Annotated in this window: 114 protein-coding genes (2 of these 114 running past the window's edge); 57 read left to right on the top strand and 57 right to left on the bottom strand. The window is 49.7% G+C overall.

The window, feature by feature from the left end:
- The 3 genes from KJY73_RS01630 to KJY73_RS01620 form a co-directional block, all read right to left on the bottom strand.
- A protein-coding gene (locus KJY73_RS01630; RefSeq protein ID WP_214339634.1) for a putative bifunctional diguanylate cyclase/phosphodiesterase crosses the window boundary here: on the bottom strand, positions 1–507 show its beginning. The gene continues 1,320 nt to the left of window position 1, outside the view; the window shows 507 of its 1,827 coding nt (coding positions 1–507); its start codon is at positions 505–507; the stop codon falls past the left edge of the window.
- A 124-nt stretch (positions 508–631) separates the two neighbouring features.
- Positions 632–1,726: a helix-turn-helix transcriptional regulator gene (locus KJY73_RS01625; protein ID WP_214339626.1), complete on the bottom strand. Its 1,095-nt coding sequence runs from the start codon at positions 1,724–1,726 to the stop codon at positions 632–634.
- A gap of 46 nt (positions 1,727–1,772) precedes the next feature.
- Complete coding sequence (locus tag KJY73_RS01620; protein ID WP_214339624.1) at positions 1,773–3,287, bottom strand: CYTH domain-containing protein; 1,515 nt, start codon at positions 3,285–3,287, stop codon at positions 1,773–1,775.
- Positions 3,288–3,484: 197 nt separating this feature from the next.
- Between KJY73_RS01620 and KJY73_RS01615 the strand changes: the two genes are divergently transcribed.
- From KJY73_RS01615 to rpoS, 16 genes are all read left to right on the top strand, one after another.
- On the top strand, positions 3,485–4,045 hold the full coding sequence (locus tag KJY73_RS01615) for a TIGR04211 family SH3 domain-containing protein (protein ID WP_206592235.1): 561 nt from the start codon (positions 3,485–3,487) through the stop codon (positions 4,043–4,045).
- Positions 4,046–4,388: 343 nt separating this feature from the next.
- The gene (putA, locus tag KJY73_RS01610) at positions 4,389–7,553 is read left to right on the top strand and encodes a bifunctional proline dehydrogenase/L-glutamate gamma-semialdehyde dehydrogenase PutA (RefSeq protein ID WP_214339622.1); all 3,165 of its coding nucleotides are present in this window, start codon (positions 4,389–4,391) and stop codon (positions 7,551–7,553) included.
- Positions 7,554–7,666: 113 nt separating this feature from the next.
- Positions 7,667–8,446 carry a class II glutamine amidotransferase gene (locus KJY73_RS01605; protein WP_206592233.1) on the top strand — a complete coding sequence of 260 codons (780 nt, stop codon included), beginning with the start codon at positions 7,667–7,669 and terminating at the stop codon, positions 8,444–8,446.
- 4 nt (positions 8,447–8,450) lie between these two features.
- Positions 8,451–9,113 (top strand): LysE family translocator, encoded by a 663-nt coding sequence (locus tag KJY73_RS01600; RefSeq protein ID WP_214339620.1) that lies wholly within the window; start codon positions 8,451–8,453, stop codon positions 9,111–9,113.
- A 149-nt stretch (positions 9,114–9,262) separates the two neighbouring features.
- Positions 9,263–10,234, top strand: a complete 972-nt coding sequence (locus KJY73_RS01595; protein WP_214339618.1) for a calcium/sodium antiporter — start codon at positions 9,263–9,265, stop codon at positions 10,232–10,234.
- Between the two features lie 10 nt (positions 10,235–10,244).
- Positions 10,245–11,198, top strand: a complete 954-nt coding sequence (gene corA, locus KJY73_RS01590) for a magnesium/cobalt transporter CorA (RefSeq protein WP_214339616.1) — start codon at positions 10,245–10,247, stop codon at positions 11,196–11,198.
- A gap of 247 nt (positions 11,199–11,445) precedes the next feature.
- The gene (locus KJY73_RS01585; RefSeq protein WP_332874149.1) at positions 11,446–12,897 is read left to right on the top strand and encodes a TrkH family potassium uptake protein; all 1,452 of its coding nucleotides are present in this window, start codon (positions 11,446–11,448) and stop codon (positions 12,895–12,897) included.
- Positions 12,898–12,961: 64 nt separating this feature from the next.
- The gene (ftsB, locus tag KJY73_RS01580; protein ID WP_214339614.1) at positions 12,962–13,240 is read left to right on the top strand and encodes a cell division protein FtsB; all 279 of its coding nucleotides are present in this window, start codon (positions 12,962–12,964) and stop codon (positions 13,238–13,240) included.
- Positions 13,237–13,947: a 2-C-methyl-D-erythritol 4-phosphate cytidylyltransferase gene (gene ispD / locus KJY73_RS01575; protein WP_214339612.1), complete on the top strand. Its 711-nt coding sequence runs from the start codon at positions 13,237–13,239 to the stop codon at positions 13,945–13,947. The genes ftsB and ispD overlap by 4 nt, the downstream gene beginning before the upstream one ends.
- A 2-nt stretch (positions 13,948–13,949) precedes the next feature.
- Positions 13,950–14,423, top strand: a complete 474-nt coding sequence (gene ispF / locus KJY73_RS01570) for a 2-C-methyl-D-erythritol 2,4-cyclodiphosphate synthase (RefSeq protein ID WP_214343175.1) — start codon at positions 13,950–13,952, stop codon at positions 14,421–14,423.
- 3 nt (positions 14,424–14,426) lie between these two features.
- Entirely contained in the window at positions 14,427–15,455 is a 1,029-nt protein-coding gene (truD, locus tag KJY73_RS01565) for a tRNA pseudouridine(13) synthase TruD (RefSeq protein ID WP_214339610.1), read from the top strand.
- A 9-nt stretch (positions 15,456–15,464) separates the two neighbouring features.
- Positions 15,465–16,211, top strand: a complete 747-nt coding sequence (gene surE / locus KJY73_RS01560) for a 5'/3'-nucleotidase SurE (RefSeq protein WP_214339608.1) — start codon at positions 15,465–15,467, stop codon at positions 16,209–16,211.
- 9 nt (positions 16,212–16,220) lie between these two features.
- Positions 16,221–16,871 carry a protein-L-isoaspartate(D-aspartate) O-methyltransferase gene (locus KJY73_RS01555; RefSeq protein WP_214339607.1) on the top strand — a complete coding sequence of 217 codons (651 nt, stop codon included), beginning with the start codon at positions 16,221–16,223 and terminating at the stop codon, positions 16,869–16,871.
- Positions 16,868–17,446 carry a YqaA family protein gene (locus KJY73_RS01550; RefSeq protein WP_206592208.1) on the top strand — a complete coding sequence of 193 codons (579 nt, stop codon included), beginning with the start codon at positions 16,868–16,870 and terminating at the stop codon, positions 17,444–17,446. The genes KJY73_RS01555 and KJY73_RS01550 overlap by 4 nt, the downstream gene beginning before the upstream one ends.
- Before the next feature lie 49 nt (positions 17,447–17,495).
- The gene (locus tag KJY73_RS01545; RefSeq protein ID WP_214343173.1) at positions 17,496–18,296 is read left to right on the top strand and encodes a peptidoglycan DD-metalloendopeptidase family protein; all 801 of its coding nucleotides are present in this window, start codon (positions 17,496–17,498) and stop codon (positions 18,294–18,296) included.
- A 77-nt stretch (positions 18,297–18,373) separates the two neighbouring features.
- Complete coding sequence (rpoS, locus tag KJY73_RS01540) at positions 18,374–19,354, top strand: RNA polymerase sigma factor RpoS (protein ID WP_214339605.1); 981 nt, start codon at positions 18,374–18,376, stop codon at positions 19,352–19,354.
- Between the two features lie 65 nt (positions 19,355–19,419).
- Here rpoS and tpx read toward each other — a convergent pair whose 3' ends face one another.
- From tpx to KJY73_RS01525, 3 genes are read right to left on the bottom strand one after another with little or no spacing between them, the layout of a single operon-like run.
- On the bottom strand, positions 19,420–19,917 hold the full coding sequence (gene tpx, locus KJY73_RS01535; protein ID WP_206592207.1) for a thiol peroxidase: 498 nt from the start codon (positions 19,915–19,917) through the stop codon (positions 19,420–19,422).
- Positions 19,918–19,930: 13 nt separating this feature from the next.
- Complete coding sequence (locus KJY73_RS01530; RefSeq protein WP_214343171.1) at positions 19,931–20,626, bottom strand: aspartate/glutamate racemase family protein; 696 nt, start codon at positions 20,624–20,626, stop codon at positions 19,931–19,933.
- Positions 20,614–21,048 (bottom strand): hypothetical protein, encoded by a 435-nt coding sequence (locus KJY73_RS01525; protein ID WP_214339603.1) that lies wholly within the window; start codon positions 21,046–21,048, stop codon positions 20,614–20,616. The genes KJY73_RS01530 and KJY73_RS01525 overlap by 13 nt, the downstream gene beginning before the upstream one ends.
- 359 nt (positions 21,049–21,407) lie before the next feature.
- Between KJY73_RS01525 and KJY73_RS01520 the strand changes: the two genes are divergently transcribed.
- Positions 21,408–22,187 carry an NF038132 family protein gene (locus KJY73_RS01520; RefSeq protein WP_232848363.1) on the top strand — a complete coding sequence of 260 codons (780 nt, stop codon included), beginning with the start codon at positions 21,408–21,410 and terminating at the stop codon, positions 22,185–22,187.
- A 40-nt stretch (positions 22,188–22,227) separates the two neighbouring features.
- Here the strand turns inward: KJY73_RS01520 and KJY73_RS01515 are convergent, their stop codons facing one another.
- The 18 genes from KJY73_RS01515 to xerD form a co-directional block, all read right to left on the bottom strand.
- Entirely contained in the window at positions 22,228–23,475 is a 1,248-nt protein-coding gene (locus tag KJY73_RS01515) for an HD-GYP domain-containing protein (protein WP_214339601.1), read from the bottom strand.
- 104 nt (positions 23,476–23,579) lie between these two features.
- Positions 23,580–24,395 (bottom strand): nucleoside triphosphate pyrophosphohydrolase, encoded by an 816-nt coding sequence (mazG, locus tag KJY73_RS01510; RefSeq protein ID WP_269813697.1) that lies wholly within the window; start codon positions 24,393–24,395, stop codon positions 23,580–23,582.
- 65 nt (positions 24,396–24,460) lie between these two features.
- Positions 24,461–26,608 carry a GTP diphosphokinase gene (relA, locus tag KJY73_RS01505; RefSeq protein WP_214339597.1) on the bottom strand — a complete coding sequence of 716 codons (2,148 nt, stop codon included), beginning with the start codon at positions 26,606–26,608 and terminating at the stop codon, positions 24,461–24,463.
- Between the two features lie 75 nt (positions 26,609–26,683).
- Positions 26,684–28,015 (bottom strand): 23S rRNA (uracil(1939)-C(5))-methyltransferase RlmD, encoded by a 1,332-nt coding sequence (rlmD, locus tag KJY73_RS01500; protein WP_214339595.1) that lies wholly within the window; start codon positions 28,013–28,015, stop codon positions 26,684–26,686.
- Positions 28,016–28,022: 7 nt separating this feature from the next.
- Positions 28,023–28,400: a holo-ACP synthase gene (gene acpS, locus KJY73_RS01495; RefSeq protein WP_214339593.1), complete on the bottom strand. Its 378-nt coding sequence runs from the start codon at positions 28,398–28,400 to the stop codon at positions 28,023–28,025.
- A 6-nt stretch (positions 28,401–28,406) separates the two neighbouring features.
- Positions 28,407–29,138, bottom strand: a complete 732-nt coding sequence (gene pdxJ / locus KJY73_RS01490) for a pyridoxine 5'-phosphate synthase (protein ID WP_214339591.1) — start codon at positions 29,136–29,138, stop codon at positions 28,407–28,409.
- A 16-nt stretch (positions 29,139–29,154) separates the two neighbouring features.
- Positions 29,155–29,853 carry a DNA repair protein RecO gene (gene recO, locus KJY73_RS01485; RefSeq protein ID WP_214339589.1) on the bottom strand — a complete coding sequence of 233 codons (699 nt, stop codon included), beginning with the start codon at positions 29,851–29,853 and terminating at the stop codon, positions 29,155–29,157.
- A 58-nt stretch (positions 29,854–29,911) separates the two neighbouring features.
- Positions 29,912–30,196 (bottom strand): hypothetical protein, encoded by a 285-nt coding sequence (locus KJY73_RS01480; RefSeq protein WP_206592198.1) that lies wholly within the window; start codon positions 30,194–30,196, stop codon positions 29,912–29,914.
- A complete protein-coding gene (gene recJ, locus KJY73_RS01475; RefSeq protein ID WP_214339588.1) occupies positions 30,193–31,917 on the bottom strand; it encodes a single-stranded-DNA-specific exonuclease RecJ in 1,725 nt (574 codons plus the stop codon). Before recJ ends, KJY73_RS01480 begins: the two co-directional genes overlap by 4 nt.
- A gap of 30 nt (positions 31,918–31,947) precedes the next feature.
- Complete coding sequence (gene dsbC, locus KJY73_RS01470; RefSeq protein WP_214339586.1) at positions 31,948–32,670, bottom strand: bifunctional protein-disulfide isomerase/oxidoreductase DsbC; 723 nt, start codon at positions 32,668–32,670, stop codon at positions 31,948–31,950.
- A gap of 146 nt (positions 32,671–32,816) precedes the next feature.
- Positions 32,817–33,548 carry a GNAT family N-acetyltransferase gene (locus KJY73_RS01465; protein ID WP_214339584.1) on the bottom strand — a complete coding sequence of 244 codons (732 nt, stop codon included), beginning with the start codon at positions 33,546–33,548 and terminating at the stop codon, positions 32,817–32,819.
- Positions 33,545–33,994 (bottom strand): DMT family transporter, encoded by a 450-nt coding sequence (locus tag KJY73_RS01460; RefSeq protein WP_214339582.1) that lies wholly within the window; start codon positions 33,992–33,994, stop codon positions 33,545–33,547. The genes KJY73_RS01465 and KJY73_RS01460 overlap by 4 nt, the downstream gene beginning before the upstream one ends.
- Positions 33,991–34,617 (bottom strand): nitroreductase family protein, encoded by a 627-nt coding sequence (locus KJY73_RS01455; protein ID WP_214339580.1) that lies wholly within the window; start codon positions 34,615–34,617, stop codon positions 33,991–33,993. The genes KJY73_RS01460 and KJY73_RS01455 overlap by 4 nt, the downstream gene beginning before the upstream one ends.
- Before the next feature lie 59 nt (positions 34,618–34,676).
- Entirely contained in the window at positions 34,677–35,267 is a 591-nt protein-coding gene (locus KJY73_RS01450; protein WP_214339578.1) for a Crp/Fnr family transcriptional regulator, read from the bottom strand.
- 38 nt (positions 35,268–35,305) lie between these two features.
- On the bottom strand, positions 35,306–35,662 hold the full coding sequence (locus KJY73_RS01445; RefSeq protein ID WP_214339576.1) for a putative quinol monooxygenase: 357 nt from the start codon (positions 35,660–35,662) through the stop codon (positions 35,306–35,308).
- A gap of 48 nt (positions 35,663–35,710) precedes the next feature.
- A complete protein-coding gene (locus KJY73_RS01440) occupies positions 35,711–36,289 on the bottom strand; it encodes a pyridoxine/pyridoxamine 5'-phosphate oxidase (RefSeq protein WP_214339574.1) in 579 nt (192 codons plus the stop codon).
- A gap of 10 nt (positions 36,290–36,299) precedes the next feature.
- Positions 36,300–36,731 carry a GNAT family N-acetyltransferase gene (locus tag KJY73_RS01435; RefSeq protein ID WP_214339572.1) on the bottom strand — a complete coding sequence of 144 codons (432 nt, stop codon included), beginning with the start codon at positions 36,729–36,731 and terminating at the stop codon, positions 36,300–36,302.
- A gap of 105 nt (positions 36,732–36,836) precedes the next feature.
- Positions 36,837–37,736 (bottom strand): site-specific tyrosine recombinase XerD, encoded by a 900-nt coding sequence (gene xerD, locus KJY73_RS01430; protein ID WP_214343167.1) that lies wholly within the window; start codon positions 37,734–37,736, stop codon positions 36,837–36,839.
- Positions 37,737–37,881: 145 nt separating this feature from the next.
- On the opposite strand from xerD, the gene KJY73_RS01425 reads away from it, so the two are divergent.
- From KJY73_RS01425 to KJY73_RS01405, 5 genes are all read left to right on the top strand, one after another.
- A complete protein-coding gene (locus KJY73_RS01425) occupies positions 37,882–38,370 on the top strand; it encodes an acyl-CoA thioesterase (RefSeq protein WP_214339570.1) in 489 nt (162 codons plus the stop codon).
- Between the two features lie 78 nt (positions 38,371–38,448).
- Positions 38,449–38,979 carry a flavodoxin FldB gene (fldB, locus tag KJY73_RS01420; protein ID WP_214339567.1) on the top strand — a complete coding sequence of 177 codons (531 nt, stop codon included), beginning with the start codon at positions 38,449–38,451 and terminating at the stop codon, positions 38,977–38,979.
- An 11-nt stretch (positions 38,980–38,990) separates the two neighbouring features.
- Positions 38,991–39,698: a dihydromonapterin reductase gene (folM, locus tag KJY73_RS01415; RefSeq protein ID WP_214339565.1), complete on the top strand. Its 708-nt coding sequence runs from the start codon at positions 38,991–38,993 to the stop codon at positions 39,696–39,698.
- Between the two features lie 4 nt (positions 39,699–39,702).
- Positions 39,703–40,482 carry a CLCA_X family protein gene (locus KJY73_RS01410; protein ID WP_214339563.1) on the top strand — a complete coding sequence of 260 codons (780 nt, stop codon included), beginning with the start codon at positions 39,703–39,705 and terminating at the stop codon, positions 40,480–40,482.
- A gap of 100 nt (positions 40,483–40,582) precedes the next feature.
- Complete coding sequence (locus KJY73_RS01405; RefSeq protein WP_214339561.1) at positions 40,583–41,041, top strand: GyrI-like domain-containing protein; 459 nt, start codon at positions 40,583–40,585, stop codon at positions 41,039–41,041.
- A 25-nt stretch (positions 41,042–41,066) separates the two neighbouring features.
- Here KJY73_RS01405 and KJY73_RS01400 read toward each other — a convergent pair whose 3' ends face one another.
- Together KJY73_RS01400 and KJY73_RS01395 are read right to left on the bottom strand one after the other, a co-directional pair.
- Complete coding sequence (locus KJY73_RS01400; protein WP_214339560.1) at positions 41,067–41,954, bottom strand: diacylglycerol/lipid kinase family protein; 888 nt, start codon at positions 41,952–41,954, stop codon at positions 41,067–41,069.
- Between the two features lie 77 nt (positions 41,955–42,031).
- Entirely contained in the window at positions 42,032–42,796 is a 765-nt protein-coding gene (locus KJY73_RS01395) for an SDR family oxidoreductase (protein ID WP_214339558.1), read from the bottom strand.
- 180 nt (positions 42,797–42,976) lie between these two features.
- Between KJY73_RS01395 and KJY73_RS01390 the strand changes: the two genes are divergently transcribed.
- A complete protein-coding gene (locus tag KJY73_RS01390; RefSeq protein ID WP_214339556.1) occupies positions 42,977–43,741 on the top strand; it encodes a DeoR/GlpR family DNA-binding transcription regulator in 765 nt (254 codons plus the stop codon).
- Entirely contained in the window at positions 43,734–44,900 is a 1,167-nt protein-coding gene (locus tag KJY73_RS01385) for an MFS transporter (protein WP_214339553.1), read from the top strand. Before KJY73_RS01390 ends, KJY73_RS01385 begins: the two co-directional genes overlap by 8 nt.
- 65 nt (positions 44,901–44,965) lie before the next feature.
- Here KJY73_RS01385 and KJY73_RS01380 read toward each other — a convergent pair whose 3' ends face one another.
- The gene (locus KJY73_RS01380) at positions 44,966–45,226 is read right to left on the bottom strand and encodes a hypothetical protein (RefSeq protein WP_214339551.1); all 261 of its coding nucleotides are present in this window, start codon (positions 45,224–45,226) and stop codon (positions 44,966–44,968) included.
- A gap of 160 nt (positions 45,227–45,386) precedes the next feature.
- On the opposite strand from KJY73_RS01380, the gene KJY73_RS01375 reads away from it, so the two are divergent.
- On the top strand, positions 45,387–47,552 hold the full coding sequence (locus KJY73_RS01375; RefSeq protein ID WP_214339549.1) for a M3 family metallopeptidase: 2,166 nt from the start codon (positions 45,387–45,389) through the stop codon (positions 47,550–47,552).
- A gap of 138 nt (positions 47,553–47,690) precedes the next feature.
- Here KJY73_RS01375 and KJY73_RS01370 read toward each other — a convergent pair whose 3' ends face one another.
- The 5 genes from KJY73_RS01370 to tkt form a co-directional block, all read right to left on the bottom strand.
- The gene (locus KJY73_RS01370; protein WP_206592177.1) at positions 47,691–48,476 is read right to left on the bottom strand and encodes a DUF481 domain-containing protein; all 786 of its coding nucleotides are present in this window, start codon (positions 48,474–48,476) and stop codon (positions 47,691–47,693) included.
- Between the two features lie 186 nt (positions 48,477–48,662).
- Positions 48,663–49,562 (bottom strand): fructose bisphosphate aldolase, encoded by a 900-nt coding sequence (locus KJY73_RS01365; protein ID WP_214339547.1) that lies wholly within the window; start codon positions 49,560–49,562, stop codon positions 48,663–48,665.
- 136 nt (positions 49,563–49,698) lie between these two features.
- Positions 49,699–50,874: a phosphoglycerate kinase gene (locus tag KJY73_RS01360; RefSeq protein ID WP_214339545.1), complete on the bottom strand. Its 1,176-nt coding sequence runs from the start codon at positions 50,872–50,874 to the stop codon at positions 49,699–49,701.
- A gap of 62 nt (positions 50,875–50,936) precedes the next feature.
- Positions 50,937–51,956 (bottom strand): erythrose-4-phosphate dehydrogenase, encoded by a 1,020-nt coding sequence (gene epd / locus KJY73_RS01355; protein ID WP_214339543.1) that lies wholly within the window; start codon positions 51,954–51,956, stop codon positions 50,937–50,939.
- 357 nt (positions 51,957–52,313) lie between these two features.
- Positions 52,314–54,326: a transketolase gene (gene tkt, locus KJY73_RS01350; RefSeq protein WP_214339536.1), complete on the bottom strand. Its 2,013-nt coding sequence runs from the start codon at positions 54,324–54,326 to the stop codon at positions 52,314–52,316.
- A gap of 307 nt (positions 54,327–54,633) precedes the next feature.
- On the opposite strand from tkt, the gene metK reads away from it, so the two are divergent.
- Complete coding sequence (gene metK / locus KJY73_RS01345) at positions 54,634–55,776, top strand: methionine adenosyltransferase (RefSeq protein ID WP_214339535.1); 1,143 nt, start codon at positions 54,634–54,636, stop codon at positions 55,774–55,776.
- 234 nt (positions 55,777–56,010) lie between these two features.
- On the top strand, positions 56,011–56,745 hold the full coding sequence (locus KJY73_RS01340) for a PEP-CTERM sorting domain-containing protein (protein ID WP_214339534.1): 735 nt from the start codon (positions 56,011–56,013) through the stop codon (positions 56,743–56,745).
- A 101-nt stretch (positions 56,746–56,846) separates the two neighbouring features.
- Here the strand turns inward: KJY73_RS01340 and KJY73_RS01335 are convergent, their stop codons facing one another.
- Both KJY73_RS01335 and KJY73_RS01330 read right to left on the bottom strand, forming a co-directional pair.
- A complete protein-coding gene (locus tag KJY73_RS01335; RefSeq protein WP_214339533.1) occupies positions 56,847–58,295 on the bottom strand; it encodes an NAD(P)/FAD-dependent oxidoreductase in 1,449 nt (482 codons plus the stop codon).
- Complete coding sequence (locus KJY73_RS01330; RefSeq protein WP_214339531.1) at positions 58,292–58,909, bottom strand: LysE family translocator; 618 nt, start codon at positions 58,907–58,909, stop codon at positions 58,292–58,294. Before KJY73_RS01330 ends, KJY73_RS01335 begins: the two co-directional genes overlap by 4 nt.
- A gap of 90 nt (positions 58,910–58,999) precedes the next feature.
- Here KJY73_RS01330 and KJY73_RS01325 point away from each other — a divergent pair, with 90 nt between their 5' ends.
- Positions 59,000–59,794 (top strand): M48 family metallopeptidase, encoded by a 795-nt coding sequence (locus tag KJY73_RS01325; protein ID WP_206592169.1) that lies wholly within the window; start codon positions 59,000–59,002, stop codon positions 59,792–59,794.
- Between the two features lie 80 nt (positions 59,795–59,874).
- Here KJY73_RS01325 and KJY73_RS01320 read toward each other — a convergent pair whose 3' ends face one another.
- Both KJY73_RS01320 and KJY73_RS01315 read right to left on the bottom strand, forming a co-directional pair.
- A complete protein-coding gene (locus KJY73_RS01320) occupies positions 59,875–60,693 on the bottom strand; it encodes a mechanosensitive ion channel family protein (RefSeq protein WP_214339529.1) in 819 nt (272 codons plus the stop codon).
- 161 nt (positions 60,694–60,854) lie between these two features.
- Positions 60,855–62,408 (bottom strand): methyl-accepting chemotaxis protein, encoded by a 1,554-nt coding sequence (locus KJY73_RS01315; RefSeq protein ID WP_214339527.1) that lies wholly within the window; start codon positions 62,406–62,408, stop codon positions 60,855–60,857.
- A 301-nt stretch (positions 62,409–62,709) separates the two neighbouring features.
- Between KJY73_RS01315 and KJY73_RS01310 the strand changes: the two genes are divergently transcribed.
- A complete protein-coding gene (locus KJY73_RS01310; protein WP_214339519.1) occupies positions 62,710–64,380 on the top strand; it encodes an autotransporter assembly complex protein TamA in 1,671 nt (556 codons plus the stop codon).
- Entirely contained in the window at positions 64,380–68,165 is a 3,786-nt protein-coding gene (locus tag KJY73_RS01305; protein ID WP_214339517.1) for a translocation/assembly module TamB domain-containing protein, read from the top strand. Before KJY73_RS01310 ends, KJY73_RS01305 begins: the two co-directional genes overlap by 1 nt.
- A 32-nt stretch (positions 68,166–68,197) precedes the next feature.
- Here the strand turns inward: KJY73_RS01305 and KJY73_RS01300 are convergent, their stop codons facing one another.
- Positions 68,198–68,566 carry a VOC family protein gene (locus KJY73_RS01300; protein ID WP_214339515.1) on the bottom strand — a complete coding sequence of 123 codons (369 nt, stop codon included), beginning with the start codon at positions 68,564–68,566 and terminating at the stop codon, positions 68,198–68,200.
- Between the two features lie 145 nt (positions 68,567–68,711).
- Between KJY73_RS01300 and KJY73_RS01295 the strand changes: the two genes are divergently transcribed.
- Together KJY73_RS01295 and KJY73_RS01290 are read left to right on the top strand one after the other, a co-directional pair.
- A complete protein-coding gene (locus KJY73_RS01295) occupies positions 68,712–69,440 on the top strand; it encodes a 16S rRNA (uracil(1498)-N(3))-methyltransferase (protein ID WP_214339514.1) in 729 nt (242 codons plus the stop codon).
- 115 nt (positions 69,441–69,555) lie between these two features.
- Complete coding sequence (locus KJY73_RS01290; RefSeq protein ID WP_214339512.1) at positions 69,556–70,980, top strand: ATP-binding protein; 1,425 nt, start codon at positions 69,556–69,558, stop codon at positions 70,978–70,980.
- A gap of 37 nt (positions 70,981–71,017) precedes the next feature.
- Here KJY73_RS01290 and KJY73_RS01285 read toward each other — a convergent pair whose 3' ends face one another.
- Both KJY73_RS01285 and KJY73_RS01280 read right to left on the bottom strand, forming a co-directional pair.
- Positions 71,018–71,662 (bottom strand): response regulator transcription factor, encoded by a 645-nt coding sequence (locus KJY73_RS01285; protein WP_214339510.1) that lies wholly within the window; start codon positions 71,660–71,662, stop codon positions 71,018–71,020.
- Complete coding sequence (locus KJY73_RS01280; RefSeq protein ID WP_214339508.1) at positions 71,659–72,789, bottom strand: sensor histidine kinase; 1,131 nt, start codon at positions 72,787–72,789, stop codon at positions 71,659–71,661. Before KJY73_RS01280 ends, KJY73_RS01285 begins: the two co-directional genes overlap by 4 nt.
- A 145-nt stretch (positions 72,790–72,934) precedes the next feature.
- On the opposite strand from KJY73_RS01280, the gene KJY73_RS01275 reads away from it, so the two are divergent.
- The 6 genes from KJY73_RS01275 (at position 72,935) to KJY73_RS01250 (ending at position 77,551) form a co-directional block, all read left to right on the top strand.
- Positions 72,935–73,663, top strand: a complete 729-nt coding sequence (locus KJY73_RS01275) for a hypothetical protein (protein ID WP_214339506.1) — start codon at positions 72,935–72,937, stop codon at positions 73,661–73,663.
- 2 nt (positions 73,664–73,665) lie between these two features.
- Positions 73,666–74,628 carry a tetratricopeptide repeat protein gene (locus KJY73_RS01270; RefSeq protein ID WP_214339504.1) on the top strand — a complete coding sequence of 321 codons (963 nt, stop codon included), beginning with the start codon at positions 73,666–73,668 and terminating at the stop codon, positions 74,626–74,628.
- Between the two features lie 85 nt (positions 74,629–74,713).
- Positions 74,714–75,670: a glutathione synthase gene (gene gshB / locus KJY73_RS01265; RefSeq protein ID WP_214339495.1), complete on the top strand. Its 957-nt coding sequence runs from the start codon at positions 74,714–74,716 to the stop codon at positions 75,668–75,670.
- A gap of 28 nt (positions 75,671–75,698) precedes the next feature.
- Entirely contained in the window at positions 75,699–76,256 is a 558-nt protein-coding gene (locus KJY73_RS01260) for a YqgE/AlgH family protein (RefSeq protein WP_214339493.1), read from the top strand.
- Positions 76,257–76,292: 36 nt separating this feature from the next.
- A complete protein-coding gene (gene ruvX, locus KJY73_RS01255; protein ID WP_214339491.1) occupies positions 76,293–76,718 on the top strand; it encodes a Holliday junction resolvase RuvX in 426 nt (141 codons plus the stop codon).
- A gap of 98 nt (positions 76,719–76,816) precedes the next feature.
- Positions 76,817–77,551, top strand: a complete 735-nt coding sequence (locus KJY73_RS01250; RefSeq protein WP_214339482.1) for a substrate-binding periplasmic protein — start codon at positions 76,817–76,819, stop codon at positions 77,549–77,551.
- Between the two features lie 36 nt (positions 77,552–77,587).
- Here KJY73_RS01250 and KJY73_RS01245 read toward each other — a convergent pair whose 3' ends face one another.
- The 4 genes from KJY73_RS01245 to KJY73_RS01230 all read right to left on the bottom strand — a co-directional run bounded on the left by KJY73_RS01245 (position 77,588) and on the right by KJY73_RS01230 (position 80,624).
- Positions 77,588–78,067 (bottom strand): aminoacyl-tRNA deacylase, encoded by a 480-nt coding sequence (locus KJY73_RS01245; RefSeq protein WP_214339480.1) that lies wholly within the window; start codon positions 78,065–78,067, stop codon positions 77,588–77,590.
- Positions 78,068–78,135: 68 nt separating this feature from the next.
- Positions 78,136–78,456, bottom strand: coding sequence for a putative signal transducing protein (locus KJY73_RS01240; RefSeq protein ID WP_232848362.1), 321 nt, complete (start codon positions 78,454–78,456; stop codon positions 78,136–78,138).
- Positions 78,457–78,462: 6 nt separating this feature from the next.
- A complete protein-coding gene (locus KJY73_RS01235) occupies positions 78,463–79,575 on the bottom strand; it encodes a PilT/PilU family type 4a pilus ATPase (RefSeq protein ID WP_214339478.1) in 1,113 nt (370 codons plus the stop codon).
- Between the two features lie 11 nt (positions 79,576–79,586).
- Positions 79,587–80,624 (bottom strand): type IV pilus twitching motility protein PilT, encoded by a 1,038-nt coding sequence (locus tag KJY73_RS01230; protein ID WP_206592151.1) that lies wholly within the window; start codon positions 80,622–80,624, stop codon positions 79,587–79,589.
- 118 nt (positions 80,625–80,742) lie between these two features.
- Here KJY73_RS01230 and KJY73_RS01225 point away from each other — a divergent pair, with 118 nt between their 5' ends.
- The 5 genes from KJY73_RS01225 to KJY73_RS01205 all read left to right on the top strand — a co-directional run bounded on the left by KJY73_RS01225 (position 80,743) and on the right by KJY73_RS01205 (position 86,211).
- The gene (locus KJY73_RS01225; protein WP_214339476.1) at positions 80,743–81,447 is read left to right on the top strand and encodes a YggS family pyridoxal phosphate-dependent enzyme; all 705 of its coding nucleotides are present in this window, start codon (positions 80,743–80,745) and stop codon (positions 81,445–81,447) included.
- Between the two features lie 59 nt (positions 81,448–81,506).
- On the top strand, positions 81,507–82,325 hold the full coding sequence (proC, locus tag KJY73_RS01220) for a pyrroline-5-carboxylate reductase (RefSeq protein WP_214339474.1): 819 nt from the start codon (positions 81,507–81,509) through the stop codon (positions 82,323–82,325).
- 21 nt (positions 82,326–82,346) lie between these two features.
- Entirely contained in the window at positions 82,347–82,895 is a 549-nt protein-coding gene (locus tag KJY73_RS01215; protein WP_214339472.1) for a YggT family protein, read from the top strand.
- A gap of 182 nt (positions 82,896–83,077) precedes the next feature.
- Complete coding sequence (locus KJY73_RS01210; RefSeq protein ID WP_214339470.1) at positions 83,078–83,503, top strand: DUF4426 domain-containing protein; 426 nt, start codon at positions 83,078–83,080, stop codon at positions 83,501–83,503.
- A gap of 38 nt (positions 83,504–83,541) precedes the next feature.
- Positions 83,542–86,211 (top strand): ATP-binding protein, encoded by a 2,670-nt coding sequence (locus tag KJY73_RS01205; RefSeq protein WP_214339468.1) that lies wholly within the window; start codon positions 83,542–83,544, stop codon positions 86,209–86,211.
- On the opposite strand, the gene KJY73_RS01200 is transcribed toward KJY73_RS01205, so the two are convergent.
- On the bottom strand, positions 86,208–86,945 hold the full coding sequence (locus tag KJY73_RS01200) for a MipA/OmpV family protein (protein WP_214339466.1): 738 nt from the start codon (positions 86,943–86,945) through the stop codon (positions 86,208–86,210). The two genes, KJY73_RS01205 and KJY73_RS01200, sit on opposite strands and share 4 nt — an antisense overlap.
- Positions 86,946–87,059: 114 nt before the next feature.
- Positions 87,060–87,833 (bottom strand): peroxide stress protein YaaA, encoded by a 774-nt coding sequence (gene yaaA / locus KJY73_RS01195; RefSeq protein ID WP_214339464.1) that lies wholly within the window; start codon positions 87,831–87,833, stop codon positions 87,060–87,062.
- A gap of 237 nt (positions 87,834–88,070) precedes the next feature.
- Between yaaA and KJY73_RS01190 the strand changes: the two genes are divergently transcribed.
- Positions 88,071–88,559 carry a hypothetical protein gene (locus KJY73_RS01190; protein WP_214339462.1) on the top strand — a complete coding sequence of 163 codons (489 nt, stop codon included), beginning with the start codon at positions 88,071–88,073 and terminating at the stop codon, positions 88,557–88,559.
- Between the two features lie 15 nt (positions 88,560–88,574).
- Positions 88,575–88,919 carry a DUF2834 domain-containing protein gene (locus KJY73_RS01185; RefSeq protein ID WP_214339460.1) on the top strand — a complete coding sequence of 115 codons (345 nt, stop codon included), beginning with the start codon at positions 88,575–88,577 and terminating at the stop codon, positions 88,917–88,919.
- On the opposite strand, the gene KJY73_RS01180 is transcribed toward KJY73_RS01185, so the two are convergent.
- Positions 88,911–89,432, bottom strand: coding sequence for an O-acetyl-ADP-ribose deacetylase (locus tag KJY73_RS01180; RefSeq protein ID WP_214339458.1), 522 nt, complete (start codon positions 89,430–89,432; stop codon positions 88,911–88,913). The genes KJY73_RS01185 and KJY73_RS01180 overlap by 9 nt on opposite strands.
- A 212-nt stretch (positions 89,433–89,644) precedes the next feature.
- Here KJY73_RS01180 and tal point away from each other — a divergent pair, with 212 nt between their 5' ends.
- Positions 89,645–90,598, top strand: a complete 954-nt coding sequence (gene tal / locus KJY73_RS01175; RefSeq protein ID WP_206592143.1) for a transaldolase — start codon at positions 89,645–89,647, stop codon at positions 90,596–90,598.
- A gap of 97 nt (positions 90,599–90,695) precedes the next feature.
- Positions 90,696–92,339, top strand: a complete 1,644-nt coding sequence (pgi, locus tag KJY73_RS01170) for a glucose-6-phosphate isomerase (RefSeq protein ID WP_214339449.1) — start codon at positions 90,696–90,698, stop codon at positions 92,337–92,339.
- 45 nt (positions 92,340–92,384) lie between these two features.
- Here pgi and KJY73_RS01165 read toward each other — a convergent pair whose 3' ends face one another.
- Entirely contained in the window at positions 92,385–92,813 is a 429-nt protein-coding gene (locus tag KJY73_RS01165; RefSeq protein WP_214339447.1) for a GNAT family N-acetyltransferase, read from the bottom strand.
- Between the two features lie 177 nt (positions 92,814–92,990).
- Positions 92,991–94,361: a sensor histidine kinase gene (locus tag KJY73_RS01160; protein WP_214339445.1), complete on the bottom strand. Its 1,371-nt coding sequence runs from the start codon at positions 94,359–94,361 to the stop codon at positions 92,991–92,993.
- Between the two features lie 238 nt (positions 94,362–94,599).
- Here KJY73_RS01160 and KJY73_RS01155 point away from each other — a divergent pair, with 238 nt between their 5' ends.
- Positions 94,600–94,770: a DUF3545 family protein gene (locus KJY73_RS01155; protein ID WP_206592139.1), complete on the top strand. Its 171-nt coding sequence runs from the start codon at positions 94,600–94,602 to the stop codon at positions 94,768–94,770.
- A gap of 53 nt (positions 94,771–94,823) precedes the next feature.
- On the opposite strand, the gene ung is transcribed toward KJY73_RS01155, so the two are convergent.
- The 5 genes from ung to KJY73_RS01130 form a co-directional block, all read right to left on the bottom strand.
- Entirely contained in the window at positions 94,824–95,483 is a 660-nt protein-coding gene (ung, locus tag KJY73_RS01150) for a uracil-DNA glycosylase (protein ID WP_214339443.1), read from the bottom strand.
- Complete coding sequence (thrC, locus tag KJY73_RS01145; protein ID WP_214339441.1) at positions 95,480–96,760, bottom strand: threonine synthase; 1,281 nt, start codon at positions 96,758–96,760, stop codon at positions 95,480–95,482. The genes ung and thrC overlap by 4 nt, the downstream gene beginning before the upstream one ends.
- Before the next feature lie 2 nt (positions 96,761–96,762).
- Positions 96,763–97,719 carry a homoserine kinase gene (thrB, locus tag KJY73_RS01140; protein WP_214339439.1) on the bottom strand — a complete coding sequence of 319 codons (957 nt, stop codon included), beginning with the start codon at positions 97,717–97,719 and terminating at the stop codon, positions 96,763–96,765.
- A complete protein-coding gene (gene thrA / locus KJY73_RS01135) occupies positions 97,719–100,178 on the bottom strand; it encodes a bifunctional aspartate kinase/homoserine dehydrogenase I (RefSeq protein WP_214339437.1) in 2,460 nt (819 codons plus the stop codon). Before thrA ends, thrB begins: the two co-directional genes overlap by 1 nt.
- Positions 100,179–100,554: 376 nt before the next feature.
- Positions 100,555–100,947, bottom strand: a complete 393-nt coding sequence (locus KJY73_RS01130) for a response regulator (protein WP_206592134.1) — start codon at positions 100,945–100,947, stop codon at positions 100,555–100,557.
- A 60-nt stretch (positions 100,948–101,007) separates the two neighbouring features.
- On the opposite strand from KJY73_RS01130, the gene aceK reads away from it, so the two are divergent.
- The gene (gene aceK, locus KJY73_RS01125) at positions 101,008–102,747 is read left to right on the top strand and encodes a bifunctional isocitrate dehydrogenase kinase/phosphatase (RefSeq protein ID WP_214339435.1); all 1,740 of its coding nucleotides are present in this window, start codon (positions 101,008–101,010) and stop codon (positions 102,745–102,747) included.
- Here aceK and KJY73_RS01120 read toward each other — a convergent pair.
- Positions 102,744–103,136, bottom strand: coding sequence for an MAPEG family protein (locus KJY73_RS01120; protein ID WP_214339433.1), 393 nt, complete (start codon positions 103,134–103,136; stop codon positions 102,744–102,746). The genes aceK and KJY73_RS01120 overlap by 4 nt on opposite strands.
- Positions 103,137–103,166: 30 nt before the next feature.
- Here KJY73_RS01120 and KJY73_RS01115 point away from each other — a divergent pair, with 30 nt between their 5' ends.
- The 3 genes from KJY73_RS01115 (at position 103,167) to KJY73_RS01105 (ending at position 107,507) form a co-directional block, all read left to right on the top strand.
- Positions 103,167–104,096 carry a 1-aminocyclopropane-1-carboxylate deaminase/D-cysteine desulfhydrase gene (locus KJY73_RS01115; RefSeq protein ID WP_332874146.1) on the top strand — a complete coding sequence of 310 codons (930 nt, stop codon included), beginning with the start codon at positions 103,167–103,169 and terminating at the stop codon, positions 104,094–104,096.
- A 120-nt stretch (positions 104,097–104,216) separates the two neighbouring features.
- Positions 104,217–105,002, top strand: a complete 786-nt coding sequence (locus KJY73_RS01110) for a DUF748 domain-containing protein (protein WP_214339431.1) — start codon at positions 104,217–104,219, stop codon at positions 105,000–105,002.
- Between the two features lie 246 nt (positions 105,003–105,248).
- Complete coding sequence (locus KJY73_RS01105; RefSeq protein ID WP_214339429.1) at positions 105,249–107,507, top strand: S41 family peptidase; 2,259 nt, start codon at positions 105,249–105,251, stop codon at positions 107,505–107,507.
- Positions 107,508–107,542: 35 nt separating this feature from the next.
- On the opposite strand, the gene KJY73_RS01100 is transcribed toward KJY73_RS01105, so the two are convergent.
- The gene (locus KJY73_RS01100; RefSeq protein WP_214339427.1) at positions 107,543–109,363 is read right to left on the bottom strand and encodes a sensor domain-containing diguanylate cyclase; all 1,821 of its coding nucleotides are present in this window, start codon (positions 109,361–109,363) and stop codon (positions 107,543–107,545) included.
- Between the two features lie 150 nt (positions 109,364–109,513).
- On the opposite strand from KJY73_RS01100, the gene KJY73_RS01095 reads away from it, so the two are divergent.
- Positions 109,514–111,250 carry an FAD-binding protein gene (locus tag KJY73_RS01095; RefSeq protein WP_214339425.1) on the top strand — a complete coding sequence of 579 codons (1,737 nt, stop codon included), beginning with the start codon at positions 109,514–109,516 and terminating at the stop codon, positions 111,248–111,250.
- 50 nt (positions 111,251–111,300) lie between these two features.
- Here the strand turns inward: KJY73_RS01095 and KJY73_RS01090 are convergent, their stop codons facing one another.
- A complete protein-coding gene (locus tag KJY73_RS01090) occupies positions 111,301–111,570 on the bottom strand; it encodes a hypothetical protein (protein ID WP_214339423.1) in 270 nt (89 codons plus the stop codon).
- Positions 111,571–112,009: 439 nt separating this feature from the next.
- Between KJY73_RS01090 and KJY73_RS01085 the strand changes: the two genes are divergently transcribed.
- From KJY73_RS01085 to KJY73_RS01070, 4 genes are all read left to right on the top strand, one after another.
- Positions 112,010–112,693 carry a helix-turn-helix transcriptional regulator gene (locus tag KJY73_RS01085; protein WP_214339421.1) on the top strand — a complete coding sequence of 228 codons (684 nt, stop codon included), beginning with the start codon at positions 112,010–112,012 and terminating at the stop codon, positions 112,691–112,693.
- 92 nt (positions 112,694–112,785) lie between these two features.
- The gene (locus KJY73_RS01080; RefSeq protein WP_214339419.1) at positions 112,786–113,154 is read left to right on the top strand and encodes a VOC family protein; all 369 of its coding nucleotides are present in this window, start codon (positions 112,786–112,788) and stop codon (positions 113,152–113,154) included.
- 159 nt (positions 113,155–113,313) lie between these two features.
- Complete coding sequence (locus tag KJY73_RS01075) at positions 113,314–113,850, top strand: ECF-type sigma factor (RefSeq protein ID WP_214339417.1); 537 nt, start codon at positions 113,314–113,316, stop codon at positions 113,848–113,850.
- 128 nt (positions 113,851–113,978) lie between these two features.
- Positions 113,979–114,509: a hypothetical protein gene (locus KJY73_RS01070; RefSeq protein WP_214339415.1), complete on the top strand. Its 531-nt coding sequence runs from the start codon at positions 113,979–113,981 to the stop codon at positions 114,507–114,509.
- Positions 114,510–114,548: 39 nt separating this feature from the next.
- Here KJY73_RS01070 and KJY73_RS01065 read toward each other — a convergent pair whose 3' ends face one another.
- Positions 114,549–115,343, bottom strand: partial view of a penicillin-binding transpeptidase domain-containing protein gene (locus KJY73_RS01065; RefSeq protein ID WP_214339413.1) — the 3' portion only. The gene runs 12 nt beyond the window's last position; only the last 795 of its 807 coding nucleotides appear in the window; the start codon falls outside the window, past its right edge; its stop codon occupies positions 114,549–114,551.

The following is a 115,343-nucleotide window of genomic DNA, read 5'->3' as shown; positions in this document are numbered from 1 at the left end:
GGTTAAATCATCGGTGCGACTTTCCTGCCAAAAGCGCTGCATCTGTTTAACCGCTTTTTGTTGAAAGTAGGTCATTACAGTGGCAAAGCTACTGATTACAATGAGTTCCGATACATCCTCTAACAACTCGGCTAGCGCATAGTTTGGCACGCTGGGCAAATAAGCACTGAGCAGTAAAACAGCAATACCTATGGGATAGAAACTCCCAGGATAGATAAACAGATAAAGCAGGGGGATAAATAAATAAGTCTCTTCCAATACTTCCACATCCAGCGGAAAAACAATCCCCACAACGATAATGATTAGGACAGAAAGCAGACTGGCGGCGTGTTTAAGCCAGGAGGTCGTCGAGTAATAGCCAAGGCCAACCAATAACACAAACAACCAATAGCCACTTTGAGCCAGTGAATTCTGCGGCAGCGTCAGCAAAAGCAAACAGGTAGTGGTCAAAAGCCCTGTAAAAAGCGCCGGCATTAACCAACGCCGGAAAGAATCATTCAGCTTCATCAATACGCTTAATCCGACCTTTTGCATACCTTAAACGAATTTTGTCAGACAAAGAACCTCTTGTTACAAACATTTGAATTATTTATCTTTTTCCACTAATTTCAGGCCAAGATGGGCCTACCGGCTAATGCCCTCCATCTTTACCCATCTGCTCTATGTATTTGACAAATACCCCACTTAAGAACTTTTCGGAATCGAAACCCAGGCGTTTCGCCACAGCCGACACTCGAGCATCGCTGCGCATTAGCACGTTCTTGGCATATTCCAGGCGATAGTGGTAAACAAAGGCACGAAAGTTACGGTTTAACAGCTTACGAGTGGCGATTGCCAGGGCGCTGGGATTCACCTCAGCCAGCTCAGCAAACTCTTTGATCCTAAGGCCAATAATCTTGTACGCCTTGTGATGAATCATGGCTTTCTCTGCACGATGTAAAACCTCCTGCAAATAGGCTTCGCTGTGATGAGGTTCTGAGAGCTGTTTATAGTCCAGCGGAGAAGGTGAATACCGCCGGGACTCCATCAATGTCATGCTTAGGGCAATAAACAGAAAGTAATAGCCAAGATGAATAAATTCCCGCCAGTGGTCAAAAGGTAACAAGTCAAAAGCCACCAGCATGGTCAGCACTAAACTGACAAATGCCAGCATAATCAAACCACCGAATAACTTCACTGCCACCGACATACGGTAGAAATGCACATCAACCACCTGATCAGACAAATGTGCCTGGTAATCACTGATCTTCTGTTCGACGTTAAAAGCAAGGAACAACACCATGAAATGACACAAGGCCAGGTAGGCATAGAGCGGCCAGTAGGCGGCTAAATTCCCGAGCAAAGGCTGCTGTAACAATTGTAGCTTATGCTCCAATGGCATCAGCAGAAAGGGGATCTGCAGTAAAACCGCCAATGACATGCAGGCCCAAATCGGCCAAATCAGATAACGGCCTTTTTCCAACACGGTTTTAGCCACAGCCAAAACCAATAAGGCGGCGACAATTACCGGCATACCATTAAACAACCCTGCCAGAAAAGCCCAACGGGATTGACTATCAAAGGACAGTATCAGTTGATCAGTCAGCAAAGTGGGCAGGAAGAGTATGGCGATCAGTAATTCCTGCGCATGCGGTAAACGGCTATAGCGCAGCCAGATAAATAGCAACGGAACCAGCCACAATGCCAACGCTGCCAGCAACAGAATTTGAGTTTGACTTAATAGCATGCATGTTCCATTGGCCTGGTATGTATCAACCAGGCCGTTCAGCACATCAAGGTTTCCAGTAGGGTTCCATTTTCAGTGCCGCCTTGCGACTTTGTTCCATCACGTCCAGCAGATGGGCCATCTTGTCTTTGCACCAGATCAGTAATTCGTCCTTGTCTTGCACATCGGCCACATCTAACTCAGACTTTAGCAGATGCAAAGCGTTAAGCTCATCTATGCCATCGATGATATCTAACCAGGGTGCGCGGAATTGATCGCGGTGTTCAGGGCTGAATAAACCCGCTAAAAACAGGCCATTAAACAAAGTCTGGCGCAACAGAGGTTCACTGGAAATATAATTCTGCGCGCTAAACCTCTTTTTACGAGGCATGCTTTGGCTGATGGTAAACCAGCCCTGTGCCAGCCACCCTCTCGCGTGCTCCTGCACCGGCGAAGACCAGGCATTGCCGCTGGCTCGCCAGGGTTGCTCAAATGCCAACGCAGCTAAATCAACCTGTAACTGGCCACTTTGCTGGCGTTGAATCAAGTTGTCTGGTTGATACTGGAGTAACAAACCTTCGTAACGCCCGCGCAGGTAACTAAGTAACTCCTCACTTTTCGCCAAGCGTTTACGAAATGGACCCTTACGGGAACGTAGCGTCTTAATCGCCAGTAAGTTTTCAGCCCAGTACCAGTCGTTATTTAACTGTATCAGCCGGGTTTGCAATTCCAGTAATGCGTCGCACTGTAGCATTGGCAAATACAAACTGATGGCTTGCGATACCAGTTGAATACCGGCGCGTATACCGGCCAAAGCTCTGGGCTTTTGCGTTTCCAGATAGCATTGCTCATGGTACTGCCAATAATCCAAGCCATAATGCACGGCCTTTATAAAAGCCTGCTCCAATGAGTCAGACTCCTGCAATACCAGGAAATCCGGCAACGGCTTGGGTGTTAACTCCTGACCCGCCGCCAGCAAATAGCCACGAGCAGCCTTACTAAACGCGCCAAGGCGCAGCGGCATCAGCTCACTCAACTGTCTGGCCAACACAAATATCTCGCCGACATCACCTTTTTTCAGCTCGATTTCTATTTCATTGATTGGCTGCTGATGGGACGCCGTCGCCACCTGGCCTTTGTCATACACCAACTCCAGTTCTGTCCCACTTTCAAACACCAATTCGATGGCACAGCGTTTAAAATGGGTAGTAAAGAGTGGCACCAGGGCAGACTGTAAGGCCGCGACAGAAACACCGTCGGGAAAAATGCTGGATTCAAATAAACTCAGATCGGGATATTGGTCTGACAGCTCAACATTGTATTCGGGGCGTTGATGCAATCCTCCCTGGATCTGTCCGGCGGTTTTCAAGGTTTGTTGAAAGCGCCCATCCCGGCCACGCACCCTAAACCCCATATCCATGCCACGCAATTGTTTATCCGGGGTGTCATAGTAGCGATTGGATAGCGCCATCTGACGGCATGAGCTTTGTGCCTGCAGCCCAGGCAGTAGCTGACTTTGCAGCAGTTCGACCACATCAAGGTCACCGCTGACCAGCAATTTCAATTCTATTTCAGTTTCCATGTATACGAATTAGGAACTCGCCAAACCCCAACCTTAACCCTATTGCGGCCAACTTGGCAATTGACCAATCACACCAATCACTTGCCTTTGCGAAGTGCAGGCCATACCATCTAAAAAATTTACAACCCGGCTGACTTATTTCTCCCATGTCAAAAATTCGTTCATTTTCTTTAATCATCTGCCTGACAGGCCTGTTTATGCAATCCCCTGTCCTGGCTCAGGAACCCAACGACGCCGATGGTGAAACCGTGTATATCGCGGATGATCTTTATACCTTTATGCATGCAGGCCCTGGACGCAACTATCGCATTTTGGGTTCAGTGACAGCGGGCACTAAGGTCACCTTGTTACAGAGGGACAACACTGAAGGTTTTGTTGAAATCATCGATGATAAGCAACGCACTGGTTGGGTAGATTCCCGCTTCATCAATGAAAACCCCTCAGTTCGCGAGGCCATGCCGCAGCTACAGCAAAATTTGTCAGATACACAAGTTGCGCTGCAAGACGCTCAACAGAAAAACGATCTGCTAAACCAGCAGATTCTCGATCTCAATTCTCGTAATAAGCAAATGCAGTCCAAACTGGATGAACTCCAGACCCGTCACGACAGGATTGAGCGTGAGCTATCGAACAAAGACAACAAGGTGCAGCTTGAGTGGCTGACCCGCGGTGGCATTATTGGCCTGGTTGGCATAGTGCTGGGCGTAATCGTTATGCTGATCCCCAGAAAACGTCGTCGTAATGATGGCTGGATGTAGACACATCTCCTTTCTAGATCATCCAATCATTTTGTAAAGTTGACTTAACACTGAGTCAATTTTAGTCACTAAGCCCGGTCTTTACCGGGCTTATTTATTTGCCCATGCTTAGGCAAAATATAGCCAGAACGCTTGATTTTAAAGGCTTTTAGATACCATTTAGCCACAGAGTTGATTCACTGTTAGCGGTTGGAAAACGACAGCCCAAAAAGTACATTGCATTTTGTATACAATAAGCAATCTGGCCTATATACTCCGCGAAAATTAGGTGGGTGTCTGGTTACATAATTCTTACACCCGGTTTTGGTCGGGCCTAAGCCCAGTGTTACTGGAGTGGGTTTTTATGTTTAAAGCCAGCGAACTCTTCAATGACAGCTATCAGCTGCCTCCGCTTGCCGCGTTGCCGGCCATTATCAGCGACAACTATATTGTTGACGAAAACGATTATCTGCAGGAACTGCTAAGCCTGATCCCTTCCGAACAACAAAGTTTGGATGCCATACGTGTTGACGCTACCGCATTGGTAGAGCAAGTGCGTAAAGAGGCCAAAGGCGGCGACGGCATTTCAGCCTTCTTGCAGCAATATAGCCTGGATACTCAGGAAGGTGTCATCCTCATGTGTCTGGCTGAAGCATTACTGCGTATTCCAGATGCTGGAACGGCTGATGCGCTAATTAAAGACAAGCTTTCAGGCGCCAACTGGCGTGCACACCTAAGCCAGAGTGATTCCTTATTGGTAAACGCTTCCACCTGGGGCCTGATGCTGACCGGCAAACTTTTCCATTTGGATAAATCTTCCGGGAGTATCAGCGAGTCAGTATTCGATCGCATGGTCTCACGCTTGGGCGAGCCGGTGGTACGCAACGCCATGTACGCCGCGATGAAAATCATGGGTAAGCAGTTTGTATTGGGCCGCACTATTGAAGAAGCCCTGAAAGCCAGCCGCAAGCAGCGCAAGGTAGGCTACACCCATTCCTACGACATGCTGGGTGAAGCAGCCCTGACCCAGGAAGATGCCGACAAATACTGGACAGCGTACGCCGATGCCATCAAAGCCATAGGTAAAGAGAACATCCGTGACGAATACCCAGCGCCGCCAACCATATCGATCAAGCTATCAGCCTTGCATCCGCGCTATGAAGTGGCCTGCGAAGACCGCGTTTTGGGAGAAATGGCTGAGTCGGTAATCAAACTCATCGCCCTGGCCCGCAGCCACAATGTCGGGGTGAATATTGACGCTGAAGAAGCCGACCGTCTGGAACTGTCTCTGAAACTTATCGAGAAGATTTACAGAAGTCAGGAAATCCAAGGCTGGGGACAGCTGGGTATTGTAGTACAGGCTTATTCCAAACGTGCCTTGCCGGTATTGATGTGGATTGCCCAACTGGCTAAGGAACAGGGCGATGTAATCCCGGTTCGTTTGGTCAAAGGTGCCTACTGGGATACCGAAATCAAGTTGTGCCAGCAAATGGGCCTGGACAGCTATCCTGTCTACACCCGTAAAGCCAGCACTGACGCCAGCTACCTGGCCTGCGCTCGTTTTCTGTTGAGTGAGCATACGCAAGGCGCTATTTATCCTATGTTCGCCACGCACAATGCTCATACTGTTGTTGCTATTCGCCGCATGGCCGGTGAGCGGGAATTTGAATTCCAGCGCCTGCACGGTATGGGTGATGAACTATACGACTGTGTACTGGGCCAGTCTGGCCGCACTAATGTGCGCATTTACGCGCCAGTCGGGGCGCATAAAGATCTGTTGCCCTATCTGGTCCGCCGTCTGCTGGAAAATGGCGCCAACAGCTCCTTTGTACATAAGCTGGTTGACCCTAACACGCCGGTTTCTTCGCTGGTCAATCACCCGCTGGAGAGCCTGCAGCATCTGCCGAGTTTGGCCAATGACAAGATTCCATTGCCCACTCAGATTTTTACTAACCGTCAGAATTCCGAAGGTACCAACTTGCATATTGAGTCCATGTTTCAACCCTTTATGAGCGCTGTTACCGGCTTTGTTGGTAAACAATGGCAAGGTGGCCCAATTATCAACGGTAAAACCCTGAACCAGGGGGAATTAGTACAAGTGTGCTCGCCGCAGAACCGCGCGCAGCAAATTGGTACTATCCACTTTGCTGATGCAAGCATTGCCGAGCAGGCTATTGTCGCGGCCTATCAAGCTTTCCCTGAGTGGAATCGCACGCCGGTAGAAAACCGGGCAGAAGCCTTGGAAAAATTTGCTGACTTGATGGAACAGCACAAGCACGAGCTGATCGCGCTGTGCACCCTGGAAGCCGGTAAATTACTGCAAGACGGTATTGATGAAGTACGCGAAGCCGTGGACTTCTGCCGTTACTACGCCATCGAAGCACGCAAACTTTATGCCTACCATGGCCCATTGGCAGGCCCGACAGGTGAGTTGAACGAGCTATTTGTACAAGGGCGAGGCGTATTTGCCTGTATCAGCCCCTGGAACTTCCCGCTGGCCATCTTTACCGGCCAAATCGTGGCAGCGTTGGTTACCGGCAATACCGTTATCGCCAAACCCGCTGAGCAAACCAGTCTGGTGGCCTATCGTGCTGTACAGTTAATGCTGGAGGCTGGTATCCCAGCCGGTGCAATTCAATTGTTGCCAGGCCGTGGCAGTGAAGTCGGCGGCAAACTGTCAAGCGATGAGCGGGTAACAGGCGTGTGCTTCACCGGCAGTACAGATACTGCCAAAGCCATCAACCGCGCGCTGGCTTCACGGGATGGCGCCATTGCCACGCTGATCGCCGAAACGGGTGGCCAGAATGCCATGATCGTAGACAGCACCGCCCTGCCTGAGCAGGTCGTGAAAGATGCGGTTCAATCGGCCTTTATGAGTGCTGGACAGCGCTGTTCTGCGCTGCGTGTGATGTATGTTCAGGATGACGTTGCCGAGCGGGTTTTGGATCTGCTCAAAGGTGCTATGGCTGAGCTAAGCGTGGGTAACCCCATCAATTATAAAACTGATGTTGGCCCTGTCATCGACACCCGCGCCCAAAGTAGCCTCAACGAGCATATTGCCACCATCAGCAAAACCGGTAAGTTGCTGGCAACCGCGACCATGCCAGAAGACACAGCGGAAGGTAGCTTCGTGTGCCCAACCGCGGTGGAAATTGGCAGCATCAGTGAACTGCATAAAGAGCACTTCGGCCCTATCCTGCATGTAGTGCGCTATCAGGCAGAAAAGCTGGATCAGGTTATCAACGACATTAACGCCACAGGCTTTGGCCTGACACTGGGCATCCACACCCGGAACGAATCAAAAGCAGCCTATATCGCTGATCGCGTAAATGTAGGTAATGTGTACATTAACCGTAACCAGATTGGTGCCGTGGTTGGCGTACAGCCATTTGGCGGCCAGGGACTGTCCGGTACCGGCCCTAAAGCCGGTGGCCCACACTACCTGACCCGCTTTGTTACTGAGAAAACCCGCACCAACAATATTACCGCTATCGGTGGCAATACCACGCTGTTGAGCCTCGGCGACTAATGATGCCATGGGCCAGGCACTAGCCTGGCCCAACATCACATCCATAACCCGTTACGCTGTCCATTGGCAGAAATGGTACACTAAGCCGCAAGTCACCTTTATCTTGCTGTTTTATGTGCGAATTACTGGGCATGTCGGCCAATGTACCGACTGATATCTGCTTTAGCTTTAAAGGATTGCGCGAGCGCGGAGGGCGCACCGGACCGCACCGCGATGGTTGGGGCGTGGCCTTTTACCAGAACAAAGGGGTTTGCACCTTTAAAGATCCTATGCCCAGCCATGAATCCGAAGTGGCCAGACTGGTTTCGGACTATCCGATCAAAAGCACCGCTGTGGTCGCTCATATCCGTCAGGCCAATCGTGGCCGCGTAGGGCTGGAGAATACCCACCCCTTCACCCGCGAATTGTGGGGACGCTACTGGACCTATGCCCACAATGGCCAGCTAAAAGATCACCAAAGTCTGCCAACTGCCCGTTTTACCCCCGTGGGTACCACCGACAGTGAACGCGCCTTCTGCTTTTTGCTCAGTGAACTGGATAAGCACTATCCGAACAAACCAAAGAGCCGCCGTCAGGCGTTTAACTTTGTCCGCAAAAAAGCCGACATCCTGCGGGAAATGGGGGTGTTTAATATGTTGTTGTCCGACGGGGAATACCTTTTAGCTTATTGCACCACCAAGCTACACTGGATCACCCGGCGTGCGCCTTTTGGCATTGCCAGATTGTCAGATATTGATGTGGACATCGATTTCACCCGTGAAACCACCCCTAACGATGTGGTCACCGTTATCGCGACCGAACCCCTTACCTGCAACGAGCAATGGCATAAGATGCAACCGGGGCAGTGGCAACTGTTTCATCGGGGCGAGGCCATAGGCCACAAACAGGAGTAACACTATGCCCTCTTTGGATATCCTACTGACCTTTTCATTGGCTGCGCTGTTACTCAGCCTATCACCCGGCCCATCGAATCTGTACATTATGGCGCGTAGCCTGTCGCAGGGACATCAGGCGGGCGTTGCCGCAGCAGGCGGACTGGCAATAGGTTCATTTATCTATGTTATCGCCACGGCATTAGGACTGGCGGCCATATTCAAATACTCTCCGCTGGCTTATACCCTACTTAAGCTCGCTGGCGCCGCTTACCTGATTTATCTGGGCATAAGTTATTTAATGGCTAAACCCGACGGGCAGCCACAGCAAACCAGGTTAAAACCCTGGAGCAAGGCTCGCATTTTCCGCCAAAGCGTCGTGGTTGAACTAACCAACCCCAAAACCGCATTGTTCTTCCTAGCCTTTTTACCGCAATTTGTCAGGCCAGAAGCAGGCTCCATCAGCAGCCAACTGCTGGTACTCGGCATGGTGTATATGCTTATCGCATTATGCTGCGATTTACTGGTGGCGTTGTTATCACACAAATTGGGTAACTGGCTGTCGCAACATGCACAGTTTCCGTTATGGCAGGACAGAATATCCGGCGGCATTTTGCTGGGTCTTGGGGCGCTGATTGGCTACGAAGAATTACTGGGAGAAAACAATATTCACAAGTCAGTGGGGTAGCCTCTGAACATACTGAAAATTGAATGACCCGTCAGGTAACATACAAACGCTAAGGATAGTCTTTGTCTATCCGCGTTATTTTTCCTGAAAGCCGTTTACCTGACACGCGCCTTAAGGTACAAAGGCGCGCAAATCTGGAGGAGAAGAGAATGACCATGGCAACTTTGGCAATTTTGATAGGACTGGTTCTACTGGTATGGAGCGCAGACAAATTCGTCGAAGGGGCAGCGGCCACGGCTAAGCATATGGGCATGCCTTCGTTGCTGATTGGTATTGTCATTATCGGTTTCGGTACATCCGCACCTGAGATGGTGGTATCGGCACTGGCCGCATCCGACGGGAACCCTGGCCTGGCCCTTGGCAATGCCTACGGCTCGAATATCACCAACATTGCTCTGATCCTGGGTGTTACCGCTTTAATTGCTCCCATTGCCGTGCAATCCCAGATTATTCGTAAAGAGTTACCTATTCTCCTGGCCGTCACCTTGCTGGCAGGCTGGCTGATTTATGATGGGCATTTAGGCGGAGTAGATGCGGCAATCTTACTCGTGGTTCTGCTTGGCCTTATGGGGTGGTCTATCAAAGAAGGCCTGAGTCAGCGACAAGACATCCTGGCCAGTGAGGTCGACGATGAGCTGGACAGCCATCCCATGTCACTGAAACTGGCGGTCATCTGGTTAATCATCGGCCTGCTGTTCTTAGTGTTGAGCTCCCGCATGCTGGTATGGGGTGCAGTCACTGTGGCTCAATCCTTAGGGGTTAGCGATCTGATCATCGGCCTGACCATAGTGGCCATCGGCACCTCATTGCCTGAACTTGCCTCCTCCATTATGGCCGCCAAGAAAGGTGAACATGACCTGGCGATTGGCAACGTTATCGGCTCCAACCTGTTTAATACCCTGGCGGTCGTAGGTATTGCAGCAGGCATTCATCCGCTGGCGGTAGAATCCGAAGTGTTGACCCGTGACTGGGCGCTGATGCTGGCGCTCACCGTCGGGCTGCTGGTGATGGCAATAGGTATCAAGGGCCCCGGTCGCATTACGCGCTTGGAGGGCGCGGTACTACTGGGGATCTATTTCAGTTACACTGGCTACCTGGGCTACGGCATCATTTCTCACTAGGAGGTAGGCCATGCTGAAACTATTCAGAATCGAGCGGGGCCTGATCCGAGAGCTGGCCAGTGACGATACGCCGCTGGACCAAACCCTGCCCCAGGCCCATTGGCTGGACGCCCAGGAGCCGGAAGATGATGAGCGTGACGCGCTGCAACAGATGATGCGGCTGGATCTGCCTGAACTTGAGGAAATGGAGGAAATTGAAGCCTCCGCTCGTTACTTCGTTGATCAGGCTGGCATTCACGTACACTCTTTGTTCCTGACCCAAAGCGAAGGCCGTCATGTCACCTCCTCGGTGGCTTGTATTCTGCAGCCTAACCGGCTCATCACCATACGCGATACGGAACTGGCTGATTTTCGTTTACTACGTATGCGAGCCAGACGTGGACAAGTTGAAAGCCACTCCCCTGCTGAACTGCTGATCACCTTACTGGAGCAAAAGGTCGAGAACCTGGCAGATAATCTCGAAGACATCCACCGCAACCTGGAAAAAACCAGTTATCTGGTGCTGGAGGAAGAAGGTTCTGATCTGGAAGAAGCCATCGCACAGCTGGCTAAGTCAGAAGACAGTAACGGTAAAATTCGTTTATGCCTGATGGATACTCAGCGGGCTATTTCTTTCTTGTTACGCCATTTGCGGGATGCCCCTGAGCTGCATGAGTCATGCCGCGAAATCATGCGCGACATCGACACTTTGATGGCTCACACTACTTTTTTGTTCGACAAAATTAACTTCCTGATGGACTCCACCCAGGGCTTTATCAATATCGAACAAAATCAGATCATTAAAATATTCTCTATCGCGGCGGTGGTGTTTCTACCACCAACACTAGTCGCCAGTATTTACGGTATGAACTTTGAGCATATGCCTGAGCTGCAGTGGATGCTGGGCTATCCCTGGGCGCTGGGCTTGATGGTATTGTCCGGTATTACCCCTTACCTGTTCTTCAAATACAAAGGTTGGTTGTAAAGCGTAAAACGCCGGGTAACCCGGCGTTGTTGTTTTAGCACCGCCCAGACCAGCTGCTATCTGGCTAAACACTGATACTCCCTCCGCATATTTTTACGCAATTTTTACGCCGTACTTTGCCTGAATGTTGTAAATTAAGTTTATACAACAATAATTTGAGTCCCTGACGTTTTGCGGGTTTTACATTCCCAACCATCCTCTGTGCTCAGGCTAATTACCCAGCCAAGTCAGCTAAAGGATTAGCAACGTGGTACAACTGGATCGGGTTTTCAAACTGCTGGCCATGCCCATGTTATGGATGGGTATAGTGCAGTTGGTATTTTCTCTGCTGTCCTTAGTGCTGTTTCGCGACAAAATGGCGGCAAAATTCTTCGAGCCTGCCTGCTTTATGCTAGTGGGTGCACTCGTCATTAATTTCTTTTTACAACACAGCGACTTAAGCCGTATCGGCTTTCGTGATGCTTTGCTGTTTGCCACGCTGACCTGGGCCTTAACCGGTGTATTGGGCGCATTCCCGGTAATGCTGGTTACCGGCGTTAGTTTTACCGATGCGGTCTTTGAGTCTGTCAGTGCCCTAACTACCACAGGCGCCACTATCCTTACCGGCCTGGACGCTATGCCAAAATCCTTCCTGATGTACCGCCAGTTTCTGCAATGGATGGGGGGCCTGGGGGTGGTGATATTTGTGGTGGCGGTACTTCCCATGCTAAATGTTGGTGGCATGCGTTTACTGAAAGCCGAGACCCCCGGACCAGTCAAAGACGACAAGTTATCGCCACGTATTGCCAATACCGCCCACTACCTGTGGTTTATATATCTGCTGATTACCGCACTATGTGCACTGGCGTATTACGCAGGTGGGATGAATGCCTTCGACGCCATAGCACATAGCCTGAGCACAGTTTCTACAGGTGGTTTTTCCACCCATGATGCCAGCATGTGGTATTTTCAAAGCCATACCCTGCTGGCTATCTCCAACCTGTTTATGCTGCTGGGCGCCATCAGCTTTGCATTGCATTTTAGGGTGCTACATGGCCGCAGTCTCAAGATGTATTGGCGGGATGAAGAAACCCGAATATTTCTGCTTATTGTCCTCGCCTTGTCGCTACTGCTGGCTTTCTATCTCTTCAGCGAAAACCGTTATGCCACATTAGAGTCACTTAGCTTTGCCGCCTTTCATGTAGTGTCATTTATTACCAGTACTGGCTTTGGTGCAGCCGACCTTGCCAGTTGGCCGCCAGCCAGTGCCATGTTTCTGGTGATATGTGCCTATCTTGGCGGCTGTGCCGGCTCTACCGCTGGGGGCAATAAAATTATTCGCGACATTATTACCTTTAAAGTGATCCGGCGTGAAATGCAGCAACTTATCCATCCACGGGCCATATTGCCATTGCGTTATCAAGGGGATGAAGTGGCCAATGATGTGCGCAATGCCGTTATGGGGTTTATGACGTTTGCGGCGGGTTCATCCCTGGTGCTCACCTTGCTATTGATGCTGACCGGCCTAGACTTCTGGTCTTCGTTCACCGCCGTTGTGGCTTGTATCAATGTGCTAGGTCCGGGTTTTGGTGAAGTGGGAAGTAATTTCATCCCGGTCAGCGATGCCGGTATCTGGCTGTTATCCGGCGCGATGATTCTGGGCCGTCTGGAGTACTTTACGGTTTTGGCCTTGTTTATCCCGGTATTCTGGCGCCGATAAGGGTTAGACTTGGTTTTATTGTGCCTGCATAATACCTGCATTGTTTAACTGGAGGTGGCGCTGCATGAAATGGATAAGCTTGGTACTACTTGCCTTGCTTGGCATGCTGCAATATCGCCTTTGGTTTGGCAAACACAGCATTCCAGACTATTGGCAGATGGAAGAAGAAGCGCAGCAGATGGCCACCCAAAATGCCAATCTGGAACAACGCAACAATCTGCTCAAAGCCGATATTCAAGACCTGAAACTTGGCCTTGAAGCCATTGAAGAAAGAGCCCGTAATGAATTGGGCCTGATCAAGGAAGGCGAAACCTTTTACCGAATTTTACCTCCCGAACAATGACGCCACCATCGAAGCAACAATTTACTGTGGTTGTACCCGCCGCCGGTGTCGGTAAGCGCATGCAGACCGATGTTCCCAAACAATATCTGCCAATATTAGGCAAAACCCTGTTGGAACAATGCCTGGACAACCTGATTGCCCATCCGCGAATTAAACATATTGTGGTTGCGCTGCATCCACGCGACCCCTACTTTGCCGATTTGCCTATCGCCAATGCCCCTTGGCTAACGCGGGTGGATGGCGGCACAGAGCGCGCCGATTCGGTGTTGGCCGGCTTAAACGTCCTTGATGATGAATGGGTGCTGGTACACGATGCCGCCAGGCCCTGTCTTCCTCATCAGGATCTGGATGCTTTACTCGCACTGGCCGATGGAGAGCAAGGCGGCATCCTGGCTTATGCGGTACGGGATACCATGAAACAAGCAGATGAAGCCGGCTGCGTAGCAGCTACCCTTGACCGCAGCACTATGTGGCATGCACTAACACCACAGTTTTTCCCTCTTGCAGTGCTTCGCGATGCCTTGACCAAAGCGCTTAACGCACAAGCCGTGATCACCGATGAGGCTTCAGCCATGGAATGGGCAGGTCAACCGGTAAAACTGGTGGAAGCTAACCCTTGTAATATCAAGGTCACACAGCCCGTGGATCTTATGCTGGCAGAATTTTATCTAAGCAAACTACTGAATAATGGCAGGAGCAACCTATGAAGATGCGGATAGGGCATGGTTTTGACGTACATAAATTTGGCGGCGTCGGTCCGATTGTCATTGGCGGCGTTGAAATAGACTATGTGCAAGGTTTGCTAGCCCATTCAGACGGAGACGTAGCCCTGCATGCCATCTGCGATGCGCTGCTGGGGGCACTGGGCATGGGCGATATCGGCCGGCATTTTCCCGACACAGATGCACAGTATGCGGGTGCTGACAGCCGAGAATTACTCCGCCATGTGTTTTCACTGGTGAGAGATAAGGGTTACAAATTGGGTAACCTTGATGTCACCGTGGTGGCTGAGTCACCGAAAATGGCCCCCCATGTAGATGCCATGTGCAAAAATATCGCTGAGGATCTGGATGCCCAGCAAGATCAGATTAATGTGAAAGCCACCACCACCGAAAAACTCGGTTTTACCGGGCGCAAAGAAGGCATTGGCTGTCATGCAGTAGTGCTGCTGGAAAAGGTATAAAACTTGAATTTCGACACATCACACTGGCATTACTGCTACGGTAAACCATTAGGTACAGGGCTGCTAAAACAGCACCCCGAAGATTTTATTGTACGCGAACAACTGGGCTATAGCCCTTGCGGTGAAGGTGAGCACATTTACCTCTGGGTGCGTAAAACCGGCTTGAACACGGCGAATGTGGCCGAACAGCTAGCGCGTTTTGCCGGTGTGCATCCACGCAACGTGAGTTTTTCGGGGCGTAAAGATAAGCATGCCGTGACCGAACAATGGATTGGCGTGCATTTGCCAGGCAAACAAGACCCGGACTGGCAGAGCTTTGCGATGCCCGGTGTGGAGATTCTCAAGGCCATTCGCCACAATCGTAAATTGCGTACCGGCACCCATAAGTTCAACGATTTTATTTTAACCATCCGTGAACTCAGCCAGCCTGATGAGGTTACCGACCGGCTTAATGCATTAACTGCCGGTGTGCCAAATTACTTCGGCGAGCAGCGTTTTGGTAATCGCAACGGCAACCTGTTTCTAGGTGCCCGCCTGCTTGATGGTGAAACCATTCGCGACAGACAAAAACGCAGCATGGCGATTTCCGCCCTGCGCTCTTGGCTATTTAATGAGTTTGTCAGTTGCCGGTTGGCAGAAAGCGGCAGCAAACAAGCACTGGACGGCGATGTGATGTTGCTGCAAGGTAGCAACAGTTTCTTTTGTGCCGAACAGTGGAGCGATGAACTGCAGCAACGTTTGCAGGAAGGTGACATTCATTTTAGCGCGCCCATGTGGGGCCAGGGCGAATTAGCTAGCCGTGCTCAGGCGCTCTTGTTTGAATCAACCGTAGCAAGTCATCATCAGGCTTTATGTGAAGGTTTGGCGGCCTTGGGGTTAAGCCAGGAGCGCCGTGCATTAATGCAGTATCCCGAGCAGCTTCAGTGGCAGATAGAAGGTCAGCAGTTGCAGCTAAGTTTCCGGTTACAAGCCGGTGGTTTTGCTACCGCAGTAACCCGGGAGCTATTTAACCCAACGCCCCACCAGGACTAAGGGAACAATATGCGAATTTTGCTTAGTAATGATGATGGTGTTCATGCCGAAGGGCTGGCTAGTTTGTATAAAGAGCTGGCCAAAGAGCATGATGTAACCGTCATTGCACCTGATCGAAACTGCAGCGGCGTCAGTAATGCCTTATCACTACAACAACCACTCAGAATTCAGCAAATGAATACCGGCTTTTATGCGGTAAACGGCACGCCCTCTGACTGCGTGCATCTCGGCATCAACAGCTTTATGCAGGACGATCCACAGTTAGTGGTTTCAGGCATCAATCATGGTGCAAATCTGGGTGACGATGTGATTTATTCCGGCACGGTGGCCGCGGCAACCGAAGGTCGCTATATGGGACTTCCGGCCATTGCCGTATCCCTTTGCCAAAAGCAAAATGGCCACTTTGCAACCGCAGCGCGCGTGGCCTGCGATATTATTCGTCATCTTGGTCAGCACCCACTTGCTGCCGACCAAATACTGAATATTAATGTACCCGATGTGCCTTACGAACTGCTCAACGGCATTCAGGTCACCCGGCAGGGGCGACGTCATCGGGCGGAGTCCATGCTGAAAAGCCAGGACCCTTGGGGACGAGAAATATACTGGTATGGTAAAGTAGGCCAGGAGCAAGATGCCGGTCCCGGTACCGATTTTCATGCTATCGCCAATGGATACTGCTCGGTCACGCCACTGAGTGTCGATATGACGGCATATCAAAGCATGCATGAGATGCAGAGTTGGATTGAAAAACTATAAAGAAACTCCATGAGTCAAACACCTAGAGCCACAACACGTAAGGGCGATACCCTGGCCCAGTTGCTTAACAGGGAAGGCATCAATAACCCGCAGGTTTTGCATGCTATCGCCGCAACGCCGCGCGAGTTTTTTTTGCCCGACGCTTTAAAGCACCAGGCTTACCTGAATACCGCATTACCCATTGGCCAAGGGCAAACGATTTCCCAGCCTTATATAGTCGCGCGTATGACAGAGTTGCTATTGGATGCGCCTAATCGCGCCCAGACAGTGCTGGAAGTAGGCACAGGCTCCGGCTACCAAACAGCCATACTGGCACAGTTGTTTGACAAAGTGTTTAGCGTTGAGCGAATCAAGGCACTGCAATATCAGGCGAAGCGCCGTATGCAGTCTCTGGATTTGCATAACATTGCCATGAAACATGGTGACGGATGGCAAGGGTGGGCCAGCAAAGGCCCATTTGATGCCATCATTGTCACCGCAGCGGCCAGCCATATGCCACAAATGCTGCTGGAGCAGTTAAATGATGGCGGCCGCTTGATCATCCCGGTTGGCAACGCCAGCCAACAGTTGTATGCCGTAACTCGAAAAGGAAATGAATTTGAACAAAAGACAGTGGAAGCCGTGCGGTTTGTGCCTTTGGTGCCAGGAGCCATAATGTGAAGATTTTTAGCTACCTGTACGATAAGGCCATGTTGTGGTCGAGACATAAGCATGCCCCAGCCTATCTGGGCGGCATGACCTTCGCCGAATCGATATTTTTCCCCGTACCACCGGATGTGATGTTAGCGCCCATGTCATTGGCCAATCCAGACAAGGCTTGGCGCTATGCTTTGCTTACCTCCGTTGCATCCGTATTGGGGGGAATTGCTGGCTACTTCCTGGGTATGCTGGCCTTTGAATCTTTCTTGCATCCACTGATAGTGGAAATGGGTTATCAGGATAAAATGGACAAAGCCGTATCCTGGTTTGAACAATATGGGGTATGGGTGGTATTTATTGCCGGTTTCTCTCCTATACCTTACAAAGTCTTTACTGTCAGCGCGGGCTTCCTGCAAATGGCCTTCTTACCCTTTGTACTGGCATCGACCGTAGGTCGGGCCATGCGCTTTTATCTGGTGGCCGGATTGATGCGTTGGGGAGGCAAAAAGATGGAAGATAAATTGCGTGACTACGTTGAGACGCTTGGCTGGGCCACTGTGGTGTTAGCCGTGATTGCTTATCTGCTGCTAAGGTAGCGCTGTGACAGACTGGCGAGGACGCTGGGGAACACTTTTATTATCAGCTATGTTGCTGAGTGCCTGCAGTTCCCGTAATGCGCCTGCGCCGGTCGTGACCCTCAGTGAAGCCAAATCTTTCAAACAATTCAAAGAACTGGGTAATGCCGCCGAATATCAGGTGGAAAAAGGCGATACGCTGTTTTCCATTGCCTGGTATTCAGGCAATGATTACAAAGATCTAGCCAGAATTAACAAGCTGTCCGCGCCTTATGCCATCTACCCTGGACAGGTTTTGAAGCTTAAAGAAAGTAACAAAAGCGTCAGAAAAAATGTTACAAAACCAACTGGTAAGACCTCTAAAATAAAAGCAAATCAGCCAGTTGACCGTCCTAAAAAGCAGGCGTATGGTGAATCCAAGACTGTTCAAAAGTCCACCACTGACACCCAAAAAAGTCCAAAGCCGGTGTCATCAGGTTCGGACTTCCCCCCCCAGGTCACAGAGTGGATATGGCCTGCAAAAGGTAAGGTAATTGGGCAGTTTTCACTTTCGGAACAGGGAAATAAAGGGATTGATATTGCTAACTCGCCTGGTACGCCGATTTTGGCGTCGGCAGTTGGCAAAGTTGTCTACACGGGCAACGCACTGAGAGGATTCGGTAACCTGATAATCATCAAGCATACTGATGCCTACCTCACTGCTTATGCTCACAACCGCAAAATACTGGTCAAAGAACAAGACTGGGTGCGGCCGGGACAACAAATTGCCGAAATGGGCAGTAGTGGAACTTCGCAGACTATGTTGCACTTTGAGATTCGTTATAAAGGCAAATCTGTGGATCCGTTACGTTTTTTACCCAACCAACCATAACAATAAATAATTACAACACTAGAGAGGACAAAAGAGGGAAATGATCTAAACCTTACAACCTTGCTGGAGATGCTGTTATGGGTCAAAAGAAAACTGCCATCACCGATGCTGAGCTGAATGATGAATTTGATGACGTTGTCGAATCAGAGCTTGAAGATGTAGATGACGAAGTCGACCCCATGGAGGAAATTCTTGCTAATCAGGAAGATATGCATCGAAATCTGGATGCCACTCAACTTTATCTGGGAGAAATAGGTTTTTCTCCACTTCTATCTGCCGAAGAAGAAGTCTACTTTGCCCGCTTAGCCCTTAAGGGCTGTGAAGCTTCGCGCAAACGCATGATTGTCAGTAATTTACGATTAGTCGTAAAAATTGCCCGACGCTACAACAATCGTGGCTTAGCTCTACTGGACCTTATTGAAGAAGGTAATCTGGGATTGATTCGGGCTGTGGAGAAATTTGATCCCGAACGTGGGTTCCGTTTTTCAACCTATGCCACTTGGTGGATCCGTCAAACTATTGAGCGGGCCATCATGAACCAAACTCGTACCATTCGTTTGCCAATTCATGTGGTTAAAGAGCTGAATGTGTATTTACGTGCAGCCCGAGAGCTTGCACAGAAGCTGGATCATGAGCCCACTGCCGAAGAGATTGCCAAGGCATTAGATAAGCCGGTAGAAGACGTGACCAAGATGCTACGTTTAAATGAACGTATCAGTTCGGTTGATACCCCTATCGGCAGTGATAATGACAAGGCATTACTTGACATTATTGCTGACGAAAAAGGTCATGGGCCAGAAGATGAACTTCAAGACAAAGATATGCGCAGCAGCATTGTGCATTGGCTCAATGAACTAAACGCTAAACAGCGTGAAGTGCTAGCCAGACGCTTTGGCCTGATGGGCTATGAGCCTTCCACATTGGAAGACGTAGGCGCTGAAATCGGCCTGACTCGTGAACGTGTCAGACAAATCCAAGTTGAAGCCTTAAGACGCCTGCGCGATATGCTGGGCCATCAAGGACTGAATCTGGAATCGCTGTTCAGCCGAGAAGCTTGATGAACTGAAAAAAGCAAAGGGCAGCCAATTGGCTGCCCTTTTTTTTATATTATCTCACCACCAGTTCAGGATAGAACGGCTAGCGCTTGCTGGTAGTCAGGTTCGTCGGCAATTTCAGAAACCTGCTGGGTATGGATCACCCTGCCATTTTCATCAATCACCACCACGGCACGAGACAACAACCCCGCCAGAGGGCCAGTCTTTACCGTCACGCCATAGTCATGACCAAAAGTACTTCTGAAACAGGAGGCACTGCCCACCTTATCTATACCTTCTGCACCGCAAAAACGGGCCAAAGCGAAGGGCAAATCAGCGGACACACATAGCACCCTGGTATTGTTAAGTGCTGCCGCCTGCTGGTTGAACTGTCTTACCGACATGGCACAGGTTGGGGTGTCCACCGAAGGGAATATGTTGAGTATTAAACGACTACCAACATAATCAGCTAGTTCAGTTTCTGATAAATCCGTACTGACCAAGGTAAAAGTTGGTGCCTGGCAGCCAACCTCAGGCAGCTCACCAACAGTTTCAATCGGGTTTCCTTTGAGTGTAATTGTAGCCATTCGTTTTCCTTACTTAACGTGTTGTCAGTGCCCAATCAACGGCACTGGCAGCGTGAATTTCTGTGGTGTCAAATAGTCGCACCGGCGTATCAGTCTGCTTGACGAGCAAACCAATCTCCGTACATCCTAACACCACCGCTTGAGCACCTTGTAGCGCAAGTGCTTCAATAACTCGCAGATAATCGTCTCGGGAAGTATCGAGAATCAGCCCTTTGCACAGTTCCTCATAAATCACCCGATGCACCCGTTCACGTTCCGGCGCTGAAGGTGTAATCACTTCAATATCACGGCGGATGAGACGCTGACGATAGAATGCCTGCTCCATGGTAAAGGCGGTTCCTAATAAGCCGACCCGATCTATCCCCTCCGCTTTTAAACGCGTGGCCGTCGCATCAGCAATATGCAACAGCGGAATATCCAGAACGGCTTCCAGCGCATCGGCCACTTTATGCATAGTATTGGTACAAATCAGTAAAAAGTCAGCACCAGCATGCTGCACTTGCAGCCCAGCCTTGGTCAACAGCGCCGCTGCCGCTTCCCAGTCATCTTGAGCTTGTAGTTGTTCTACTTGTGCAAAATCCAGACTGTTTAAAATAAGGTTAGCTGAATGCAAACCGCCAAGCTTGTCGCGTACGCCTTGATTGATCAACTGATAATAAGTTTGCGTACTCTCCCAGCTCATTCCACCCAATAAGCCTATGGTTTTGATAAATCCTCCGCCAATAACAATAAGTTAGTCAGCCCCTTTTCTTTTCGTAATGTCAGCGACAAATGGTAGGGGTCTGGTTGGAACAATTGGTAATCCAAGGTTTGCCGATCCGGCAAAAAATCATGTTGCTTGGTTGGTACACCCAACGCAGCAACAACCTCTCTCTCATCCATCCCTGGCGAAACAGCGAGTTCCAGTCTTTGCAATAGCTCTTTCATTTTTAATGCAGGAAGTTCCTGCAAATCCAAATTAATAAGCAGCGTATATTCAGGACGGCTACGTAAACGCAAAAACTCTGTAGCGCCGAAAGCTTCCCCCATCCATTCCCGCCCCATAAAGCGCCAACTGTCAAATACCTCCACCGTTTCGGGAGCCAGGTAATCTGACAATCGCAGAGTGAAAAACTGTTTATGGGCTAACATAATGTTGCTCTCGGATTACGCTCCATTGCCATAGTGCTCCTGCGTGCAATCCTTAGTTGCTTACTCGGCTTTGTTGTTAGTTATTAGCAGAGCAACTAAGTGAATACCTCTCTATACAAAAACATAGCCAGTCAATTAGTCAAGAACAACCGCACCATTAGTTAACAATCAAGCTACATAAATCACTAATAGTCTCGAGCAGAGTTGTCTATTTTTTTTACAAGAATCGCGCGGAATCACCACAAAACGAAAGCAAGCACATGATTTAAAAGAACTTTTAACGATGGAACGGTATTTGCTAAGTGAGCACGCCAAGTTAACGAGAACAGGCAATCATTTAAAATATAAAGGAGTTGTAAATGAAGTTTAGGAAAGTAGTAAATACTGCTTGCTTGCTGTTAGCCGCCTTGGGAATGGCTGGACACGCATCTGCATCACTGATGACCGGCTGGACCGGACAAGGTAACTATGGAAGCACTGCAGGTGATGGGGATATCACCACATCCCCATTCGGTAGCGCTCAATTTGGATACGTTAGCACGGATAATGGTGTCAGCGGATTAGGTCTGCCCGGTGTGGGTGGTTCAGGTAGTCCCGAACTTGGTTCCGTTGCACTGTCACCAGTATTCGCCGCCAATGCCGGTGACTCCCTGGAATTTTTCTTTAATTATGTGACCTCTGATGGTGCGGAATATTCCGACTATGCCTGGGCCAGGTTATTAGATAGTGCGATGAACCAAGTAGCTCTGCTGTTTACTGCCAGAACAACGAATGGTGGTAATACAGTTCCAGGTTTCTCAATGCCAAATCCAGAAGCAACACTTTCTCCAGGTAGCACGCCGATTGTTGGTGGCAACCCTGACTGGTCTATATTGGGCAGCGATTCCGGAAGTTGCTTTGCCACTGGTTGCGGCTATACCGGTTGGATTAAAGCTAGCTACACTATTGCTAACACCGGCAACTATTACCTGCAAATGGGTGTAGTCAACTGGAACGACAACAGCTTCGACAGCGCCATGGCTTTTGACGGTGCGACTGTTGGCGGTAACGTGATCGGTACACCGGTTCCAATCCCAGCTCCCCTTACTCTGATGGGGTTAGGTTTAGTCGCGTTAGGCTTTGCACGTAAACGCAAGTAACTAAATGATTATGTAAAAAACGCTCCAATTGGAGCGTTTTTTATGTTTTATCTACAAAGTAGCTAATGCGGCTACGTGGATTTAAATATAAAGCAATGGGCTCTGGCAGTTGCGAAGGCTTAATTACTTTTTGAATGCTAGCCCCATAATCTTTCAAAGTTACCATTGGCGCTTCCGTGCTTGGCACAGAGTCATCATAAAGCAGCAATGAAGGATTTAGCAGGTCTGCGGTATTCACCGAAATGACCATCCCTACTCTATTGTCAGACAGCATGACAACAGTACCTGGAGGATAAACCCCAAGCAGCTTTACTAATAACTTGGTTTCCCTGTCTGGCAGCTTAGCTTTCATACTTTTGAAAAGATGAGACAGTGCCTGATAAGGAATCTTGGCATTTGCCGGATCCCTTGGGTGACACTGATTATCGTATTCATTCACCAGCATGAGAATTTGTGCCAGCGGATCGATGGCCGCACCACTTAATCCTCGGGGGTAACCGCTGCCATCCATAAATTCATGATGCTGCAGGATCACCGGTAAAATATCGCCGGGAAAAGCCTCTGAATGACTTAGCAACTCAACCCCATACTGGCAGTGCATTTTCAGCAAATTTTGTTCGGGTTTAGTTAATGGCGTAGTTTTGCGCATCACCTGACTAGGGATCTTCAATTTACCCACATCATGAAACAAAGCAGCCAAGCCTAGTTTCTGCCCCTGCTCGCGATTCAGCCCGGCCTGCCTGGCCAGCATCATTGCCAAAACAGCCACGTTCAGAGAATGGAAGTACAGATCATCCCCTTGCTTATCAGGATTCATCAGGTGCAAGGCGACATTCTCTTCCCCCAGGATTATTTCGGCCATATCACTGATCAACTGCTGCGCTTCTTCCACCGCTTGCAATGGTCTGCTACCCACTTTGGTCATCAGCGCCCGAACTTGCGCCAAACTGCGTTGAAAATTTTTCTCTGTCTTCTGCAGACTGCGGCGGAATTGCTTCAGTTGTTCAATTCGCTGGCTTTTCTCCCTTTCCATTTGTTCCAACAGATGGTCGGTTTCAGCTTCAACCTCTTCCTGGGGAGCAAGCTGCACTTCTTCCTCCGACTGAGCATCACTTTTGCTTGTATCGATCAACACATAGGGAAGCTTCAGGGCACGAATCACCCGGACTTGCTCTTGATTAGTCAGTTTAAAGCTACTGAATAGAAATGGGTGCTTCATCCACCCTGAAGGCAGTTTGACATACATGCCTAATCGCAGGTTGTCGGGGTGGATCTTCACTTTTGCCATGAATGCTCGTTACTGTTTACAAAATTAGAAACTGGCCTTCCCGATTGAGGCATCATCTACCTATGCAGCTTAGTCGCTAACACTGGTCGGCGCATTGATGCTCCTCAAGTTTTTCTCTGCTGTTTGGCCTGCTGCCACAGTTTTTCCATTTCATCCAAACTGACCTGCTGAAGCGACAGACCATGTCCGTTCAAATGCGCTTCGATGTAGGAAAATCGCTGTTCAAACTTGTCATTGGCTCGTCGCAGCATGGTTTCTGGATCTTTTTTGAGCTTGCGCAGCAAATTCACCGTGGCGAATAACAGATCGCCTAATTCTTCCTCCAGGGCCTGCTCGTCTATTTGAGGTTTAGCTAACTCATCCTGCACTTCCAAAATTTCTTCCTGAATCTTGGCAAAGACGCCTTCAGTATCTGGCCAGTCAAAGCCAACCGTGGCGCAGCGCTTCTGAATTTTTGCTGCGCGGGTCAAAGCAGGCATGGCTCTGGGAATATTATCCAGTAACGAGGCACTGCCGCCGGCTTTATCGGCTCGCTCTTTGGCTTTTTCCGCTTCCCAGTTGGCCTTGACCTCTGACTCATCAAACTTTGCCTGGGCAAATACATGAGGATGGCGACGAATTAGCTTCTCGGCCATAGCACCGGCCACGTCCTCAAAATCAAACAAGGCCTGCTCTTTGCCTAGGCGGGCATAAAACACCACCTGAAACAGCAGATCGCCTAACTCCTCTCGAATAGCTTCAGGTTGACCACTTTCAATGGCATCCGCCACTTCGTAAGCTTCTTCAAGGGTGAAAGGTACAATGCTGGCGAAAGTCTGCTTTAAGTCCCACGGACAGCCATCGTCAGGGTCACGTAAACGGTCCATCACCCAAAGCAGCTTATCCAGATTCGGATAGTTCTGATCATGAATAATTGTCAAAACACTTCCCTTAACTTTGTATTGCGAACAAGCCATCGAATTGTAGTTGGCCTGTCAAAGGCCGATTAGAGCTCCGAGCGTCTTACGTCTGCTACACCATTAACGAATTTTAACTTGGCAATAATCTTCGCCAGACTATTGAGGTCCTTTACCTCTAGTTTCAGACTGATACGAGCGGTGTGTTCTTTAGCGTTACTCAGGCTATTCACACCCAGCAAGCCAATTTTCTCGTTAGCCAGCACTGTAGTGATATCACGCAATATCCCGTCACGATCGGCGCAGTTTATCTCAATGTTGGATTCGAAAGCGCCGCTACGCTCCCCAGCCCAGTTCACCTCTATGCCGCGCTCCGGGTGTTCCTGCATCAGGTGAGCAAGCTGCTCACAATCTTCGCGATGCACACTCACGCCGCGGCCCTGGGTAATAAAGCCCATAATGGGGTCGCCTGGTAAAGGTTGGCAGCAACCGGCCAACTGGGTCATCAGATTACCGACCCCTTCTACCACCACCGCATCTTTCCCCTGAGCAGGGTGCGGCTTTTTCTTAAGGCGCAAGTCCAGTGGGGCAGGCGGGGCATTGCGTTGCTGCAAGTAATTCACTACTTGATACAAACGCACATCGCCACCGCCTATGGCCACATACAAATCATCCAGGTGAGTGAAATTAAACTTCTCGCAGGCCTCTGCGGCTTCTTTGAGCGGCAAATTAATTCGCTGCAGCTCTTTTTCCAGGGTTTCCTTACCGGCTTGCAGATTTTTGTCGCGATCGAGTTTCTTAAACCAGGTATGGATCTTGGCTCTGGCTCGTGACGAGTGCACATAACCCAAATGCGGATTCATCCAGTCGCGACTGGGATTGGGGTGCTTGCCCGTTAGAATCTCTACCTGGTCGCCGGTTTGCAACTGATAGGTAAAAGGCACAATACGGCCAAATACCTTAGCGCCTATACAGCGGTGACCGACATTGGAGTGAATGTAGTAGGCAAAATCCAGTGGCGTTGAGCCAAGTGGCAGGTCCACCACATCACCTTTGGGGGTAAAGACGTACACCCTGTCATCAAATACCTGGCTGCGCAGCTCTTCAACCAAGTCACCCGTCTCGGCCATTTCTTCCTGCCATTGCAGAATTTTACGCAGCCAGTTAATTTTCTCTTCGTAGCCGCTACGCCCACCCGGTGCGCCCTCTTTATACTTCCAGTGGGCAGCCACCCCCAGCTCAGCATCCTGATGCATTTGCTGGGTACGAATCTGAATCTCCACGGCCTTGCCCTGCGGCCCAACCACCACGGTATGAATAGACTGATAGCCATTGGGTTTAGGGGTAGCAATATAATCATCAAATTCGCGGGGAATGTGTTTCCAGTTAGCGTGCACAATACCCAGCGCGCCATAACAATCCTGCAGACGTTCAGCAATAATCCTTACCGCACGGATATCAAACAGCTCCTCAAAACCCAGGTGCTTTTTCTGCATCTTTTTCCAGATGCTATAGATATGTTTGGGCCGCCCGTATACTTCAGCCCGAATTTGTTGTTCCGTTAACTGCTGCTGCAAATTGCTAACAAAATCCAGAATGTATTGCTCTCTGTCCTCGCGTTTTTCATCCAGAAGGTTGGCAATCTGTCGGTACGTTTCCGGATGCAAATACCGAAATGACAGGTCTTCCAACTCCCACTTCAGTTGCCCAATGCCAAGCCGATTGGCCAGAGGGGCATAAATGCTGGCACATTCTTTAGCGACCAGCACGCGGGTTTCTTCGTCGGCGTTCTTGACTTCACGCAGGGTGCAAATACGTTCTGCCAGCTTGATGACCACAGCGCGCACATCTTCCACCATGGCCAGCAACATCCTGCGCAGATTATCAATCTGCGCCTCATCAGTACGGGCCTGTTTGTTGCTATGCAGCGTGCGAATGGCGTCCATCCGTCTGACCCCTTGCACCAATCCCAGGATATGCGGGTTGGTCAGCTCCAGAATTTTTTCTTCACTCCATTGCTGCTGTTCAATGAGCGGCAGCATTAGCGCCGTTTGCAGGGTGTCGTCATCCATGTGCAGATCATGCAGAATCTCCACCATTTCGCGCCCCACTAAGGGGCATTCAAAACGTTCCTGCCAGGCGCTCAGTTTCGCCGCAGTAGTATCAGACAGATGCAGTGACACCAACCACTGGGTAAAAGGAACGGTTTGTTTGTGCACCTTGCGAATGGAAACCATGATCTCAGTTATCAGCCATTAATTGTGAGTTACATCAGCCCTGAGCTTCGCAAAAAATGCCGATGCATGCCAGCCCTATGCCTTTGAAAAATGCGCCATCAGTTCGGTATGTGCGGTATTGGGGAACATATCCATCAGGCCAATTTTGTCAACTTGCCAGCCTTTATCTATGAGTACTGCTGCATCCCGGGCAAAGGTAGCGGGATTACAGGAAACATACAAAATCCCCTTGGGATTGAGTTTGTGTAGAACCGACATCAGCGCCTGCGCACCGGCACGGGCAGGATCAAGCAGTACTTTATCTATCTGCGACGGGAGTTTGGCCAATGCCGCTGTGTCGGATAAATCCAGGCACTGAAAATCAACCTGCAAGCCATTTTCGCTGGCATTTTTTGCGGCGCGCTTAACCATTGCCTCAATACCTTCCACACCGGTCACCTGAGCTCCGGCATGGGCCAGTGGCAAACTAAAGTTGCCCACCCCGCAAAACAAATCCAGTACCTGTTCACCCGGTGTGACTTGCAGCCAAGTCAGCGCCTGGCTGACCATGGCCTGATTCACCAAATTATTCACCTGAATAAAATCATTGGGGCCGATAGCCAAACTCAGTTCGGCAATGGGTGAATAATGGGCATCCTGGCTAGTACCGCTTACCAGTTCAAAGCGATTTGGCGCCGTTTCCAGCATTAGTCTGAGGCTATTGTCCTCAGCAAACTGGCGAAGTCTGGCCAGATCCTCACCAGGCAGCGCACGGGTAACACGCAAACACAATTGCACTTGGTCATCGGCATCCAGCACACTGATATGGCCTAACTGCTTGGTGCCTTTGAGCTGTTTAATCAGGCTAAGCAATGGCGGCAGTATGGCTTGCAGTGGCTCGCTCAAAATAGCGCACTGTTTTATCGATACCACCTGATCGCTGCCCTTGGCACGAAAGCCTACTTTCACTTCGGCTTTATTTTGCGCGTCAATGGCAAGCCTGGCTTTACGTCGGTAGCCCTGGGCTGGCCCTAGTAACGGTGCCTGCCAATTGAGCGTTTTTATGCCGGTCTGACGCTTGAGCAACTGGTCTACCGCCTGTTGCTTGTGAACAAGTAGTTCAGTCTGGCCAATATGCTGATTCTGACAGCCGCCACATTCACGGCTGTGCGGGCAAAAAGGCTCGATACGCTCAGCACTGGGCGATAACACCTTAACCGCCAGGCCTTGCCAGTAACGGGGTTTCTTGTCAGTGATACGCACTTCTAGCTGTTCACCGGGCAAGCCGCCTTCAACAAACACCACAGGCTGATGACTGCGGCAGACACCCAGGCCACCGTGTTCTAAATCATCAATGCTAAGGGTAAGCTTGGGTGCACCAATAGGGCTTGGTTTCTTGCCTTTGGGTGCTTTATAAATCTGAACCATAAGGTCGTTACTTCTCCAGGATCACAGTCGCCACCGCATAATGTTGCTCATCGGCAATACTCAGGTGGGTTGCACTCACCCCTTTTTCATCACAAAGCACCTGCAAATTGCCACTTAGCAGTAAAAATGGAGCGCCGCTGGCGTGGTGGCCAATCTCCATCTGCCTGAAGCTAATACCATTGCCAATTCCCGTGCCTATTGCTTTTACCATAGCTTCCTTGGCTGCAAAGCGTTTCGCTAAAAAACGTTCGGGATAATTATGCTGTTTATAGTCTTCCAGCTCAGAGTCGGTCAGTACGCGCTCAGCCAGGCGTTGAGATTTTGCCAGCGCATCACCAATACGCTTGATCTCGACAATATCGGTGCCCATTCCCACTATGGCCATTGGCAATCAGCCTCGCGCTTCCAGCATCAGGCGTTTCATATCTGCCACGGCTTTGTGCAGGCCATCAAACACCGCCCGGCCAACAATGGCATGCCCTATATTCAACTCAATCATTTCAGGAATGGCGGCAATAGGTTTGACGTTATGATAAGTCAGACCATGTCCGGCGTTGACCTTCAGTCCCAGACTGTGAGCATAACGGGCACCTTCGGCAATTTTTGCCAGTTCAATGTCACGCTCATGTTCATTGCGCGCTTCGGCGTACGCCCCTGTATGCAGTTCGATATAAGGAGCACCACTGGCTTTGGCTGCATCGATTTGCGCCTTGTCAGCATCAATAAACAGCGACACAAGAATTCCGTCAGCGGCTAAACGGCCACAGGCCAGCCGGATTTTTTCCAGGTTACCGGCCACATCCAGACCGCCTTCAGTGGTCAGCTCTTCACGCTTCTCAGGCACCAGGCAACAAAATTCAGGGCGAATGCGCGAGGCGATCATTAGCATCTCCTCGGTGACCGCCATCTCCAGGTTCATACGGGTTTGCAGTGTCTGACGCAAAATTTCCACATCGCGGTCAATAATGTGTCGCCTGTCTTCACGCAAATGAATGGTGATGCCGTCGGCGCCGGCCCGTTCAGCGATCTCTGCGGCATGCACAGGGTCCGGGTAGGCCGTACCTCTGGCATTTCTTAAGGTGGCAACATGGTCGATATTGACCCCTAGCAGAATCTCTTTCATTTTGGTCATAACTCCACTAATTAGTTTGGAAAAGCTCTCTGCTTTTCAACGGCTTATTCCCCAATAAGGGTTTAAGCATAATGCGGTTGATAAATTTTGCACTGCGCAGTGCTTCCGGCGTCCACTGGCCTTCACCAATTTGCATCAACCAGTCGCCACGAAAATCGTTCACCGTTGCTCGCTGCACGGCACTGAGCACAAAGCCTTGTTCGACATCAAGACAGTAATAAGTGTCGCTACGCAGGGGCTGTTCAGTTTGCGCATCAAAGCCAAAATCCAGTTGATATCCCAGCTCACTGAGCAACAAGAGTTCATATTCCCTAAGCAATGGCTCAAACGCCTCTTCGGCAAGCAGCGCTTGCAGACTCTGAACATAGGCATCAAACAAAGGTTCCACCGCCAACTCCAGTGGCAATAAACGCTGCAGCAACTCATTCAGGTACATGGCGCAAAACAACGCAGAGCCCTGCAGTTGCAGTGCACGCCCGGTACTCTCCACCTGTTTGAGGTTTTTTAATTCATGACGGCCAACCAAACTGATCTGCACGGGCACAAAAGGCTGTAACACACTGCGATTGGCATTTTTGCTGTTGCGCACCCCTTTGGCTACGAAGCTGATCCGTCCCATCTCTCGACTAAAAATGTCCACCAGAAAGCTGGTTTCCCGGTAGGGTCGTCGATGTAAAACGAAAGCTTCGAGGTTGTCGTAGGTCAAAGGTGAGTCCGCTGTTCAGAATAAGCGCATGATACCAGCAGTTAAGGGGAAAAGTCGTTCAGCTCTGACGGATCCGGACAATTTTCATATATTCAAATTCCATACCGGCCACCAGCTCAGTATCTGGATAATAGGTAATATTGATAAGTGCCCCTTGCAAGCTGCGGTAGCGTTTCTTACGCCTAAACTTAAAGGGCACATCCAGTCCTTCCAGCATCAGGGTGTTGACCAGCCAGTCATCTTCCTCTCGTTGCACATGAGAGCGCACTTTCATATCCACAGAGTGAGTCAGGTTAGGATGCCGTTCGAGCATTTGTGCCACGGCTTTCGCGGACTTTTTCATAAAGGCGCCAGTGCCTCCACCAAGAGTTGCAACGACACTTTACCGCGAAAGTGGTTGATATCTAGTTTGTACGCCAGTTGTACCTGCTTAATTTGCCTATTTGGCCAAACAGCGAGATCCACATTAAAGGCGATAGCATCCAAAAGCTGGCCGCCGGGATGTTTAACCATCATTTTCAGATGTTTCTCACCCACCAAGCGTTGATCCAGAAGCTCAAACTCACCGTCAAACAAAGGTTCTTCAAAACCTTGCCCCCAAGGGCCAGACTCTTTAAGTAGCTGGGCAAAATCAAGTGATACTTCTGTCGATGCCAACTGCCCATCAGACAACAGCTCGCCTTTTAATTGACGACCTTCCAGCCATTCGCCAGCCACCTGCACAAACACTTGCTCGAATGCACTGAGCTTGTCCACTGACAATGACAAACCAGCTGCCATGGCATGACCACCGAACTTGTCAATGATACCGGGATAGCGGCTGTTAATTTCCTCTAGCAGATCGCGAATATGCAAACCGGGAATGGAACGGGCAGAACCTTTGACAATGTTGTCATCCTGATGAGCAAAGGCGATTGTAGGGCGAAAATAACGCTCCTTAATGCGCCCAGCCAGAATACCAATAACACCCTGATGCCAATCAGCCTGATACAACACCAACCCGGCTGGCAGTGCTTGCTCATTGAAGCTCAGCATCTCAAGGGTCTTAAGGGCCTCGGATTGCATGCTGCTTTCGATTTCACGCCTCTCCCGGTTCAAGCTATCTAGCTCCACCGCCATGCGTCGGGCTTTGCCTTCTTCTTCTGCCAACAGACATTCAATGCCCATCGCCATATCGTCCAGACGCCCGGCAGCATTCAGTCTCGGGCCTAGTACAAAGCCTAAATCAGAAGCGACAATCTGGCCACATTCTCTATTAGCCACTTCCACCATAGCTCGGATACCAGGGCGGCAGCGGCCACTACGAATGCGCTGTAACCCTTGGTGAACCAAAATACGGTTGTTTTGATCTAGCTGAACCACATCGGCAACGGTACCTAGTGCCACTAAGTCCAATAGCTCAGCCAAATTAGGTACCGGCATTTGCTGCTGCTCAAACCAGCCAAGTTCCTGTAGATGCCGGCACAAGGCCAGCATCAAATAAAACGCAACGCCCACGCCCGCCAGGTTTTTTGAAGGAAACTCGCATCCTGCCAGATTAGGGTTCACTATGGCATCAGCAACGGGCAATTCAGCGCCAGGTAAGTGGTGATCGGTGATCAACAATTGCATACCGAGTTCCTGCGCGTGCGTGGCGCCCGCCAGGCAGGCAATACCGTTGTCTACTGTCAGCAGCAATTGTGCCCCTTGCTGATGGGCCACATCAACTATCTGCGGGCTTAAGCCATAGCCAAAGTCAAAGCGGTTTGGCACTAAATAATCAAGCTGCCTGGCTCCCATGCGTTTGAGGGCCAGCATGCACAGTGCCGTGCTGGTGGCACCATCAGCATCAAAGTCGCCGATAATCACCACCTTACGCCCTTGCATTAAGGCATCACCTAACACCTTGACGGCTTCGGGCATGCCTTTGAGGCGTTGATAATGAGCAAGATCTTTGGTGCTGCGCTGAAGTTGCTGCGCAGAATTAACACCGCGGCAGGCATAAATCTGCTGCAAACGTGGGTGAAGGCTATTGTCGTCGCCCAGCCAGGGCTGGGCTTGCCGGTATTGAATATTCAGAGTCATAGAATATAAAGGGCGCTTTCGCGCCCCTCATCAGGAATTGTGCTCGTCTAACACAGCTTTAAGTGATGTTGGAGGCTGGTAGCCGGGTATCAACGTGCCGTCTTCCAGGATAATAGCGGGCGTGCCGTTAATACCAATCTGCTGACCAAAATCATATTGTTCGCTAACCTTGCTGGTACAAGTTTTACTGGCGATATTTTTACCTGCTTTAGCCTCAGTCATGGCTTTTTTCGGATCATCGGCGCACCAAACAGACAACAAATCCTTATAACCTTCGCTATTTACGCCACCACGAGGAAATGCCAGATAACGCACGGTAATACCAAGATCATTGTACTCATCAATTTGCGAATGCAGTTTGCGACAATAGCCGCAAGTGGTATCAGTAAATACCGTTACCTTGTACTTTTCATCTTTGGCTTTGAACTCGACCATGGAATCACCAAATTTCTTCACCCCTGCAGCACGCACTACACCCAGCGTCATTTCGGTTTCATTTATCATCTCATTGTTCAGATTAAATACCCGACCATGCACTAAATATTTGCCATCCTGGCTGATATAAAACAGTCCTCGGCTGGTTAATGCCTGTAATAAACCAGGTACAGGAGATGGCTCAATGCTGCTCACTGCCAAGCCAAGATTGTCAACCAACTTGGCCTTTACCGCACTGTAATCTTCCTTGGCCTGAACACCAAACGCCAGGCTACCGAGTAAGGCCGAGGTCATGATCAGTTTTGCTATTCGCATCATAGAAATTCCAACGTCTAAAGGGATTGATACTTTAGACCCGTCCACTGGCCTAAAAGTTACATTGAGTGTAATTGTACCTGTTGAATAGACATGAGTCCAAGACGCAACGCGTTGGAACAGCCGCTTAGCAAGACCATCAACCTTGATTACAATAAGCGAAAATTGTGCAACAGCCCCTGACGCTTAAATCCCAATTTTTCATATAACCCCAAGCCCGCACTAGATGCTTGCAGCATCATATAACTTGCTTGCCATTGTCGTGCCATGGGGATCAATTGCTCCATCATCTGCCTGGCAACCCCCTGCCCTTGCGCAGCCTTAGCCACCCCTAACTGATGCAGTCCAACGACATTGCCGGTTTTGTACAAAACGGCGGTACCCACGGCTTGTGTTGCCTGCATCGCAAGTAACAAACGCACGTCACTATGGCCGCGTAGTGTTCGCATAACCTTGATGTCAATGTCATACCCAAATGCTTGCTGACATATCTGCCACCAGTCATTCAGCATCGCATCATCGCAAACATCAAGCAAAGTGATACTGGGCGAGTGGCTTGGGGAATGTTCCAACTTCAGATCCAGGTACATTTGCACCAGTTGGCCAGAGAGCGTCAGCCCATCAACATAGTCGGCGCAAACCTCGTTCGTTCCTTGCTCTGTCCATACCGGCACCACTGATTTGCAATGCCCGGTCTGCAAGACAGTCTGCAACTCAGTGCCAGTGGCCGATGCACCCAGACTGTCTGGCCATAATCGGTAGGGCCAGCTATTTGACTGCCACCATTGCTCTCCCTGCACCTCCACGGGGGTAGCCCCCATCAATTTCCATAGCGCGGATTGGTTTAAAACATTGGCTTTCCATAAGGCGGTCGTGCTCATCCGGCATTTCTCCAATTGATTAACAATATTCCACAGATCAGCGAGACAATCCCCAATACTTTTAAGCTATCTAGTGGTTTGACTGGCAAGCCAAACCAACCGTAATGACTGGCCAACATGGCCACCAGTAACTGACCGGTCAGGGCAAACGACATCATAGGTCCGACACCCATCTTGGGAATAAGGAAGTAGAACAACCCGACTCCCAGCGCGCTGAGTACGCCGCCAAACCAGAGGTGCAGAGGTACCGCCTGCCAGATTTCCATTTTGGGTAGATGCTGACTACTGACCAGCAAAACGGTAAAGGTCACCACCATACTGCTGGTAAAGGCAATCGCCGTGGCCCAGATAGAAGAACGCAGCAACACCCCCAACTGCGCATTCATACTGGCTTGCGTGGCAATCGCAGCACCGGCCAGCAATGCCAACATGCCTAGAAAGGTCATTGCCATTCCACCAACTCAGACAAAGGTACTCGGACCTTGGCTTTGTTGGCGGCCTGGTCGTCAGGATGCCGATAGCCTAATGCGCAAACAAAGGATGTAGTCTGCGCAAAACGCGCCAGTCCCAGCACCTCATCAAAACCCTGCCGTTCGATACCTGTCATCGGGCAAGTATCAATACGCAGCATTGCAGCGCTGGTCAGTAGCGTACCCAAAGCAATGTAGGCCTGTTCGTGCGCCCATTGAAGTTGGGCTTGGGCAGTCATGCCTCCTAGTGCAGATTTCATATGCTCGGCGTAGCCCTTATGTTGTTCAAGGGTCTCCTGACGAACGCTGCCAAGCTGCTGGAAGTAGTCATCCACTAGCTCAGTAACAGGCTTAGTTGACACGGTAAAAACCAACAAATGTGAGCAATCACTGACCTTATTCTGCCCATAGGAATGAGGTAGTAACTTGTCTCGCAGTGATTTGCTGCTGACGGCAAAAATCCGGTATGGCTGCAGACCATAAGCAGATGCACTGAGGCTGGTGGCCTCAAGTAACTGCTGTACCTGTGCATCTTCCAACTGCTGCTCAGAAAAACTACGTACGGCATAACGCCAATTCAGGGCATCCATCAACGACATCACATATCTCCCACAAGGTTGTATGGATGCAGCATACTCAGCAGGAAAATGTCACTCATTTACATAGGTTGATTTTTCTGTGTTTTTCTAATGCGACTTAGCTGGGTTGGAGTGATCCCCAAATGGGATGCAATCAGATACTGTGGCAACCTATCGGTAAGATGGCCGTATTCCGTTATAAAACGAGCATAGCGGGACGCTGCGTCCTCTTGCACCAGAGCGACTTCGCGGCTGTCCTTGGCTTTTAACCAGTTAGTTTCCAGATAGTGCACCTGGAACAACGCCAGATCATGATGTTCTTTAAGCAGTTGCCTGAAACCGGCAAAATTAATCTCCAGCAGACTGGTATCTTCCAATGCCTGCAAGGCAAAGGCAGATGGGCGAGACTCCAGCAAGGCCGTCATGCTGCCGGGGAAATTGCCTTCAGCAAAAAACATCTTGTTGTATTCTCGGCCTTCATTATCTTGCACATAAATGCGCATCAATCCCCGATACACAAAAGCAAAGCGGTCAGGCAACTCGCCTGCGATTAACCAAAGCTCACCTTTTCGCAAATGGCGCAGGCGGCAGATGCCCTGGATCGCTTGCCAGGTCTTATCACTAATAGGCGCATAGCTGAGCATGGCATGATGCATTGCAGCCAGCGCCATGCTTAGTTCCCGCTGTTGGAAAGGAAGCCCAGTGTTCATCAGGCTTTTGCAAAAACCGGCGCATCAAAATCTTGCGGCTCATCGGTATAAACACACACATTCCAATCCGCTGCCAGACCGGTTTCTGCCAAGCAGTAAGTGGCAAAGAACTCGGTAATCTCTTTACGCTGACAGTGCGCTTCAAAGCTGGCCATATCTGCCCAGATCTCGTTAAAGGCAATGGCAAAACTCTTTCCTTCAGCGAAAGGGCTGGCGATATGCCTCGTCACCACATATTGCAAGCAGCCGTCTTCGCGCAGGGTATTGGGCTCCAGCGATTGCAGCACCTGAAACAGCGCTTGCTCCTTGCCTGGTTTAGGTTGAAACTGCGCAATACAGTAGACTTTCTTAGACATGATACTTCCTCAAATATGCTGCTTTGCTCGCCTTAAAGTATGAGTGGTTCAAGGCTGCAGCAGCTGATACCGCCAACCTTCCCCCTGTCGGACGTAAAGCTCGCGCAAATGCAGACGTGACGTCTTAAAGGTTAGAAACTCTATCTTGGCGGGGTGAATACAATAACCGCCCCAGTTAGCCGGGCGGGGGATTATGGCATTTCCAAGCTCGCGAGTCAGGTGGTTAACCTGATCAAACATGCTCTGCTCATCGACCATTTCGGCACTTTGCTGTAACGCCAGGGTGCTAATTTGTGCATCACGACTACGACTCTGCCAGTAAGTGTTGGCAAGCTCATCCTCAACAAGCTGCGCTATACCATTAACCCGCACCTGATAGCCAAGGTGATCCCACCATATCGTCATCGCCGTATTGGGATTGTGTTGAATCGCCACGCTTTTGGGTGCGTCCAGATGAGTACAAAAAATAAATCCCCGCGATTCAACGGCCTTAAGGTCAACAAAACGTCCATCCGGCATGCCGTCTTTGTCCACAGTGGAAACACAGACCGCACTTTTTTGCTGCAGAGGGGAATCAGCCTGCGCCTGCTGCCACCATAAATTAAACTTCTGTATCGGATCCAGCATAAGAGCGTCTCTATTGTGCATCGGCGTAAATATCTGGCCGGTAAATTTCCATAAAGGTTTGTGGTTTATTCAGCGAGGTAAAGCCGTATTTTTGATACAAACCATGCGCATCAAAAGTCGCCAGGGTAAAACGTCTTACCCCCTGAATACTGGGATGTGCGGATACGGCTTCCATTAAGCGGCGTGAGATTCCCTGACCGCGGAATTCGGGCCAAACCACCACATCGACTAAATTAGCGAAAGTCGCCTGATCGGTAATAATGCGACAAAAGCCCACCTGCAGCTCATCAAGATAAGCACCGATGCAGACCGAGTGGTCAATGGACCTTTCTACTGTGGCTAAGGGTATTCCCTTGGCCCAGGTACTTTGTGTAGTCAGAAAATGGTGGATCCTGACAATATCCAGCTTGGACTTATCATCACTAACAACCAAGGTACCCATTAGCACTCCGGTGGATTTAAAAGGGCTCTGCGGGCATCTTACCCAGGCCTAGGCATTACACCAAAAAGCTTATGTAACAGCTTGTTATAAAAGCATAAAGCACCACTAACCGCGTGGGTGATGGTCTTCAATCAGGCTTTGCAGTCTTTCGGTCGCCACATGGGTATAGATTTGCGTGGTAGACAGATCTGAATGCCCTAACAGCATCTGTACTACCCGCAGATCCGCGCCATGATTTAACAGATGGGTGGCAAAAGCATGGCGCAGGGTATGCGGTGACAGACTTTGCAAGGCAATACCCGCTTGCGGGGCATAGTATTTAATCCTGTGCCAAAAAGTCTGACGGGTCATCTGCTGACCACGACTGGAAGGAAACAACACATCGGTTTGTTGTTTAAGCAGCAATGCCCTGCCCCGTTTTAGATAGGTTTGCAGCCACTCCAGGGCCACCTCGCCCATGGGCACCAAACGGTCTTTGTTACCTTTACCGGTAACCCGGATAACCCCCTGCACTGTGCTGACCTGGCCAAGCCTTAAACTCACCAGTTCACTGACTCGAAGGCCGGTGGCATATAACAGCTCTAACATAGCTTTGTCTCTGAGCTGCACAGGGTCGTCAACGTTGGGGGCGTCGAGCAAACGTTCTACCTGACGCTCCGACAAGGTTTTAGGCAAGGGTTTACCCAGTTTAGGATTTTGCAGAATCGCGACCGGATCATCATCCCGGTATTTTTCCCGCAACACATAAGCAAAGTAGGCACGCAGACTGGAGAGAAATCTGGCATTACTGCGCTCAGAGAGCTGCTGATCGTAACGGTACGCGAGAAACGCCTGAATATCTTCGCTTTGTACTTCTAGCAATTCGACAGACTGCCTGGATAAGAACTGGCAAAACTTGCTCAAGTCACTTCGATAAGCAGATAAGGTGTTGTCACTTAGCCCTTTTTCCAGCCACAAAGCATCTACAAATGCATCAATTTGCTGCTGGTTTTGTTCAGAAATCATCGGCTTATCGCTAATACTCAACACCATGCTATCCCGTTCAGAATGACGCCCCATATTAGCATTGCCTGCACTTGCCACGAAATCTGCTTGCCTGCACCTACCGAATCTGACCTAAAATGGTGCAAAACGACCTGGAGAAACCGATATGGCCGGTGAGCAACGTGACCTTACCTTAAGATTTCTTGCCGAACCTGCCGACGTGAACTTTGGTGGCAAAGTACACGGCGGCGCCGTAATGAAGTGGATAGACTTAGCCGCCTATGCCTGCGCAGCAGGTTGGAGCGGCAAATACTGTATCACCGCCTATGCAGGGGGGATCCGTTTTGTCCGACCTATTCTGGTGGGTAATCTGGTGGAAGTCCGGGCCAGGGTGATTTATACCGGACGCACTTCTATGCATCTGGCGCTGGACGTAATGGCTGGTGACCCTAAGCAAAGCGAACGCCATCTCACCACCCATTGCATTGTGATCATGGTCGCGGTGGATGAAGAAGGTAAACCCACTGCCGTGCCGGAATGGATACCGCAAACCGAAGAAGATAAGTTTCTCCGCGAGTCGGCCTTACGACTGGTGCAGATGCGAGAAAAAATCGGCGATGAAATGGCCGCACATATCAAACATCTTGGTTTATAAGCTCGTATCGCTCAGAGCCATGCAGCCCGAGCGGTTCTCTGGCACAATAGGCGCTATGTTTTTTTTGTGTGTTCGGCGATGACAGACAGCAGTTTAAAAATCGGTTTGTTTTACGGCTCCACGACCTGCTACACCGAAATGGCAGCGGAGAAAATACGCGCCGCCTTAGGTGAAGATCTGGTCGAGATGTATAACATCAAAGATGCGCCACTTAAGCATGCCGAGCAATTTGATATCCTGATTTTTGGCATATCCACTTGGGACTTTGGTGAGCTTCAGGAGGATTGGGAATCTCACTGGAGTGATATCCGCAACCTCAACCTACAAGGTAAGATTGTCGCGTTGTTTGGCCTGGGCGACCAAATGGGCTATGCAGACTGGTATCAGGACGCCCTGGGCATGTTACATGACGAGTTGTTAGTTTTGGATTGTCAGCTCATTGGTTACTGGCCTAACCAGGGTTACGAATTTGCCGCCTCCAAGGCCCTCACCCAAGACGGCAGCCATTTTGTCGGACTGGCGCTGGATGACGAAAACCAGTTTGATCAAACCGATACCCGCATCAGCCAGTGGGTTGATCAGTTACTGGATGAATTACAGCAACTTTAATTGGAATTTCCATGCATCAGGCTCCCATTTTAATCACCGGCGCGGCCCAACGTATCGGCTTGTATTGCGCAAAAGCCTTTCACAAGCAAGGCTATCCCGTCGTTATCAGCTATCGCCGCCATCGTCCCTTAGTCGACGAGTTGCAAGCCAGTGGTATTGATTGTATCCAGGCTGATTTTGCCGATGCCCAAGGGGTGCAACACTTTATCGAAACGATAAAACAGCGCTACAGCAGCCTGCGCGCCATTATTCATAATGCTTCAGACTGGCACTCGGATCAGGACGGTGAGTTAGCAGACGTATTCGACGCGATGATGGCCATTCATGCCAAGGCACCATTGTTAGTCAACCAGGCCCTGGCCCCGATGCTAAACAGCGACAGGGCCGACATAGTGCATATGACGGATTTTGTCGCCCAAACCGGTAGCGCCAAACATATGGCCTACGCCGCTTCCAAAGCCGCCTTGGAGAACCTGACCTTGTCGCTGGCGCGAAAATTGGCACCCAAGGTCAAAGTGAACGCCATCGCCCCAGCCCTGATTTGCTTTAACGACGGGGATGATGCAGCGTACCGGCAAAAAACCTTAGACAAGTCCTTGCTAGGGATAGAACCCGGCGAGCAAGAGGTGTTTAAAACCCTAGACTGGCTGCTGAAAAGTGACTACGTCACTGGCCGGATAATTCACCTGGATGGCGGCCGCCATTTAAACCTGCCCTGAGCCTATGGCCGAGTCCAGGCTGCATCGCCCATACTATCGTAACGGCCCAGACCATAGGGAAGGACGGGATATGGGCTTTGCCGACATAGTGCGAATATTTGGTTTTCGCACGGTCAGCATTGGCAAATGGGTGAGTAAGGCAGAGCAGCAACTGGCCGCCAACCTGTTTTTTGACGCCCTGTGCGATTTAATGAGCATCTTAGCGGTACCGGAACGGGTTATTTCCTTGAACGGTACCTTATCTTTGGCCTTTGGTACCGGTGGCAATAAGCACAGCAGTGCCCACTATGAGTCCACTAGTCGCACTCTGGCGCTGGCCAAAAATGCTGGCGGCGGGGCACTCGCCCATGAATGGTTTCATGCTTTTGATCATTATATCTGCCAGAAGCTGTTTACAGACGCCGCGCGCAGCAGTTTTGCCTCTGCATGCTGGTTGAACAATCAACAGACTGTAGAGCACCCACTAAATCAGCGCCTGAGTGAATATTTTCGCTTGCTGTTCCTGGATGGACATCAAGGCAGTGCATACCTAAAACGCGCGGTGGAAATAGACAAAAAACTACAGATTTTCTATTACGCCCAACCTCAGGAGCTGGCCGCGCGAGCCTTTGAAGCCATCATTCAGGATAGGCCGCTAAAAAATGCCTTTTTGGTTCAGGGCACCAAACAAAGCCAGGAAGCGGAGTTGGGCCTTTATCCCCCCTCCGCCATGCGCGCCGAACTTGGCAATCAGTTGCTCAGTTATTTTTACTTGCTAGGACAGGCACTAGACGCTCAATCCTGACAAGGGCCTCAGCCATTGTTAAATCTTTGTAAATCAAACTAAAAACACGTAGTGTTTACTGGTTGTGCAGTAAAAAGAATAACAACAGCAAGGAGTCAGCATGAATATCGTTACCCAACCAGAAATTTTGTTGTTGGGCGTGGAAGTCAGCACTACCGCTAAACAGTTACCATCCAACATCGCTAGCGCAAGGCAGTTTCTATCGTCCAATCTGGCAACGATAGCCCCTGACAATGAGCCTATTTGGGTTGACGCATTTCTTGAATATCAAGGTGATATTTCACGGTATTTGATCAGTTGTCAGATTACCGCACAGGTTCCTATCCCAGATGCGTTGCGGGCAGTTAGGATTCCGCCAGCCAGCTATCTTCATCATACCTATGAGAGTGGTATGGATAAGATGAAAAAAACCTTAGATGCCATGCATGATTGGGCGGCAGAAGAGCACATTCCACTTGCAGAGTTTACCCTGGACTTTAGTGAGCATAAGGATGAAGCTGAACCAGATCATGAGCTGTTTATCGCCCTGCAACCCGCACCACAGTGGCAGTGGATATAAATTGCTCAAGCTAATCAAGATGCTGCTATTGAAGGTGCCGCGGCACCTTCAAATTTAGCGCTTTTACAGCCACTTGAACCTTTGCTGGTGTGACACCAAAGAACTCACCATCGCCTTCAATGGGCAGATCAGGGGTGGGAATGATAAACTCTTGGTCTTGCCAATACTCCACAACGTCAGCTTGTAAATGACGGCCCTGAAATATCCGCCCCAAGTAGTAGAGTTTTTTCAGTAGATTGGCTTTCCCTACCCAGCAACAATCAAGTTTGCCATCATCAATTCGGGCGTGCGGCGCTATTTGCATGCCGCCACCAAAATAACGCCCGTTGGCAAAGGCAGCGATAAAGCAGTCCGCATGTTTCTCACGGCTACCATGCAAGTGTACTTGCTGCTCGCGATAACCCAATAACTGGCTCAGCGCTATTAGCAAGTATCGCCAGCGGCGGAAACGGCGGGGCTGCTTGTCATACAGACTCGCCACCACTGCACCATCGAAGCCAATCCCCAGCACATTGGCAAAGAATCTGTCATTGCATAAGCCCAGATCAACCAACTGAGTATGCTCCCCTAAAGCTACCTCAATAGGATCATCATTTTTACCGAACAAATTACGGGCAAAGTCGTTGCCACTGCCACAAGGAATTAGCGCGAGTCGGACCGGGCTATGCGCCAGCACATTCACTACCAAGTTAAAGGTGCCATCTCCACCAATCACTACCCAATCACTAAACTGTGTTTTACATTCCTGTAGGTGACGCATATTGGCTTGTTCGTTGGCCGTGGTATGCCACACTTCATATAGTTCCGCCTTACGGGTCAAGGCACAGCACAGTCGTTGCAGATAATGACTTGCCTGGTTGCTGGCTAGCGGATTAATTACGATAAGAAAACGGCGCGAACTGGGGGATGGCATGCAAATAACTATATCAACAGCAAAACCACCAGTTTGCGCTGTTTAGGCAATGAGTCAATAGCCAGCGTTTCCCCTCTCTAAATCTTGCTGATCGATACACCACCGTCAACCAACATAGCGCTGCCGGTGACAAAGCTGGACATATCAGATGCCAAGTATAGCGCTGCCTGGGCTATTTCCTCTGGCTTCGCCATACGTTTAAGTGCATGCATTCCGGCAACAAAATCCAAGGATTCAGGGGTGTCGGCAAATTCCTGGGCTGCGGGGGTATCCGTGCCGCCTGGCAACAATGCATTCACGCGGATATTGTGACTACCTTGCTCGCAAGCCAATACCTGGGTAAAGCCAATCAAACCAGCTTTGCTGGCAGCGTATGCCGCTAGCCCAGGCATTCCTGCTGTATAGCCAACAAAGGTCGAGGTAAATATTAGTGACCCTCCTCCTCGTTTCTGCAACGCAGGAATCTGACAGCGCGCCGCCAAAAATGCACTGGTGAGGTTAATGTCAATTACTCGCTGCCAGTTCTCTATTGACATGGTTTCTGCAGCTTGAATATCCCCGAGAATCGCCGCATTGTTAAATGCACCGTCCAACCCACCAAACTTATCATCGGCTGCAGCATCCAAGGCTTCTGCAACTTCCTTCTCGCTGATATCACCTGCAACATACTCAGCAGCACCACCTGCCCGGTTAATTTCATCCTTCAGCGCCGCAAGCATCACTGCTCTTCGGGCTCCCAGCACCAGGTTGGCACCATGCTGTGCAAACAGTAAAGCCGCCGCCCGGCCAATCCCAGAGCTGGCCCCTGCAACAATAAAGGTTTTATCTTTCAACAACTGCATTCCTGACTCCTCAGTGGTTAAACATGGTTTCAGGCACAGAGAGTAGGTACTTCAGTTACTGGCTTCGATCCGCTTCTTGCGGCCTTCTCACAAAACACAAAAATGCACTAACTTGCATAAAAAAGCACAATAATGCATTATGCCGCACCAGGAATTCACCAAGGCAATACAAAGCCCCCTATGTCTATTCATCTTGATCTGAATAATCCAGATACACGTCAGGCGCTGCTAACCGAAAAGTTACAGCAAGGACAGCTGGTGGCCAAAGCTCTGGCAGAAGAACTTGGTGTGTCACTGGACACCATACGCCGCGATTTGATGGCATTGGAAAGCGCTGGTTTGCTGAGAAGAGTAAAAGGCGGTGCGCTACCGGTAAATCTTCCTGTTATGCCTTTGCGCAGACGCATAAACCAGCCAGAGAGCTGGTTACAAAGGCTTCCGGCGGTGATGAAACGCATAGTCCATAAAACGGACACCTTATTTCTGGACGGCGGCGTGTCGGTATTACATTTTGCCAAAGCCTTACCTGCGGGTTTCTCTGGCCTGGCCATCACCCCCTCTCCTTATGTCGCCATCGAGCTGCAGAGCAAAAATATCGATACATTATTGATTGGCGGAAAACTGCAGGGACAGGGTGGTATTGCCTGTGGCGCTGACACAGTCGCGCAATTACAAGCCTGTGCCGCTGACCTGTGTATCTTAGGCACCTGCGGGTTGGACACCACCTTTGGTCTGTCGGCCGATGATTCAGCGGAAGCCAGTGTTAAGCGCCAAATGGCCATCAATGCCAATAAAGTGATTGCGCTAGCCGGGGCCGAAAAACTGCACCGCCGGGCCAGACATAAAGTATTAAGCTGTGAAGAACTAGACCTGCTGCTTACCGATGCAGATCAACAACACTCCATGGCTTTTTACGCAAAAGGCGTGGAGATTGTTCATGTCTGATTGGCGCTCCCCAAAACTTGCAGTGTCCATGGTGTTTTTGTTTAACGGTGCACTATTTGGCACTTGGGCATCCAGGATCCCCTCAATTAAACAAGGTTTGCAACTGTCCGCCAGTGAACTAGGCATGTTACTACTGCTACTTGCGGTGGGGGCGATTCTGGCGTTTCCTCTTGCAGGCAGTGCGTCTGACCGCTTGGGCGCAGCGAAACTCAGCAAAGCCCTTGCCTTACTGGTGTGCCCAGCCTTGATTGTGGTTGGCATCGCCGACAATGTTATCTGGTTAGCCGTCGCGCTATTTGTGTTTGGCGCCGTACACGGAGCGTTAGATATCGCCATGAACAGTTGGGCCAGCGAAGTGGAGAAATCACTGGGGCGCTCCACTATGTCGTTCTTCCACGCCATGTTTAGTGTTGGGGCCGGTCTGGGCGCAGGCTTAGGTTCCATTTCAGCCTGGTTGGCGCTGCACTACAGTGTGTTTTTTATCCTTGCCACACTAATACTTCTGCCCCTTCTTTGGCTATGCTGGATCCCTTGGCAGTTTAACAGCCTGGATACCCACAGTCACAAAAGCAGTTTTCAGTTACCCCGTGGCAGTCTGTTGGTGATTGCTCTGGTCGCGTTATGTTGCGCCATAGGCGAAGGCGCTATGGCAGATTGGAGCGCGGTTTATCTTAGTGATGTATTGAATAGTGATCATGGCCAGGCGGCTTTAGGCTACGCATTGTTTTCCGTTGCGATGGTGACCACCAGACTGATGGGCGACAGACTGGTAAATAAGATTGGCGCAACTAATACGGTCAGGTTTTGTGGTGTTACTGCCTTGCTGGGTAGCTTACTGTTGGTTGCCTCTCAGTCACTGTATCAAGCTTATGCAGGTCTTCTGCTGCTGGGAGTTGGCTATTCCATTGTCATGCCATTGGTATACAGCAATGCAGCGAACAATACACAGATGAAAGCCGGTGCCGGGCTGGCCAGCGTCGCGACATTTGGCTACGGAGGTATTCTGCTTGGCCCACCGCTGATTGGCTTTGTCGCTGAATGGATAGGGTTGCGCCAAACTTTTGGGCTGTTTGCCCTGCTTGCTGCTGTCATTTTGGCTGGTGCCTGGGCATTCAACCAAGACAATGCACTGGTGTGTAAAAACCAAGCCGAAAGTTAATCGGCCTTTTAGCTGGCAATCGACCAACCAACTGTACTTGTACACTCAAAGTTTAATGGTGTTAGCTACCAACGGCGTTTGGACGGGTCGCGGTTTTCCTTTTCAAACTCTGTTTGTACTTCGATATTTTCCGGCTCACAGTGAGATCCGACTGAAGATTCGACTGACCCGCCATCCTCCAAGCGGATAGTGGCTTGGTATTGTTCCTCCAAGTTGCCATTGCAAGGATGTACATCCATGCCCATCTGCTGCATCCGCTCCCACTCGGTTTGGCTAACACAAGCACTTAAAATAACCATGCAGGCGAGGGCAAAAAGGGCTTTCATTTGATTAATTCCACATAACAACAATGATGCATCTTCAGTTATTTATCGCATTACTTCAACGACTGGCAGGAAATTGTTACAACATATCAATTAATTCCGACATAATCGCGCCTTTGGCTGACGCCAAATTATTCTAACAAGAGTCCCTATGGAGAACGATATGCGCAAGACTCTGATTGCTTCAGCAATCGGTGCCAGTCTGTTGGTTACCGCCTGCTCACAGCCGCCTAAAACAGAACAAAGCAACACTGCCGAAACAGTCAAAACCAGCCAGGTTGCTATTGCAAACCCGTTGCTGACAGCCAGCACTTTGCAATATCAGGCACCAGACTTTAGCCAAATCAAAGATGAACACTTTGCCCCCGCTTTTGAACAAGGCATGGCAGAGCATATGGCGGATATTCAAGCCATCATCGACAATCAAGAGCCGGCCAGTTTTGAAAACACTATCGTTGCTATGGAAAAAGCCGGGTCTCTGCTGACCCGCGTATCACGGGTTTTCTTTAACCTGACTGGCACCGACAGCAATGAAGCACGTCGCGCCTTACAAAGCGAATTGGCCCCCAAACTTGCCGCCCACTCAGATAACATTAATCTGAATGCGGACTTATTTGCCCGCGTTGAAGCGGTATATAACCAACGCGAACAGTTAAAGCTGGATCCCGAGTCTGATCGTCTGCTTGAGGTTTACTACAAGCGTTTTGTCAAAGCCGGCGCCAAGCTGTCTGAAGAGCAGAAGACCGCCATCCGCGCGCTAAATGAAGAGCACTCCAAGCTGACTACACAATTCAGCCAAAACCTGCTGAAGCTGAGCAAAGCCATCGCTGTGGTGGTGGACGACAAAGCACAACTGGATGGTTTGTCTGAGAGTCAGTTGAAAGCCGCTGCCAAAGCTGCTGAGGATGCTGGCCAACCAGGTAAGTATCTGCTGAGTATTACTAATACCACTCGCCAGCCAATCCTGGCCTCCCTAAACAACCGTGAATTGCGTCAACGTGTTTGGGAAGCTTCTGCTTATCGTGGCACCTCAGGCGAACTGGACAACCGTCCGTTGGTTTCGCGCCTGACTCAAATCCGCGCAGAAAAGGCCGCTTTGCTGGGTTACAACAACTGGGCAGAGTACCAGTTGCAGAACACCATGGCAGAAAAGCCTGAGAACGTATTTAACATGCTTAACTCCATGGTGCCAGCCGTTGTGGCTAACACCCAGGCCGAGCAAGCTGATATTCAGGCCATGATTAAACGTGAAGGCGGTGACTTCGACGTTCAGCCCTGGGACTGGGCTTACTATGCAGAAAAAGTGCGCCAGGAGAAATATGACCTGAATGAGAGCGAAGTACGTAACTACTTTGAATTCAATCGTGTACTGCATGACGGTCTGTTCTATACCATGAACCGTTTGTACGGTGTGCGCTTTGAGCCGCGCCCGGATCTGCCGGTCTATCACCCTGATGTGCAGGCATTTGAACTGTTTGACCATGGCGGTAAGAGCCTGGCAATTTTCTATGCCGATTACTTTGCCCGTGATGGCAAGCGCGGTGGTGCCTGGATGAACTCCTTTGTTGGTCAATCTGGTTTGCTTGAACAGAAGCCGGTTGTAGTCAACGTAATGAACATTCCAAAAGGCCCTGAAGGTGAGCCGACCTTGGTCAGTTTTGACCATGTGACCACTATGTTCCACGAATTGGGTCATGGTATTCACGGCATGTTCTCCAAGGTGAAGTACCCTTCACTTGCGGGTACCGCCGTATCACGCGACTTTGTTGAGTTCCCTTCAACCTTTGAAGAAGACTGGGCGGCGCTGCCAGAAGTGCTGGCAAACTATGCCCGTCACTACAAGACCGATGAGCAAATCCCAGCAGAGCTGCTGGAGAAAGTCATGAAGGCGAAGAACTTCAACATGGGCTTCGACACACTGGAATATATGTCAGCAGCCCTGCTGGATATGGAATGGCACTCGCTGCCAGCGGACACACCGCTGCAGGATGTAGAAAGCTTTGAAGCCAAAGCGCTGGAAAAGCATGGTGTCAACCTGCCAGCCGTTCCACCTCGTTATAAGTCAACCTACTTCTCTCACTCTATTGGCGGGGGTTATTCTGCCGGCTACTACGCTTACATGTGGAGTGAAATCCTGGCAGCTGACGCCTTCGCTTACTTGCGCGAGCGTGGCGGTCTGACCCGTGAAAACGGCGAGTTGTATCGCAAGAACATCCTGGAAGTGGGTAACTCTCGCCCACCGATGGAATCTTACATTCAATTCCGTGGTCAGGAGCCAACTACTGATGCGTTGTTGATTCGCCGTGGTCTGAAGCCACAAATCGACTAAGTGGATGTATTCCCGGCATCATCTGATGCCGGGACAAACATAAAAAAACCGCCTTCCGGCGGTTTTTTATGTTCAGGATGAACGGTATGCCGTGAGTTCATGGATGAACAGGAACGGCGATGTTCAGGATGAACGGTATCAGAAGAAGCTGTATACCAGTGTCACTGAGGTTTGCGTATCCAATTCTTCCACATCATCAGCCACGTCTGTGTTGTGGTTGAGGATAACCGCCAATTTCATCGCCAGTGAGCCATTGATTTGCGCTGACAATGAGGTTTCTGATTTTGACTTGGTATTGTCGCTACCCACTTCCGTACTGAACAGTTGACGGAAGTTAGCGGTGTCAGAAATTTTCCACTTATAGTCGACGGCGCCACGCACAATCGCACCATTGGCACTTTCACCAGACTCTCGCTCAGCGAAGGAATAACCCGGACCAATGCTGTAGCTAAATGCAGAAACATCATTCTTCCACAATTGGTGCGCCCAACCACCTGCGACAGTAGCCTGATACTCAAAGCCGCTGAAACGGTCATCTTCGTATGAACCAAAGGCAAACACTCGATGTGCCGGATTTTCTAACTTGTAGTTGCCCTGGCCTGAAGCGAATATCTTCTGTGCTGTGGTTTGTGAGACCATTTCGTCGTCGATTTCTTTCTCGTCCTGCTTATAAAAGCCTTCCAGAATATAATCGTTGCTCCATGATTCCAGCTCCTGATGTGCATTCAGGCGCCCTTTAAAACTGGTTGAATCGGTATTTCCCGTGGTCGCCACGAAACCAATCTCGCCGTCCAGGCTAAATGGTTTTTCAGCTTCTTCCGGTACACTAACGTCAGCTGCAAACAGATTATCCAATGCATCAGCCTGCGCAGTGGAAGCAAAAAACAGGGCGGCAAATAATGCCAGAGTGGATTGTTTTTTCATCGGGCGGGTCCTCAATAGCTCTCAGGCCGCAATTGTAACTAAATCAGACTAATTTGCTCGGTTTTTTTCGTATGTTTTTTGCTCGAATGATAAATTATTCCTGTATTTTCCAAGCACATAGAAAATTAGACGAACCGAAAGAAAAAACGGGGTGCAATTGCACCCCGTTTTTTAGTTCAATCTGCTTCAGGCTTTGGATGCCTGATAGATACTTTCAATGGCCATATCCAAAGCCTTATCAAATTCAGCGTCTGATTGCTTGGCAGACAAACCTTCCGTCAATGCACGGGAGAAACTGGCAATCATCCCCTGGTTGTGGCTTAGCTTGAGGTTAGCGTCATCACGGCTGTAACCACCGGACAAAGCAACCACCCTGATGACATTAGGATGCTCTATGCAATCACGATAGAAATTATCTTCGTTAGGCAGGGTCAGCTTCAACATGACTCTCTGGTCAACGCCAAGCTTATCCAACTCAGCCAACAAAGCTTGTTTAAGCAGTGTCTCAGCCTCGGTTTTCGCCGGGCAGTGAATATCCACTTCAGGTTCGATAATAGGTGTCAGGCCAGCGGCCAGAATCTGTTTACCAACTTCGAACTGCTGCGCCACTACTGCGCTAATTCCGGCTGCATTGGCCTGCTTAATCACAGAGCGCATCTTAGTACCAAACACGCCTTGAGCAACCGCTTTGGCCAACAATGCATCCAGACCCGGCATGGCTTTCATCAGCTGCACGCCGTTGACCTCATCTTCCAGACCTTTGTCAACCTTGAGGAAAGGGACCACTTGTTTCACATCCCACAAATAACGTGAAGAAGGCTTACCTTCAATCTCACGATCCAGGGTATTTTCAAACAAGATGGCGCCTAGCACCCGATCACCGCCAAAGGCGTTGCTTGTTACAATACGTGCACGCATCTGGTGTACCAGGTCAAACATCTGCTCATCACTGGACCAATCAGACTCACTCAGGCCGTAAAGCTTCAACGCTTTTGGCGTACTGCCGCCACTTTGATCCAGCGCGGCGATAAACCCATCCTGGGTTAGTACTTTGTTCAACATTTCTGTCTTGGCTTCGGCTGCCATCGGCAACGCTCCTTTTTGGTTTCGGCCCTAGGGCCAGGGTACAAAGATAATTATTCAATTATTGAGGGTTTAAACCCTTCTTGTTATTAAATTCTTAAGGCACAGTGACTTTACTGACACTGCGCATTCTGATCATCTATTCCGCGCGCTTTTCCAGCATGGCAACGGCTGGCAGCACTTTACCTTCCAGAAACTCCAAAAATGCGCCACCACCGGTCGAAATATAGGAGATCTTGTCAGCAATATCGTACTTATCTACCGCTGCCAGGGTGTCACCGCCACCGGCAATAGAGAAGGCGTTGCTGTTGGCAATGGCCATGGACAAGGCTTTGGTGCCACCACCAAACTGATCAAATTCGAAAACCCCAACAGGGCCGTTCCAAACAATAGTACCGGCTTTTTCAATCAGCTTAGCCAGAATCTCAGCCGTTTGTGGGCCGATATCAAAGATCATATCCTCTGCGCTAACATCACCCACTTGCTTATGAGTGGCTTCAGCAGTCTCAGAAAACACCTGACCAACAATCACATCCACTGGCACGGGAATGTCACCACCGCTGGCCTGCGCCTTTGCCAGCAGACGCTGCGCTTCAGGGATTAGATCAGCTTCGTACAGAGACTTTCCAACCGCATTACCGGTGGCAGCGATAAAGGTATTGGCGATACCACCACCAACAATCAGTTGATCGACTTTTTCTGACAAGGACTCTAACACCGTCAGTTTGGTAGACACTTTAGAGCCACCGACAATGGCCAGCAAAGGGCGGGCCGGGTTGTCCAGAGCTTTACCCAGCGCTTCCAATTCTGCCGCTAACAAAGGACCAGCACATGCGATAGGTGCATACAAACCAGCGCCATGGGTGGAAGCCTGCGCACGGTGAGCGGTACCAAAAGCATCCATTACATAAATGTCGCAAAGGGCTGCATATTGACGCGACAACTGCTCGTCATCTTTGCCTTCACCGGTATTAAAACGCACGTTCTCCAGCACCACCAGTTCACCGGCCTGCACATCCAAACCGTTCAGATAATCCTTGGCCAGGCGTACAGGGCAATCCAACACGGATTTGAGGTAATCCACCACGGGTGCCAGGGAATATTCATCTTCCACCACACCTTCGGTAGGACGCCCCAGGTGAGACATCACCATCACTTTGGCGCCAGCTTGTAATGCCATTTTCAGCGTAGGCAAAGACGCTTTAATACGTGCATCAGACGTCACTTTGCCGTCTTTTACTGGTACGTTCAGATCCTGGCGAATCAGCACTCGCTTACCGGCCAGATCCAGATCTGACATTTTCAAAACCTTCATGGCATATCTCCAAAGTTTTCAATGTTGCGCGACCGACAGCCTGTCTGTCGCAAAATTTGTTCTTAACGACAGCCTTCAGCCATCACCAGTGCGGTATCCAGCATACGGTTAGCAAAACCCCATTCGTTGTCGCACCAGACCAGGGTTTTTACTAACCGCTTGTGGCTGACCCGGGTTTGGGTACCGTCAACGATGGCCGAATGCGGATCGTGGTTAAAATCCACTGACACCAACGGCTCTTCGGTATATCCCAGAATACCCGCCAAACGGCCGTGCCTGGCTTGCATCAAGGCTTGATTCACTCTCTGGATATTGACGTCGGTATCCAGAGTGACGCTTAAATCCATAGCCGTCACATTGATAGTCGGCACGCGCACGGCAATAGCTTCAAAGCGGCCGGCAAACTTGGGCAGGATCCGCTCTATGCCTCTGGCCAACTTAGTATCAACCGGAATAATGGACTGGCTGGCAGCGCGGGTGCGACGCAGATCTGGATGATAAGCATCAATCACCTGCTGATCATGCATTGAGGCATGAATGGTAGTGATGGTGCCGCTGTCCACGCCAAACGCCTGATCCAGCGCCTGGATCACAGGCACTATACAGTTGGTCGTGCAGGAACCATTGGACACGATACGATGTTCAGGGGTCAGCAGGTCATCATTGATACCGAAAATTACTGTGGCATCCACATCGGCATCACCGCTACAAGGCTGGGAAAACAACACCTTGCCGGCACCTTGATCCAAATGGGCTTGGCCAGCCGCGCGGTCACCATAAACACCGGTACATTCCAGTACCAGATCCACCTCAAGCTGCGCCCAGGGAAGCTCGCTAATCTCGGTTTTATTTAACAGTTGAATACTGTCACCGGCGACATTTAAGCGATCACCCTCGAGGCTGACTGCAAAGGGAAAGCGGCCATGGGAGGTGTCATATTTCAGCAGATGCGCAATCCCCTCTGGCTTGGCCAGCTCGTTGATAGCGACGATCTGCACCTGGTCGTTACGACCGGTTTCATATAAGGCGCGCAATACATTACGACCTATACGTCCGAAACCATTGATAGCAATACGTAACATGCAAGACGACTCAGTAAATCCCGGCGGCACAATCCACTCAGGATTAAAAAAACAAAAGGGCTGGAGCGCCGAGTGGGTAAAGTATGAGCTCCAGCGGAGGTAGAAATTTCTTCAGGCAATCCAGGTCTTTTTACAGCTTTAGTGGTACTAAAGCTTAAAGAGCCTGGGGCAGATTGGGGAATTTCTACCCCGCCCTGCGGGAGCCGCCGGAAATCCGCTATTCCGGCGTTACGGCTGCTTGAAAGATTGTCGATATTCCTACGCAACCGTGCCTTGGCAAAGCGGATTTCTGCCAGGCTCTGGTGGTCATAATTTACCCATTCGGTGCTCTTAAGCGCCCGTATTGTACGTTTTTGTTTATTCGCCAAGCAAGGACAAGGCAGTGGCAACGACATTTTCCGTTGTAAAGCCGAAGTGCTTAAGCAGCACCCCACCCGGTGCAGACTCACCGAAGGTCGTCATGCCTACCACTTTGCCGCCAAGACCGACATACTTGTACCAGTAATCCACGTGCGCCGCTTCCACCGCAACACGACGAGTGACCGCAGCAGGCAGTACCGCTTCTTTATAAGCGCTGTCCTGACGCTCAAATACTGAGGTGCTGGGCAAAGATACCACTCGAACTTTATGCCCCTGCTCGCTCAGCTGCGTGGCGGCCGCCACGGTAATTTCTACTTCGGAGCCGGTAGCAATCAAAATGATATCCGGCTGGCCTGCGCAGTCCTTCAGTACATAACCACCACGTGCGATATTGGCCAGTTGTGCATCATCACGAACTTGGGCTGCCAGATTCTGACGGCTGAATACCAAGGAAGAAGGACCATCGGTGCGCTGCAATGCCAGCTTCCAGGCCACCGCGGTTTCGGCCGCATCACATGGGCGCCAGGTATCCATATTGGGGGTCAGACGCAGGTTAGCCACTTGCTCAACCGGCTGGTGCGTTGGACCATCTTCCCCCTGACCAATACTGTCATGGGTATAGACGAAAATATTTGGTACCTTCATCAGCGCCGACATACGCACGGCGTTACGGGCATATTCCATAAACATCAGGAAGGTCGCACCGTAAGTGCGGAATCCGCCATGCAAGCCAATACCGTTCATAATGGCGCTCATGCCAAACTCGCGCACACCGTAATAGATGTAGTTACCACTGGCATCCTCGGCAGTCAGCCCTTTGGAGCCAGACCACAAGGTCAGGTTGGAGCCGGCCAAATCCGCAGAGCCGCCGATCACTTCGGGCAACAAGGCCGCATAGGCTTCGATAGCATTTTGTGAGGCTTTACGGCTGGCAATATTCTCGGCTTTATCCTGACATTGACGAATAAAGGCATTGGCTTTGTCGGCAAAATCCGCCGGTAGCTCGCCAGCCAGGCGGCGCGTCAGTTCAGCAGCCAGCTCGGGATAGGCACTGGCATAGGCCTCAAACTGGGTGTTCCAATGTTGCTCAAGAGTAGCGCCTTTGGCCTTGGCATCCCAACCGGCATAAACCTCGGCTGGAATCTCAAAGGGTGCATGTGGCCACTGCAGGAATTCACGGGCTGCTGCGATTTCTTCATCACCTAGCGGCGCACCGTGACAGTCATGGCTACCCGATTTATTGGGAGAACCAAAACCGATAATGGTTTTTGTACAAATAAGGGTTGGCTTGTCGGTTTCGGCTTTAGCCGCTTCAATGGCTGCTTTCACCTGCTCAGCATCATGCCCGTCTACATTTTCGATGACATGCCAGCCGTAAGCACGGAAACGTCCAGGAGTATCGTCGGTAAACCAGCCTTCCACATGCCCGTCAATGGAAATGCCGTTGTCGTCCCAAAACGCGATAAGTTTGCCAAGACCCAGCGTTCCAGCCAATGAACAGGTCTCGTGCGATACCCCTTCCATTAAGCAGCCGTCACCCAGGAAGCAATAGGTGAAGTGGTCAATAATGTCATGACCTTCACGGTTGAACTGCGCTGCCAGGGCTTTTTCAGCAATGGCCATACCCACAGCATTACTAATCCCCTGCCCCAGTGGGCCTGTGGTGGTTTCTACCCCTGGGGCATAACCATATTCTGGGTGACCTGGGGTCTTAGAATGCAACTGACGGAAGTTCTTCAACTCTTCGATAGGCAATTCGTAGCCGCTTAAGTGCAACAGTGAATAAATCAGCATAGAGCCATGGCCGTTTGACAATACAAAGCGGTCACGGTTAGTCCAGTTAGGGTTAGCCGGGTTGTGATTAAGAAAATCGCACCAAAGCACCTGGGCAATATCGGCCATGCCCATAGGGGCTCCAGGGTGACCTGACTTGGCTTTTTGAACCGCGTCCATAGATAGGGCGCGAATGGCGTTGGCTAACTCACGACGAGTGGCTTGTGACTGGGGCATATTAACTCCTGCTGTGGGCCTGCACTAAGGCCCTGACGATTCTTGGCAAAAACGGGCACCTATTCTTACCCAGCCCAGCGGCAACTGCAATGGCGTTAGCAGATTACGCAATGCCAAAGGCGAATAAGGTATTAGGTCTGGTTTATTCCTGCCACTTGACTTATTGGGCCTGGCAAGCAAACTTAACAAACAGACATTTAGACGTCTAGATGTAAAAACTGGCTTTTTTTATCCTCTGGGGTAAAATGCGCGCCATTATGGCCGTTAACCTAGCGGTCGAAGTTGAATTTATGTTTGAGGAAGAATCATGGCAAAACATCTGTTTACCTCAGAATCTGTATCCGAAGGCCATCCGGATAAGATTGCCGACCAGATTTCTGATGCGGTACTGGATGCGATCCTGACTCAGGACCCTAAGGCACGCGTTGCCTGCGAAACTTACGTAAAAACTGGTATGGTGTTGGTGGGTGGCGAAATAACCACTTCTGCCTGGGTAGATATTGAAGAACTGACCCGTAAAACCGTGCGCGAAATTGGCTATGTTCATTCAGATATGGGCTTTGATGCCGACTCTTGTGCCATTCTCAACGCTATTGGTAAACAAAGCCCGGATATTAATCAGGGTGTAGATCGCTCTCGCCCCGAAGAACAAGGTGCCGGTGACCAAGGCCTGATGTTTGGCTATGCCACCAATGAAACTGATGTCTTGATGCCTGCCCCTATTTTTTACTCACACCTGCTGGTAAAACGCCAGGCCCAAGTGCGTAAAAATGGCACCCTGAGCTGGCTGCGTCCGGACGCCAAGAGCCAGGTGACCTTTGCCTATGAGAACGGCAAACCTGTGGGTATTGATGCTGTGGTACTGTCGACCCAGCACTGTGATTCCATCTCCACCGCGGATCTGCAAGAAGCAGTGATGGAAGAGATCATCAAACCCGTGCTGCCAGCCCAGTGGCTGAGCAGCCAAACCAAGTTCTTTATCAACCCAACCGGCCGCTTTGTTATTGGTGGTCCTATGGGTGATTGCGGCCTGACCGGCCGTAAGATTATTGTCGATACCTACGGCGGCATGGCTCGCCATGGTGGTGGTGCCTTCTCCGGTAAGGACCCATCCAAAGTTGACCGTTCTGCGGCTTACGCTGGTCGTTATGTGGCCAAGAACATAGTTGCCGCAGGCTTGGCAGACAAATGTGAAATTCAGGTGTCCTACGCCATTGGGGTGGCAGAGCCCACTTCAATCAGCATTGACACTTTCGGCACAGGTAAAGTTGACGAAGCCACATTGATTGCACTGGTGCGCGAACATTTTGATCTGCGCCCTTATGGTCTGATCAAGATGCTGGATCTGGAACGCCCTATCTACCAGGCAACGGCCGCTTACGGTCACTTTGGTCGTGAGGAATTCCCCTGGGAAGCCACAGATAAAGCCGAGGCATTACGTCAGGGCTAGTAAATATAGCTAATTAAGTAAAAGCCGGACTTTGTCCGGCTTTTTTCTTTATAAATTAAAATGATAAATGTTCGGCCTATTTAACTTTTTCATTGTCCGTTTTTTTTACAAAATAAGTATAAAAAAGCAAAAAAAATACATAACCATATGATTCATATCAATATTACAAAATGGCACAAAGAGTGCTAAGACATCCCAGTGAAAATAAATTACAAGCACTTTGAGGGAATTTTGATGACATTTCGTAATAAGTTGATTGCCACTGCATTTATTGCTTTAACCAGCCTGAATATCCAGGCGGCCCCTATTACTTTCTTTGGCGAAGATTTAGGCTTGGGCGAAAGCACTGCCCTAAATGTGTTCCCTAACGCAACCACCGCAGAGAGCAGCTTTTTAAGCTACCTGAGTGGTGTTGGAACCGAGGATTTTGAGTCATTTAGTAATGGCACTAGTGCGCCATTGGCTTTGGATTTTGATGTTGCAGGAACCGCAACTTTAGGTGGTGGAGGTTCGGTTCAATCAGCACCTGTTGGCTCAACTAATGGTTATGGACGTTACGGCACCAGTGGCACAAATTACTGGCAAGCAAGCAGTACTTCTTTCACCATTGGCTTCTCAGCGCCTATAGCTGCTTTTGGTTTTTATGGTATTGATATCGGTGATTTTAATGGCCAGGTTGTGATTAATGTCACCTACTCAGATACCACGACAGAATCCTTTAACATTGGTAATAGCATCAACACCAGTGGTGGTGGCGTACTGTTCTGGGGGCTGATTAACCAAACCAAAACATTTACCAATCTGAGTTTTAGCAATACCTCAGGAAATGATTCTTTCGCCTTTGATGATATGACTATCGGTTCCGTTGAGCAGATCCGCGATACCAATCCGATTCCGGTTCCTGCCAGCATTTTGTTATTTGCTTTAGGTTTGTCTTGTCTGGTAAACCGCCGTCGTAAACAAAGCTAATTGATACCTACAAGAGACTGGAATCGTCTCTGTCATTTTAACACGCCGGATTATTCCGGCGTTTTTATTCATACAAACGGATAAAACGCCTTCTGGGATGCTTAACTCATCAGGTGTTCCAATCCGTCGGCCAGGCGTATCACCCAGCGCTTTTGCCAGTCACTCGAAGACTTTGCCAATAACCTATCTTCATATTCAAACAGATACTTGCTGCACTGATAACTCAGATAAGGCCAGGGTTCAGACTCCCAGCGCCGCAACCAAGCTGACGCTTTACCTTTATAGGCCCAAGGCATAGTCACCAGTTCATCCTCGGGTTTTGCAATAAGTGCCGCCAGGGTTTTACCAAACAGCATACTGGCCCCCACACCTTCCCCACCATAACCACCGAGCAGTGCCATACCACTGTCGGGGTCAAACAGGGCATGAGGACGAAAATGCCGGGACAGCGCCAGTGACCCACCCCAGCCATGGCTGACTTGCAGGTTGGCCAACTGCGGAAAAAATTCACCCAGTAAGTGAACGCGCAGGTCAAACTCATCCCCGACGGGTGGCGATGCTAAGGTTCTTGGCGTGAAGGCAAAAGATGTACGCACCTTACCGCCAAACCGGTAGCCTCCACGCGCCCCAAACACCAGACGATCATCAGCAGTGCGCTGCCCATAAGTTATCAGCCGCGAAGCATCGGCAAAAGTTTGCTGAGAACTCAGACCTATATTCTCCCATTGCTGCTTTTGCAAAGGCTCTGTGGCTATCAGCAGGCTTTGTACTGTCAGGGTGGCATTGGCATCCAATCCCAACAGCCTTTGATAGGCTTCCAGCGCAGATACGATTATCGGCGCTTTGACACTTCCTCTATGAGTTTTAACCCGCCCTTTAGTCACCTGCATAACCGGGCTTTGTTCATACAGAGTAACGCCGCACCGCTCAACGGCCCTGGCCAGACCGCGCGCCAACTTAAGGGGATGCACCCGGGCACAGTGGGGGCTATAAAGCGCGGCTTGAATATTGGGTAAATTCAGCGCCTCCCGGGCTTCTGACGCTGATAACAGGCGAAGATCATATTCGTCGAATCCAACTGACTGATAGTGCTGATATTCTTGCTGCATACGCTGATGCTGCTGCGGATAACGGGCCGCTGCATATAGATTACCGCCATGATAAAAGTCGCATTGGACTTGCATATCGGCAAGCGTACTGGCGGCCTGATTAACAAGGCCTGTGACAATAGCTTTGGCCCGACTTCGACGTTCACCAGCTAGCATACTGAGATAGCCTACATCACCACCAAAGCCACCAATCAGCCAGCCACCATTTCGCCCCGATGCCCCAGCCCCAGCAACTGCTGCGTCCAGCACGACCACATGTAAATCCGGTTGATATTGTTTCAAAAACCAGGCTGTCCATAAGCCGGAATAACCGGCGCCAAGGATCACAACATCAGCTTCAATCTGATCATGTAGCGCCTGGCGCGGCAAGATGTCTTCGCCAAGCGTGCAATACCATAAGCTGTCGGTTAAGCCGTTAATGGGCTGAGCAGGCTGGTTCATGATGACTGCCTGACCAGCAAATATATGCCGCCACCTAACATCAGTCCGCCGGTTATGCGCTGCCAGACAAGCCCCAAACGTTTACCGCCGAGTCGCACTGCCAAGGAACTTCCCAGCCAGGCATACAGCAATTTAACCCCACCTACAGCAAATAAGGTTAGAAAGAGCAAACAGATAAAATCGACAGCAGTGAAAACCTGTATGTCCACCACGCTGGGGAACAAACTGGCGTAAAACACTATGGCTTTGACATCTGCCAGAGTTAACAGCAAGCCACTTAGGTAACTGCTCCCCCAGACAGTTTTGCCAACAGATGAAGGTTGTTCCATACGCGTCTGACGTAACAGTTGCCAACCTAACCAGATAAGGTAGCACGCTGCAATAAGGCGGATAAGCGTAAACAGCTCTCCCAACCAATGGGCAAGGGCCGACATACCAACAATTGCCAAACCGGCAAAGAGCAAATCCGCGCTAACTATGCCCAGTGCCACCATCATGCCCTGCCGCACACCATGACTGGCACTGCGACTAACAACTAACGCGACACTGGCGCTAGGCAAAGCAGCGAGTAACAGCATGCTGGAAAACAGTATCATCATTTGCGTCAAGGTCATCAGCTGTCCTTGTGATCACAAGCTATGGTGGAAATTGCCACGTGCCTGAGCAAAAATAGCTCCAAGTATTCCATCATCAAGAGAAAACGGATGAAACTCAAGCATATCACTCTGGCAATTTGTACCGCCGCTTTACTGGCTTCCTGCGCCAAATCTCCAACAGGTCGTAACCAGTTAAAGCTTTATTCGTCCAGCCAACTGTCGGAGATGGGTAGCCAGGCCTTTGACAGTATGAAAACCGAGCAGAAAGTCTCAGCCAAGCAGGTGGAGAACCGTTACGTAAAATGCGTGGCGGAGAACATAGTGCATCAGGTACCGGATGGGGTGTTTAACGGACAATGGGAAGTAGTGGTGTTTGAGGATGACCAGGTTAACGCCTTTGCCCTGCCAGGCGGTAAAATTGGTGTATACACCGGCCTGCTCAAAGTTGCGCAAAATCAGAATCAGCTGGCGGCGGTTATCGGCCATGAGGTTGGCCATGTGATTGCTGAACATGGTAACGAGCGCATGTCTAATAGCGCCATTATCGGCATGGGGATGGAAGCCACAAACCAGATTCTGCAGGCCAAGCAGGTTGGACAAAGCAATATGATAATGGCTGGGTTAGGTCTGGCCACTCAGGTAGGTATTCAACTGCCTTTTAGCCGCACCCATGAATCCGAAGCCGACCTTATCGGCTTGCAGTTGATGGCCAGAGCCGGTTTTGACCCCGCTGAATCAGTTAAACTATGGGAAAACATGGAAAAAGCCAGTGGTGGTGAACGCCAGCCAGAGTTGCTATCCACTCACCCGGCCCCACAAACCCGCATTCAGTTATTGAGCAAAAACCTGCCCGCTGCCAATAAAGATTTTCAGGCCAGTCCCAATAAGCCTAACTGCCGGTAAACAATGTCGTTAACGACTTCAGATAAAAAAAGCCGCATTAAATGCGGCTTTTCTGATTCCCGGAAAGGGGTGCAAAACAATTAGTCTTGCTTGTGTAAATGCACATCCATTTGTGGGAATGGAATGCCGATGTTTTCTTCGTCGAAACGCAGCTTAATAGCTTCGGTCAGATCAAATTTCACCGCCCAAAAGTCTGCTGATTTCACCCAGGGACGCACCACAAAGTTCACGCTGCTGTCAGCCAGCTCAGATACCGCAACTTGCGGAGCTGGATCTTTCAGAATACGTGGGTCGGCCGCCAACATATCGGTGAGAATCTGCTTAGCCTTGCGCAAATCGCTGCCATAGCTGATACCAACCACCATATCCACACGGCGGGTTTCCATGGCTGAGAAATTAGTAATATTGCCGCCGTAAATAGCGCCGTTGGGTACGATCACCATTTTGTTATCAGGGGTGTTGAAGGTACTGGTAAAAATACCGATGTTCTTTACAGAGCCTGCCGTACCACCGGCTTCAACATAATCACCCGCTTTGAATGGGCGGAACACTAAAAGCATCACACCGGCCGCAAAGTTAGCCAGTGAGTCTTTCATCGACAAACCGATGGCCAGGCCAGCTGCACCCAGCAAAGCAACCAATGAGGTTGTATCAACCCCTAACTGATCCAAAGATGCCACCACCACAAAGAGCATCAGGATCGCATTCAAGATGGACTTAACAAAACCCACCAGCATGCTGTCATACTTAGAACGCGCCATCACTTTGCCAAACAGGCTAATCAGGATGCCAACGACGATGCGACCGACGATAAAGATCAGTAGCGCTAGGGCAATATTAATTCCCCAAGGAATGACATAGGTATTGACCATTTCGGTCATTTTTTCGGGTTGAAACATGGATGCTCTCCATAAAAAGCGATTTGAACTTATTGTTGTCACGCCAAACTTCCAGGCGGTCCTACTTGTGTTTCAGTAACACGCGTCAGCTAGCATAGTGCATACACGAGCCAACAAGCCAACATTCTATCACGTTATGGTCGGGTTTCGCCCCATGTTGTTCAGGGTTTAAAACCTATCCTAAAGCCGCCCCAATGGCGCCCTCGGACCCGGATTGGCACAGATAAATCGTGCATAATTTCTCCGGTATCACGTTTGTAGGTTTGCAACAGCATTGCATCGGTGTTGGCACCGCATCGCCGACCGGTTCGATCATCAAATATTCGCTTAGTACGATTATTTAGCAGGTCCTTGGCATAGTCACCGCTAAGAGGCTGGCTGTAACGGCTATTGTGGGTAGGGAAATAACCGTTCACATCCACAGCCCCGGCGTACAAGGCATCTTTAATCCGAGCCAATATCGGCTCCTGAATAGACGGAAAATGTTGGTCAGTGAATTTATCGTAACTGGTGTGATACTTAACCGGATTTGTTCCAGAGATAGCCTGGTAGTTCTGGTCAAACACCTGGCTATCGGTAAGCGTCCCCTTGGCCAGAGCCTGCTCAAACAAATCGGCAATATCAGCAGCAGCCTGCTGCGCCTGGCGGAATACCGGCAAATAAAAGCTATCCTGCGCATATTCAGCCAGATCCCGAAAAATACTTTCGGTCTGTTCTGATAAATGGGTTGCCTGCTCAGCCACCGTCAGGCCATTGGCTTCGATGCTGGATAAAACCTGGCTGATACTGGCAATAGCGGCACGAATATCCTCGCTGCTGGAGGTTAGATTACCACTGGCATCGACCATTTGCTGGATGTTCGCAGACACACCAGCCACATCCTGACTGATCTGCTCAAATCCACCGCACAATTGCTGCAATTCATCTTTGACTTGGAATCCTGACTTCTCAATATCCTGCATCAATGCACTGGTTTGCTGGCTTTGCTTATGCACAGTGCCGAGCATACGGGCGATATCTTCCGTTGCTCCTGCGGTTTTACCTGCCAGTGCTCTGACTTCGTCAGCAACCACAGCAAAACCGCGGCCTTGCTCACCGGCTCTGGCCGCTTCAATAGCCGCATTCAACGCCAGTAAGTTAGTCTGCTCAGCGACCTGGTTTATTACATCGGTAATGCGCTGAATGTCATCCGCGCTTTCTCGCAACTGCTGCAGATGCAGCACCGCTTCGGAAATAGAAGCCACCAGTTGTTCAATACGAACGGCATTTTCACGCAACTTTTGATGCGCGTGTCGACTGGCTTCATCGGTCTGCTGATAAGTACTGCCAACCTGTTCCAGAGACTCATTTAACGCCAGGCTGACTCTATTTTGTTCATTTGTGGCTCTACCAATTTGCTGGCTGTCTTCAACACTTTTGCCCAGCTCTTTAATTAACCCATCGATGCAGAATGAGACATCCGCAGCACCTATGGCCATTCGGGATGTGGCGGCTATAACGCTGTCCACTTCTGGCAAACTAGCAGCTCGCTCTTTGTTGGCTTGCAATTGCGAATTCTTAGACGCGGATTTTCCAAACCAGAAAACACAGCAAAAGAAAATCACCGTAGTAGTAGCAATCACGATATAATCCTGAGCGCCAGTCATAAACAAAACACTCTGAACCACCACAAACAAAACGGTACAAATAAAGGCGCGGATGAAAGGCTGAGCCATGCTAATCTCCTGATTCCCTTATGCCTTTTTCGTGAGTATTGCCTTAAAAGTCAATGTCTCAAGGATGATTACCGACTAAAGTTTAATCGAAAATTGCTAATATTCTGCATATGGAATAGCAATCTATAGGTGGTGAAGTACAAATGGGTTGGTGTTTGACAAGCAGTCGTTCAGGTAGAAGATTTTGACCATTTTTGTTTCGCAATTCCTATTCTCCATACATCTCCAGCGTATTCTGCCCGCAGTAATACTGAGCATCTCAGCATTCCTATTCAGTGCAGCAGGTATTGCGGAAGAAGTAATGTCTCTGGAAATTCAGGGAGCTTCTGACAATCAGCAAAAGAACATTGTCGCTCACTTAGGTTCCCTACCCCAGGCACCTGCCCAGGTTAACCGATTCATCGCTAAGGCTCGCGAACGTTCTATCGCCGCCATGATTGCTCTGGGTTATAACAACGCTGAAATCACTACGAAAGTTGATCACGAAGCACAGCCAATTAAACTGATTGTTTCTGTTAAACCAGGTCCCGCTACCCACATCAGCCAGATGGATATTCAGGTAACTGGTGATGCCGTGAATGATGATAGCTTTCAACGCTTTATTGCCAGCCTACAGACTCATCAGGGCAGCATATTGAATCATGGTGAATATGAAAGCTGGAAAACAGAATTACAAAACTATGCACGCAGCAATGGTTACCTGGCCGGTACCTGGCTGCACCACGAAATACTGGTAGACAGCGCACGGCAACAAGCCGAAGTACACCTAGGCTACGATGCAGGTGTCCGCCATAAACTGGGGAAGATAACATTTCAGGGTTCGGATGTAGCGCCAGAGTTATTGGCCCGCTTATCCCCCTTGTCAGCGGGCGAGCACTATCAAAGTAGTCACTTAAGTAATCTGGAGTCCGCTCTGCGCCGCTCCGGGTATTTCGCCGATGTGCTAGTTACTCCTGATCTAAACGCCATTGATGAGCAGCAAGTACCGGTCACCGTCAACCTGCGTGATGCGCCAACACATAGCCTGAAAGTGGGGTTGGGGTATGTCACAGATACCGGCCCCAGAGCTCAATTTAACTGGCGTACCCCCAGAGTAAATCGCTGGGGGCACAGCCAGGAAACGACCCTTCGCTATTCAACAGTAAATCCATACGCCAACTTTCTTTATCAAATCCCAGGGGAAGATCCGCTTACCCAAACCTATCAGCTAATGCTGGGGCTGGAACAAAATGACTACGGTGATATCAGCAGTACACTGCGACATGCCGCGGTTATCAGCCAGTCCACCAAACACAAATGGGTATGGGCGGCGCAGACGCGTTGGCTGGAAGAAAAATGGAGTCTGGATGGATTGGACTTTCAGGCCGGTTACCTGCTGCCGGGACTCACCCTGTCACGTACCAAACGCCATGGTCCGATTCGCGACCCAGAAGAAGGCTTTATGCAAACTTACCAAATTGAGGCCACCGATAAGGCACTTGGTTCTGACGGCCGTTTACTGAGGATGACCGGGTTTTGGAAATGGCTGTCACGCTTCGGTGAGCATAGGTTTGTGATTAAAGGTCAGGCCGGTATTAATATTACCGGTCTGGACTCGGTAGAAGATCTGGCTCCATCCTTACGCTTTTTTGCCGGTGGCGATCAGAGCATCCGCGGATTTGATTACAACAGCCTGGGTCCCACCGCCGAAGTACAAACCAGTGAAGGCTTGCAAACCAAGGTAGTAGGCGGAAAGATGCTCGCCGTAGGTTCGGTCGAATACCAATATTACCTGACCCCAAATTGGCGCATGGCTATTTTTACCGATGCAGGAAATGCCTTTAACCGACACTATTTCAAGCCGGTGCAGTCCGTCGGCACAGGGATTCACTGGCTGTCTCCGGTAGGTGCAGTTAGATTTGAGCTGGCCTATGGTATCAGCGAGGAAGATCCACCCTGGCGGATACATATCAGCATGGGGGCCGAGCTGTAATGGCGTTTCATATCTCCTATAAACAGCTGCTTCGTCGTTTGCTGGTTGGTCTGGCAACCTTGCTTTGCATGGTGGCGGGCTTGGTTTATTGGCTGACTGGCACAGAATCCGGCACGGGTTGGTTGCTTAATCAGGCCAAAGCTCATGTCCCAGGACTAAAAAACGGCGCGCATCAGGGAAGCCTGTTGTATGGCTTACAGCTTTCGGATTTCAGTTATCAGCAACCCGGCTTACTCGTGTCCGCAGGCCGGATTGAGTTGGATATTTCTGCGCGAGCCCTGCTACTGCCACATATTGTTGTGCAGCAGCTAAATATCACCGATTTGTTTGTCGAGGTTGAACAGACAGACACTGCAGCCACCACACCATCTCCGTCACAGCCTCCTTCGGCCATTGCGCTACCGGATTGGCTGCCCACATCACGAATTCAACAGCTGCAGATTGAACACAGCCAGCTCAAGCTACCGGGCCTGGCCATTGCCTGGAATAACCTCAACCTGAATGCAGGATTGAAAGATAAGTTGTTCACCCTCAACAACTTGTATCTGAATGGCTTGCGACTGCAACTGAATGACAGTTCACAGCCCGCACAGCCAAGCACCGACTGGCCGCTAGCAGCGCTACCCGACTTGCCCGCTCCTATCAACATACGTCTGAATGACATTCAGTTGGAAGACGCACAAATAATCCAGGCCGGACAAAAGATACAAATCAACCATGCCATGCTGCAAATGCAATGGCTGGATACCAAGCTGGCGATTGACCGATTGGAGGTCCGCAGCCAACAACTTGGCACTGTGGATTTGCGCGGCAGCGCAGTGCTTAACAGACCTTACCAGGTAAATCTTGAGGCCAGTGTGCTACCGGCAGAAGACTTGTTACCCATGCCGCTTAGCACTAAGCCTATAGGTGTGAATGTATCTGGCTCGCTGGAAAAACTGCTGGTAGAGGTCAAAGAACCCGCTCTGACCGCCCTCAATCTGCACGCCGAGGCCGATGTTACCCAGTCTGAGCTACCCTTTTCTGCCGCCCTGGATGTTAATACCGCCCCCTTAGTGCCGCTGCTCGAGTTACCAGAACAAGCCGAGTTCCAGTCCGGAAAACTGACACTCATCGCCAGCGGCAATCTTCAGCAGCAACGCGCTGATCTTTCACTGATGTTCTCTGGTTTTGGCTTTGGCCAAACATCCGCGGCCCAGCTATCGCTGAAGGCCCAACATCAGCCAGGCCAAATAGAGTCGTTAAAGATAGATTTCATAGACCCGGTAAGTAGCTCAGCAGCAAGAGTAAATGGTGAACTGCAATACGGACAAAGCTGGCAGTGGCAGATACAAGGGCAATTGCACAATCTGCAACTTAACAGCCCGCTGTTGCCGGTAACTGGCGTGTTACAGGGCAGCCTGAATAACAGCGGAACATGGTCAAACCAAGGATGGCGCATACATATTGATGATACGCAGCTCGCGGGCAGCCTCAATGACACGCCACTGCGCTTATCCGCCATAGCGGATATCAGTCAACAGGAACAGCTACAGGTGAGTAATCTGGATCTGCGGCTGGAAGCCTTTAACAGTACCCTGAAGCTAACAGGTACTGCAGATCAACAGTGGCAACTGCAAGGCAAACTGTTCAGTGACAATCTGTCTGCCCTACCAATCAATGCCCAAGGGCAGATTGAAGCCGACTTTCGCGTCAGCGGCGAGCTAATGAAGCCGCTGGTGGAAATGAACGGCAAGGTAAAGCAACTGCATGTCGACAGCTTATCTGTGCAAGATATGGGCTTAGCTGCAAACTACCGCCCTATGCAGCAACACGCAGGCGACCTCTCGATCCAATTCCCCAATATCGTGCTAAGTAATGATCAGCATATTCATGGGCAGCTTAATTTAGGCGGTGACGCGCACTCACACCAACTGCAGTTAGAAATTGGCGGAGACATCAACGCCAACCTGCTGATGCAGGGGAGCGCCGATCTGGAACAGCAACATTGGTTTGGGAAAATTCTCGAAGCCGACAGCCGCATGTTCGGCGAGCACTGGCGCCTGTCAGCCCCTATCGAGTTAGACCTGACCGAAACAACCCAGACCCTGTCAGCCCATTGCTGGAATGGCAATTTCAGTCAGTTGTGTCTGCAACAGGGGCTGCAATTTCCTGGTAATCAGCCCATTGAGCTAAGCGCCGACGTTGACTACGGGCGCTGGAGCTCCGGCAAGCTCAACGGCCAGGAGTTGTCAGGCAATGCACACCTATCCGCCAGTTTGGCTTATCCCGAACAGGGCCCTATGCAATTGCATGTCACCTTAAATTCCAGTGCAGGTCATCTACTGCAGCAGTGGGAGGACGACATGTTACCCCTACTGGACTGGCAGGCAGGAACCTTTAAGTTGGACTCCCAAGACGACGGTAGCTTGCAACTTTCCGGTCAGCTACAGAGTAAAGCAGGGCAGGACTTACTGACGCTAAATGGTCAGTTAGGTAACAAAGCCGATGCCGATATTAGCGCCAACTTATATTTGGCACCTTTACCGCTGGAAGGCTTTGTTAACCTGGTACCACAACTGAGCAAGTTGACCGGGCTGCTGTCTGCAGACATACAAGTGCAAGGCAAACTAAATGCCCCACGTCTGCATGGCAAGATATCCCTTGAAGACACGGCATTAGTGGTGGCCAGTAGCCAAACCGCAGTAGACAAGCTGACCCTCAATGTCAGTTTCGCAGATACCCAAACCGAATTTGATGGTCAATTCGCCATGGGCTCAGGCCAAGCGAAACTGCAAGGTAGCAGCCACTGGGATGCCAGCCAGTCTGACTGGCAAAACGCCTTAACACTTCAAGCCAAACTGGAGGGGCAGGCTCTGCAACTACAAGCCCTGCCTGAACTGCAGGCCAGTATCAGCCCGCATTTGGATATCCGTTTTGAACAGGGTTTGCATCTACAAGGTAAAGTTAACGTGGATAATGGCCGCTTAACCTTGCAGGAACTGCCCGCATCAGCAGTAGCTGTGTCGCAGGATATGCGTCTGGTTAATCAACAAGATATCCAGCAAAGTGCACCACTTCCCATCAACCTGCAATTGGATGTTGAGTTGGTCGACCCCTTTGCGATCAGTGGTTTTGGCTTTAACGGCAAAATTGACGGCAGCCTGACTGCCCGGCAGAAATCGCCGGATCCCTTGGAGCTTTTTGGCGCCCTGACCTTTACCGAGGGGTTATACAAAGCCTATGGACAGAACCTGGAAGTTAAATCAGGACGGCTGCAGTTCCTTGGCCAGGCCAGCAACCCTACAGTGCAATTACAAGCTATTCGTCCATTGAAAGGTACGGGGGTTGAAGCCGGTATCGAGGTAAGTGGTCCGGTTAGTGGGTTGCAGGTCAGACTGTTCTCTAATCCAAGCATGGAGCAAAGTACGATCCTGTCGTACATCTTGCGCGGCAAGCCACCAGGAGCCGGTGGCGAGTCAGATGGTCGCTCTATGGCACTGCTGATGGCAGCGAACCAAGGCATAGGCATCACCGGTGCCAGTGGCCTGACGGACGCACTGAATAACATTCCATTAATCAGTGACATTACCCTGGATACCGAAACCGACGCGGCCAGCGGCGACAGTCTGGCCACGGTCAGCGGCTATATAGGGGAACGGATTTACCTGAAATATGGCGTAGGCATTCTCGAGCCAGTAACACAAATTACCGTGCGCTTTTATCTGATGAATCAGCTTTGGCTGGAAGCCGTGAGCAGTCTCGAGCGTTCGATGGATTTGTACTACAGCTTTGAGGTTAAGTGAGTCAATTCCCCTCTATTCTGGCTACATTCTCCTCATTGCAGAGAATGTAGCCCAAGCATGTTGCCTTCTGTGTCGAAAATCAGACTGATAAAGCCGTATTGGCCAATCGACATTTTGCTTCGCTGTACCTGGCCGCCAGCTTCCTTCACCCGCGACTCTTCCACCGCACAGTCCTGACAACTGAAATACACCAAGGTGCTATTTCCGCCGGAACTCATGCCTGGCATATAAACCAACGTTCCCCCAGCACCGTATTGCGTCATATCATTGGGAAACGCCCACATTTCAATGTCTGGCACGGGAAGCTTGTCTAATTTAATTGCCAGCACCTGTTCATAGAAGCGCCTGGCCCGCTGAATATCCTGCACATAGATCTCAAACCAACCGACCGGATTTACCATAAGCCTTTTATCTCTATCAAAGTGAAAACAAAGAGTATGCACCAGTGGCAGCAATCCGCCAGTCATGCGGGGCCAGCAGGTGCATACAAGCCCACTTTGGCTTAGACTTGCCAACCAGACGTTCTAACCCTATCGCAAAAGCACCATGCAAATTCCGAGAATTTACTGCCCCGGCCTTTTGGCTGTCGAACAAACCCTACAACTAGACAAAGACGCCGCCAACCATGTGGGAAACGTATTAAGACTGCGTGAAGGTCATCCTCTGGTGTTATTCAATGGCGACGGCAATGAGTATCCCGCCACCTTACATAAGGTTGAGAAGCGTGCCGTTTGGGTGCAGGTGGACGCAAAATTGCAAATGGGCTGCGAATCACCACTGCGCATCCACTTGGGCCAGGGGATCTCCAAAGGCGAGCGTATGGACTTTGTTCTACAAAAATCCGTAGAGCTGGGCGTGACGGAAATAACCCCACTGATCACTGAACGTTGCGTGGTGCGTCTGGACGAACAACGCTGGCAGAAGAAGCACCAGCAATGGCAGAAGATCATTCAAAGCGCCTGTGAACAATGTGGACGCAACGTCATTCCTACTCTGCATCCTGTTACTGCCCTGTCTCAATGGCTGCAGCAATCGACTAACGAGCTGCGCCTGACTCTCGACCCGAGAGCAGAAAAACGTATGGCCGATTTAACGCTTCCAACCCAAGGAGTACGACTACTCATAGGTCCTGAAGGGGGCTTTGCCGACCAGGAACTGTACCTGACCGAGCAAGGCGGATTTAAATCGGTTCTGCTCGGTCCGCGGGTACTACGCACCGAGACAGCAGCCTTAACGGCCATTGCCAATCTGCAAGGTCGTTTCGGTGATCTGTAAGCAATATTGAGCAGCCTGCGCAGCACGTCAGGAATCAAACAAAACAGTTGAGTGTTTAATGTCCAACAGGCATGCTTGGCACTCCAACCCGATGCCATCATCATGGAAAGGATGTATGCCAAGTTTAGCTTCAGTGCATAGTCAATTGGACAGCCAAGACCTAAGTGCCATTTGTCAGACCGCCGTCGAAACGGGCCGCAACAACGCCTTTAACCTTTGGGTGATGGGTGCGTCGCTGGATAAGGTGTTAAGCGCGTTGGTCAGCGCCATAGAATCAGCCAGTGAAGATTTGCGCTGTTCCATTATGCTGATGAATCCTGACGGCAAAAGTATGTCGTCTTTGGTTGGGCCTAGTATGCCCAGGGATTACATGCAGGCGGTTGACGGTATAGAAATTGGTCCAACGGTCGGCTCCTGTGGTGCAAGCGCTTATTTGCGAGAAGCTGTGGTGGTACCGGATATCCAGAACCATCCAAACTGGGCCCCCTACAAAACACTCTGTCATAAGGCCGGATTAAGGGCATGTTGGTCAAGCCCCATTTTTGCCTCCGATGGGCGAGTGCTGGGCACTTTTGGCATGTACTACTCGACAGTCAGGGAGCCGACTCCTCAGGATCTTGAACTCATACGTATTGAAGCCAGCATAGCCTCACTGATTATCGAGAAGATGCAGGCCTCTGAGCAACTAAGTCAGGCAAAGCGCGACCTTGAGCAACAAGTGCAAAAACGCACTCGTGAACTGACACAATCCAATAAGAAGCTGCGTTTGGCCTTGGCTCAGCGTTCTGAAGTTCAGCAACATCTGCTGGAGATAGAAAACCTCGCCTCACTTGGCAGCATGATGTCGAGCCTGACCCATGAGGTGAATACGCCAATAGGGGTAGCCGTTACCGCAGCCAGCCATTTACGCGGCCAATTGCACAAAACCAATCAGCTTTTTGAACAAAATAAACTGACTCGCTCAGCCCTGCGGGCCTTTTATGAAGAATCGGCTGAAGCCATGCAGATCATTGAGCGCAACTTGCAACGCAGTGCGGAGCTCGTCAGCACCTTTAAGCAGTTGTCCCTCGACCAGCATAATCAGGAGATTCGCAGCTTTAATTTGAGTAGCTACGTCGGTGAAATCCTATTGTCGTTAAAACCCAAGCTGAAATACCACAAATTGCAGTTTTGCCTGGATCTTGACCCCGACCTGGAGATAGACAGCTACCCGGGAGCCATTAGCCAAATTCTGGTCAACTTAATAATGAATACTGTCCAACATGCTTTTGAACAAGGCCAGCCCGGCCAAGTGCACCTGAACGTCAGGTTGCACAAAGGACAGCTTGAGTTGCAATTTAAGGATAATGGTAAAGGAATGAGTCGGGAAACCCTCAGCCATGTATTTGAGCCTTTTTTCACTTCGGCCAGACAAACCGGAGGCAGCGGACTAGGGCTGCACATCTGTAAGGATCTGGTGGAAAAAGTTTTAAAAGGAAAAATTGCATGCCAGTCTTCACCCGGTCAGGGAAGCCTGTTTAACATCAGCTTCCCCGTCTGACTGCGAAAATTCGGCGGACAGCCTTATTGTGGCAGGTTTAAATAAGCCCTGCTTCAATGGCCTTCAACACCGCCCGGGTACGATCTCTCACGCCTAACTTAGCCAACAGGCTGGACACCTGATTTTTAATCGTGCCCTCAGATTTAAACAACGCTTCGGCAATTTCACGGTTACTGCATCCACCTGCCATCAAACGCAGAATCTTACATTCAGCTTCCGTTAAAGGCTCCGGCGTTTCATAGCTTTCGAAGTTTTGCTGCAAGCCCTGTAATCCTTGCAGAATCTTCTCGGTAACGGCGGGCTGAATAAGGGTGTGCCCGGCATGTACCGTCTCAATCGCATCCACCAGTGTTTCCAGGGAGACATCCTTAAGCAGATAGCCTTTGGCGCCAGCCTGTACGGCGTCGAGCACCAGTTTATGGTCATCAAAAGTAGTCAGCATTATTACAGGTTGCGTGAGGCCGACCTTTTGCATCGCGCGCAGAGCATCTACCCCCGACATTCGTGGCATACGTATATCCATCAGGATCACGTCGGGTTGTTGCGCACTGACGGCCTGACAAACCTGGTCGCCGTCACTTGCCTCTCCCACAACCAGCAGATTGGCCGACAGCGATAACAAACTTTTGACCCCCTCCCTGACCAGGGTTTGATCGTCCACCAGTAAGACACGAATACTCATGAGGCTACCGGCAGACGGGCATGAGTGCACAAGCCTTGCTGATTAAACATAAACTCGACTTGTCCTCCTAAGGCTTCAATACGTTCTCGCATACCTTTTAAGCCGTTGCCAGGCTGCAAGTATTTCTGCTCTCCGCCGTTATCCTGCATAGTAAGCAGCAAGGCATTTTCGGTCTGAAACAGGTCTATCCGCATATGATTGGCTCTGGAATGACGCAAACTGTTGGTCAAACTCTCCTGCACACACATCAGCAATGCATGGGCCTGCTCCATATCGTCCAGCTCAACCTGACAATCTAAGGCGACTTTGAGTCTAGGTACCTCGCGGGTCAGTAACTCCAACGCACTTTTCAGGTGAATAGCAGATTTATCGCGGATCTCAGACACCGCTTCTCGAACATCACTCAGCAACAAGCTAGCAATGGCGTGGCATTGTTCTACCGATTGTTTCACTTCTCCTTCGGCTTTGCGTGATGCCACCTGCAAGTTAATCGACAAGGCAGTCAGATGATGGCCGAGCACATCATGAATATTGCGCGCAATACGAGTGCGCTCCGCTTGTTTGTTAGCTTCACTGAGCAATGCCTGAGTGGCCATAAGTTCTCGGTTCAATTGATTAGCGGCTTCCTTGGCTTTTTTTTCCTTTAAGGACACATTGACCATGACCAGGGCGAAAACATTAAAGGTCCAGAACAACAACGAGCTAAGGGCTGACATGTCATCATGCCAATAAAACTCGCCAACGAAATAAGGTACAGATGACCACAATGGGGAGAGAAAAACAGCCGACCTGAATGAGATGAAATAAGGCAACAGTGCCGACCACATCACCATCAAGATCGCGTTGTACATATAAGGAGTAGTGAAGTAGATGGCGACGACCAGTACAAACAGCAGGCTGATAAGCGTCAGTCTGACGGCCCTGTCACGCGGATAAGATTCGTCCCGGGTGGCCAGCATAAACAGCAATACAAAGCCCAGATATAAGCTGGCCAGCGTCACTACACGCCAATGCATCCAGCCCAAGCTTTGCTGCATAAAGTATAAAGACGACACTGCCACCATAGCCCAACTAATCAAGGCACTGGCAGTTTCCACACTCAGACGGTACGGCCCCAGGTTAAACATATTTAATTCTCCGTGTTGAACACAACATACCTGTCGGCCAAACGCACGCCAATAGCCCATAAGTCACTTTTTAACTCATGACCTTCGACACTAATGAAATTGCAAAGCATTGGCTAGACTGCTCGGGTCAATTGGAGGAGTGTTCATGAACTTAATTTATGCCCTGTTGTTAATGCTGCATATCACAGTAGGCAGTGCCGCCTTGCTACTTTTTTGGCTCCCAGCTCTCACTCCTAAAGGCAGCCTGGACCATATCAAGTTTGGCCGATATTACGCCAATACCATGTATATGGTGGCTGGCAGCGGCATGCTGATTTGCTTACTGGTGCTGGTGGCACCACTCACTGTCCACGGTGACCTTTCAAATACAGCCAACCAGGCGCAGATGGCACTGAATATTCGCTTGTTTGCCTTTTTCCTCATGTATATAAGCTGGCTTACACTCACCAGTGTTCGTCATGGCATATTGGTGCTTAGAGTAAAACAAGCCCGCCACTTGCTGCGCCATCCAACGCATCTTGGCTTGCTGCTGGTATTGATCACAGGTGGTCTAGCCTTACTGGGCCTAGGCCTGTGGTTCAACAAAGTTTTACATCTTATCTTCGGCATTCTGGGCACCATAATAGGCGGCCAGATGTTGGTTTATTGTCTGCGTCGACATATTGCTCCACGCCAATGGTGGATCGAACATCTGGGCGCTATGATTGGCTCGGGTATAGCTGCCTATACTGCCTTTATCACCTTTGGTGCCAGGCAAATCCTGGCCGGGGCGGGTTACTGGCAGTTGGTATTCTGGGTTGCCCCTGGTGTGATTGGCGCACTGGTTATCGCCCGACTATCACGAAAATACCATTTACAATTTCAAGGGAAATGAATATGAAAAGACCTCTGGCTATGGCATTGCTGCTAAGTAGTGCCTCTGTATACGCTGATTTGCAACAAGCCATCTTAGCCTTTGAGCAGGGTGAGGACAAACAGGCCCAAAGTCTGTTTGAAGCCGCGTCCGAGCAAGCTGAAGCTAAAATTTACCTGAGCCGCATTTGGCTGGCCCAAGACGCGGATAAAGCCGAAGATTGGATTGAGCAAGCCGTCGCGCAAGCACCACAAAATGCCGAAGCACACTTCACCCGAGGTGTCGTTATGGGGCAACAAGCGGGAAACAGTGTATTTTCAGCGTTAAGCTATGCCAAGAAGTCCCTGCAAAGCTTCAATCGTGCCGTAGAGCTTGCCCCTGACAATAGCGAATATCGACAGGGTCTGATGAGCTTTTATCTGCAAGCTCCGGGTATTGCCGGCGGCGACACGGAACTAGCGCTGGCTCAAGTCAAGGAATTAGAAAGCCGTGACCAACGGGCTGGTATGCTCGCCCGGCTGAACTATCTGAGTGCCGGTGACAACCAACAGGACTATCAACAGCTTCTTGAAAGCGCCAAACACAGCATGCCTGGGATCCCTGATTTTTACTTCCAGGCCGCGATGCAACTTGTCCAAGACGAAAAGTACGACCTGGCCATTGCCGAGTTTAAGCAAGCTATTAGCCAACCCGCTTCAGATCAGGAAAGCCTGAACAGTCGTTATACGGCCATGTACCAATTAGGTCGGGCCAGTGTGAAGGGTGAAGTGCACATTGACGAAGGTATTCAAGCGTTAGAGAATTTTCTTGAACACGCCCCCAAAAATCGAAAACTACCCAGCCGCCAGTGGGCGGCCTTTCGACTGGCGAATCTGCAGCAGTTAAAGGGACTTAAAGAACAAGCCAAGCAAGGTTATCTGGCCTTGCAGTCCAGCCACGACAAAAAACTGGCAAAAGAGGTGAAGAAAAAGCTCAAATCCTTGTGATAGAGGGATTAGTTCGCAGGTCCTATTGAATTTACCTGGCAGAATGCCTATTTAAGACGTTCTGCCCGCCAACCAAGGAATTTCTGTGAGCCTGAAACTCGGTATTGTGATGGACCCTATTTCGTCCATCAACATCAAGAAAGACACCAGCTTTGCCATGCTGTTAGAAGCCCAGCGTCGTGGCTATGAGATCCAGTATATGGAAATGGCTGATTTGTACCTGGATAACGGTATTGCCAAAGCCAGTATGCGCTCACTTAAGGTGCAGGAAAACCCAGCGGGCTGGTACGAATTGGGTGACGTAGCACACCGTCAGCTTACCGAGTTAGACGTGTTGCTGATGCGCAAAGATCCGCCTTTCGATAGCGAATTTTTGTATGCAACACAGTTGTTTGAACTGGCGGCTGCCCAGGGTTTGCTAGTAGTTAACAACCCCCAGAGTCTGCGCGATTGCAACGAAAAACTTTTTGCTGCCTGGTTTGCCGAGCATTGTCCGGCGACACTGGTAACCCGCCAGGCTGGTCTCATCCGCCAGTTTCACCAGCAACACAAAGACATAATCTGTAAACCACTGGACGGTATGGGCGGAGCCTCTATCTTTCGCATCAAAGAAGACGGCAACAACTTGGGCGTCGTCATTGAAACCCTGACCAATCACGGCAAGCGCTTGTGTATGGTACAAGAGTACCTGCCCAGTATCAGTGATGGTGATAAGCGCGTATTGGTGGTTAACGGGCAAGTAATTCCCTATTGCCTGGCGCGTTTACCAAGCCAGGGTGAAACGCGCGGCAACCTTGCTGCCGGAGGAACCGGACGCCCACAACCTATCAGCGACAGCGACCGCCGTATTGCCGAGGCCATCGCCCCCACGCTGGTCGAAAAAGGGCTATTCTTTGTGGGACTGGATATTATAGGTGACAAACTCACAGAGATTAATGTCACCAGTCCGACTTGCGTCAGAGAGATTGAAGCGGCATATCCGGTGAGTATTACCGGGATCTTATTTGACGCCATTGAAAAACACCTGGCAGACGCCATATAAGTGTTATCTAAGTTGCTCAGAGGGTCATATGCAGAGCTTTGAAAATCACTTTCTTATCGCCATGCCAAGTTTGGAGGATCCCTATTTCTCCCGTTCACTAACTTATATTTGTGAACACAACGAACATGGCGCCATGGGAATAGTGATAAACCAACCAACTGGACTGCATCTTAAGGAGATGCTCAAGCAGGTTGATGAATCCATTGAAGTGGATGACGACAAAGCCGAGCAGTTAGTGCTGGCAGGTGGACCGGTAAGCCCGGACCGCGGTTTTATTCTGCATAGTACACAACCAGGTTGGGCATCCAGCCTGGCACTGACCTCTGAAATCATGGTGACAACATCCAAAGATATACTCAACGTGTTGGGAAACAGCAAAGCACCGGAAAAATCTCTGGTTGCATTAGGCTATGCTGGCTGGAGTGCCGGGCAGTTGGAAGAAGAGATTCAGCACAACTCCTGGCTGCTAATCGAAGCGGATGCAGATTTGTTGTTTAATGTCCCCATTCACAAAAAATGGCAAGCCGCTGTACAAAAGTTGGGGGTCGATATCTGGCAACTCGCCCCAGATGTAGGGCACGCCTAAGTTTTACTCGCCACTGTCGTCATCAGGACCACATCTATGACATCTTCTAACCGTACACTCTTGGGTTTTGATTTTGGCACTAAGAGTATTGGTGTTGCAGCCGGGCAGGAAGTGACAGGTACCGCTGCCCCCTTGATGGCGTTGAAAGCCGTAGACGGCATTCCAGACTGGCAAAAAGTCGAAGCCTTATTTGCTGAATGGCAGCCTCACCTGGTGGTGGTTGGCTTACCCCTGAATATGGATGGTACCGATCAGCAAGTTACCCATGGCGCACGTAAGTTTGCTAATCGTTTAAATGCCAGGTTTAAGGTTCGTGTCGAAACCTGCGATGAGCGCCTGACTACCGCAGATGCCAGAGCCAGGTTATTTGAGTTAGGTGGTTTTAAGAAGCTGGATAAACAGAAAGTAGATAGTGTTGCTGCCTGTTTAATTCTCGAAAGCTGGATGGCAGACAACATCTGAAAACATGTCTCCTGCAACTATTGTCAGCCAGAGTTCGAGCCTAATGATTTTTACGACTATGCTGATAAGTAACTAATTCGTTTGCAGCATAGCCACTGATGTACATCAAAGTCCTTCTATTTAGCCTGCTAAGCTTCAGCAGTTACAGCGCAGAACAGCTCAAGTTCGCAGTATATGATCCTGGTTTCCCGCCTTATCTTTTTATCAATGAAGCCCAACAGATTAAGGGGATTATCCCTGACTTATTGCAGAGTTTTGCTGATGAACAAAGCATCGCTTTGGATTATGTGATCGACAATCGTCAGGGTGGTGAGCAGCGACTGTATGAGGGACTGGTCGACGTGATGGTACTTAGCCCTCCGTGGACACGCCATCCCGAACAATTGCTGTTCACCGATGAGATCCTTCCCTACACCGACTATTTGTTCAAACTGGACAAAAGCAATAAAAATACACAGTGGCAGCCAGGAAATCGGGTATGCACCCGAGAATATTATGTTTACCCTACGCTTAAGGAACAATTTGCCTCTAATCAGTTGCTGCGTCTTGATGCCAGCAGTGAAGAAACGCAACTGCGCATGCTTGAGAATGGTCGCTGTGATTTTGCCTATTTAAATGAGCTGATTGGCTACTGGTTGCTGCAGGAGCGCTTTCCCCATCTGTTCCTGACCACCATTGAGCAAAATAAGGCTGTTGATAGTCTGAAACTGGCCCTCATCCCCACCAAAGCCTCTGTGCTACCAAGCTTGAATGCGCATATTGCGGCGCAAAAACAAAACGGTAATTTGCGCAGCATAGTGCGCAAATACGTACGCACCTTACCTAAACAATAGACATGTGGGCAGCAAGGTACTGCCCACATGTAGTACTTAGTGATACAGCTGATGACTGAAATGACCTGAGCGGGTCTGCGCCATTAAGCGAGCAAATTCATGCTGAGACAAATGCACCAGGGAACGATGATCACCGCCCTCAATATACAAATCAGGCAACCCCTCCAGACTATCATCCACAATACAGTCGAGATTAAACGCCTGTGGCAGTGGCGGCACGGCACCATGTTCACAATCATCAAAACACTGATACACCTGCTGTTCCTTCATCAGATGATACTGACCATCCAGGGCATCATTCAAAGCACTGATACTCAACTTGCTGTCGGCTGGCAACACCGCCATTAAGCGATGTCCCTGACCGTCTTCGAGCATCACTGCCTTGGCAATCTTCGCAGAGGGAACCTGCGCAGCAATAGCAGACCCCAGCGAACTGTGCGAAGGATGGTGGGTAATGACCTCATAATGCACATCAAGGTCATTCAGGTAGGACGTAACGCGTTGGGACAAACTCATAGACACCTCCAGGCTACTTGTTAGTTGTCCACTCTCAAGTATAGGCCAGGCGCATCGGTTAGCCCTGTTTATCGCGAATCATCAGGTCGCTCGGTGTCACATTGCCAGCACAGTTCAAAACCACTGCCGTTTTCCTCACCACAATGCCGACAATACCAGGCGGAGCCTTGCTGTAACTGACTTTGCCACTCATCCAACAGTTGCTTGGCTTTGGGCATCCACTCATCGTCGGTTATCCACACTTCCGGCCAACAATCAAAAGGGGATAAATCGCCCATCGCCCCAATGGCATACTCGTTTTTTACGAAACAGGGAATACCGCGGCTGACCAGCAAATCTCTGACCTGCCAGACCAGAAATCTATCTTCATGACAGTACAGCCGCAACAAGCAAGCTTAATCCAGGTCAATGGACACATTCGACAAAGAACCCAAACCGGGGCCTTCGTCTTTGTCCAGCTTAATCATCAAACGCAAATCGTTGGGTGAATCCGCATGGTGCAGCGCCTGATCGAGATTAATCCGACCGGCCTTGTACAAGTCATACAGCGCCATATCAAAGGTTTGCATGCCCATTTCTTTGCCTTTTTGCATCGCCTCCTTAAGGCTGCCAATCTCATTACGTTGAATCAGATCTCGCACAAAAGGTGAGCCCATCAAAACCTCGATAGCGGCTACCCTGCCTTTACCGTCTGCGGTGGGCACCAGTTGTTGGGCAACGATGGCGCGCATATTCAAACTCAGGTCAAAGCGCAGCTTTTCATGCTGGTCCGGTGGCGCTAAATGCATAATGCGCTCGATGGCCTGGTTGGCATTGTTGGCGTGCAAGGTAGCAACACACAAGTGACCGGTATCAGCAAACGACATGGCGTATTCCATGATTTCCATAGAACGGATTTCACCAATCAGAATCACGTCCGGGGCCTGACGCAATGAACTTTTCAGTGCATCGTCGAAAGACTGGGTGTCGATGCCCACTTCTCGCTGGGTCACAACGCAGTTAGCATGCTCATGAACAAATTCTATAGGGTCTTCGATAGTCAGAATATGGCCGTGTGAATTTTGGTTTCTATGTCCAATCAGCGCAGCCAAGGAGGTGGATTTACCTGTACCCGTGGCACCGACAAACAGCACCAATCCGCGTTTAGACATGATGATGTCTTTGAGTACCTGAGGTAGACCCAACTCCTCTACTTTAGGGATTTGCGTAACGATACGACGGATAACCATGCCGGCCAAATCCCGTTGCCAGAATGCACTGCAACGAAAACGCCCAACACCATCCAATGCCACGGCGAAATTGCACTCTTTAGTCTTCTCAAACTCCGCACGCTGTTTCTCCGACATCAGGCTTTCCACCAGCGCCAGGGACATGTCCGCAGACAGAGGTTGGTCATCCAGCGGGGTCATCCTGCCGTTGACTTTAACGCTGACGGGAAAGCCCACGGTAATAAACAAGTCTGATGCACCGCAGTCCACCATACCTTGCAAATAGGGTTGCATCATCATGCTACCGTCTCCTAGAACTTAGGTTGCTTGTCGATGGATTTCGCAGCGGCATCCTGAGAGGTGATTTGCCCCATTGCCACTAGACGCTGTAAACACTGATCCATAGTCTGCATACCATGGGCCTGACCGGTCTGAATTACCGAGTACATCTGCGGTACTTTATCTTCGCGGATGAGGTTACGGATAGCGGGTATACCCAACATAATTTCATGGGCTGCAATACGGCCTCCGCCGACTTTCTTCAGCAGCGTCTGTGAAATAACCGCACGTAAGGATTCAGACAGCATAGAGCGAACCATGGACTTTTCCTCAGCCGGAAACACATCAATAATTCTGTCTATGGTCTTTGGCGCAGAGTTGGTGTGCAGTGTACCGAACACCAAGTGGCCGGTTTCAGCCGCAGAGATAGCCAGTCGAATGGTTTCCAGGTCACGTAATTCACCCACCAGAATCACATCCGGGTCTTCACGCAATGCACTGCGCAGTGCATTGTTAAAACTATGGGTATCCCGATGCACTTCCCGTTGGTTAATCAGGCTCATCTTATTTTCGTGAACAAATTCAATAGGATCTTCAATCGTCAGAATATGCTCGCGCTTGTTACTATTGATATGGTCAATCATGGCGGCCAGGGTGGTACTTTTACCCGAACCCGTAGCCCCGGTCACTAACACTATACCTGTGGGCTGGTTGATAATTTCCTTGAAAATCTGCGGAGCGCCCAACTGATCCAGGGTCAGTACCTCACTGGGGATGGTACGTAATACCGCCGCCGCACCGCGGTTCTGTACAAAGGCATTGACCCTGAAACGGGCCAGGCCCTTCACCTCAAAGGAAAAGTCAGTCTCCAGATTCTCTTCATACTCCTTGCGCTGTTTGTCATTCATAATCTCGTAGACCAGCGCATGCACTTGCTTGTGATCGAGCTCAGGTACATTGAGACGACGCATTTCGCCGTCCACCCGGATAATAGGGGGTAGCCCGGCGGACAAATGTAAGTCAGAGGCCTTATTCTTGACACTAAAGGCTAAAAGTTCGGTAATATCCACAGCCCACTCCGTTTGTTAACTGTCTGAAAAGACAAGATGTACCACAGAAAACTGGTAAGTTCGGTATGCCTTGACATAACCTTATGTCGGCAACCTGATTCAACCCAAAGACTCACTCATGAAAACCATAGCAGAACGACTACAAAGCGCATCTGAAACCATCGCTGGCTTATGCCAGATGCTTAATAAATCCCCTTCGCAGGTTCAACTACTGGCAGTCAGTAAAACTAAACCTGTCGAGGACATATTGGAAGCCTATCAGGCCGGTCAGCGCCTGTTCGGGGAAAACTATGTTCAGGAAGGGGCTGAGAAGATCCAAGCTCTACAGGCGTACCCGGACATAGAGTGGCATTTTATCGGCCCCTTGCAGTCGAATAAAACCCGGTTGGTGGCAGCGCATTTTGATTGGGTACAGTCGGTAGACAGGTTTAAGATCGCCCAGCGACTAAGCGAGCAACGGCCAGCAGGAAGTGCTCCTTTACAGGTTTTGCTGCAAATCAATATTAGTCACGAACAGAGTAAGTCAGGGGTTGGTGATGAAGCCGCCCTCTTTGCCTTGGCAGAACAGGTCAATAGCCTTCCAAATCTGACCTTGCGCGGCTTGATGGCCATTCCAGCGGCGGACCTGGACGAGCAGGCCCAGGAAAGAGTATTCAGCCAACTGCACTCGCTGTTTAGTGCACTACAAGCTCGCTATCCGCAAGTTGATACCTTGTCCATGGGGATGTCAGCCGATATGCCAGCAGCCATCAAAGCCGGTTCTACTATGGTAAGATTAGGAACGGCCATCTTCGGTGCAAGGGCAAAACGCGCCGAAACCTAGACATAATTGTTGATGACAACGCGCATCCACTACGGGACATAAAAGCGAACGGGAGAGACATGCAACACAGAAAAATTACCTTTATCGGCGCAGGCAATATGAGTCGCAGTATCATCAGTGGCATGGTGAAAAGCGGTTACCCGGCAGAACAAATCACCGCCAGTAACCCATCCAGACCTAAGTTGGATGCACTTCAGCAGGAATTTGGTGTTGCCGTTTGTCAGGATAATCTGGAAGCCAGCAAAAACGCAGAGGTGGTGGTTTTAGCTGTGAAACCGCAGTTGATGGAAGTTGCCACAGCACCACTTAAGGCTACCCAATTGGCAGGTAAGCTGTTTATTTCCATTGCAGCAGGCCTGCCTGTTGCGCGGTTGCAAGCTATGTTGGGTGGCACTTACCCTGTTGTTCGTACTATGCCTAATACGCCAAGTGCCATGGGATTAGGTATGACAGGCCTGTATGCTGACGCGCAGGTATCCCAAACTGATCGAAGCTTTGCCCAAGACTTGCTGGCTCAGGTTGGCCAAATCGCCTGGGTTGAAGAAGAAAGTATGATGGATGCAGTCACCGCTGCTGCTGGCAGTAGCCCCGCTTATTTTTTTCTGTTTCTGGAAGCCATGCAAGACAAAGCCATGGAGCTGGGTTTTGACCGCCAAACAGCAAGATTGTTAGTCCAACAGGCTATGCTGGGTGCAGCAAACATGGTTTGTCACAATCCTGACCTTGAATTAGCCGAGCTTAGAGCCCAAGTTACGTCCAAAGGCGGCACGACGGCAGCGGCGATTGAACAGTTCGAACAACAAGGGCTGCGCTCACTGGTTGCCGATGCCATGCAGGCCGCGGTAGATAGAGCCAGCGTAATGAGCAAGGCTTTTTAATTTTTCATTTGGGAAAACACCATGAGTTCTATGCAATTTTTGATTGGTACCTTGTTTGATCTCTATCTGATGGTGGTGATCCTGCGTTTGTGGCTACAGTTTGCCCGGGCAGATTTTTATAATCCCTTTAGTCAATTTGTGGTCAGAGCGACTCACCCTTTGGTGGGTCCTATGCGACGGGTTTTACCTTCCTTAGGAAATCTGGATACGGCCACCTTAGTGCTGGCGCTGCTCGTCGCCTTTACTCAGTTAACCCTGATGAACTTCGTACTGGGTGCAAACAGCTGGCAGGTATTTAATCCACTGGCGATATTACTCGGCTCCGTTATTGTGTTGGTTAACCAGACGCTGTCACTGATTTTCTGGATCCTGATCATCCGCGCCCTGTTGAGCTGGTTTAGTCAGGGACAGAACCCGATGGAAATGGTCTTATACCAACTGACCGAACCCTTACTGGCGCCCATCCGCCGAATCATTCCCCCCATGGGCGGACTCGATTTATCGGTATTGGTCGCTATTATTGCCATTCAATTTCTGACCTTTTTGCTCAGAGACCTGGGGCTGGCCTAGCCACCTCTACCGACCTTAGATTACTCAACATCGCTTGAAACGGCCCGTCACGGGCCGTTTTTCTATCCAAGATAAGCACATCAAAAGCGCCGTTTATCCGTGCAAATTCTTCTGACTTATCATAGCCATATGCCAAGCTGGCCGACTATACTTAATCCACATGTTGCTGTGTGAGAAAACCGATGAAATTGCTTAAGATCCTTGCTGTATTTTGTGCCCTGAGTCTGGCGCCCTTTAGCCAGGCTGAACAGATGAAGCAGTTGGGAGCATGGGACGTCCACTATATTGCTTTAACCAGCAGCTTCCTGACGCCGGAAGTTGCCCGCACCTATGGTATCCAACGGAGTAAATACAATGCCTTGGTGAATATCTCTGTGCTAGATAGCGCCACTCAGGCGCCTCAGAACGTTCTGGTTAGCGGTACTGCCACCGATCTAATGGGACGTAGCCAGCCCCTTGAGTTTAAAGAGATCACTGAGGGCAAAGCCATTTACTACATTGCCACGCTGTCATTTCGTTACGAAGAAGAGATAAAATTTGATATCAAATTGAGTAAGGGCAACACTGAGCAAAGGTTGCGTTTTCAGCAGAAGCTTTATATTGAATAACCTCTCACATCACTCTTCGAACCCGGTGAGTTAACTCAGTGCCCAGTAGCATTAAGTCTCAGTTTTTACTTGCCTTATGCCTGCTGACGGCACTGATCCTGGCCAATAACCTGTTCTCGTTGCAAACCCAAAATCGTTTTGTAGATAACCTCGACAAAACACGCAGTTCTATGGACAACCAAACGCTGATCAGAGAGCTGGAACGGGATATTCTGGACTTACAACGCACTCTGCTGATTTTCAAAGAATCCCCCAAAAGAGCCAATGTACACAGATTTAACCTGGTGCTTTCCCGTTTAGACAGCAATCTGGACAAGCTGCTTGCAGTTCCTCTGCCAGAACAGTTTAAAGACTTCCCGGTACAGATGACCAATAAGCTTGCCGAATATCGTCATAGCTTTAACGATGTTAAACAGAAGCGACAAGCACGGGATATCCTCAGAGAGGCCAGACTGAATCCTTTGTTTAAGGATAACGAGGAATTACTGCGCACCCTGGCTAATCAGTATGAAGGTGACAAACTAGCCCTGCCACTTATAGAGTCATTGCGCCGTTCTTTTCATATCGCAGAAACAGCTTATCTGGACTATTTGCTGCACCCGGAATTTTCCGATGTATCAGAATTCAAACGTCAGCTTCAGGCTAGCCGGGAAGTACTCGGCCAGTGGTCCGCAGCCCCGGCCGGTTTGTCGACGACACTGGATGATATGGAGAAAGCCTTCAGTGATCTTCAGACATTGACCAGTGACTATGTGTTTCAGGTTAACGTCGTTATGGCTGGCGCCGTGGCCGAGTTTCAGCACATGACCAGGGAATTGAACCAGTGGCTGACCAAAGAGCAAGATAATACTGGCCAGGAAGTGCTTGCCGATGCCCAGCAAAGCCGCCTGCACAGCCACATTTTCTCCCTTACCGGCATAGTGCTAGCCGCTTTGGTTGCCCTTTACTTTGCCCGCCGTATCACGCGCCCCATTAATCAGTTGACCGGTGTGTTTCGCAAGCTGGCAAAGGATCAGCCGGTTGATGATATCCCGCAAACCGACCGAAAGGATGAAATTGGACAACTGGCGTTAGCTGCTGACGTATTCAAAAGCCGCAATGAACAGACACAACAACTTCTGCTGCAAACCCGCGAACTTCTGGAATGGCAGGAACAGATGAATCAGGAGTTAGAACAGGCCAAACACAAGGCCGAGGCGGCAACCGTTCTGAAAAGTATCTTCCTGGCGAACATGAGCCACGAAATACGAACCCCCATGAACGGCATTATTGGCCTGGTGGAGTTACTCCAGCAAACTCAGCCTGATGAACTGCAAAAGAACTATCTGAATAAAATAGCCCAGTCATCCAATATTCTGCTGAGCCTGATAAATGATATTCTGGATTTTTCCAAAATAGAGGCTGGCAAACTTAGCCTTGAGAGCATTCAGTTTGAACTGGACTCGCTCATTGATAATGTGCTGTCCAACACTAGTGTTAAAGCCAGGGAAAAAAACCTGAAACTGGTTTTTCATGCTACCCCCCATATCCCAGCAAAACTCATTGGTGACCCTCTGCGAATCACGCAGATACTGCTTAATCTCACCAGCAATGCGATTAAATTTACCGAATTAGGTCAAATCAACGTGCGTTTTGACTGGTTGCAACACGACGATGAATCAGGCCAACTCTTGCTGGAAGTTGAAGATACCGGCATCGGCATTGAAGAGACCAAACTCAGGGACATCTTTGACTCATTTACCCAGGCAGATGGCTCAACCAGTCGACGTTATGGCGGCAGTGGCCTGGGACTGTCTATCGCCAAGCACCTTTGTGAGATGATGGATGGCAAGATTGAAGTAAGCTCAACGCCGGGCAAAGGCAGTTGTTTTAAGGTCACCTTGCAGTTGGGAAGCTTATCCAACAGTCCGCCGCTCCTCAGCCACCTTACACCAGCATTCAGTGGTCGGCTGTATTACCTGTGTAAAGAAACAGAAAAGCTGCTGCCACAGGATTACCTGGAAACTCTAGTAGGAAACTATCAGGTATTACCTTTCAAACAGGCCGAAAAGCTCCTTGAACTCACCAGCGAAGATGCCGTACTCATCGATATTCGCCAACCAGAGCAGTACCAGATTTTGGCGGGCATGTTGGACAACTGCCTGGAAAAGTGTGTTAAAGCTGGGTTGATTTTTACCAGTGCGGCGCAAATCCGATTACAAAACTACAAGACGGTCAATAGCTGCCAGTATCTGGCCAGCCCATTTAGCCCCGCTGATGTCAGGCGTTTTCTTCAGCATGTACTATTTCCTACATTGCAAGGACATGATGAATCCCCAGAGTTAACCGTACAGAATAAGCTTGCCGGGCACCTGTTATTAGTTGAGGACAATCCCATCAACCAAATGGTGGTCGGTGAAATGCTAAAACTCTTTGGTATTACCTTTGATCTTGCTGAAAACGGTCATCAGGCGGTAAGCAAAGTGCTTAATGCACCTCACTACGATGCCATATTAATGGATGTGCAGATGCCGCTGATGGATGGCTACCAAGCAACGGCCGCCTTAAGGGAGAAAGGCCATACACTGCCCATCTGTGGTTTGTCTGCTAATGCCCTGCCTCAGGATCTGCAGCGAGCCAAAGAGGCTGGTATGGATCACTACCTCACCAAGCCGATCCGCAAAGCCGAGCTTTACCAATGTTTGGCTCGCTACCTCACTCAGGCTTAGAACTTATAACTCATCGCCGCCATAAACTGCACATCGCGATCCCGTGCAACTATGGGAGAGTCCTTTATCTCACTGTCGTACTCACTGACTTTGAGGTTGCTAAATAGCTGCCAGTTAGGGTCCAGCTGATACATTAAGGTCGCGGATACATAAGGGTTCAGCGCACTATCCGCGGTATAAGCCGCAAAATAAGGGGATTCTCCGCTGTCTACTCCGTAATAATAATCTACGGTCTTTTGGTCAGCATACACCAAGCCCAGCTCGGTTTTGAGCATCAGGACCCTGTTGATAATAAACTGCCGACTTAAGCCGGCTTCAAGGCTATACCCTTTGGCATTTCCGGTAATATCATGGGCCATGGCAAGGCTGCCTTTGGCAAACCCTAGCTCGGTCTCCAAACGAACACCTGCCAGGACGGAGAATTTTCTCCGCTTTAGGGAGCGCATGCTTTCGTCATCGGCGTCATCCGGCCTGAAAAAGTCAAAGCCTGGGCGTACGAATGCAGCCCATTTGAATGCACCCTCTTCATAGAGGTCATAGCTAGCCGACACGCCACTGAAATGAAAACGCTCATTGTCGTAGCTCACAAGGGGCACAACCAGCACATCCTTGGACTCTCCTTGGTAGGGAGAGGCGGCAGAAATAACCCCAAGTCCCAGCCCCCATTGCTCCTCAGCTAAAACTTGTGTACTACCTGCGAGTGCCAGGCACAAAGCCAATGCCCGTGTCTGCATTGCTGAATCTCCCTTTAGTGTGTTTACCAGTCTGCGTTATATCTGTCGAAACAGACTCGACTAATTCTGTGTCAAACTTATACAGACAAAATCAGGAATTGGATCTTCTCTGTATTATTGCTCGTCACGCAGAAACACCAACTCGGTAGCTGTCGACTGCTGCTCATCGAAACGATAACCGCCGATATCGAATGCCTTAAGTTGTTCTACTTCGGTCAAACGCTGCTGCAGAATAAAGCGCGCCATCATACCTCTGGCCTTTTTGGCAAAGAAACTAATAACCTTATACTGACCGCCCTTGGCGTCCTTAAACACCGGGGTAACAATCATGCCGTCCAGTTTTTTGGGCTTTACAGATTTAAAATACTCGTTGGATGCGAGGTTTATCAGCACATTATCGCCCTGCTCACGCATTGCGTGGTTTAGTGCAGTAGTAATTCGCTCTCCCCAAAATTGATAAAGATCCTTACCTCTTGGGTTAGCTAACTTGGTACCCATTTCCAATCGGTACGCTTGCATCAAATCCAGCGGCTTTAGCAAGCCATACAGGCCAGACAATATGCGTAGGTGCTGCTGCGCATAGCGCAGATCATCCTGGCTCAGGCTGTTGGCTTCAAGCCCAGTGTAAACATCACCATTAAAGGCCAAAACGGCTTGCTTAGCATTATCTGCAGTAAAAGGCAGCGCCCAGCTTTGATAACGTTCGACATTTAAATGCGCCAGCTTATCACTGATATGCATCAGGCTCCCTACCTGGGCCGGTGACAAATCCCGGCAAACACTGATCAGTTCACTGGTTTGATCGAGCATATCCGGCTGACTGAATTCAGTAATTTGTGGTGGCGTATCATAATCAAGGTTTTTGGCAGGAGAGAGGACGATCAGCATAGGCTTCCGGGTATTACTACAAGTTGGCCGCTACTATAGCCAGCACAGTGACTGGGAGCAAATTCACTAAAACGATGTGGCCGATAGAGTTAATCAATAGCCACTAAGCCCAAAGCTGGTTTTAGACGCCAAAGCATGCCAATAGCAAAGATTTACAACTTTATTGGAACATTACATATTCCTGCCCGAAATAGCCGGTTACTATCTTCGCAACTTTGTACCAAGGACGATAAAAAGATGAAAAAAGCACTACTAGTATTGTCGATGTGCTATGCAATACCCTCTTTCGCCAGCGATGTTGATTTCTCTATCGGCGGTGGCTATCCCTACTTTGTTGTACCTGAAGTATCCTGGTCTAACAACGACAGTCAGCGTTGGTATGCTAAGTACAACCTGGGACTGGATGACGGATTTAACCTCGGCTACGAGCAGGCTCTTGATGACAACCAGCATCATGCGTTGGGTATCGCGCTGGGTGCTATAGGTACAAGAGATGTGGATACCTGCAGTGAGGAAGATGACAATGTTGGCGACGCCTTTTCTTGTATAATTAGCGGCCTGTTTGACGATCACAGCGTGCAAGGCGCCGCCTTATCCTACAGCTATAATTTCAGTGGGCTGAACGCACGAAGCTGGCGCATTAAGTTTGAGGCAGGCTATGGACGGGTTTCAGTGGTGGATAAAAATTACGCCAGTGGTAACGTCACTGTCAGTTATCAGTTCTAGAGCCGATTGACCTAGATGCAAAATAAAGTTTGCTTATTCTATGCCTTCATGTGCGTGTTGGGTACTTTATTGCCCTTAGCCGCATTTTATCCCTGGCTGTTACAACAGGGTCTTAATACGCCATTAATGCTGGAACAGATTCGTCAGGATCCTTTAAGTCTGTTTGCCTGGCTGGACGTTGGCATATCAGCCGTCGTTTTGATTAGCTTTATCCTGCTGGAAAACAGACGCGTCAAGCTAACCTATGCCTGGACAGCCATTCTGGCAACCTGCCTGGTAGGGGTGTCGCTCGGACTACCGCTGTATTTGTTATTGCGCGAACGTTATCAGGCCGCGTTTACCCAAACGGATTTAAATTAAATCCAGAACGGCTAATTCAGCGGTTAGCGCTTGGTAAACTTCTGCATTAAAGGCGCAGAAGATAACCTTTGTCAGTTGAGGATAATCATCCAGAACGCCAACCACCGTCTGCACTGCGAGCTTGCAGGCCTGGTTGATAGGATAGCCGTATACACCACAACTGATCGCTGGAAAGGCGATGCTGCTAAGCCGGTATTCCCCAGCCAGGCGCAGACTGTTGCGATAACAAGCCGCCAGTAACCTGGCTTCTTCATGCTGCCCATCTTGCCAAATGGGGCCAACGGTGTGAATCACATAGCGGGCAGGTAAGTTGAAGCCTGGGGTGATCTTAGCTTCGCCAACCGCACAACCACCAAGGTCACGACAACAAGCTAACAACTGCGCTCCGGCCGCACGATGAATAGCCCCATCCACCCCACCACCGCCAAGCAAGCTCTGATTGGCCGCGTTGACTATAGCGTCAACAGGCAAAGTCGTAATATCCTCGTTAATCAGCGTGATTTTTGCTGCCATCTTCTGTGCCTTGCCCCTTGAAACCGTTACACTTAGCCGCAAACTCAGTTTAATAAATAAGTGTTCCCCCGGCACGTCCCGATGACACCATCCGGATGGCCTTCCAATACCGGGCTTATCACAAAAGTCTCGGTATCAATCATAATTCGTAATAGAGACAAAGCTCATTTTGTTGTAAATTTACGAAATAAACTTTCAATCTAGAGGATCCCATGGCAAATCAACTGGAGTCTTTAAAGAAAATTACTACTGTGGTCGCAGATACGGGCGACATCGAAGCAATTCGCAAATATCACCCCGTTGATGCCACTACCAATCCTTCACTCATGCTCAAAGCGGCTTCCTTGCCACATTATCGTGAGCTGATCGAAAAATCCGTAGCCTGGGCCAAGCAGCAGTCCAACGACCCCGAGCAACAGTTACTGGATGCCGGTGACAAGCTTGCGGTAAGTATTGGTTGTGAAATTCTGGGTATCATCCCTGGTCGTATCTCTACCGAAGTAGACGCCAGATTGTCATTCGATACGCAGGCGACTATCGACAAAGCGCGCAAGCTGATTGCCCTATATAAAGAAGCCGGCGTTGAGAAAGACCGCATTCTGATAAAGATCGCTTCGACTTGGGAAGGCATTTGCGCCGCCGAACAGTTGGAACAGGAAGGTATCAACTGCAACCTGACTCTGTTGTTCAGTTTCGCTCAGGCACGTGCATGCGCAGAAGCCGGCGTGTTTTTGATTTCCCCCTTCGTCGGCAGAATTCTGGATTGGTACAAAGCTAATACCGACAAAAAAGACTATGCTCCGGCCGAAGATCCCGGCGTCCAATCGGTTACCCAGATTTATCAATACTACAAAGACCACGGCTACAAAACCGTGGTGATGGGTGCCAGTTTCCGCAACACCGGCGAGATTACCGAACTGGCAGGTTGTGACCGTTTGACCATCAGCCCCGATTTATTGGAGCAGCTAGCCCAGACGGATGCCCCTCTTGAAGTAAAACTGCAAGACAAGGGCGCCAGTAAGCAAGCCGGTGAACGTATCAGCGAAAATGATTTCCGCTGGCAGATGAACGAAGACCCCATGGCTACCGAGAAGCTGGCTCAGGGTATTCGCAGTTTTGCGGCCGATCAGGTGAAGCTGGAAACTGTGCTAAAAGGTTTTTTCTAAATACAGCCCATATTCTGCGCCCGCCATTGCGGGCGCACCTATTTCTAGATTCTGGCCGTGCTGAAATGTGACGGCTCGCAGGAAAAATGGAGACAAGATGACTAGCCTGACTCAAACCGGCAACTGGCAACAACTGCAAGCTTTGGCCCAAGGTCTGAACGGCCAACATATGCGTGACTGGTTCAAACAGGATGACCAACGTGCGCAGCGCTATACCAGCCAGGCCTGCGGTATTGAATTGGATTACTCCAAAAACCTGATCAACGACGAAATCTTAAAGGCCTTGTTTGGTCTGGCAGAGACACGTCAGGTCAGTGCTAAACGTGATGCCATGTTTGCAGGCGACATCATCAATCACACCGAAGGACGCGCCGTATTACATACCGCGCTGCGTAACTTCTCCGGTAAGCCAGTGTTAGTGGACGGCCAGGATGTTATGCCAGAAGTGCTGGCCACTCAGGATAAGATTAAGAGCTTTGTAGAGCGTATCCACAGCGGCAGCCACAAAGGCTATACCGGTAAAGCTATAAAACATATTGTCAGCATAGGTATAGGTGGCTCGTTCTTAGGCCCGAAAATTATGTTTGAAGCCTTAAAGCCATATTGGTATCAGGGCATCAAACTGCATTTTGTGGCCAACGTCGATGGCTGCCATATCCAGGATGTGCTTGCTGGGCTTGATCATGAAGAGACGTTGGTAGTGATGTCTTCCAAGTCATTTACCACACAGGAAACCTTGCAGAATACCCTAACTGCCAAGGCCTGGTTCCTGCAAGCCGGTGGCACTCAGCAGGATATAGCCAAGCACTTTATCTGCGTATCCTCCAATATCAAAGCCGCGGTGGACTTCGGCATGGACGAAGATAACATCTTCCCCATGTGGGATTGGGTTGGCGGACGTTACTCCCTGTGGTCGGCCATTGGTCTGCCGATTGCTTTAGGGCTTGGCTACGACAGCTACCGTGAACTGCTGGATGGTGCCTATGCCATGGATCGCCACTTCGTAGAAGCACCAGTTGAACAAAACCTGCCGATGCTGATGGGTTTACTTGGGATCTGGTATGCCAACTTCTTTGGCGCACAAAGTCATGTGCTGTTGCCTTACTACCATTATCTACGCGGCTTTCCTGCCTATGTGCAGCAATTGGATATGGAAAGTAACGGTAAGTCTGTAGCGGGAGATGCCGAGCAGGTAGATTACGCCACCGGGCCGGTTATCTGGGGCAGTGAAGGCACTAACGGTCAGCATTCTTTCCACCAGCTTATTCACCAGGGTCAAGTGCTGATCCCGGCCGACTTTATGCTGCCTTTGAACGTGCCGAATCAGGACAACACTCATCATGCCATGCTGGCCTCCAACTGTTTTGGTCAGACTCAGGCATTGATGCAGGGTAAATCCTATGAAGAGGCTTATGCTGAGCTGGAAGGCAAAGGCCTGAGTGAAGAAAAACGCCATTCGCTGGCCACCCATAAAACCATGCCCGGCAATAAACCAAGCAATACGCTGTTGTTCAATCAGCTCGACCCTAAAACGCTGGGGTCATTGGTGGCACTATATGAACATAAGGTATTTGTGCAAGGTGCCATTTGGGGCGTGAACTCATTTGATCAATGGGGCGTAGAGCTGGGTAAAGTGCTGGGCAATAACATCCTGGCTAAACTGACCGACAGCGCGGCTGAACTGGACTTTGATGCCAGCACCAACGCCTTAATTAGCCGCTTCAGGGCGGCTAACCAATAAGCGGCAAGGTAGTAAAAAGGCGGGATAACCCGCCTTTTTCATTTTTTAGGCCTGGTGCCAATGCATATGCACTTCTTCCTCACCGGAATGCTCACAGCCTTTACGCTGAGTTTCAACAAAGCCATGACGTTGGTAGAAACGATGCGCGGCTGAATTTTTGGCATAAACCGCCAGCGACAAGACCGGATATTGAGTCTTTAAAAATGTCAGAAGCTGCTGCCCTATCCCCTGCGACTGATAAGCTTTGCCCACAAACAAGGCTGGAATAAATCCCTGATGATGACATATAAAGCCAGCTAACCGGCCGTCCTGACAATACACCCAAGTGTCCGCTCCCGGCAGATACACCTCCTGCATATTGATTTTCTGGGATTGCCAAAAGCTGGCAGGAATAAAATCATGGGTCTCTACTGATGCTTCATACCAAATAGAAACCAAGGTAGGGAAATCGTCCTTACTGGCGACTCGAATCATAATTGCCTCCTGGCACAACAACGACCGGGTTTGAATAAATAAACCCAGCGATAAAGCTTAGATCTTTGCCGACCTTGCGCATTGCAGGAATGCTTACTGCGCTCAGTTTTGAAAGTTATCTTATCGGCACGGCCAGCCTAACGGATGCAGGCCTCTGAATGAGTAAAAAATTGTTGGCTATTCAACACGAAGGGGCAAGGTAAGGCGGAACAAGGTACCTTTTCCTAAGGTGGATTCAACGGCCATCTGGCCTTTTAGCTTGGCCGTGACCAGGTTGTAACAAATGGATAAACCCAGGCCCGAGCCCCCCTGTCCACGCTTGGTGGTAAAAAAGGGTTCAAATATTTTTTTGACAACCTCTTCAGGCATACCTTTGCCATTATCATTGAAGCAAAGTTCTACCTCTTTCTCCCCGCGAGGGAGTAACTGAATCTGAATCACATTGTCGGTATTGGCATCAAAAGCATGTTGACTGGCATTGTTTACCAGATTGGTCAGCACCTGCGCCAGCGCCCCCGGATAGCTGCACATCCGAATGCTGACCGGATTCAATAATTCAAAGGCAATATGTTTGGTTTTAAGTATGGGAACCAGGCTGGACATCACCACCCCCACATATTCGCCGAGTTCAAACTCGGTCAGCGCCAGATTATGCTGATCTACCGCGGTCTTTTTAAAGTTCTGGATCAACTCGGCGGCCCTGGCCAGATTCTGATTAATCAGATGCAGTGACTCGTCCATGCTGCTCAGCTTGCTGTCCAATTTGCTGCGCGTCAGCTTATTATCTTCGACCTCATGACGTAATTCCTGCAGTTGCAATTGGCAATGACTGGCTGCGGTTACCGCGACACCAAGTGGCGTATTGACTTCATGAGCCACCCCGGAAACCAGGCTGCCGAGGCTGGCCATTTTTTCATTTTCGACTAATTGCTGCTGAGCTTGCTTGAGGCTGACCAGGGTCTTTTCCAGGCTGGCAGTACGCTGTTTAACCAAAGACTCCAGTGACTGATTCGTCAGCTCCAACTGCCTGGCATAGTCATTCCTTTCTTTAGCACTGATAGCCCGTCCCACCAAATCAGCCATGGCGGCAGCAAAGCTCATTTCATCTTCGCTCCAGCGCTTGGGCTGACCAATATGTTCACAACAGACAATACCCACCATTTTACCCCGGTGGCGAATTGGCATATCCAACAAAGAAGCGATACCAAGGGGGACAAGATAACCATCGGCAAACTCGGCGGTGGCTGGGTGTGTCACCGCATCTTCTGCCGATATACAACGTTCCTCATCTAATGCGGAAAAGTACTTAGGGTACTGGCTGCGGGTCAGCAGCAGATCTTCGTATCGAGCTTGCTGGTGCAGGTCGATAAGCAACGTACAGCGAATGCCATCCAAATACTCATCACGCATCCATATGCCAGCCCGTTCAATACTTAATCCTTTGAGTAAAGATTGCAGGATCAGTTCTTCGGCTTCACGCATGTCGCCCAAATCTATCCGGTCAGACTTGGATACTTCCAGCAGTAAATTTTCCAGCTTAAGCAGCATTAGGATCTCGAGTTGACTGTCATAAAACTCTCAAATAATCCGATTATCCTAACCGAGTTAGTACAGCTTGGTAAGCTTCTTGCCTTATCTAACTGAATGTTTTTTCGACACAACCTAGGTAAAGGTCATGTCATGAAAACTTCAAAAAATGTTAATAAAAGGTAACAAAAGTTGTTCTAGTTTAGCAGTGGTTGTGATATACCCTGTCTTGCGGTAAACAAAAAAAAGGAGATCTCCTGTGGATCAGTCAGATTTGTTGTCAATGCTCGACATAGAGTCCCGTCCCGCTAAGAACAAAAGCAAAAAACGCAAATGGAGAGAGATCGAAGCCATACAGGATCAGTACCGGCTTCGCCGCGAACTGGCCGAATTGGACTTGCTCTTGGATGAAGAGCTAAGTGAAGCCTAATTAAAAAAGCCCTGCTATTGCAGGGCTTTTTTATTTCTCGCGCATTGCCGTTGTCAGACCTGCCAGTTAACCGGGCTCAAGCCTTGTTGCACTAGCAGTTGATTAGCTTTGGAAAAGTGTCCGCAGCCGAGAAAGCCACGGTGCGCTGATAGCGGGCTTGGGTGCGGTGCCATCAATACATGATGACGTTGTCTGTCGATAATCGCGCCCTTTTTTTGTGCATGACTGCCCCATAATAGGAACACCAGTCCTTCTCTGTGCAGATTTAACTGCTCAATGACTTTATCGGTGAAACGCTCCCAACCAATTTTTGCATGAGAATGCGCCTGTCCTTGCTGCACAGTTAACACGGTATTTAGCAGCAGCACACCTTGCTCCGCCCAGCGCTGTAAAAAACCATGCTCGGGGCGCTCAAAACCAGCGATATCCTGCTGCAGTTCCTTGTACATATTGACCAGTGACGGTGGCGGTGCGATGCCCGGCAAAACCGAAAAACACAGTCCATGGGCTTGACCCGGACCATGGTAAGGATCCTGTCCAAGTATCACCACTTTAACCTGATCAAAAGGCGTGTATTTGAACGCATTGAAGACATCGGCCTGGGGCGGGTAAATGGTTTTACCCGCGTCCCGCTCGGCCTTCACAAAGCTCAGGATTTGCTGAAAGTAGTCCTGCTGCTTTTCCTGCCCCAATACGTCCTGCCAGCTTGTCACTTACCCACCAATTCAAACAAGGTAGCTTTCAGTTGCTGGTAATCATTAGCCAAGGTCAGAGACAAGCCTTCCTTGCCAGCACATTCAGCCAGCTCATGAGGCAGGCTGATAGGCTGTCCTAGCACATTTTCTACCGTATCGCGGAACTTGGCAGGGTGGGCAGTTCCCAGGAATATACCGGTTTGACCAGGCTCAAGATGGCGTTTCAAGGCCTTGTAAGCGACCGCCGCATGCGGCTCGCTGACATAGCCAAGGGACGCCAACTGACGCATAGCTACTTGGGTGTACTCTTCATCTATGGCATCAGATTGCAGGATTGCCTTATCCAGATACCCTTGTTCAAACAGCGCTTCAATGCGTGGCCAGTTGTTAGGCTGGCTAACATCCATGGCATTGGATAGTGTCGCAATGGTGGGCTTAGGCTGCCACTCGCCAGTGCGCAAATAACGCGGCACCGTATCATTCAAATTGGTCGAAGCCACAAAGCCCTGAATTGGCAGACCCAGTACCTTGGCAAACATCGCGGCGGTTAGGTTACCAAAGTTACCTGAAGGCACAGAGATCACCAGGTTATCGCGATTCTCAAGCTGCGCTACCGCTTCAAAGTAGTAACAGATCTGCGCCAACAAGCGACTGATATTGATGGAGTTGGCCGAGTTCAGATGCAAACCTGTTCTGGCCTGCTCATCGTCGAAGGTGGTTTTCACCAACTGCTGGCACTGGTCAAAATCCCCCTCAATGGCGATAGTGTGAATATTGCCACCTAAGGTGGTGAAGAGCTTTTCCTGCAGCAAGCTGATCTTGCCCTTAGGATACAAAATCACCACATCGATGTTTTCCAGGCCATAGAAGGCATGAGCGACTGCGGCGCCGGTATCACCTGAAGTGGCGGTCAAAATAGTGATTTTTTCACCTTTGGCCAGCTCAGACAGGCACTGGGCCATAAAGCGACCGCCAAAGTCTTTAAACGCCAGTGTAGGGCCATGGAACAATTCCAGGCAGTACACATCCTCTTCCACCTTGGCCAGTGGCGCAGGGAAATTAAATGCATTCGCTACTAACTGTGCCAAACGTGCTTTGGGGATCTCATCGCCAATTAAGCGGTGTAAAATCTCGGCGCTACGCTCGGCCAACGGCATGGCCAATAGCGCATCAATATCATCAAAAGTGGGCAGATGGGCAGGAAAGAACAATCCCTGGTTTTTGCCCAGTCCTTGCTTTACCGCCTGGCTGAAACTCACCCTTTCGGTGGTTTCCTTTAAGTTGAACAATTCCAAACTTATACCCTTGTTGCTGTTGACCCTTGTGGGTCTAATTGACAGATATGACTGAAGCCGTCGTTGTTCTGAATATAGTGTTCACTCAGCCATTGGTTAATACGTTTTGCCGATTCCAGATTGTCGCATACCGCGAACACCGTTGGCCCAGACCCCGAAATACCAAAGGCTAACGCCTGGTTGTCGTCGGCGAATTGCCTGGCTTGATCAAAACCGGGCAGCAGGGCTTTACGGTAAGGTTCGGCTATTACATCGTGCATCACACTAGCCGCCAGTTGGCGGTCGCCGGTATGCAAGGCGTGCACAAAGACGCCCAGCTGTCGGCCGAAGGTGAGGGTGTTTTTAAGACTTACCTGTTGCGGCAGGATCTTGCGTGCTTCAGAGGTTGACACTTTGATGCCGGAGTAGCACACCACCCAGTACCATTCTTCAAATACCGGCAACTGGATGGCGATGCGCTCAGCCTGCTCAGCCATGAGCACCAACCCGCCCAGATAACAAGGAGCCACATTGTCGTAATGCACGCTACCACTGATCTGGCCTTCCAGCTCTCCCATCATCAGTAACATCTCATCAGCGTTAAACGGGTCGCCGTAGAAGCTGTTTAATCCGTGCAGCGCCGCTACCACTGAACTGGCACTCGAGCCAAGGCCGCTACCGATGGGCAGATTTTTATACAGCACCATGGCACAGGGTACAAGCTCCTTTTGGCGCGCCTCTAGCTTGGCGATAAAATGCTGATGGCAGTGAAACAGGATATTCTGGGTCGGATCACTGGGCAGCTTATGAGCAAACCTACCCTTAACCTCGATACTGAACTGCTCGCTGGCATAGACCTCAACTTCATCCCCTAGCAGGCTGCCGTCGATAGGTTTCAGGGCCGCACCCAGTAAATCAAATCCAAGACTTACATTTCCGGTAGAAGCGGGCGCATAGGCCCTTACCATGTCGCTACTCATTATTCTTGCTTCCACGGCATAGTACGCAGTACATCGGCAAACACACCCGCGGCCGTGACCGCGGCACCTGCACCATAACCTCGAATCACAAAGGGAATGGGCTGATAGTAATGGCTGTGAATGGCCAAGGCATTTTCACCATCTTTGACCACATACAACGGATGCTTCGCATCCACCGCCTGAATTCCCACTTTGCACTGTCCTTTTTCGATACAGCCCACATAGCGCAGAACCTGACCTTTGGCTTCAGCACTGGCATGCAACTGACGATAAAGATCGTCCAGACCGGTTAATTTTTGCAAAAATTCGCTCACTGAGCCGGAGGCATCAAAATCAGCAGGCAAAATAGACTCAATCTCGATATCAGCCAGTTCCATCTCCAGCCCGGCTTCTCGCGCCATAATCAGCAGCTTACGCGCCACATCCATACCGCTTAAATCATCGCGGGGATCGGGTTCTGTATAGCCTTTGTCTCTGGCAATCACCGTCGCTTCAGACAGGCTCAACCCTTCTTCCAGCTTACCGAAAATAAAGGACAAAGAACCGGACAAAATGCCCTCAAAACGAATCAACTCGTCCCCGGCATAAATCAGTTTCTGCAGGTTATCGATAACCGGTAAGCCAGCTCCCACTGTGGTCTCATATAAAAACTGGCGACGGGTCTTTTGGGCGGTATCACGCAGCAAGTTATAAGAAGCCATGTCTTTGGTATTGGCCTTCTTGTTAGGTGTAACCACATGAAAACCTGCTTGCAGCATATCCAGGTACAGATTGGCCACATCTTCACTGGTGGTACAATCAATCACCACAGGGTTGACCAGGCTGTTGTCCTGCACAAAATTCTCCAGCGCTTCCAAGGAGAAAGCTTGCTGGCTCTGGCCCAGCGCATCTCGCCAGCCGTTTTCCAGATCAATACCACCAGGTTTGAGTAACAAGGAACGGCTATTCGCCACCCCATACACTTTTAAACTGATATTACGTTCCAGCAACTGTTTTTGCTGGCGCGCGATTTGGCTAAGCAGTTCTCCACCTACTGTGCCGCAGCCTACCAGGAAGGCGTCAATAGTATGAAGATTGGAGAAGAAATTCTGATGCACGACCTTCACGGCCTCCTTGGCTTTGCGGCTCTCGATCACGGCAGAGATAGAGCGCTCCGATGAGCCCTGCGCGATAGCGACAATATTGACCCTGGCCTGTGCCAGAGAACTGAAAAACTTGGCGGCCAGGCCTTTAACCTTGCGCATACCGTCACCCACCAGGGTCACTATGCCCAAATCCTGGCGCATCTCGATAGGCTCAAGTAGCTGATTTTCCAATTCAAGACGGAAAGCATCCTCCAACAGCGCCAGGGCGCGACCGGCATCCTTGTTGTGAATACAAAAACTGATGCTGTACTCGCTGGAGGACTGGGTAATCAGGCTAATAGAAATATTGGCGTTGGAAATGACTTCAAACACACGGCTGGCCATGCCTACCATGCCCTTCATACCCGGTCCTGCCACATTGAACATGGTCACATCAGACAGATGCGAAATGCCTTTGACACTGGTCCAGACCGTGCTTGGCTCATTACTGATCAAAGTACCAGGTGCGACAGGATTCAGGGTATTTCGAATCAGGCAGGGAATATGATACTGCGCAATGGGGCCGATGGTCTTTGGATGCAGTACTTTGGCACCGAAGTAGGACAGCTCCATGGCTTCCTGATAAGTCAGCTTATCCAGTAACACCGCACCTTCCACCTGGTTAGGGTCAGCGTTGTAGACACCATCCACGTCAGTCCAGATTTCACAGCATTTGGCATCAATACAAGCCGCCAGGATAGCGCCGGAGTAGTCTGAGCCGTTACGCCCCAAGGTGACCTTTTCACCTTTATCATTAGCCGCCACAAAACCGGGCATAATCAGCAGCACAGAACCGTCTTTGGGAATATCACCAAAGCGACTGCGACTTTCGGCCACGTCGGCAATACTATCCAGATAGTCACCTTCTGCCAGAACATACTGGACAGGGTCGATGATTTGATTGTCATAGCCCAGCGCACCTACCAGCTTGCTGAAGATGTTGACGCTGACATATTCACCCAGGCTGAGTATTTTTGCGGTAACCGCATCCGGGCTGCAATGAATGAGTTTGATGCCATCCAGATTGCGATGCAATTCGCTAAGCAGTTCATCAATGTAGGTAAGTAGGCTGGCACCGTCGAAATTGTCCACCTGTTGGGTAAGATCGCGCACAATGCCTGTCAGGGTATCGGTCAGCTTGCCAAACAGTTCTTGATAATCCTGTCCAGCCACCGCCATATCAACCAGCGACGATAAGGCATTGGTCACGCCTTTAGGCGCAGACAGAACAACTGCTGCACCTGTGTCCTGGTGGGTTGGCAGCACGATGTCTTTGACCATCAGATAACGCTCTGCGTCTGCGAGCGACGATCCCCCGAATTTCATTACCTTCATTTGCTGCTCCTAGATGTTGTACCCCGGCCATTGACGAACGGGTATTCTTTCGTCCGCTACAAGAGCGGCCGTCGCCGGGCCTTACCTCGGCGTAACGATTTTCCCAAAGGGCAAATACCCTGTGAAAAATTCAAAAAAAAACCCGCTTCCTGTGAGGGTCGCGGGCTTGTTGTTTTTTTTTTGCGCACTAGCCAGCGACCACCAGTCTTGTGGTGGTAATCATCATGGTGGTGGTGGTGCGACGAATAAATTTCATGCGGGTCAATTTGCCGTATAGACGTCTATATGTCAAGACGTAATTCCTTCCAATTGGTCCAAACAGTACCAGTCACTTATATTAATTTGATCTTATGCCTATGCCGATAGGCATTTGGGCTCAGCCATGCGCTGTGTGTCGCTCCGGTCGGTACAAACCAAATCCCTGCAAGGTAGTCAGTAATCTGCTGCCATTCACCGGCTTAGCAATAAAATCCAACGCCCCTAATGCCATCACCCTTTGCTGCATTTGCGGTTGGACATCACCGGATATCACCACCACAAATACTTCAATACCCTCGACCTTAATCTGTTCAAGTACCTCAATACCATCCATCTCGGGCATAGTGAGGTCCAACAGCAATAATCCAAAATGGTGGCGACGCAGCATGGCTAAAGCTTCTTTACCATTTCCGGCAAAACTCACTTCCACATCCCAATCGTCAGGTAATGCTCGTTGCGCCGACTTACGCGCTAACATGGAGTCATCACAAATCAATACAGGAAATCCCATTGTTGTTCCGTTATTCTCGTTATTGTTGCAGAACTATCGCGTCATAAGAGCGCGTCCATTATGAGTGAGGAAACGCCTTTGTCTTCCCCTTCCCCTGCCCGTATTGCTTATCAAATTCTCAAGGGCTTTGAAAAAAGCTTTCGCTGGTACAGCCGCATTACCAATGCCGCTCGCGAAAGATTCGAGCAAGCAGATTGGCGCGCCGTACAAAGTGCCGCACGCGAGCGAATCGCCATCTATGACCAAAGCCTTTCCGAGGCAGTTGCCGAGATCTACCAGAGCTGCCATCCGCACAAGCAAGACTTGCAATTCTGGCGAGAACTTAAGCAGCATTACCTTAAACAACTTGATCATCATGGGCAATTCGAATTAGCCGAAACCTTCTTCAACTCGGTCATAGGCAGACTCTTCCGCCACCAGAAAATCGATGATGAAATGATGTTTGTGTTGCCCAGCCGTTGCTACTTGCCAGGGCAAATGCGCACCAACGTGGTAAACAGCTTTGATGCCCGTGGCACAATACGTTCCACATTAGAGGCTATTTTATCCAGCTATTCCTTCCGCCTGCCTTACACCAACGTAGAGCGTGACCTGCAAAATCTTGAACGCTATTTACGCGACAGTTTTTCCAAACAGGAACTGGCAACCATTCACAAAGTAGAAATACTACAAAGCGTTTTCTACAGGAATAAGGCGGCCTATCTGATGGGCCGAATGTGTACCGCCGATAAGCCCATTCCCTTTGTCATTGCTCTGATGCACGACCCTAAAGGCGGCTTATGTGTAGACACGTTGCTGACCGACCGTCACGACCTTAGCGTATTGTTTGGTTTTGCTCGCTCCTATTTTATGGTCGACACGCAGCATCCGGCCGAAGTGGTGGCATTTTTGCAGGAACTTTTACCCAACAAGAAGCACTTTGAGCTGTATATTGCCCTGGGTTACTACAAACACGGTAAGACGGTGTTTTACCGCAACTTCCTGCAACATCTGCAGCACAGCGACGATCAATTTGAAGCCGCGCCCGGCATTAAAGGCTTGGTCATGGCAGTATTTCATCTGCCCTCATATGGCGTGGTATTTAAAGTCATTAAGGACGAATTCGCCGAAAGTAAGAAGATCACCCGCGAACATGTGAAAGACTGCTACCGACTGGTTAAGATGAGCGACCGGGTTGGCCGCATGGCAGATACTCATGAATATATGAACTTTCGCCTGCCAAGGCACAGAATCAGCGATACCTTGCTAGAAGAACTGCAGGAAGTTGCCGCCAGTAGTCTGGAAATGACCGAGCAGGAAGTGATCATCAAGCACTTGTATATCGAACGCAAAATGACGCCGCTGAACCTATATCTTGATCAAGAAACCGATCCAGACAAAGTCGCCGCCGCCATAGAAGACCTGGGTCTTTGCATCAAACAAATCGCTGCGGCCAATATTTTTCCTGGCGACATGCTACATAAAAACTTCGGTATTACCCTCCATGGCCGGGTAATTTTCTACGACTATGACGAAGTCTGCTACATGAACCAGCGCAATTTTCGCACCTTGCCCCGCTCAGATGACCCTTATGCCCTGGATACACTATCGGTGGCTCCCGACGATGTATTTCCCGAGCAGTTTGAGCATTTTATCGTTGGTAAACGTCACCTGAAGGAACTGCTGAAGGCTAAACATCCGGAATTGATGGATCCCATTTGGTGGCAAAAAATTCAGCAAGAAATGGCCGGTGGTTTAATTAAAGATGTATTACCTTACCCGGCTGCCAAGCAGTTCCGTCGTCGCTACCCGCCGGACTAAACAGCTTGCAGTGCATGCCAGGTGAGGGCCACAGAACAACCCACACCAACAGTCCATACTGAGCTGCGCGCCAAATGCCAATCCAATAAGTAAAACAGGTTGTAGCACAATCTCGCGGCAATAAAGGTCATCGCTAAATATTGCGCATAGCTGTCTGTCTGCCCGGTGATCAGCACAGCCAATGCCCCTGGCGTAAACATGATCAGCGCCTCGAAGGCATTTTCATGGGCCGCTTTGGCCCGCGCCCCAAAACCTGTTAATGCAGACTGCTGATTACGCGGGTGACGGTTGTCATAGCCGCCCGCTTTGGCCTGAGCAATGGCAAGAGGGGCTTTGGCCAGCAAAGGCAGCAGACTGGCAATCAACAAACAGAGCAAAACCGTGTACATTGTGAGTTCCTTATCCAAGTTTCAACCATAGTGCCAGATTCATCCTTCTGTGCAGAAGAAATTTCTGCATCACTGAACATCAACACCCCCTCACCTGTGCAGCCACTTTGTGTGGATTGGCCGGGGAGTGAGCAGGTTGAGCTGTTTATTAAACGAGATGATTTGATTCACCCCATTATCTCCGGCAATAAGTGGCGAAAGCTTAAATACGCGCTACTGGAAGCCAGACAAAAGGGCGTCGCCGAAATTATCAGCTTCGGCGGTGGCCACTCGAATCATCTGCATGCCCTTGGGTATTGCTGTCAGCAACTGGGCATACAGTTAATGGCACTAGTGCGAGGAGACTACAGCCAGAATCCCACACCTATGCTGCGGGATCTGTATCAGTGGCAGGCGCAGATTATCTATCTGGACAAAGCCACCTATCAACAGCGCAGCCAAAGTGACTTTATCGGAGCCTGGCAGGCCGCCCATCCCAACGCCATGATTGTACCGGAAGGTGGCAGTCAGGCTCAGGCTCTGCCGGGGGTCGCGGAAATCCTGCAGGAACAAGAACAAAAATTTAGTCATATCATAGTGCCGGTGGGCAGTGGCGGTACTTTAGCTGGACTTATTCAAGCCAGGCAGATTCAACACCAGGATAATACACAGCTACTGGGTATTGCGGCACTGAAGGGTGAAGGTTATCTCGAAGAACTTGTCACTAACCTACTACCCCAATCAGCCCCTACAAACTGGCATATCGAGCATCGTTTTCATTTTGGCGGCTATGCCAAAAGCACAGCCGAGCTCCATACATTTTGCCAAACCTTCAGGTCCCACACCGGCATCGGTATTGAGCCGGTATACAGCGGCAAGGCTTGCTGGGCCCTTAAACAGAAACTGGCCGAAGGCTACTTCCCTCAAGGCAGCCGTGTTCTGCTCATTCATACCGGCGGCTTGCAAGGTGCCCGCCAATAACGACAGGCCATCGCACCAAAGTGCCCAGAAACTGGCGCTTAGCCAGGCTATTCAGTAGGATTACAAGGGTACGCCTCAGTTAGGGCGAAATTGGGTAGACTAATTTTTAAGGGATAAATGATGAAGAAAATTCTGGTCATATTGCTGGTCTTGGTAGCGGCCTTTATTGGTGTCGTTTTCTATCTGGTTTCCGGCGTAGATGAACTGATCCGCAGTCAAATGGAAACCCAGGGCAGCAAAGCATTGCAAACCCAGGTTCAGGTCAACAAGGTAGAACTGTCCTTTGCTGAAGCACGTATGAGCATTGGCGGATTTAATGTACATAACCCCAAAGGCTACTCTGATGACCAGGCTTTCAGCCTGGGTGAAGTAAAACTCGATCTCGGTACCTCGACCAAAGAGCCTTACATAGTCGAAGAAGTACTGATTGATGCGCCGACTGTGTTATATGAAGTGGATGCCAGTGGCAAAGCCAACCTGGTGGTACTAAAAGACAACCTGCAGGCCATGCTGCCTAAAGGCGACGGCCAGCCAACAGCAGAAAGTACCGGCCCAAGCCCACTGGTTTCGGTACAAAAAGTCACCATTAAGGATGCCAAACTACGTATTAATTTCGAAGCCATGGATACCGGTGAGCTGAAGTTGGATCAAAAACAGTATGATTTGACCCTGCCGACCTTCCAGTCTTCACCTGTAGGTGTACCTAACGGCCTGCCAGCCGATCAGGTTGGAACAGCCATCATGGATAGCATGCTGGATAACCTTATCAAGCAAGCTAAACAGCGGGTCAAAGATATTTTCGAAGATAAAGCCAAGGCCGCTGCAAAAGAGAAAATCGACGAGGAAAAACAGAAGCTCGAAGAAAAGGCCAAAGACAAGCTAAAAGGGCTGTTAGGCAATAAATAAACGCCATTGTCCCGGCGTGCTCTTGCACGCCGGGTACCATTTAGCTCTTACAACAAGCCGCCATTCGCCTCTGTTGACCTAACCAAGGGAATATCACTTTCAGCGTTTACCCAGCCCCAATTCGATAGTTAAATATCGCCACCACCGACACCCCATTTACCACTTCAACCCTCTTTAACTAATTGTTTTTTATATGTTAATTTTAGTGGTATAAAAGCGTCATTTTTCAAGTTGTAAGGATAGCCAATGAAAAATGTACATCTGATTGCCGCACTCGCTCTAGCATACTGTTTGACGACCCAAGCCCAGACTCCGCTTCCCGCTCACTTTCAAAACCTGGATTTTGAGACCCAACAAGATGCGCAACTTAGCCACTGGCAACTAAGGATTAACACCTCCTCCATACCAGCCAGGGCGACCGACAAAATCTCCACAGAAAAAGGCCAATACTCAGCCATTTTGCGAGGCGAGAATGACCAGAAGATCATTTTATTGCAAACCCTTAACAACAGTTTTGCAGGAGAATACCTAACAGTGATCGGCATGGTCAAAGCCGACAATATAGAAGGAAAAGGACGCCTGTACGCCATGACCCAAGATGGCACAGGTAGAGTGTTAACTAATAGCACTTGGAACGAAAGATTCCTCCCTATCAGCGGGAATTCAGACTGGCAACGTTATCAGATTTCTATCCCACTGGATAAGGGCGTACACAAGATCACCTTAGGGGCTCAACTTGAAGGGAAAGGCACCCTTTTTGTGGATGACTTACAGGTATTTGTAGACAGACAAGAGCACACGCAGGCCTCCCCCTTGGTGCCCAAGCTTTATCCTGCCGATAAAGACAATGAATTTGAGCAAGGTTCAGGTATTCAGCTCTCGCAGATATCTGAATTACAACATAACAGCCTTATCAAACTCGGCCGGGTATGGGGATTGGTTAAATATTTCCATCCTGCAGTGGCGCAAGGTCTGCATAACATGGACGCGGAGTTATTTAGGGTAATGCCCGCGGTATTAAGTGCCAGCACAGCAAGCGAAGTTAATCAGGTTTTAGACCATTGGCTGGATGGCTTTGGCAAACCAGTTTTCTGCTCGCTTGACTGTCAGAGTCGACCAGAAAAAACCAGCCGCAGTGTAGATTTAAGCTGGATAACAGAATCTGATTACCTAGGGGACAAGTTATCCCAAAAACTCTTACATTTGGTCGACAGCCCCAAAGCAAAAGAACATTACTATTTCGACTATGAAGCCACTAATAATGTACAAATACTTAATGAACGACCCTATATGCAGATTCTCCCGCATGATAGTGGTATGCAACTGTTAAGTTTATTTCGCGCATGGAACATAGTTGAGTACTTTTCGCCTTACAAGCACTTACCAGATGAAGCTTGGGATAAACAGCTAAATCTGTTCATCAATGCTTTTGCGACAGCTGACTCATCAGAGCGTTATCAGCAACATTTACTCAAATTGCTAAGTAAAATTGACGACAGCCATAGCAAGCTTTGGGGAAGCAATGTCCAGAAAATAAACCTTCAGTTATTCGGCCAATACAGGGTTGCTGTAGAAATAAGACATGTTGAGCAAAAATGGGTGGTCACCAAGCTTTTACCTGGCTATCCAGGGCCTCTGCAAGTTGGTCAAGTTATCACTAAGATAAACGGCCAGTCTGTCGTGGACAGGGAACAAGACTTATGGTCGATGCTGCCAGCATCCAATCACGTAACCAAATACCGTGAACTGGCTAAACACTTACTCAAGAGCCCTACTCCAGAACTACGTATTGAACTGGACAATGGTCAGTTGATCACTACCTCCGCCATACATAGCCAAGATGATACTTTTAAACGAAAGGAAGCCAATCAGCTTCCTAGTTATCGTTGGTTAGAGCCAGGTATTGGTTACATTGATATAGGGCGACTGACTAGGTCAGAGGTCGATGAGATGATGGCTTCATTTAAAGATGCCAATGCCCTGATATTTGACATAAGAGCCTATCCTAAGGGCACAGCCTGGACCTTGGCCAAGCATCTGCTTCCTGGCCCTACAACCTTTGCGCAAGTTGAAATACCGGAAACCTTTTATCCAGGTCAGTTTACTTTAAAGCCCCCAAGCAAGATTGGTAAAACCAATACAGATTACTTCAAGGGCAGAATAGTTCTGCTGGCCGACGAGTACTCACAAAGTCAGTCTGAATATTGCTTAATGATGTTACGCCGGGCACCACAAGCTATTGTGGTAGGTAGCCAGACGGCTGGGGCAGACGGAAATATATCCATGTTTACGCTACCTGGCGGTTATGGCTCGAATCTATCTGGAATTGGAATTCTTACCCCCAAAGGTAACCAGACCAACCGCATAGGCATCATACCCGACATTGAAGTGAAACCGAGCCTCGAAGCAATTCGAGCAAGCCGCGATAATGTTTTAGAGGCAGCTATTGAAATAGCCAAGTCAGACAAGTTTGTTGAGTTAGTACCAAGCCAAGTACAAAATTGATTTGTGGTTATGAAGGGATAATCATCAATTATCCCTTATATCCCCGACTGTCTCTTTTCAGGCTGCCATAAGGTCGTTTTGTTGCGGCCTAACTGTTTGGATCTGTACATGGCGGTGTCCGCCTTGTTTAGCATCAGGCTGATATCCTGGGGCGCATAGCAGCAATAACAGCCCAGACTGATACTTGTTTTAAGCTTTTCCTTATCTACCTCAATCTCAAGCTCTGCAACGGCGCGTCTGAGCCTTTCACAAAATTGAAAAGCGCCATTCAGATCATCTGTTTCGGCCAAAATGGCAAATTCCTCGCCACCGATGCGGGCCAGCACATCACTCTCTCTGACCAGTGATTGTAAAGCCTCAGCCACTGCCTTCAGCACCAAATCGCCACCTTTATGGCCGAGCTTATCGTTCACTTGTTTAAACTTGTCGATATCCACCAGGATGGTTGCCAGCATTTTACGGTGTCTTGTCACACTGCTGAATTTGTTTCCGGCCAGTTCTTCAAAAGCACGGCGGTTGTAAAGGCGAGTCAGGCTGTCAGTTCGGGCTTCTTTTTCTGCCTGTGCGCGAGCAACTTCCAACTCCCAGGTTTTCTCTTTTACCTGACGCTCCAACTGCTCTGAAAAGCTCTCCAACTGGGTAACATAGGCTTCACGAGCTTTGTCACGTTGCTGCTTAATATCCAGTATCTTAAAGCCCATACTCACGGCGAGCAGACACATCTCAATAACACCACCTAATACTCCGGTGTAAATTGTCAAAGGCTGATGCTCAATAAGCCCAACCTGACGCAATCCAAACTGAATGAGCACCGCGGTACCATAAATAAACCAGGCCAGGGTAAACAACTTTACCTGGCGTTTTTTAACCACACACAGATACAGTGCCAGGAAGGGAATGGTTAACAAAATGGGACCGGTAAGCATCATAAAGACGCCAGCCGCTTCCGCGTATCCCAATATGCCCAGCACAATAATCACCGGGCCAAAGGCCATCAGGCTAAGGTAGATTTTGCCAACTAAGGGCAGCACTTGATCCAATTTAAGATAGTCGCGGGCGAAGGTCAGTGCGGCGAAATAATAGATGCCCCCCCAGAAAGTGGCATTGCCAACCGGTGCCCCACCAGATTGAAACAATACCGCCCAATGCGCATCCAGGTTCATTAGCAACATACAGGAAGTGAATGTCAGCGCCGAATAGCTTAAAAAAGTACGTTCGCGAATCGCCAGAAACACCAGCAATGACAGAAAAGAGAACAAGATAAAGGCTGTGTAAGCTCCCCCGTAAAGCAAAGTTTCACGGGTTTCATGGCGCACGAAATCATTGGGCGTCCAAACCGCAAACTGACTGAACAAACCTCCAAAGGTCGCCTGAATTCTGGCGTACATCACATACTCTTGGCCGGTATCAACTTCGACTGAGAATACCGGACCAGGATTAGGAAAAGGCCGCTCCCAGTATGGACTTTCTCTATGATAATGCTGCTCGGATACCAGAACACCCTGGCTATCCACGATGTACAAATCGATACGATATGGGCCAGGATCTGTGTGTTCGAGAATATAGCGGGTCTGATTAGGATCGGAATTGCTGAGCCTGAAACGCATCCAGACTGGATGAGTCAATACCCCTCTGGATACATCGCCCTGCATGTCCTGCCATAGGGACTGGTCTGGATGGCTAAGCAAGGTTTCAATAGTTATGCTGGCAGATAGGTCATGGAGGATCTGATAAGCGCCATCGGTATTGCTAATCTGCGAAATATCCAGCCTTTCGGGTAGCGGAGATGCCCCGTAAACACCAGCGCTTATCAGCAGAATGCACCAGCCCAATAAACGACGGGCAAGTTTGTCCATGCAGCAAATCCTTTGGCAGTTGCGACACACATAAGGCTTATCGCCGTGCCTTTGTAGTTATGTTTATTCTCTATGATCAATAACTTATCTAGATCATAGTCGGCAACCCTGACATTATGACCATTCCAGGGAAAATAAAAAAGGATAATTATGAGCTTAACACCTGATGAGTGGGGTTTTTACCACCCCAGCAACGAGCAAGAAGTCATGCTGTTGGTGCAGATGGCCAACAGGGAGAACAAACAAATCCGCACCTGCGGTGCTGCCCATAGCCAAAGTTGGGCGATTTACACCGACCCGGTTACTAGTGGTCCCAATGTCACCAACCAAGAAACGCCCCCCGCAGACAGTTCTCAAATCAACTTACTGCTTGACCAAATGATGGAAGTGAAGGTGCTGGACAAGACACGGGGGCTGGTACGAGCCCAGGCAGGAGTGCATCTGGGCTATGACCCCAGTGATATCAGTGGCACCTCTACACTTGAAAACAGCCTGCTTTATCAGCTTTGGCAGCATGGGCTAACCCTTAGCGAACTGGGTGGCATCATTCATCAAACCTTGGGCGGCTTTATGTCGACGGGCTCTGCTGGCGGCTCATTAAAGTATTCCTTTCAGGACAATATCCAGGCCATCCGCCTGGTGGACGGTTTGGGACAACTGGTTGAATTTTGTCGCGATGATGAGGATACCGATGGTTTTTACGCGGCAATGGTATCCATGGGGCTATTCGGCATAGTGGTATCGGTAGACTTACTCTGTGAGCCCGCCTTCAATATTGCTGGCCAGGAGGCCACTGTTACCTACCAGGAATGTCAGTTCGACTTTTTTGGTGAGTCAAAAGACAAACCATCGCTGGAAGACTTTATGCGCGATGTGGATTACGGCCGGGTGAATTGGTGGCCGCAGCCCGGTGCTGAACGCATCCTGCCCTGGCAGGCACAGCGCATACCTTGCGTAACGGGCTTTACCCCTAGACCCTATCAGGAGTTTACCAATTATCCAGCGGCCGCAGAGCCGGTAATAAGCATTATTTATGCTGTGTTGGGTAATCTTGATACACCGGAACTGATACCGGAAAAAGTACGTCAAGCCGGATTGAGTCTGCAGGAAGTTGCTGACAACCTTATCGATTTCAGCCAGTTTGGAATACTCGGGCCTGTAGTCAAGGATTTCGTCAACCAACTGTTGGCCGAGGAATTTGACAAGGCAATCGCCTTGATCCAGCAAAAAGCCCCAGAGATAAAGGCGAATCTGCCAGAGGTAATGCAAACCATTCTGAACGTTTTCCAGTCCCTGGATAGCAGCAAACAAGGCATGGATAAAGGCACTCCACAGGTGTTTCAACATCATGCACCCTGGGGTTTACCTATGGACAACCAAGCCTCCGATGAGCTGTTAGACATCGAATTTTCTGAGCTTTGGTTCCCCATTGGCCGCGCGAATCAGGTAGTGCAAATATTACGGGATTACTTTGATGAGGCCAGTAACGACCATGAAAAGCTCAAGCGAACGGGTTTATTCACCATTGAGGTATATATGGCTAAAGCCTGTCAGGCCTGGATGGGAATGGGATATAGCGACGGTAAAGACGAATGGGCCGAGGGTGCCTTTCGCTTTGAGCCTTTATGGTTTGTGGATTTTGCCGAAGATCCGCAAAGGGAATTCTATCCACAATTCTGGCAGTTGTTCCGCGACAAAGGCATTCCCTACCGATTGCACTGGGGCAAGATGCTGCCTGATGTGACTCAAGCAGACCCCAAGGGCTGGGTGGACTACTTTCGTAGTCAATATCCAAAGTGGGATGCATTTTTAACTATGCGAGCACAAATGGATCCACGCCAACGCTTTGTCAGCCATTACTGGCGTAAACAACTAGGTATCAGTTAACAGTTAACGCAGCCAGCCTTCGCCGCCCACATCCAACAGGCGGCGAAGATTTACTCTGTTAGCAGTTTGGCGCAGGTAGCCAACACCTTATCCAGTTTGTCTGAGGGGTCTGCAAGCGCAGAGAGAAGTTCGGGGTTATGTGATGTTTCTGCGAGATGCCGTAGCTTGTTACGGTGAGTCAACACGTCGCGAATTTCACCAAGCGAAGCTTGTCTGCCCAGTTCCTTTTCAACCTCTGCCACAACCTGTAAGGCAACCAGGGAAAATGCTGGTTGATGCACTAATTGCTGTGCCAATAATTTGCTGGCTTGCTTTTCCATACGCAATCCTTTGCTAAGTACCTTTAAGTGTTGATGAAAATAGCTGAGAGTCAATGTGAGTGACGGTCAGTTTCGGCGTCTATGTCACCAAACAACACTATTGAAGCGACCAACATCCACGGCATCCTTGTGTTTGTGCAACAATAAGCTCTGGCACCAGATACCTTTATGCTATTTTAATTTGACTACTAGCAAAGTTCACACCACCCCAAAATTACCCATAAAAAACATATAGATAAGAAAATTAACTGAGGGCATTAAATAAGTTTATGTATGGAAACTTGACGGTTTAAACAACCTGGGCTAACTGCAAATTTGTCCTGGCAAATGGCAGACAGAACCAGCCAGAAATTTATCAGCCCCAAGTCTTGTTTTTTGGTTATCATCAATTTGATCAGATATCGTCCCACACCAGATATACCCCATCAAAGGACTGCCAATGAGTCGTACCGAACGCCTGTTGAGTTTACTTCAGTTACTTCGCAGTCATCGTTATCCAGTATCCGGAACTCAGCTAGCGGAGCGTTTGGATATTAGTCTTCGTACGCTCTATCGCGATATCGCCAGTTTGCAATCACAAGGGGCAGAAATTGTTGGGGAAGCAGGCGTGGGCTATGTGTTACGTCCAGGCTTTATGCTACCACCACTGATGTTCAGTGAAGAGGAACTCGAAGCTATTGTACTGGGAATTAGTTGGGTGGCAGCACGCACCGACCAGACATTGGGCATGAACGCCCGCAGTGCCTTAGATAAGATTACTGCCGTGCTACCACAAGAGCTGAGAGAAACACTGGACTCCCATACCTTGCTGGTAGGCCCTGCCGCGCATCTTGACGAGCAGGTAGATGCCGCGCAGTTACGCACCCTGATTCGCACTGAACATAAAGCTGAAATCCGGTATCTGGACCTCAAGGGCCAAGCATCAACCCGCACTATATGGCCATTCGCCTTAGGCTATTTTGAACAGGTCCGAATAGTAGTGGCTTGGTGTGAGAAGCGTCAGGCCTTTCGCCATTTTCGCGCCGACAGGATCTTATCCCTGGTCCCAAGCAACCAGCGTTACCCTCAGCGCCGCCAGCAACTGCTCAAACAGTGGCGCAAGGTAGAAGGGAGCAAAGAATAACCTGCGCACACTACTGACATAAACTGACAGTAGCATTCCTTAGACTGTGTAGACCGGAAACAGCCCGGCCAACATTCACAAGGAATATTGTTATGTCACATCCGAATTTGATTATTTTGTATGTCCGCGATGCGGAATTCAGCAGTGCGTTTTACGGCACCCTGTTTGACGTCAGCCCCATTGAACAAAGTAATGACTTTGCCATGTTCGTTTTAGCCGGAGGGCTACGCTTTGGGGTATGGGCCCGCGATGCGGTTAAGCCAGCCGTATCCGCCAGCGCTGGTGCAATGGAAATTGCCATTCCGGTTGCCGACAAAGCCCAGGTAGAACAGTGGCACCAGCAATTCCGCAGTCAAGACATCACCATTGCGCAGACTCCGGAGTACATGGACTTCGGGTACACCTTTACGGCTCTGGATCCTGATGGTCATCGCCTGCGGGTATATGCACCGTCAAGATAAAGTATCTGCACAGGTCACTGACAAGCGAGCCAGCTTGTCAGTAATGCTGCATGTTTCATCTACCATTCGTGTAAATTTGTGGATAAAATTTCCTCACAAGGATGAAGCGTGGAATACTTTGTCGCCAATGCACAGCTAAACGGAATTGCCAGGTACTGAATGAGCAGCACTAACCTCAACTGCCAAACCGATCAAAGGGGACTCGCCCTACTCATCGACAGCTTCTATCAGCAACTAAAAAAAGTAGCCAGCACGCAGCGCTGGATGATTGGGCTGCGAAGCGGCACCTTATGTACCACGGTATTAGTGCATGAATCCTTTCTACGCCTGAAAGACATGCACAGCTGGTCTGATCCACAGCACTTTCTGCGCACAGCCAGTAAAGCAATGCGCTACGCACTTATCGACTATATTCGCGCCCAGAACACAGATAAGCGCAGCGCCCCAGAACTGGATGAATGGCTGAATATTCTGGATGGCGTGAATGAGCCAGGCTCTTGGTTGCTGGACATTGAAGATGCGCTTGCCACACTGGAACAAGAACAGCCCAGATTAGCCAACGTCGTTGAATGTCTGTTCTTCGCTGGATTAACCGAAAAAGAAACAGCAGAGCTACTAGGTATAAACGAACGTACCGTCAGACGTGACTGGCAAAAAGCACGCAGTTGGCTGACCAGCGAGCTCAGCCCCATTTGATAAAAATTTGCTAACAAAGGGTTACAGATTTGCCCCGGTTTTCGTGCCAGTATCCCTGCACGCTGACCAGCCATTCCCTACTGTTCGGGCAACTCGTCGGCTCCACTCACCTAGCGAAGGATAATAATATGAAGTGTTTGCTGACGGGGCTGTTGCTTTCAGCCTTGCCGTTTTTCAGTGTTGCCGAAAACATGACGTCGGATGTCAGTGCTTACAAACAGGAACTGATGCAAGAAATTATCAACCAGTTCCAAGACGACGGAACTTTTACTCAATTGGCGCAATGCACAAACCAGCGAGCCGAGCGTTTAAAGGACCACTTTGTTCAGACACTGGATAAATGTCTGGATACACCGGATGCGTCCGAAGAGGCACTAAATCAATGCCTGTATGTCGGCGTAGGCAAGTTAAGCGGTATCCCGGCACAAAAGCTGAGAACTTGTGTAGAAAGTACAGCGGAAAACGACAATCAAGATAAGCTTGAGCACATTGAAAAACAGATCGCTGAATTGGAAGACCAGTTAAATCTGCTTTCAGAAAAAGACGACTTGAATGAAGCGGATCTTAAACGTGAAGCGGCCTTACAGTCCAAATTGGACAGCCTCTACATCAAATTAGATGCCGAAGAACAGGCGCGAGGCCGCCGATCTGAACAATAGTGGTTTGATAAATCGCCCCGGTATTTGCCGGGGCTGCATCTAGTCTTTCATTACCGGAACTGAAACATTGAAGGTCCGTAAGCTAGCCAGGGCTTTTTCGACCCTGATTTTAGCCAACTGGCTAAAGTTCTCTGCATCCATATTAAATGCAAAATAATGGCTGCCAGCGGCATCTTCCACTATCCCCACATACCAGCCTCTAGCGCCGCCTTCTGGCAACATACCACCGCCCGTTTTGGCATAGAGCCTGACATTCTGGCCACTGCGCTGCAAAAATACTGGGGCAAATTCCTCATAGGTCGCGTCCTTAAGTCCCAACTGACGATGTTTATATTTACGCAAAAACTCAACCTGATTTACCGCACTAATTTGCAGACTATCCCCCAACCAAAAACGGTCAATCGGGCCAGATACATCCTTATTACCATAACCAAATTCCGCCACATATTTCTCATACGCCGTTTTACCTAAATCTGCAGACCATTGCTGATACAAAGGCAATACCGAGTGATCAAAAGCCGATTTCAACTTATGCGCAGGCTCACGCCAGGAAGAGAACCACCAGCTTTGCTGAGGGTAACGATGTAAATCGATACTGTAACTGTCAGCGCTATTGATCTGACCTGTTTCAAGCAAAATCAAAGTGTTGGGGATCTTAAAGGTAGAATAAGGCGCAAAGTCCTGATGTGCTCTGGATGGGTTAATAAATTGCCATTTTTCACTGACTTCGCTGTATAGCGCCAGAGTGCAGGCTTCACCTTCTTCACAAGGTTTAACTTGCTGCGCCATGGTTGTTTGCAACAATGAAAGGCTGAGTAAGCCGGTTGCCAGTAT

Source organism: Bowmanella yangjiangensis (assembly GCF_018531185.1).
Lineage (GTDB): Bacteria > Pseudomonadota > Gammaproteobacteria > Enterobacterales > Alteromonadaceae > Bowmanella > Bowmanella yangjiangensis.
Note: the sequence above shows the minus strand (reverse complement) of the source record. Positions and strands in the feature narration are given on the sequence as shown.

Coding starts and splice junctions, on each gene's coding strand:
- KJY73_RS01625 (WP_214339626.1), bottom strand. CDS start 1,726: ATGCTATTAAGTCAAACTCAAATTCTGTTGCTGGCAGCGTTGGCATTG.
- KJY73_RS01620 (WP_214339624.1), bottom strand. CDS start 3,287: ATGGAAACTGAAATAGAATTGAAATTGCTGGTCAGCGGTGACCTTGAT.
- KJY73_RS01615 (WP_206592235.1), top strand. CDS start 3,485: ATGCAATCCCCTGTCCTGGCTCAGGAACCCAACGACGCCGATGGTGAA.
- putA (WP_214339622.1), top strand. CDS start 4,389: ATGTTTAAAGCCAGCGAACTCTTCAATGACAGCTATCAGCTGCCTCCG.
- KJY73_RS01605 (WP_206592233.1), top strand. CDS start 7,667: ATGTGCGAATTACTGGGCATGTCGGCCAATGTACCGACTGATATCTGC.
- KJY73_RS01600 (WP_214339620.1), top strand. CDS start 8,451: ATGCCCTCTTTGGATATCCTACTGACCTTTTCATTGGCTGCGCTGTTA.
- KJY73_RS01595 (WP_214339618.1), top strand. CDS start 9,263: ATGACCATGGCAACTTTGGCAATTTTGATAGGACTGGTTCTACTGGTA.
- corA (WP_214339616.1), top strand. CDS start 10,245: ATGCTGAAACTATTCAGAATCGAGCGGGGCCTGATCCGAGAGCTGGCC.
- ftsB (WP_214339614.1), top strand. CDS start 12,962: ATGAAATGGATAAGCTTGGTACTACTTGCCTTGCTTGGCATGCTGCAA.
- ispD (WP_214339612.1), top strand. CDS start 13,237: ATGACGCCACCATCGAAGCAACAATTTACTGTGGTTGTACCCGCCGCC.
- ispF (WP_214343175.1), top strand. CDS start 13,950: ATGCGGATAGGGCATGGTTTTGACGTACATAAATTTGGCGGCGTCGGT.
- surE (WP_214339608.1), top strand. CDS start 15,465: ATGCGAATTTTGCTTAGTAATGATGATGGTGTTCATGCCGAAGGGCTG.
- KJY73_RS01555 (WP_214339607.1), top strand. CDS start 16,221: ATGAGTCAAACACCTAGAGCCACAACACGTAAGGGCGATACCCTGGCC.
- KJY73_RS01545 (WP_214343173.1), top strand. CDS start 17,496: ATGTTGCTGAGTGCCTGCAGTTCCCGTAATGCGCCTGCGCCGGTCGTG.
- rpoS (WP_214339605.1), top strand. CDS start 18,374: ATGGGTCAAAAGAAAACTGCCATCACCGATGCTGAGCTGAATGATGAA.
- tpx (WP_206592207.1), bottom strand. CDS start 19,917: ATGGCTACAATTACACTCAAAGGAAACCCGATTGAAACTGTTGGTGAG.
- KJY73_RS01525 (WP_214339603.1), bottom strand. CDS start 21,048: ATGTTAGCCCATAAACAGTTTTTCACTCTGCGATTGTCAGATTACCTG.
- KJY73_RS01520 (WP_232848363.1), top strand. CDS start 21,408: ATGAAGTTTAGGAAAGTAGTAAATACTGCTTGCTTGCTGTTAGCCGCC.
- KJY73_RS01515 (WP_214339601.1), bottom strand. CDS start 23,475: ATGGCAAAAGTGAAGATCCACCCCGACAACCTGCGATTAGGCATGTAT.
- relA (WP_214339597.1), bottom strand. CDS start 26,608: ATGGTTTCCATTCGCAAGGTGCACAAACAAACCGTTCCTTTTACCCAG.
- rlmD (WP_214339595.1), bottom strand. CDS start 28,015: ATGGTTCAGATTTATAAAGCACCCAAAGGCAAGAAACCAAGCCCTATT.
- acpS (WP_214339593.1), bottom strand. CDS start 28,400: ATGGCCATAGTGGGAATGGGCACCGATATTGTCGAGATCAAGCGTATT.
- pdxJ (WP_214339591.1), bottom strand. CDS start 29,138: ATGAAAGAGATTCTGCTAGGGGTCAATATCGACCATGTTGCCACCTTA.
- KJY73_RS01480 (WP_206592198.1), bottom strand. CDS start 30,196: ATGAAAAAGTCCGCGAAAGCCGTGGCACAAATGCTCGAACGGCATCCT.
- recJ (WP_214339588.1), bottom strand. CDS start 31,917: ATGACTCTGAATATTCAATACCGGCAAGCCCAGCCCTGGCTGGGCGAC.
- dsbC (WP_214339586.1), bottom strand. CDS start 32,670: ATGATGCGAATAGCAAAACTGATCATGACCTCGGCCTTACTCGGTAGC.
- KJY73_RS01465 (WP_214339584.1), bottom strand. CDS start 33,548: ATGAGCACGACCGCCTTATGGAAAGCCAATGTTTTAAACCAATCCGCG.
- KJY73_RS01460 (WP_214339582.1), bottom strand. CDS start 33,994: ATGACCTTTCTAGGCATGTTGGCATTGCTGGCCGGTGCTGCGATTGCC.
- KJY73_RS01455 (WP_214339580.1), bottom strand. CDS start 34,617: ATGTCGTTGATGGATGCCCTGAATTGGCGTTATGCCGTACGTAGTTTT.
- KJY73_RS01450 (WP_214339578.1), bottom strand. CDS start 35,267: ATGGCGCTGGCTGCAATGCATCATGCCATGCTCAGCTATGCGCCTATT.
- KJY73_RS01445 (WP_214339576.1), bottom strand. CDS start 35,662: ATGTCTAAGAAAGTCTACTGTATTGCGCAGTTTCAACCTAAACCAGGC.
- KJY73_RS01440 (WP_214339574.1), bottom strand. CDS start 36,289: ATGCTGGATCCGATACAGAAGTTTAATTTATGGTGGCAGCAGGCGCAG.
- KJY73_RS01435 (WP_214339572.1), bottom strand. CDS start 36,731: ATGGGTACCTTGGTTGTTAGTGATGATAAGTCCAAGCTGGATATTGTC.
- xerD (WP_214343167.1), bottom strand. CDS start 37,736: ATGATTTCTGAACAAAACCAGCAGCAAATTGATGCATTTGTAGATGCT.
- KJY73_RS01425 (WP_214339570.1), top strand. CDS start 37,882: ATGGCCGGTGAGCAACGTGACCTTACCTTAAGATTTCTTGCCGAACCT.
- fldB (WP_214339567.1), top strand. CDS start 38,449: ATGACAGACAGCAGTTTAAAAATCGGTTTGTTTTACGGCTCCACGACC.
- folM (WP_214339565.1), top strand. CDS start 38,991: ATGCATCAGGCTCCCATTTTAATCACCGGCGCGGCCCAACGTATCGGC.
- KJY73_RS01410 (WP_214339563.1), top strand. CDS start 39,703: ATGGCCGAGTCCAGGCTGCATCGCCCATACTATCGTAACGGCCCAGAC.
- KJY73_RS01405 (WP_214339561.1), top strand. CDS start 40,583: ATGAATATCGTTACCCAACCAGAAATTTTGTTGTTGGGCGTGGAAGTC.
- KJY73_RS01400 (WP_214339560.1), bottom strand. CDS start 41,954: ATGCCATCCCCCAGTTCGCGCCGTTTTCTTATCGTAATTAATCCGCTA.
- KJY73_RS01395 (WP_214339558.1), bottom strand. CDS start 42,796: ATGCAGTTGTTGAAAGATAAAACCTTTATTGTTGCAGGGGCCAGCTCT.
- KJY73_RS01390 (WP_214339556.1), top strand. CDS start 42,977: ATGTCTATTCATCTTGATCTGAATAATCCAGATACACGTCAGGCGCTG.
- KJY73_RS01385 (WP_214339553.1), top strand. CDS start 43,734: ATGTCTGATTGGCGCTCCCCAAAACTTGCAGTGTCCATGGTGTTTTTG.
- KJY73_RS01380 (WP_214339551.1), bottom strand. CDS start 45,226: ATGAAAGCCCTTTTTGCCCTCGCCTGCATGGTTATTTTAAGTGCTTGT.
- KJY73_RS01375 (WP_214339549.1), top strand. CDS start 45,387: ATGCGCAAGACTCTGATTGCTTCAGCAATCGGTGCCAGTCTGTTGGTT.
- KJY73_RS01370 (WP_206592177.1), bottom strand. CDS start 48,476: ATGAAAAAACAATCCACTCTGGCATTATTTGCCGCCCTGTTTTTTGCT.
- KJY73_RS01365 (WP_214339547.1), bottom strand. CDS start 49,562: ATGGCAGCCGAAGCCAAGACAGAAATGTTGAACAAAGTACTAACCCAG.
- KJY73_RS01360 (WP_214339545.1), bottom strand. CDS start 50,874: ATGAAGGTTTTGAAAATGTCAGATCTGGATCTGGCCGGTAAGCGAGTG.
- epd (WP_214339543.1), bottom strand. CDS start 51,956: ATGTTACGTATTGCTATCAATGGTTTCGGACGTATAGGTCGTAATGTA.
- tkt (WP_214339536.1), bottom strand. CDS start 54,326: ATGCCCCAGTCACAAGCCACTCGTCGTGAGTTAGCCAACGCCATTCGC.
- metK (WP_214339535.1), top strand. CDS start 54,634: ATGGCAAAACATCTGTTTACCTCAGAATCTGTATCCGAAGGCCATCCG.
- KJY73_RS01340 (WP_214339534.1), top strand. CDS start 56,011: ATGACATTTCGTAATAAGTTGATTGCCACTGCATTTATTGCTTTAACC.
- KJY73_RS01335 (WP_214339533.1), bottom strand. CDS start 58,295: ATGAACCAGCCTGCTCAGCCCATTAACGGCTTAACCGACAGCTTATGG.
- KJY73_RS01330 (WP_214339531.1), bottom strand. CDS start 58,909: ATGACCTTGACGCAAATGATGATACTGTTTTCCAGCATGCTGTTACTC.
- KJY73_RS01325 (WP_206592169.1), top strand. CDS start 59,000: ATGAAACTCAAGCATATCACTCTGGCAATTTGTACCGCCGCTTTACTG.
- KJY73_RS01320 (WP_214339529.1), bottom strand. CDS start 60,693: ATGTTTCAACCCGAAAAAATGACCGAAATGGTCAATACCTATGTCATT.
- KJY73_RS01315 (WP_214339527.1), bottom strand. CDS start 62,408: ATGGCTCAGCCTTTCATCCGCGCCTTTATTTGTACCGTTTTGTTTGTG.
- KJY73_RS01310 (WP_214339519.1), top strand. CDS start 62,710: ATGTCTCTGGAAATTCAGGGAGCTTCTGACAATCAGCAAAAGAACATT.
- KJY73_RS01305 (WP_214339517.1), top strand. CDS start 64,380: ATGGCGTTTCATATCTCCTATAAACAGCTGCTTCGTCGTTTGCTGGTT.
- KJY73_RS01300 (WP_214339515.1), bottom strand. CDS start 68,566: ATGGTAAATCCGGTCGGTTGGTTTGAGATCTATGTGCAGGATATTCAG.
- KJY73_RS01295 (WP_214339514.1), top strand. CDS start 68,712: ATGCAAATTCCGAGAATTTACTGCCCCGGCCTTTTGGCTGTCGAACAA.
- KJY73_RS01290 (WP_214339512.1), top strand. CDS start 69,556: ATGCCAAGTTTAGCTTCAGTGCATAGTCAATTGGACAGCCAAGACCTA.
- KJY73_RS01285 (WP_214339510.1), bottom strand. CDS start 71,662: ATGAGTATTCGTGTCTTACTGGTGGACGATCAAACCCTGGTCAGGGAG.
- KJY73_RS01280 (WP_214339508.1), bottom strand. CDS start 72,789: ATGTTTAACCTGGGGCCGTACCGTCTGAGTGTGGAAACTGCCAGTGCC.
- KJY73_RS01275 (WP_214339506.1), top strand. CDS start 72,935: ATGAACTTAATTTATGCCCTGTTGTTAATGCTGCATATCACAGTAGGC.
- KJY73_RS01270 (WP_214339504.1), top strand. CDS start 73,666: ATGAAAAGACCTCTGGCTATGGCATTGCTGCTAAGTAGTGCCTCTGTA.
- KJY73_RS01260 (WP_214339493.1), top strand. CDS start 75,699: ATGCAGAGCTTTGAAAATCACTTTCTTATCGCCATGCCAAGTTTGGAG.
- ruvX (WP_214339491.1), top strand. CDS start 76,293: ATGACATCTTCTAACCGTACACTCTTGGGTTTTGATTTTGGCACTAAG.
- KJY73_RS01250 (WP_214339482.1), top strand. CDS start 76,817: ATGTACATCAAAGTCCTTCTATTTAGCCTGCTAAGCTTCAGCAGTTAC.
- KJY73_RS01245 (WP_214339480.1), bottom strand. CDS start 78,067: ATGAGTTTGTCCCAACGCGTTACGTCCTACCTGAATGACCTTGATGTG.
- KJY73_RS01235 (WP_214339478.1), bottom strand. CDS start 79,575: ATGATGATGCAACCCTATTTGCAAGGTATGGTGGACTGCGGTGCATCA.
- KJY73_RS01225 (WP_214339476.1), top strand. CDS start 80,743: ATGAAAACCATAGCAGAACGACTACAAAGCGCATCTGAAACCATCGCT.
- proC (WP_214339474.1), top strand. CDS start 81,507: ATGCAACACAGAAAAATTACCTTTATCGGCGCAGGCAATATGAGTCGC.
- KJY73_RS01215 (WP_214339472.1), top strand. CDS start 82,347: ATGAGTTCTATGCAATTTTTGATTGGTACCTTGTTTGATCTCTATCTG.
- KJY73_RS01210 (WP_214339470.1), top strand. CDS start 83,078: ATGAAATTGCTTAAGATCCTTGCTGTATTTTGTGCCCTGAGTCTGGCG.
- KJY73_RS01200 (WP_214339466.1), bottom strand. CDS start 86,945: ATGCAGACACGGGCATTGGCTTTGTGCCTGGCACTCGCAGGTAGTACA.
- yaaA (WP_214339464.1), bottom strand. CDS start 87,833: ATGCTGATCGTCCTCTCTCCTGCCAAAAACCTTGATTATGATACGCCA.
- KJY73_RS01190 (WP_214339462.1), top strand. CDS start 88,071: ATGAAAAAAGCACTACTAGTATTGTCGATGTGCTATGCAATACCCTCT.
- KJY73_RS01185 (WP_214339460.1), top strand. CDS start 88,575: ATGCAAAATAAAGTTTGCTTATTCTATGCCTTCATGTGCGTGTTGGGT.
- KJY73_RS01180 (WP_214339458.1), bottom strand. CDS start 89,432: ATGGCAGCAAAAATCACGCTGATTAACGAGGATATTACGACTTTGCCT.
- tal (WP_206592143.1), top strand. CDS start 89,645: ATGGCAAATCAACTGGAGTCTTTAAAGAAAATTACTACTGTGGTCGCA.
- pgi (WP_214339449.1), top strand. CDS start 90,696: ATGACTAGCCTGACTCAAACCGGCAACTGGCAACAACTGCAAGCTTTG.
- KJY73_RS01165 (WP_214339447.1), bottom strand. CDS start 92,813: ATGATTCGAGTCGCCAGTAAGGACGATTTCCCTACCTTGGTTTCTATT.
- KJY73_RS01160 (WP_214339445.1), bottom strand. CDS start 94,361: ATGCTGCTTAAGCTGGAAAATTTACTGCTGGAAGTATCCAAGTCTGAC.
- thrB (WP_214339439.1), bottom strand. CDS start 97,719: ATGAGTAGCGACATGGTAAGGGCCTATGCGCCCGCTTCTACCGGAAAT.
- thrA (WP_214339437.1), bottom strand. CDS start 100,178: ATGAAGGTAATGAAATTCGGGGGATCGTCGCTCGCAGACGCAGAGCGT.
- KJY73_RS01130 (WP_206592134.1), bottom strand. CDS start 100,947: ATGGGATTTCCTGTATTGATTTGTGATGACTCCATGTTAGCGCGTAAG.
- aceK (WP_214339435.1), top strand. CDS start 101,008: ATGAGTGAGGAAACGCCTTTGTCTTCCCCTTCCCCTGCCCGTATTGCT.
- KJY73_RS01120 (WP_214339433.1), bottom strand. CDS start 103,136: ATGTACACGGTTTTGCTCTGTTTGTTGATTGCCAGTCTGCTGCCTTTG.
- KJY73_RS01110 (WP_214339431.1), top strand. CDS start 104,217: ATGAAGAAAATTCTGGTCATATTGCTGGTCTTGGTAGCGGCCTTTATT.
- KJY73_RS01105 (WP_214339429.1), top strand. CDS start 105,249: ATGAAAAATGTACATCTGATTGCCGCACTCGCTCTAGCATACTGTTTG.
- KJY73_RS01100 (WP_214339427.1), bottom strand. CDS start 109,363: ATGGACAAACTTGCCCGTCGTTTATTGGGCTGGTGCATTCTGCTGATA.
- KJY73_RS01095 (WP_214339425.1), top strand. CDS start 109,514: ATGAGCTTAACACCTGATGAGTGGGGTTTTTACCACCCCAGCAACGAG.
- KJY73_RS01090 (WP_214339423.1), bottom strand. CDS start 111,570: ATGGAAAAGCAAGCCAGCAAATTATTGGCACAGCAATTAGTGCATCAA.
- KJY73_RS01085 (WP_214339421.1), top strand. CDS start 112,010: ATGAGTCGTACCGAACGCCTGTTGAGTTTACTTCAGTTACTTCGCAGT.
- KJY73_RS01080 (WP_214339419.1), top strand. CDS start 112,786: ATGTCACATCCGAATTTGATTATTTTGTATGTCCGCGATGCGGAATTC.
- KJY73_RS01075 (WP_214339417.1), top strand. CDS start 113,314: ATGAGCAGCACTAACCTCAACTGCCAAACCGATCAAAGGGGACTCGCC.
- KJY73_RS01070 (WP_214339415.1), top strand. CDS start 113,979: ATGAAGTGTTTGCTGACGGGGCTGTTGCTTTCAGCCTTGCCGTTTTTC.